Origin of the sequence: Vibrio splendidus (assembly GCF_024347615.1) — a bacterium.
Classification (GTDB): Bacteria; Pseudomonadota; Gammaproteobacteria; order Enterobacterales; family Vibrionaceae; genus Vibrio; species Vibrio splendidus.
On record NZ_AP025508.1, the window covers coordinates 2,302,895 to 2,418,237 of the forward strand.

Genomic DNA, 115,343 nt, shown 5'->3' on the forward strand with positions numbered 1-115,343 from the left:
CCACTTAAGGTTAGTTGTGGCGCAAGGTCTTCAACCACAATCACCTGTTCTGTGGTCCCTAAACCATCAGGATTGATCGTTAGTTCAATATCATCCCCTTCCACTTTCGCGTCTATCTGTTGTAGCAATGCAGACATGTCTGGAGATGTATTCTTCAACTCAGGTAATACTTCTCGTAGGTCGATTTGGTCTCCTTCAGACAGGCTGAAATCGGTAATGGTGTCTTCAACGCCATCTTCGATATTGAGCCATACAAACGAATCCATACCATTGCCACCAGTTAGAATATCGGAACCGCCGCCACCAATGAGTGTGTCGTTACCGTCACCGCCAACCAACGTATCGTCACCCGCTCCACCTACAAGTCGGTCATTTCCAGTTCCGCCAGTGAGGGTGGTATCAAAGTTACTCGCTAAAAGTTGCACATCGTCTGTTTCAGAAGACAGATCGAGATCTATTGGATTGGCAACAATATTGAGATTCAGATCGATGTTTTGAGATATCGCGATATCGTTGTTATCCGCCTCTTCAGATACCGCCTCAACTTTCAAGGTGTAATTACCCGGGGTTAACGGCTTACCTAATGATGACTGCTCGACGAGTCTGAGACTATCGATCGCATCAGCGGTCGCTATCCAAGTATCACCCACCAACGAAACCGTACCCACATCACTGGTTACATCAACACCATCCGGAACATCACTAATCTTCAACGTTAACTCTTCAGTAATGTCCGTCAATGCAGCGACAATTCCAACTAAAGCGACTCCACTATTAGCGACCACAGATGAGCTGGTCGTAATATTTCTCACATAGTTAAATGCCGGATCAATAGACAAGGTTGGCGCATTTGCCACTGGCGTAACCGCGATGTTGTAAACCACAGGTGCTGTCTCTATCGCAATACCAGAAGGGTTTCCGCTGTCTTTGGCGATTACTTCTAAGCCAATGCTATTGGTTGGAGACAAGCTCGCATCGAGGTAGACACCGTTTGGACTGGTTGGCGTATCAATCAGCGCATTCAGGTCACTCAAAGTACCAACTAAGATAACCGAACCAGTGTTGTTGCCGTTGACCATCACTGTCGTCACTGCCGGAAGTGATACGTTCAATGTACCGTAATCCACCGTCAGCGTGACTGTCATGAGATCATCGGAAAATGTATCAACATAATCAGGGTCACTGACATTGATACCGCTCAATAGCTGACCTGCATCCTCGTCAATAACCGTAGTGACACTGTCACCATTAACAACAGGTGTATCGTTCACTCCATCGACAATCGCGGTGATCTCCGCAGTATCGGTTAGGAAATCATTGGCACCGTTGGTAGTACCATCATCTTCGACGGTGTAGGTGAACTTAACGTTACCGCTGTATTCATCAGCCGCCGTAAATATCCAGAACGGGCCAGTAATCATAGCGTCATCAGCACCACCTACGTTCTCAAAGCGCTGTAACTGACCTTGGCCTTCATCGAGCACCAGATTGGTCACGGTAATCGTGTCGTTTTCCGGATCGCTCGTAGCAGCAATTAAGTCTTCCTCTTTGATGATCAACTGACCTTCTTCAAGGATGTTACCTAAGTCGATATCCGTTGCCACTGGCTGATCATTCACTTCCGTTACCACAACACTGATTTCGCCGGTATCTGTTAAGAAATCATCAGCGCCATTGGTTGTGCCATCGTCCTCAACGGTATAAGTGAACTTAACATCACCGCTGTACTCGTTGGCGGCGGTAAATACCCAGTATGGGCCAGTGATCGTCGCATCATCAGCACCGCCCACGTTCTCAAAGCGCTGTAATTGCCCCTGACCTTGATCGAGCACCAAACTGTTCACGGTAATCGTGTCGTTTTCCGGATCAGTGGTTGCTGAAATCAGATCTTCCTCTTTAATGATCAGCTGACCTTCTTCGAGCATGGTGCCCAAATCAATGTCCGATGCCACTGGCTGGTCATTAACTTCAGTGACCACAAGGCTAATTTCAGCATTATCCGTTAAGAAATCATCCGCACCGTTGGTGGTACCGTCATCAATGATGTCGTAATTGAACTTCACATCGCCATTGAAATCATTGGCTGCAATGAATATCCAGAATGGCCCCGTAATCGCCGCGTCATCAGAACCACCAGCATTTTCATAGCGTGTAAGTTGACCTTGCCCTTGAGTAAGAGTCACACCGGTTACTGTGAGATTATGGTTTTCTAGATCAGAGCTGGCTGCAATCAAGTCACTTTCAACAATCACAATTTGACCGTCTTCCGCAATCGAGCCTAAATCGACATCAGTAGCCACCGGAGCGTCATTCACTTCCGTCACCTTAATGGTGAACGTAGTTTGATTGGTTTGAGCGGTATTCGGATCACCCGCGTCAATCAGACCATTGTTGCCACCGTCGTCGAGCGTTGCATTGATTGTGACTAAACCATTCTGGTTGAGGTAGTTCTGGTCTGGATCTGGCTTGAAGGCCACAGCCCCATTGGTCAACGCGGTATTGATGTCAGCTTCTTTACCGGTAATCACCAACGAACCATCAGGCTGCAATACAAACGTCACGTCAGGTGAGCTCGTAAACTCAAATACACCTTGCGCTCCTGGCAGTGTTTGATCCACTTGTAACGTCAGAACATACGGCGCATCCGGGTTATCAAAGTTAGCGTCAACATCGTAGATACTGAAGTTGTCGATAGCGATGCTAATATCTTCCGGCGTTTCAATATTGGTCACATTCACAAACGTCGGTTGATCGTTGATAGGATCAATCACTAAATCAACATCGAAGCTGGTTGGCGTACCTAAGTATTCGGTGTTGTCAGCGTCTGTATCCACTGAGCGAACCGTAATTTGCAACGGCCCATTGATACCAAGCGCATTGCCCGCATCGCTGTTGTGTTCACCCGAATTAAATACGATCTTATCTAACGACTGAGCAGGAACATCAAGTGTCCAAAGCTGAGTTGCCGGATCGTAGCTAGCCAATGTCGTGCCATCTGGATAGAAAATAGAAGCATCTTGAGGCACACCCGCCACTTCAACTCGAAGTGTTTCAGGAGCATTTTCAGTAAACGTCCCACTTCCTGTTGCAGACAGTTCTTTGTCCAAAATCGTCGCGTTGATTTCGATATCAATATTTTGGCCTTCATTGCCTGTCACAGAGTCGGTCGGGTTAGTATCGACATCATCACCAACAGGTACCACATGCAGTTTGAAGCTTGGCAAGTTTGCCGCCGCAGTAGGCACACCCAACAAAGATTCTTGAGTGAAGACTTCAACGCCAAACTCGGCTGTACCACTGAAGTTTTTCGGCGGTAAAATCGACAGCTCACTCAGGTCGAATGACAGTCCTGATGCTTGAGGCAGTTGAACACTCCATTCTCCACCACCGTTGTTCTTCACTGTGTAAGTTGAGGCAGCATCTGCACTCATTAAGAAGCCATCTGGTACACCCGTGAACTTAATCGAAACGAACTGCTCTGAGCCATCAAGGTCAGTCAATGCGATCGATACTGGGCCCGTACCTGACAAGGAAATGAGCTGGTCTTCGTTACCAGTAATCTCGATAACATCCGGATCACTGCCCGGCCCTGTGACAGACACGTCATCCACCACTGGAACGACTTCAAAGCTGACACTTGTAGAGAAGGTATCGGAGTCTGTTGCCGTACCCACAGGAGAAGCAGGATCATTATAGGTTGCTGTATCTGTAACGGTACCGCTGACATTAACTTGCACTTGATTAATATCATTACCCGTTGGGTAATTTTCGATTGCCCTAAAGAGCACATTATCGAGTGCACCTGCCGCAATTTCAGCCTGATTAAACGTCACAGACGTACCTAATGAAGTACCCGTATTGTCATAAAATGCGCCTATAGAAGGATCGTCCAACGTCAAGGTAATCGAAGTAAACTCTTCTTGACCGCCTTCGACGCCTGATACTTGATCCGAAATAGTCGAATTGAAGTCGAGTTGAATATAGGTGTCTTCGTAACCCACCGGATCTTGTCCGGCTTGGCCATCGTTATCGACAGGATTAAAGGCATCATCAAGAGAACCCACGACATTCACCTCAATCGTTGGATCCGTCTCCGCATCCGGTGCGACTTTGATGATAACTTCGGTCACTAAGGTCTTCTCATCGCCAGATTGTGTATCTTTGGTTACAATTGTGATGGGTAACCTAAAGTCGCCAGAATAGTCCGCTGGTAGGTTCAGTAACAGCCCAGAAAAGTCCGTTGAAACGCCTTGGTCGACTGTCGTCTCAAAGACATACTTTCCATTAACGAAATCGATTTCACTGCTTCCCGACAAACTAATTGGGAATGTGCCTCCTGGATTAATAGTAACTGAGTCATCAATAATGATGGTCACTTGGTCTGTTGAAGCATCTTCGCCAGAGAAAGTGATCAAACTATTTAGTGCAGCTCCTAAGTCTAGCTGTGTATCTTCTATAGCATCGACAACGCTATCTGGTGTCATCGTAATATCTGCAGCCACCTCATTCCCGCCAACAAGCACTTGAGGGAACGATAGATTAACTTCGCCTTCCCTTTGAACCGCTGGGGATGACTCAATTTCAACACCATCACCGCGATCAACTACTGTACTAAAGATGGTCATCTTGATGTCATTGAAAACGCCAGCGGTGCCTGATACAGGAGGAAAAGCAAGACCGTTCGGTGCACTGATGCTAAACAGATCTTCATTGGTTACAACCCAACGACCATTACCTTCATAAGCAGCTCCAATAACAAGTAACTGATTGAGCACATCATCCGATAGCGCCGAGTCGTCCACGTTTGTCAATTGAATAACTAACTGGTCCACTTCTTCGATAGCAGACGAAGCATCAGTTTCTTCGTAACGAATGACGAATTCATCCGTTACCGATGTATTGTCACTGTTGGTTGTAAATTTGAGGACACCGGTCAGAGCATCCGCAACCACTGTTGTTAGATCTATAATACCCGCAACCTGATTGACGACAATCTTGTTGGCGGCGTCTTCTGGTTCAACCACAGGTCGAACTTGAACATCAATAGAACCGTTAATCGTCGCGGTAACGATGCCTTGACCAGGATTGCCAGCGTCAACGTATTCATGATCTCGCTCTTCGATCATTACAACAGTATCAAGCGTGAAATCAGTACTTGAATCTTGAGCTGGAGTGATTTGGATGAAGTTATTGTTCAGCGCGATTTGAGTGAACTCTTCTGGCGTCTGGCCACTCTTAGGTGTGATGGTTAAAGTGCCTGCGGCAGCATCGTAAACCCAAGTTACATCGCCATTAACCACAACACTTTCAACATCCGTTGGAATGTCACTGATGACAATAGAAGTGAAATGCTCATCATCATCAATATAGTCAGTACCCTCTGGGTGCCAATCGATGTTGATAGCCGTATCTTCATTTCCGTTTGTAACGTTGCTGTAGGTTGCTGATGTGTCGATGATCGGCTCAACCAACACTCGAATTTCCTGATCGAATGTAAGCGTGTGACCATCATTCTCAGTCACAATCACTTTACCTTGAATGTGAATATTCTCGGTTGAAGAGTCGACAGGTCTGATGCGAATGCCTGAAGTTTTACCCGCCTCAGTAATGTTCGCTTCGTAGATAGGTTTGGATAAGTCAGGACTACCGCCCGGTCCAGTTTCGTAACCAACAAAGTTAAGATCAATAACCGTACCGTCGCCATCTTCGAGAATCACACCATCAGGAATACCTGAAAGGATTACAGTAATGGCTTCAGATCCATCTCCAGTTAGAGGAGAATCTGTTGGGTCATCAGGTTTACGTTCGCCAGACAATACAGTGAAGTCAAGCAGAGCAAAGCTATCGCCATTTTGACTCTCTTCAATGGTAGTTTGAACACCGTTTGTCGCGCCATCTGTAAACGTTGTCCAATCTGTACCATTCGTCCCACCATAAGGAGTATCGGCAACGCCTTTGACTTCAACGTTGACGGTTTTAGTTCCTAGTATCTCCTCATCGATTTGGGCGCCCGTGGATAGATTTGCCGTATCTTTGACCACACCCGTGACATCGAAGGTGAAATCGACATTACTGTGTTTAGTTGGAACAACCTCAACGTTAGCCAAATCGGAATACGCGATTTCTTGATAATCCACACCATTGATCGTGATGGTCGGAACGACTGTCGTGGTGCCTAAGAAGTAAAGCACTGCTCCTTCAGTAACATTACTGATGCGCACAAACAGTTCTTCAGAACTGTCAGAATCGACCGAACCTGTCATGGTGATGACTTCGTCTAACGTGAACGCGTCTTTATTGTCCAAAGGCCCGACGTAATCTGGATCATCGATATTGTCTTCGTTGATCTGAATTCGACTAACACTGAATGTGCCAGGGTCCGCATCTGCGGTCACATCAATAACAATACTTTGTTCCACAGAACGAGCCGTCGTCTTATCGTTTGCTCCACCGTTGGCTGAATCATCGTATGGGTTAAGCGTCTCTTCCGTAATTGCCGTCGCTTTAAACTCAATCTGCCCTGAGAAGTTATCAATAGGGTTAACTACGGTGCTATTGATATCAGCAGATGCGATGATATAAACACCATTAACGAGCGTTAACACATTGCCATTTTGATCAAGTAACTCAAACTTCCCGTCGCCTTGAACTGCTTCAAGTTCATAGGTAATCGTCTCAGTATTACTGTTATCTTGCGACTCTGCGTTCAGCTCCAACGTGACATTGTCTTCATCTTCGTTGACTTGATACTGATACGTGCTGTTGGAATCATCCCAAGTCGCAATATCCGCTACCGCTTCAATCTCGATTCTGAAGTTTGAGTTAATGGTGTGCTCCGTAGTGCCATTTTTCTCAATTTCAAGCTCATAACGAACTCGCCCACCAGTTTCATCCGAACTAGCGTGTTGGTCTGGAACAAAGAACAGGTTGTCTATCGTCGCGATAGTTTGTCTTGGTTCACTCGGGTTTGGAGCGAAGCTTTGTTCGAGTTCAGGAGAGCCAAATATAATGCTCCCATTTGACTCAGGCACTAATTCAATGTAGTCAGCACCATCAAAGTAATAAAAAGTACCTTGATGACTATCACCTCCGTTCGGGCTTTTAATCGTCAACTGGCCAATAGATTCAGCGTTATCTTGGTCATACAGACTAACTTGCAGCGCAACTTGAGCTGGTGCATTAGGCAAGCCATTTTGGTTATCTTGAACATTCTCAAGAGTCGGCTCATCGCCTGTTGCGTAAGGTATGGTTGAGTCTCTACCCGCATCCTCGAAGGTCGTCACTTTCAGCGCAATTCTTGTAGAATCCCTATCAGTAATCGTAATATCTAACGGTGTTTCAGAGGTGTCTAAATCGCCATCCGTCGCAATCACGTTAATCGAGAAGTCGATAGTGTCTAAGCCGTCATGATCGAGATAGCCGTTAGCTTTGAATTCAACCTCACCATTTGAGTTGATGCGTAAAGTACCAAGCTGCCTTTCCTGAGTACCACCATTGCCATCATCGGTTTGCTCGTAAACTCGTACCTGTTGGCTACCGCTATTTAAATCGAAACCGCTACTGTATGGTCCGTTATTTCCTGTACGGAAAACAATATCTGCACCATTATTTGAGATACCCTCAATTCGACTCAGTACCGCACCATCAGCCCCCACATCCGTCGCATTAGCAAACATGTCGACTTTAGAGTTGCCATAACCCTGACCTTCAAGACGAGTAATCGATTGAGTTGTCACCAACGGAACATCATCAGTAACTGTGATTTTTAGATCGATCGCGTTTGATTGGTCTTGATCAAAATCTTCTGCAACAACAGAGAAATTAAGGTCAATCGCATTTTCATCTGCACCATCAGGGTGTTTAAGTGGTTTAAACAATTCAAATTGGTAGCTGTTATCCGAGGTATCGAAAATAATCTCGAACACCGCTTCATTACTCGTTGCAGTTTGAGCAACGTAAGTAAATGTTGTGCCGTTTTGTGAAACAGCTAGCCACTCTAAGCTTTCTCCATCAGAGGTTAAGCCCGTCAGAACCAAATCTTCATCAACCAGCTCATACAGCACAACGCCATCGGCACCTTCATCAACAGTGAACAGTCCATTGATAATGGTATCTTCAGATTGATCGGAACCAATACCAGTAAGATCGTCTTCATCAACAACCGTTTCACCAGTCGGCGCCGTCATTACAGGCGCATCATCGATCACCTCGATTGGTAATACATATTGGTTAGAATCGTCGCCATCACCATCAACAGCAACAACATCAAACGGTATTGTGAGTGTATCGAGGTTACTCGGTGTAGTAGCGTGATTGAGAGGGCCAAGCAAGGTAAATGTGTATGACCCATCGTTACCCAAAGCAAGAGTAAAAATCGGTGTTCCACTTGTGGTGGTTCCTTGATAGGTGGTTGTGTTCGCAACCCCAGTGACCTCTGTGATCGAAATCGCTTCGTTGCCTGATGTCAGATCATCTTCTAGGTCAGATATATTACGTAGCTCATAAGCCTCAACTTTATCTGCACCTTCTGTGGTCACAAACGAACCTGTCGCTTGTGCCAGAGCGCCCAAATCACCTTCATCAACCACAAACGTACTCGCGACAGTGGTGTCAGTAATGGTTGGAACATCATCGGTAATGGTCACGGTAAGGGGTTTCATCACTGAATCAGTGTTGTCTTTGTCGACTGCGATCACTGGCAAGGTGAAGATTTGATCATTGTTACCTTGTACAGGCAGGTGATCTAACTCTTCCAACAAGGTGAATGTGTACTCTCCTAGAACCACGCTGCTAAAGGTGATGGTGAAGATATCCGTTTGGACACCGCCGCTCTCAACGTAACCAATATAATTATCGCTGTTCAGAGGATCTTCTTTTAGCTGAACCACCAAACCATCCGCTTTCAGATCGCCAGATGTGTTGAACTGAGTGGTATCAATACGGAAGTGGTTCACATCATCACTACCTTGGGTAAAGGTAATCGTTTCAGTTTGGCTAACAGGTAAGCCCGGTGAAGAACCATCAATCAGATTTGCTTCAGCCAACGCGACAGCCGGTACGGTGTCGATAGTTGGTGGCGCGCCATCGGCAATAGTTAACGTCACTGTAGACGTCACGATATCGCCATCTTTATCTTCAGATGTCACCGTGATGGTCTTGACGATATCACCACCAGAATGGTCTAGATTTCGGTTAGGTTCAAAACGTACATCCCCTTCGAGATTGATAAACAAAGAACCTTCAGTGAATACAAACTCTTGCTCACTCGTGTTGGTTTGTACCAAGGCTGTTTCAGCTTGATTGTCATACACAAACTTAGTAATTGTGGCGCCATCTGCACTTTGTGCAGGCATCACATCAAAGACTGTTGTAGTTGGTGTTCCCGTACTTGGCTCCGTGATGTTGAGCGCACCTGATTGCATCAGCTGAACATCATCGGTGATGGTGACAGTCAGCGGTTTAGACGCTGAAATATCACCATCGGTATCTTCCGCGTAAACAGAAAGATCAAAGCTCAGATCGTTGTTTCCTAAGCCATCAACATGGTCTAAACGTTCAAGCAGAGTAAATGTGTATTGACTCGGATTCGTATCATCAAAATCTAGAGTGAATATGATTTTCTCGGCACCTGAACCATTAGTAGTAAATGCAATGTAGTCGCCTGAACCAGCTGGATCTTCACGTAAACTCAATTCAAGGCCATCAGACTTCAACGCGCCGTTGGTATTGAACAACCCTACTTCCACCACTATTTCAGCAATATCATCACTGCTTGCAAGTGAAGTAATGGTTTGAGTCATACTCACAGGGGTTACGCTAGGCGTCGAACCATCAGCAAGTAAGCTTTCTGACAATGCCACACCCGGCACAACGTCGATTGTTGGCCCATCACCATCAACAATGGTGAGCGTAACCGTCGACGAAAAGATATCGTTATCAAAGTCTGAAGACGTGAACACGATTGACTTAACAATGTTCCCTGCAGAGTGATCAAGGTTTCGATTTGGCTCAAACCTTACGTCACCATCTAATGTCACAAACAATGAACCTTCAGTGAAAACAAACTCTTGTTCGCCACTGATGTTCTGATTCAGAGTAATTGGAGAACCACCGTCATACGTGAACTGCGTAATGTTCGCGCCGTCTGCACTTGGTATTGGCATCACATCAACGGTAGTTGTTGTTGGAGTACCAGAACTTGGTTCGGTAATGGTTAAGAAGCCATCTTGCATTTGCTGGAGGTCATCTTCTATCGTAACCACCACATCGCGCTTCGTTGATTCAGAATCATCTGTATCAACAGCATAGATAGGCAAACGGAACGTCAGATTGTTGTAAAGCACGCCATCAAGGTGATCAAGTGCCTCAATCAAGGTAAATGTAAACTGAGCTTTGTTTGCACTATCAAAGCTAATGGTAAATACATCGGTAACGTTACCCATACCATCATCGGTATAACCAATGTAGTCACCAGCAGAAGCAGGATCTTCTTTTAGTTGAACAACAAGACCACTTGATTTCAACAGATCGCCAGGATTGAATTCGTTGGTCGCAATTCTAAAGTGACTAAAATCATCACTTCCTTCGGTGTAAGTGATTGTGTGAGTCGAACTTACCGGAGAACCAGTTGGCGTAGAGCCATCCGCTAGGTTGACTTCCGATAAGTTAACATCTGGAACCACGTCAATAACGGGATCGATACCGTCTTTGATCGTCAAGGTGACATCTGCGGTATCTGTATCGTTATCAAAATCACTGGTGGTGACGACAATCGTTCTTACAATGTCGCCGGATGAATGGTCAAGATCTCGGCTCGGCTCAAAACGAACCTCCCCTTCAATGGTGATGTACAGTAAGCCATCGGTTACGGTAAAGACTTGTTCTGTGGCGATGCTTGGGTCTAACGTTACAGCTGTGCCACCATCGTAAGTAAACTGTGTCACTTTCGCGCCATCAGCACTCTGCGTTGGCATAACATCAATGATTGGCGTCGTTGGTGGCGTACCCGATACCAAATCAGCTAATGAAGGCTCGATGATACTCAAGGTGCCATCTTGAACGCCTTGTACGTCATCGGTGATAGCAACTGTCATTGGCGACATTACAGAATCATCACCATCTGCATCAACCACTAACACAGGGACATCGAAGCTTAGTGTATTGTTTTGTAATCCATCGACATGATCTAACGCTTCAAGCAGCGTGAACGTGTATTGTCCTAAATTACTCGTCGAGAAGCTGATCGTGAAGACGTTGGTTTCTACGTTAGAACCGTCTTTGACGAAGCCAATGTAATTACCAGAATTAGCTGGCTGCTCTTTTATTTCGACATCTAGACCGTTCGATTTCAAAGATCCTGAAGTATTGAACTGCGTAGGGTCAATTCTGAAATGGCTTACGTCGTCACTACCCGCTGTGTAGGTAATGGTTTGTGTCATTGTCACTGGATTACCGGTTGGCGCAGAGCCATCAGCCAGATCCACTTCAGATAACGTAATTCCAGGAACAAGGTCGATGGTAGGAAGGTCACCATCAACAATCTTAAGCGTCACTGTCGATGTGACAATATCGCCATCGAGGTCAACAGACGTCACCTCAATAGATTTGGTAATATCGCCACCTGCATGGTTTTGATTACGCACAGGTTCGAAACGTATCTCACCTTCCGTCGTAATGAATACCGAGCCTTCCGTGAAGACGAACTCTTGTTCACCATTCACATTTAAATCAAGACTTTCTGCAGTGTTACCATCGAAAACAAATGAAGTAACTTTGGCTCCGTCGGCGCTTTGGTTTGGCATCACATCAAAGGTATTTGATGTTTCAACACTTGCTGCCGGCTCACGACTGGTGATTGTGCCGTCTTGCATCAACTGCACATCGTCGCCAATGGTCACACCAAGCTGAGAAACTAACGAATCATCGCCATCACTATCCACCGCATACACAGGTAAATTAAAGCTTAAATCGTTGTTGCCACGCGCATCTTGATGATCCAGAGCTTCGATTAAAGTAAATGTGTATTCACCTAAGGTTCCGGAGTTGAAGTCCAGTGTAAATACTGTCGTCTCTACATTAGACGAGCTGGTAGTAAAACCAATGTACTGACCAGAGCCTTGAGGATCTTCGCGCAGTTCGACCACTAAGCCATTCGACTTAAGCGCATCGTTAGTATTGAACTCGGTTGGTTCTAAACGGAAGCGAACCACATCATCACTTTGGTTGGTGAAAGTAATCGTCTGTGTTGAGCTGACCGCGCCAGCATTTGGTGCAGAACCATCAGCTAGGTTTGTTTCTGAGAGCGTAACGCTTGGTACCGCATCGATAGTTGGAATATCACCATCGGTAATGGTCAGCGTAACGGTTGAAGTCACAGGATCGTTATCAAAATCACTTGAAGTAACCACTATCGACTTCACGATGTCTTCGCTGGCAGAGTGGTCAAGGTCACGATTTGGTTCAAAGCGCACTTGACCTTGCAGAGTGATGAATAGCTCACCTTCGGTGAAACTAAACTGCTGCTCACCTACGATGCTTTGATCGAGTGTTTTGACAATACCGCCAAATGAGAATTCAGTGATCGTCGCACCATCGGCACTCTGATTTGGCATCACATCAATGGTGTTGGTTGTGATTGTGCCGTCTGCAAGATTTGGCTCAGTGATATCTAACGTACCGTCTTGCATGATTTGAACATCATCACCAATGGTCACATTGAGTTGAGACACCAGTGAATCATCGCCATCACTGTCTACCGCATAAACAGGAAGATCAAAACTCAGATCGTTCTTATCTAGGCCATCTGCATGGTCTAGCGCTTCAAGTAAGGTGAAGGTGTATTCGCCCAACGTACTTGTAGAGAAAGCAATCGTGAATACAGGAACTTCAGCATTCGAACCATCGGCAATAAAACCGATATAAGTACCCGGATTAGCCGAATCTTCTTTTATCTCAACCGAAAATCCATTCGATTTCAGTGCACCGCCCACATTGAACTCTGTTGGCTCAATACGGAAACTCGCCACATCATCACTTTGATTGGTGAAGGTAATCGTCTCTGTTTGACTTACAGCACTGCCGCTTGGCGCTGAGCCGTCACTAAGATTAGTTTCAGACAGAGTAACGCTTGGCACTGCATCAATGGTTGGGATATCACCATCAGCAATAGTCAGAGTGACCGTTGACGTCAGTACATCGTTATCTAAATCGCTTGAAGTCACCACAATCGACTTCACGATGTCTTCGCTCGCTGTGTGGTTTAGATTGCGATTTGGCTCGAAACGCACTTCACCTTGCAAGGTGATGAACAGTGAACCTTCAGTAAATACAAACTTCTGTTCACCGGTGTCGTTTTGGTCGAGTGTTATTGCCGCCCCGCCATCGTAAGTAAACTGAGTGATTGTCGCGCCATCGGCACTTTGGCTAGGCATCACATCAACAGTGGCTGTCGTCGGAGTACCTGCAGCCAAATCAGCAACCGTTGGCTCAATAATATTAAGCGCTTGGTTTTGCATGACCTGTACATCATCACCAATGGTCACATTCAGTTGAGACACCAGTGAATCATCACCATCGCTATCAACCGCATAAACAGGAAGATCAAAAGTCAGATCATTCTTCACTAAGCCATCTACATGATCCAACGCTTCAAGCAGGGTGAAGGTGTATTGACCTAAATTGGTATCCGAGAAGCTAATCGTAAACACGTTAGTTTCAACGTTCGAACCATCAGTCACAAAACCGATGTAGCCACCCGGTGTAGTTGGGTCAGCTTTCAGTTCGACCGCCAATCCGTTCGATTTCAGAGCACCACCAACATTAAAATCAGTCGGTTCAATACGGAAACTCGTCACGTCATCACTTTGGTTAGTAAAGGTAATGGTTTGAGTTGAACTTACCGCACTTGCATTCGGAGCAGATCCGTCGCTCAGATTCGTTTCTGACAGAGTAACGCTTGGCACCATGTCAATCGTTGGGATATCGCCATCAGTAATGGTTAGCGTTACCGTTGAAGACACAAGATCGCTATCGGAATCACTTGAAGTTACGACTATCGACTTCACGATATCGCCACCAGTATGGTCAAGGTTACGACTTGGTTCGAAACGAATATCGCCTTGCAGAGTGATATATAATGCCCCATCAGCAACCACGAACTTCTGCTCACCTGTATCGTTTTGATCAAGCGTTAATACCGCCCCACCATCATAAGTGAACTGAGTAATGGTCGCCCCATCAGCACTCGCGGATGTTAATACATCAAATACTGATGTTGTTGGCGTGCCTGCAGCCAAGTCGGCAACAGTAGGCTCCTCGATACTAAGCGAACCACTCACCATCACTTGAACATCATCAGTAATCGTCACCGATAGTGATGACATTAACGAATCGTCACCGTCGGTATCCACTGCGTAAACTGGCAAATCAAATGTTAGGTCGTTATTGCCTTGAATTGGTGTGTGGTCAATCGCTTCCAGAAGCGTGAAGGTGTACTCACCCAAAGTGGTACTGTTGAAATCGAGTGTAAACACAGTGGTTTCGACATTCGAAATATCGGTCGTGAAACCAATATAATTGCCTGATCCTGTTGGTTCCTCTCGAATCTCAATGATCAAGCCATCGGACTTGAGCGCGTTGTTAGTATTAAATTCACTTGGTTCTAGACGGAATTTCTCAACATCGTCACTTTGATTAGTGAAAGTGATGGTTTCCGTTTGACTAACCGCGCTGCCACTTGGCGATGAGCCATCAGTTAAATCAGCTTCTTCAAGTACAACGCTCGGTACCGAATCGATAGTCGGATTGTCACCATCAGTAATGGTCAGCGTAATGGCTGAAGTCACCGGATCGTTATCGAAGTCGCTTGAAGTCACTACTATCGACTTCACGATGTCTTCGCTAACGGAATGGTCTAGATCGCGATTAGGTTCAAAGCGCACTTCACCTTCAAGGGTGATAAACAACTCGCCTTCGGTGAAGCTGAACTGCTGTTCACCAGTCTCATTTTGATCAAGCGTTCTTAGCTGACCGTCATAAGTAAACTGAGTGATCGTCGCACCATCAGCACTTTGCTCGGGCATCACATCAATGGTGTTGGTTGTGATTGTGCCGTCTGCAAGATTTGGCTCGATAATATCTAACGTACCATCTTGCATGATTTGAACATCATCACCGATGGTCACATTCAGCTGAGACACCAGTGAATCGTCGCCGTCCGTATCAACCGCATAAACAGGCAGATCAAAACTCAGATCGTTGTTATCTAAACCATCCGCATGGTCTAACGCTTCAAGCAGAGTAAAGGTGTATTCACCCAACGTACTCGTAGAGAAAGCAATCGTGAACACTGGAACTTCAGTGCCCGAACCATTGGTAATAAAACCGATGTAAGTACCTGGATTAGCAGAGTCTTCTTTTATCTCAACCGCAAAACCATTCGATTTCAGTGCACCGCCGACATTGAATTCAGTAGGTTCAATACGGAAACTCGCCACATCATCGCTTTGGTTGGTGAAAGTAATCGTCTCAGTTTGACTTACTGTACTTCCGCTTGGCGCAGAGCCATCGGCTAAATTAGATTCCGAAAGCGTAACACTTGGTACCGCATCAATCGTTGGGATATCGCCATCAGTAATCGTCAGCATCACTGTGGAAGTCAGTACATCGTTGTCTAAATCGCTTGAGGTCACCACAATCGACTTCACGATGTCCTCGCTAGCCGTGTGGTCCAAATTACGATTAGGTTCGAAGCGCACGTCACCTTCAAGCGTGATGAACAACTCACCTTCAGTGAAGCTAAATTGCTGCTCACCATTGTCAGTTTGATCCAGAGTGCGAACTTGACCGTCATACGTAAACTGGGTGATAGTCGCGCCATCGGCACTCTGATTTGGCATCACATCAATGGTGCTAGTTGTGATTGTTCCATCAGCCAGATTTGGCTCGATAATATCTAACGTACCATCTTGCATGATTTGAACATCATCACCGATGGTCACATTAAGCTGAGACACCAATGAATCATCGCCATCACTGTCGACGGCGTAAACTGGCAGATCAAAGGTCAGATCATTGTTCGCTAAACCATCCACATGGTCTAACGCTTCAAGTAAGGTGAAGGTGTATTGGCCTAAATTGGTATCTGAAAAGCTAATCGTGAATACGTTGGTTTCAACATTCGAACCATCCGTAACAAAACCGATGTAACCACCCGGTGTGGTTGGGTCGGCCTTCAGTTCGACGGCCAATCCATTTGATGTGAGAGCGCCACCAACATTAAATTCAGTCGGTTCAATACGGAAGCTTGTCACATCATCACTTTGAGTGGTGTAAGTAATAGTTTGAGTTGAACTCACCGCGCTGCCGCTAGGTGCAGAGCCATCACTCAGATTAGTTTCAGACAAGTTCACAGTTGGAACATTATCAATGGTTGGGATATCACCATCGGTAATGGTCAGAGTGACGGTTGAAGTCAGCACATCGTTATCCGAGTCACTAGAAGTCACCACAATCGATTTCACGATGTCTTCGCTGAGTGTGTGGTCTAGATTACGATTAGGCTCAAAGCGCACATCACCTTGAAGCGTGATGAACAGTTCACCTTCTGTGAAGCTAAACTGCTGCTCGCCATTATCATTTTGGTCAAGTGTTCGAAACTGGCCATCATAAGTGAATTGAGTGATCGTCGCGCCATCGGCACTTTGATTTGGCATCACATCGAAAATCGCCGTCGTCGGTGTGCCTGCTGCTAAATCAGCGACCGTCGGCTCAGTAATATTGAGCGCACCGTCTTGCATGATTTGAACATCATCACCGATGGTCACGTTTAACGGAGACATCAGCGAATCGTCGCCGTCGCTATCTACCGCGTAAACAGGTAAATCAAAACTGAGGTCATTGTTGCCACGGGCATCTTGGTGGTCCAACGCTTCGATGAGTGTGAACGTGTATTCACCTAATGACCCAGAATTAAAGCTTAATGTGAATACTGTAGTTTCTACGTTTGTGGCACTGGTCGTAAAACCAATGTAGTCACCCGACCCTGCCGGGTCTTCACGTAACTCAACGGCTAAACCGTTCGATTTAAGATCATCGTTAGTGTTGAATTCCGTTGGCTCAATACGGAAACGAACCACATCATCACTTTGATTGGTAAAAGTAATAGTTTGAGTCGAGCTTACCGCGCTGCCACTTGGAGCAGAGCCATCGCTCAGGTTAGTTTCAGAAAGCGTAACACTTGGAATAACATCAATCGTCGGGTTATCACCATCAGTGATCGTCAGCGTAATAGTTGAAGTCACCGGATCGTTATCGAAGTCGCTTGAAGTCACGACAATCGACTTCACGATATCTTCACTCACTGAGTGGTCTAGATCGCGATTAGGCTCAAAGCGCACTTCACCTTCAAGGGTGATAAACAGTTCACCTTCCGTGAAACTGAATTGCTGTTCACCAGTGTCATTCTGATCAAGTGTTCGTAATTGGCCGTCATAAGTAAACTGGGTGATAGTCGCGCCATCGGCACTCTGATTTGGCATTACATCAATGGTGTTGGTTGTGATTGTACCGTCAGCAAGATTTGGCTCGGTGATATCTAACGTACCGTCTTGCATGATTTGAACATCATCACCGATAGTCACATTAAGCTGAGACACCAATGAATCGTCGCCGTCCGTATCAACCGCATAAATAGGCAGATCAAAGCTCAGATCGTTCTTATCTAAACCATCTACATGGTCTAACGCTTCAAGCAGAGTAAAGGTGTATTCACCCAATGTGCTCGTAGAGAAAGCAATCGTAAACACTGGGATTTCAGCGCCCGAACCGTTGGTAATAAAGCCAATGTAAGTACCCGGATTAGCCGAATCTTCTTTTATCTCAACCGCAAATCCATTCGATTTAAGTGCACCGCCCACATTAAACTCTGTTGGTTCAATACGGAAACTTGCTACATCGTCGCTTTGATTGGTGAAGGTAATCGTCTCAGTTTGACTGACTGCACTGCCACTTGGTAAAGAACCATCTGAAAGGTTGGTTTCAGATAAGGTAACGTTTGGCACCGCATCAATGGTTGGGATATCACCATCTGTAATAGTCAGAGTAACAGTTGAAGTCAGTACGTCATTGTCTAAATCGCTTGAGGTCACCACAATCGACCTAACGATGTCTTCGCTAGCCGTGTGGTCTAGATTGCGGTTTGGCTCGAAGCGAACTTCACCTTCAAGAGTGATAAATAACTCACCTTCTGTGAAGCTAAATTGCTGCTCACCATTGTCAGTTTGATCCAGAGTGCGAACTTGCCCGTCATACGTAAACTGAGTGATCGTCGCACCATCGGCACTTTGTTCTGGCATCACATCAATGGTATTGGTTGTAATCGTGCCGTCTGCAAGATTTGGCTCGGTGATATCTAACGTACCACCTTGCATGATTTGAACATCATCACCGATGGTTACATTTAACTGAGACACCAGTGAATCATCGCCATCGCTATCAACGGCGTAAACAGGAAGATCAAAGCTCAGATCATTATTTGCCAAGCCATCTACATGGTCTAACGCTTCCAGTAAGGTGAAGGTGTATTGACCTAAATTGGTATCCGAGAAGCTAATCGTGAACACGTTGGTTTCAACGTTTGAACCATCCGTAACAAAACCGATATAACCACCCGGCGTGGTTGGGTCGGCTTTCAGTTCGACGGCCAAACTATTTGATGTGAGAGCGCCACCAACATTGAACTCAGTCGGTTCAATACGGAAACTTGTTACATCATCACTTTGATTAGTAAAGGTAATGGTTTGAGTTGAACTAACCGCGCTGCCACTTGGCGCAGAGCCGTCACTCAGATTCGTTTCTGACAAGCTCACTGTTGGCACATTATCAATGGTTGGGATATCACCATCGGTAATGGTCAGAGTGACGGTTGAGGTCAGCACATCGTTATCGGAATCGCTAGATGTCACCACGATCGATTTCACGATGTCTTCGTTCAGCGTGTGGTCTAGATTACGATTTGGCTCAAAGCGCACTTCACCTTCAAGAGTGATGAACAGTTCACCTTCTGTGAAGCTAAACTGTTGCTCGCCATTATCATTTTGGTCCAGCGTTCGAAGTTGGCCATCATAAGTGAATTGAGTGATCGTTGCGCCATCGGCACTTTGGTTTGGCATCACATCGACAGTACCGGTTGTCACTGTACCATCTACAAGATTCGGCTCGACGATATCTAACGCACTATCTTGCATGATTTGAACATCATCACCGATGGTCACACTTAACGGTGACATCATTGAATCATCGCCGTCGCTATCTACCGCGTAAACGGGTAAATCAAAGCTGAGTTCGTTGTTGCCTCGAGCATCTTGGTGATCCAACGCTTCAAGTAAAGTGAAAGTATACTCACCTAATGTAGTGCTAGAGAAACTCAGAGTAAATACCGTGGTTTCTACATTCGTCGCACTGGTCGTAAAACCAATGTAGTCGCCCGACCCTGCCGGATCTTCACGTAACTCAACGGCTAAACCGTTCGATTCAAGATCATCGTTAGTATTAAATTCAGTTGGTTCAATACGGAATTTCTCAACATCATCACTTTGATTGGTGAACGTGATGGTTTGAGTCGAGCTTACCGCGCTGCCACTTGGAGCAGAGCCATCACTCAGATTAGTTTCAGAAAGGGTAACGCTTGGAATAATATCAATCGTCGGGTTATCACCATCAGTGATCGTCAGCGTTACGGTTGAAGTCAGAGAGTCATTATCAAAATCACTTGAAGTCACGACAATCGACTTCACGATGTCTTCGCTAACGGAATGGTCTAGGTCGCGATTAGGTTCAAAACGCACTTCACCTTCAAGGGTGATAAACAACTCACCTTCAGTGAAACTGAATTGCTGTTCGCCAGTGTCATTTTGATCAAGTGTTCGTAGCTGGCCATCATAAGTAAACTGAGTGATCGTCGCGCCATCAGCACTCTGATTTGGCATCACATCAATGGTGTTGGTTGTAATTGTGCCGTCTGCAAGATTTGGCTCAGTAATATCTAACTTACCGTCTTGCATGATTTGAACATCATCACCGATAGTCACATTAAGCTGAGACACCAATGAATCGTCGCCGTCTGTATCAACTGCATAAACAGGCAGTTCGAAGCTCAGGTCGTTATTATCTAAACCATCCACATGGTCTAACGCTTCAAGCAGAGTAAAGGTGTATTCGCCTAACGTACTCGTAGAGAAGGCAATCGTGAATACAGGAACTTCAGTGCCCAAACCATTGGTAATAAAACCGATGTAAGTACCCGGATTAGCAGAGTCTTCTTTTATCTCAACCGCAAACCCATTGGATGTCAGAGCTCCACCCACATTGAACTCGGTTGGTTCAATTCGGAATCTAGCTACATCATCACTGCCAGCGGTAAAGGTAATCGTTTCGGTAGCGCTAACTGTACTTCCGCTTGGTGCAGAACCATCGGCAAGATCTGTTTCAGATAAAGTGACAGGCGGAACCAAATCAATGATTGGATCTTGGCCGTCAGTGATACTTAGCTCAAGTGTTGAGGTATCAGTGTCTCCATCACCATCTTCAGCTAAAAATGAAAATTGTTTGACGATAGTTTCGCTGCTTGAATGGTCGATATCACGAGCGACTTCAAAACTGAAATCACCATTCAATGAGATAGTGACCACACCCTCAGTAAAACTGAAGTTCTGATCAGCATCAGGCAATAAACTTTGGTCTAATGAATAGTCAACACCGTCGTAGTTGAAGGATTGAATTGTCGAACCATCTGCGCCTTCAAAGTTGAATAGGTTATACGAAACCACGGTATCACCCGCTAAAGTCGGCTCAGTGACAGATTCAACCTTATCGACTAACTCAACAACATCATCTGTAACATTAACGAGAATCTCAGCAGCTGCTGGTGTGTTCGAACCTCCAGACAGTGCAGAGCGGTCACCATCTGCATCAACGGCATAAATTGGCAATGCAAAGGTCAACAACCCGTCTTCAGCGCCTTGGTGAGAAAGCTCTTCGTACAGAGTGAATTCATAGTTCCCCAATGACGGACTATCCACTTTAACGTCAAAGACCGTAATTCGAGAACCATTGACTTCAACATAACCTTCGTAAGTTCTTACACCGTTGGTTTCATCAATCAACTCAAGTAGCACAGCCTCACCATTTGAAACCAAGCTGCCGCCAGTATTAAATTCTGCTGGTTCAAGTTCATAATGGTCAATGATGTCACTTTCAAAAATATCCGCGGTAATACTGCCGCTGCCAGACACTGCCGCCGTGCCCTCTTGTGAGCCACCAACAATACTCGCTTCATCAACATCAATACTGTCAACATTAGTGATAACGGGGCTATCACCATCAGTGATGGCAATGTTGATGATATTGGTTACAACATCTTGGTCAAAATCGGTAACCGTGATTGGTAATGCAAACGAAAGAGTGTCGGAGCTCACTTCTTCGATTGGCTTGAACTGTTGGAAATTGTATGTGCCATCGGTATCAAGCGAGATAGTGAGAACAACCTCACCTCGGCCTTGGATGGACAGAGTAATCGTTGTTCCATCATCAGAAAGTCTCGCAAGCGTGTTTTGATTATCACTGAGCAACCCATCAAACTGGTCCAGTGCACTTGCATCAAATACGGCTGATTGAAGGTTATCACTACCAATATTTGAGAACGTCCCTTCGATTGCCGCGCTGCTAGTTTCAACGTTAGTGATATTGACACTTTCAACAGACGGATCTATCCCGTCAAACACTGAAACTTGTGCGTTAACGGGTGTTGCTAGCGGGTTCCCAGCGGTGTCTTCACCTTGAATATCAAAGGCAATATCTATTTGATCGCCACTGTAAGAAACCTGACCACCGCCAACCGACGGTACATGATCAATCGGCTGGGAAATCGTTGTGGTTAGAGAAAGCTCAATGTTATTGCCAACACTGACGGCATCAATGTCGATACGTAATACTTCGTCGGTACCTTGAACACCAACGATAGAATTAGTCGTCGCGTCATAGGTGAAGATAACGGACTGACCACTTGAAGTAATGTCGCTGTTTAATTCACTAAGTAGTGAAGCGAGGGATAAAGTTTCTGGAATGAAAGAGTTAGGGGCGAGAGCTAAACTACCAGCAATAATCGTTTCTGTCGTTGTTACAGATTGGGGATAGGTATTGCCAGATATGGAGCCTTCAGTCAGTGTTTCACTGATTGATTGGCCACCTGATGAACGAGTGATAGATCTGAATTCTTCTCTGTCTTCATCAACAGTTTGTTCTGCTAGACCAGCGGTCTCAAAGAAAGTCGATGGATGAGTTTCAGTGTAGTTATAGTCAATCGTCACAAAGCCAGCATTTGCAGAACCTAGTCCGCCACCAGCAGCCGTTGCTTCTAAGATTTGAGTCGGATCGGCACCACCTAAAATGGCTTCTTGAATTGCAGCAAGGTCGTCTTCAGTGAAGGTTTCTGCGTCTGCTTGCTGTAAGTCAAAATTTACCTCACCAGCTATTGGGGCATCTACCCATGCAGCGTTTTCATCAACACAACCGACGCAATTCTCTGCAACCGGAATCGAATCATTCTGAACGCCTAATACAAGCTCTGACTTGTTGGCCGTAATCACGATCTCATTTTCACGGATGGTATCGCCAACTGAAACTTTTCTTGCGCTGCCGTCTGGCTTAACTACGACGACATCTCCACTCGTAGCTTCAACTACCGCAACCTGGCGCGAAACTTCAATATCCATACATCCCCCGTTGTCACAAAGCACTATTTTTAAGCGCTGTGAAAATTATTTGTAATAGCAATTTCAGGTTTTAATTGAACGCATACTTAGCTCTCATCAATGGCAATCCATTGTTATGCCCAATCGGCTTGAAAAGAGAGAAGTATTTCACCTGTTTTTTTATAGTTTACTTACCCTTAAGCCTAGTCTTCCCCATAAAAAATGCCATGTCTGTGCGAAGAGACATCTTTTCGCAAATCCAAGTATTCTTTCAAGGCTTAAAAACCCTAGTCAAAAGTTAGTAGGATGCTGATTGATATGCAAATGAGCGCGCAATATAAAGACACATCTTCGTTTTATAAATATATACAGTAATAAAGTTGATAAATCATTAGCGAATACAGGGCATTAATCGAGGTAAGCTCTGCATCCTTAGTAAAGCAGAGGCAAGTCCCATCTTTGAGACACATCTCAGAATCAATGTGATGATTTTTCGCTCACAAACCATGAAATAGATCGTAGAATACGAGCCTTTTAGCATATTAGTTCACAGCCAAGAAAAGAATACTTACTGAGATGCGAGAATAGAATTTTTGTTGCTCGACAAAACAAAAAAGCCCACTAAGTTGAAACTTAGTGGGCTTTAAAATCAGTATGTAGCGTTACGCTTTTAACAATCAAACACTATGATTTAGCGAGGCGATTTGCCGTCCAAACATAAAGCAGCTCAAGTGCGATAGTTGCACCAGCCAATGCTGTAATCTCGCTTTGGTCATACGCAGGTGAAACCTCAACAACATCCATACCAACCATATTAATGCCCTGCAAACCGCGGATGATTCTCAGGACTTTATCTGAGTTCAAACCGCCGCATACTGGCGTACCTGTACCCGGAGCAAAAGCAGGATCCAGACAATCGATATCAAACGTTAGGTAAACTGGCTTATCACCAACAATGCCTTTCACTTGAGCAATGATCTCGTCCACGCTCATGTCGTTCGCTTGCATCGCGTCAATAACGTTAAAGCCGTGTCCTTCCTGCTTGTACTCTGTACGAATACCAATTTGCACTGAGTGTTCTGGCGAGATAAGGCCTTCATTTGGCGCATGGTAGAACATAGTGCCATGATCGTAACGACTGCCCTGACTGTAAGTGTCAGTGTGCGCGTCGAAGTGAATCAGAGCCATCTCACCGTACTTCTTGCCGTATGCTCTTAACAAAGGCAGTGTAATGAAGTGATCGCCACCTAAACCTAACAAAGTTTTACCACTATTTAGAATCGCATCAGCAGCCGCTTCTAAACGCTGAGTTAGGTCTTCTGCATCACCACAATCAAACACAAGATCGCCAGCATCAATCACCGAGGTATATTCAAATACATTGAAGTCCCAAGGAAACTTTTTGCCTTCCCACGCCAAGTTTACCGACGCACGACGAATCGCATCAGGACCCATACGAGCACCCGGTCGACCAGACGTCGCCATATCTAACGGCGCGCCCAACACAACCACATCAGCATCGTTATCAATTGGGTTCTGTACCAATGGACGACGCATAAAAGTCATCGCGTTGGAGTACAGCGAGTAATCTGGTTTGGTAAATAGATCGTTCATTAAAAATCCTCAAGATAGGTGTAACCCATCAAGCCTTGCTCTAACTCTTCAAGTACGCTTTGTTGCTCTTGTGCTGGTACTTTCGCCGTGACCAAATCTTTGTAGTTCTGACGAATCAGATCCGTATCGATGTGAACATAACGCATCATGTCTTCAACCGTATCGCCTTCATTGATGTAGTCGATATTCGCTTGACCGCTTTCATCAACATTCACCACTACGCTGTGAGTATCACCAAATAGGTTATGCATATCCCCCAAGATCTCTTGGTATGCGCCTACTAAGAAAAAGCCCATCAGGTAAGGTTCATCTGGGTTCCATGCAGGAACTGGCAGAGTCGTTTCAATACCTTGACCGTCAACATACTGGTCAATCGTGCCGTCAGAGTCACATGTGATGTCCAATACAACAGCGCGTCGCTCGTCCGCATTATCCAAACCACTTAGAGGCAATACAGGGAATACCTGATCGATACCCCAAGCATCTGGCAACGATTGGAACAGCGAGAAGTTCACGAAAAACTTATCAGCCAAACGCTCGCTCAACTCATCCAAAATAGGACGGTGGTAACGGTTCTTAGTGCTCATACGCGAGCTAAGTTCGTAGTTAATACGCAAAGACATCTGCTCTGCCCAAGCACGGTGCTGAAGATTCAGCATGCCTGTTGCAAATTGGTTGTGCGCTTCTGCGATATCACTCTGCGTGTCGTTATAGATCTCGATCAACGCTCGATCATCGTTACCTGCATCTAGTTCTAAAAAATTCTTCCACATGTTGTTTAGCAACATTGGTGCATCAACTTCAGGCGCAGCCATATCTTCCGGAGAATAGCTTTCTGTACCGATCACGTTAGTAACAAGCACAGCGTGATGCGCAGTCAACGAACGACCAGATTCAGAAATGATCACAGGTTGTGGCTGATTGTAGAGCTTACAGATATCCCCTACTGTCATTACGATATTTCGAGCGTACTCAAGCAAGCCGTAGTTCATTGAGTTTGAAGACTGGCTACGTGTACCGTCGTAATCAACCGCCAAACCACCACCAACATCTAAGTACTTCAATTGAGCACCGATATCGCGCAGTTCACAGTAGAAACGAGCCGCTTCGCTCACACCATTTCGTACATCACGAATATTGGCCATTTGTGAACCAAGATGGAAGTGTACTAGCTCTAGAACATCAAGCTGATCTTCTGCTTTCAAGCGTTCAATAACGGTAAGCACTTGTGATGCAGACAAGCCGAACTTCGACTTCTCACCACCACTTGCTTGCCATTTACCTGCGCCTTGAGAAGCAAGACGAATACGCAAACCTAAACGAGGTTTCACGCCAAGTGCCTTCGCTTCAGAAAGAACAAGATCAAGCTCTGACAGCTTCTCTAGAACGATAAATACTTTATGACCTAGCTTTTCGCCAATAAGCGCAAGACGGATGTATTCTCTGTCTTTGTAACCGTTACACACGATCACTGAGCTGGCTTTTTGAGCCAGTGCCAATACCGCTAATAGTTCAGGCTTGCTGCCCGCCTCTAGGCCTAGCTGCTTTTGTTCTAATTGAGCTTGGCTCGCTAAGATCTCATCAACCACTTCTTTCTGTTGGTTAACTTTAATCGGGTAAACAAGCAGGTAACGGTTGTCATACTGATATTCGTCGATCGCTTGGTTAAATGCGTTACAGATATTGTGCACACGTTGATGCACTATTTGAGGAAAACGCACAAGAGCAGGCAAACCAATATTTCTCTGCTCTAACTGTTTTACGATCTGACTAAGAGGAACTTGATGATCGGTTTCGCTCGGTGAAACATACACCTCGCCATTATCATCAATTCCATAAAAACCTTGGCTCCAGTGCTTTACATTATACTCAGCACGGATGCGTTCCAAATTAACCGAATTTTCCAATTCTAGAGACCTCACACTATAGGGCCATCGACAGAAGATACCTCATTGGAATAGCGAGGTATAACCCAACAAAAAACGTTCAAAAACGATTTGTTGGCTGCATTAACCGATATTATTAAGAGTGAGTCCAACCATTGATATTTGTGGTTACGATTACGTTTTTTTATCGTCGAACCGACTTAAAGTGACAGGTAAGGTATTACAAGGTTTTAGGCAAAAAAACAGGCTGAAGCGCATTAGATTTAAAGCACTTTCTAACAAAAAATCAGGTGAATAAAATACCAAAGACACATAAAATCCTCGGTTAGTCTGGTCAAGTTAAGTCAGGGTTGTGACAAATATAACCACTTATCTACCAGAACTGTCGCTATCATCCCGATACCTTGTATCCTGTTATCCCATGCCTATTGATGAGTGCTAAACCATGTCTGAAATGTACACTACCTACGCTAAACAATACGACTCTGCTGCCCGCGATAATATTTACAATGCACTACTTGAACGCCCATCAACAATGGCATTGCTTGACGATGTAAAAGATATGGATATTGTCGACCTAGGTTGTGGATCTGGTATTTACGCACAATGGTTTATTGACCAAGGCGCGAATAAAGTGACGTGCACCGATCTATCTCAGGATATGGTCGACTTGGTGAACGGAAAACAAATCAAAAATGTTTCCGCTTACGCTCAAGATGCCGCCCTTGGCCTACCTAGTGAAGCCGACAACAGTGCCGATGTCATCGTGTGTCCGCTAGTCTTGCACTACATTGAAGATCTAAAACCCGTCTTTGATGATCTTCATCGAGTCCTTAAGCCCGGTGGTTACATCGTCTTTTCAACACACCACCCTTTTGCTGACTTTGAATTTACGATTTCTGGTAATTACTACGAGCGTGAATTCATTCAAGAAGAGTGGAACACGGTAGGTACCCCCGTTCAAGTGAGCTTCTACCGCCGTTCTTTAACTGAGCTTTGCCAAGCGGTGACTCAATCAGGCTTGCTGATTTCAAACATCACGGAAGGCACTATCGATGAGAAAGCTAAAGAAATTTCTGAAGCGACATACGAACGACTGTCAAAGAACGTTAACTTTATCTTTATCCGTTGTGAAAAAGCCCCTGCGTAGTCATTAAACGCTTATCTTGGTGCCTTTGATTCCGTCAAAGGCACTCGTTGTCTTCTTATCTTCTTATCTTCTTATCTTCTTATCTTCTTACGATAGCTATTATCACCCAACGTCTAAGTCACTTTTCCTCAATTCCCCTTCGAACAAACAACGTGCAACTGAACAAAAAATAAACTTTTCTCGCACATATCTTGTATTCGGTTCAATCTTCTTGTAATTTCAACTGACCAACCAATCGGTCAGCTTTCGAATTTAGGGGATACTATGAGCCATAATCTAGACCTTGAACCAAACACGTCGAGCATCAACGACATGGATCAAATGTTCAACCGACAAAAAGATCACTACCGCAGCAATGTTAATCCAACGCTTGAGCAGAGAAGAAAAAACCTCTCAGAATTAAAAGCGTTGCTAATGCGCTACCAAGGGCAATTGATTGATGCGGTGTCTGAAGATTATGGCCACCGAGCAAAACACGACAGCTTGATTGCTGATATCACCCCTTCTCTTCACCAAATTAATTACAGTGATAAGAACCTTAAGAAGTGGTTGAAGCCATCACGCCGCAAAGCCGGTTTGATGCTGACGCCAGCAAAGATCACGGTTCATTATCAGCCTGTGGGCGTTGTAGGCATAATCGTTCCTTGGAACTTTCCTATAATGCTCTCTTTAGGCCCTCTGATCACTGCGTTAGCGGCGGGCAACACTGCAATGCTCAAAATGTCCGAGTTTACTCCTGCGACCAACCGAGTTTTAAAAGCCATGCTGGCCGAAGGCTTTAGTGAAGATCAAGTCGCGATTATCGAAGGCGAAGCTGACGTTTCCGCTAAATTTAGCCAACTGCCGTTTGACCATATCCTTTTCACAGGCTCGACCTCTGTTGGTAAGCACGTCATGAGAGCAGCAGCCGACAACTTAACGCCAGTAACTTTGGAGTTAGGCGGCAAGTCTCCAACGATTATTGCTCCCGACTTTGATGTGGCTGACGCCGTTGAACGCATCCTGTTTGCAAAAAGCTTAAACGCTGGCCAGATTTGTGTGGCGCCCGATTACATCTTATTGCCACGAGAAAAAGTCGATGCGTTCATCACAGCTTATAAGCAATACTTCAAAAAGCTGTATAAAGCAGGCATTGAGAGCAAAGACTTAACTTCAGTGATCGATATGCGTCAATACAATCGTTTGAAGGGGGTGATTACAGATGCTCAATCTAAAGGCGCAGTCGTTCACACCGTCACCGAACAAGCGCAAGACGATGTAAACCACAGAATGACGCCGCACCTTCTCACCGAAGTGAACGACGACATGGTCGCAATGCAAGAAGAGTTGTTTGGCCCCGTACTGCCTATCGTTCCTTATGATTCTATTGAAGAAGCGATCAGCTACATCACAACAAGAGAACGTCCGCTTGCTTTGTACCTGATGAGTCATGATAAGCAGACTCAAGATCTAATCTTATCGAGCACGCACTCTGGCGGCGTGTGTATTAATGATTCTTTGGTGCATGTGGCTGCAGAAGACGCGCCGTTCGGTGGCATAGGCCCTTCAGGCATGGGACACTACCATGGCATTGAAGGCTTTAAGACCTTTAGTCATGCTAAAACCGTTCTAAGTAGAGGTAAAATTAACTTCACCAAGTTAATGCACCCTCCTTACAACAATCCAGTTAAAAAGATTCTGTTCAAAGTACTCAATAGATGATCACTAAAAGACAAAAAATCCTAGATGCTGCACTCTTGCTCTTCTCTCAACAGGGGCTAGAGGGCACATCTACCGGACAAATAGCGAAAACAGCCGGCGTGGCAAAAGCGACGTTGTTTCACCACTTCGAGAACAAATCTCTATTGATTGATGAACTGTTTCGCGAGCTGAAGTTGGAGCTATTCTCTACCCTTCAACAACACACTGATATTGCTGAGCAGGATCTCTATCAAGCCTTTAAGTTCATGTGGATCACTGGGATTGAATGGGCACTAGAAAATCCGGTTGCGATGAAGTTCTTCACCAATGTTCATTTCGACCCAACGACCCAAACTCGAGAAGTAATCGTCTCGCAGATGTTCGCGTCGCTAGACGAGATCATTTTGAAAGGACAAGAGGACGGTGAATTGATGGCATTAGACATTAACCTTGTAAGGCACTTCATCCACAGTCACTTTCTGATTTGTGCAAACTGGCTTATTGAGCAAAACGAATCTCCACCAGAGCAAACATCGAAGTACATCAATGATAGCTTTGATATGTGTTGGCGAGCCGTTGGTGGACAAACCAAGTAGCTTTAGCTCTAAGCTCTAAGCTCCAAAATATAAGTTCTAGACTCAACTTATTTCCAATAATGATCACTAAAGCGCCACATAGGCGCTTTAATCATTTGAACACAATTTAATCACCTCAGTATATTGACTTTAAGCACCCTCTTTCAGTACCATCCCACCATCATTTCAAAAGAGAATAACGCCATAATGAAGTACTAACATCCTGACATCCGATTTATTTTTATAAAAATCATTTGGACACTCGGGGTTAGTGGGCGTTACTTCGTCATCTATTTTCGCGACAAATCAAGCTCTTAAAGATCCGTTTTTTGACAACCTACATCTTTAAGATCAGCACCTTAAAGACAGAAATCAGATCAGCACTCTATTTCCTATCTTTGATTGGTACGCTACCTAAGTAACGTCTTTGGCGATCTATACATAGAATTCTGTGTAGGGTTCTATATAGAAAAAGCGCCTCACCCCTTTTACTCGTTTACACGTAAAGGGAGGCATTTCTATGCCTACTATATTAGCCAATAATCTCTCATTCCAACTCGATACTGGAGAGTGGTTATTCAAAGACATCAACTTTAATTTGAGCACTCGCCTCACCGGCCTAGTCGGAAGAAACGGGGCTGGAAAGTCATTGTTGCTTTCATTACTCGTTGGACAAAAACAGCCCACAACAGGCAGTGTTTCGCGACAAGGTTCAATAGGCTTTTACTCTCAGTTACCATCAACGCTACTGAGTTCCAACATCACCATCGCTGACTTCTTAGGGCTCACAGAAAAGTTACAAGCATTAAGCGCCATAGAACAAGGTAGCTGTGAATTGCAGCATTTCAATATCATTGGTGATGATTGGGATCTAGAGGCACGTACCCAGCAGTTGCTAGGTACATTAAAGATCACTAGTGATTTGAACACGCCCTGTTGCTCTTTGAGTGGTGGACAACTCGCCTTGCTACAGCTTCATCAGCTGTTCGTATCAAATAACGACATACTGATCCTCGATGAGCCTTCAAACCATTTGGATAACGATGGACGCAATTGGTTAATAGAGCAATGCCAATTGTTTGCAGGCAAGGTACTTATCGTCAGTCATGATCGAAGCTTATTGAGACAAATGGACGGGATCTACCATCTCAATAGCTTGGGCGTACGTTTCTATAAAGGAAATTATGATGATTACTTCAAACAAGTATCTAGCCAAAGCGAAGCGCTAAACAAACAGATCGCGCATCATCAGTCCGAAAAGAAACGACTCGAGCGTCAAGCTCAAACCAACAAGGAAAAGGCACAGCAGCGAGAATCTCAGGGAAACCGACTCAGAAAGTCAGGCAGCCAACCCAAGATATTATTAGATGCTATGAAAGATAAAGCAGGCCAAAGCCAAGCCGCGTCTGCGACAAGCCAAAGGAATCTCATTGACCAAAACCAACATAAACTTCAGTCGCTTAAAGAACTGAAGGAACGGCTGAAACCACAAGCTTTGTATCTACAGCAAAGTAATAGCAGTAAAAAGAGCTCTTTGTTAACCGTTGAAAACTGCCGCCTTATTTACAGCTCAGGTGCGCCAATCAGTTTCTCTTTATCACAAGGGGAACGGTGTTATCTAACCGGTGCTAATGGGTGCGGAAAGTCGACACTGTTAAAAGCGATTCACGGTCAACACGCCAATTATAAAGGCTCGATCAAGCGCTTGGGGGCGACCGTCTATTTGGACCAACACTTTGGCCTGTTAGACACCAACGATACGATGTTCGATAGTTTAATAACGCATAGCTTTGGATTAACAGAGAGCGACGCGCGAACCTTGTTGGCTGGAATAGGGTTCAGACGAGACTCCGTATACCGAAAAGTGGCACATTTAAGTGGTGGTGAAAAAATGAAACTGGCGATGTTGATCGTTAGCCACAAGCAAGACTCCCCGCTTCTATTACTCGATGAGCCAGACAACCACCTAGACATCGACTCAAAGCAAATATTGGCGTCCGCTTTACGTGAATACCAAGGTGCATTTATCTTAGTGAGTCATGACAGCGACTTTGTTGAGGAGGTCGGTGTCAGCCAAAACCATATACGACTTTAACCTTTGTAAAATCGTTCACTTAGTTTAGTTAAGCGAGCATCGTTCCGGTGCTCGCCTTTCTTGATTGAGACAAGTAAACTACGCGCCTCGAACATCTATTCATAAGGCTAAGGTTTGCATACTCTAGAACAATTAAAATCAGGGCAACTAAACGGTATTACGCGCTTACAACTGTCAGAAGATCTCACTGAATTTCCTTTAGAGATCTTAGAACTCGCTGATTCTCTTGAGATTCTAGACCTTTCAGGCAATCAACTGTCAGATTTACCAGAAGAGTTATCGCAGCTGACTAACCTGCGAATTATCTTCGCGTCGAATAACCTGTTTACGCACCTGCCTGATGTTCTAGGTACTCTTCCTAAGCTTGAAATGGTTGGCTTCAAAACCAACCAAATCAAAACCGTTAGCGAGCAATCTTTGCCAGCTCAATTACGTTGGTTGATTGTGACAGATAATGCAATCGAGGTTTTGCCTCGCTCACTAGGTGAAAGACCACGACTACAAAAGCTCGCATTGGCGGGTAACAAGATTCGTGTTTTACCAGATAGCATGGAAAACCTATCAAACCTTGAACTGGTTCGCCTGTCTGCAAACCAACTGACTGAGCTCCCTGAGTTCCTAATCAAGCTACCAAAACTGGCGTGGCTAGCGTTTGCGGGTAACCCGTTTTGTAAACACCCAAGCAGCTTAGATAGCGTGCCAGCCGTGAGCTCGCAATGCTACTCACTCAATCAAGTGCTTGGCCAAGGCGCGTCTGGTGTGATTTCTCATGCTAACTGGTTAAACCGTGACTTTGATTTCCCACAAGAAGTGGCGGTTAAAGTATTCAAAGGCGAAGTGACCAGTGACGGTTACCCACATGATGAACTTGAAGCGTGTCTTCAAGCAGGCCAACATAGCAACCTAGTGAAGTCTATCGCTCAAGTCGACGAGTCAGACTACCTAGCGTTAGTCATGGAACTGATTCCGAGCAACTATTACAACCTAGGTTTGCCCCCTACTCTTGAGAGCTGCACTCGCGATACGTTCAACGAAGGCTTTGAGCTTTCCATTGATCAGATCAACAGTATTACAGAGCAGATGATTGATGTGTTTGAACACCTTCATGCCAACAAGGTCTGTCATGGTGATCTATACGCTCACAACACTTTAGTGAATGAGCAAGGTCAGATGATCTTTGGCGACTTTGGAGCGGCAACTATCTACGGCTACCTAACTGAAGAGCAGCAACAAGGTATTCGTCGAATTGAAGCACGTGCATTGAAGTACTTTATTGAAGACCTACTGACGGTTTGTGCAAAGCAAGATCAAGACAGCGAGCTTTATACTCAACTGGCGAACTTCGAAGCTTAATGGCTTAACTTAATAGCTTAATAGCGCGTTGATTAGAAGTACTCGGTCGAATTGAAAACAACAAAGCCAACATCACTGTTGGCTTTTTTATTCTTGGAATATCACTTATTTTAATGGACAAGCAAGGTCGGCTAAAAGGGATTAACGCTCAGCCTGCACCAATTTCAGATACGAATGCAGTTCACCATTTTTATATTCCACCGCAGAATGAATATTAAGGTCAGCACGAGCCACAACAGCAAACTGGTAGCGGTTGTCACCCTTCAGAATCTCGACGTGTAACAAACCGTCTGCTAACTGCCACTGTCCTGTTGTTTCAAATCGATCGAACAAACGGTATTCAGTTAGAGAACCGTCAGCATTGAAGTGCACTTCAGTGATATAGCCGCCGGGGCAACTCTTCACCCAAACTCGACTCTCGATATCACTGACAGTAAAGTCACGCTTTGTATCACGCCACGCTAGAAAGCCTTCATTATCATAAAGACCAATGTCGAGATCAATTCGAGAAATTAACGGTAGCTCAGTTTGCTCACGACAATAAAGTTGAAGCAAAATTTGCTGAACTGTTTCGTTCTGTAATTCACTCATTGTGACTTCCCTTTCTTATTGCTCAGCAGTTAAACACTGTAGTGATCAACAAATTTCATTTAAAGCGGGTTACACAAGCTCGTAAGAAACCACATACAGCTGAGAGATACCCGGATAGATATCTTGAATCACGTCTTTGAGTACTTGCAGCGTCATGTTCTCTTGCTCCGCATGGAACTCACCTAAGTCATCAAACAGGATTGGTTCAACGCTGATGATCTTAAGGTTACAGAACACACGGCCTTGCTCTAGCGTAGATACTTCCACAACGCTACCTGGCTGGTAGTCGCGTTCAGATTCATCGCGAATAGTAATGGTCTTTTTGCCAGAAAGGATGTCAGTTTCAAAACGTTCGAAGAACGTCATAGTGGTAGGTGCGGTCATTTATCTCAGTCGCTTAACATTAGAGGTTAGGTAGATGTTTATATACCAGAATGCCTGTTCAAGCGAATAAAAATTAGATGCGGAATTTCATCTCGTCATTCCCTAGACTGACGAAGGAAGCAAGGAAGCAAGGAAGCAAGGAAGGAATCTCTAAAGAGCCAAATTACAGGCAATAAAAAAGGAGAACCGAAGTTCTCCTTTTCTTAAACCTTTAAGCTAACTCTAAATTATAGAGATGCTTTCGCTTTTTCAACTAGAACAGCAAATGCTGCTTTGTCGAATACTGCGATGTCAGCAAGAATCTTACGGTCGATCTCGATAGATGCTTTCTTAAGGCCATTGATGAAACGGCTGTAAGATAGACCATTTTGACGAGATGCCGCATTGATACGTGCAATCCAAAGTTGACGGAATTGACGTTTCTTGTTGCGACGGTCACGGTAAGCGTATTGACCAGCTTTGGTAACTGCTTGGAAAGCTACGCGGTAAACACGTGAACGTGCTCCGTAGTAACCTTTAGCTTGTTTTAGAACTTTCTTATGACGTGCACGAGCTTGTACACCACGTTTTACGCGAGGCATTATGCTTCTCCTAAACTAAACGAATTTATAAACTAAAAAGAATTAAGCGTATGGCATCATACGTAGAACTGCAGCCACTTCACATTTTGGAAGGATTGAGTTCGGACGAAGCTGACGCTTGTTCTTAGTAGTACGCTTAGTCAGGATGTGACGTTTACCAGCGTGCTTAAACTTAATACCACCAGCAGTTTTCTGGAAACGCTTAGCAGCACCTTTGTTGGTTTTCATCTTAGGCATGATGAATAACTCCGCATTGTTGAGTTGTTAATAACATAGTAATTAGGGCGAATAAAACCCTACAGCCTATGGCTGCAAGGTTTAATTACTTGTAAAGCCGTTAATTACTTCTTTTTAGGGGCCAACACCATGATCATCTGGCGACCTTCAATTCTCGTTGGGAAAGATTCGACAACTGCAAATTCTTCAGTATCGATTTTCAAACGATTAAGAACGTCAACACCGATTTCTTGGTGAGCCATTTCGCGGCCACGGAAGCGAATTGTTACCTTCACTTTGTTGCCGTCTTCAAGGAAACCAGTCAGGTTGCGTAGTTTTACCTGATAGTCTCCAATATCAGTTCCAGGTCGGAATTTAATTTCCTTGATCTGAACCTGCTTTTGCTTTTTCTTCTGCTCTTTCGCAGCTTTGCTCTTCTCGAAGAGGAACTTACCGTAGTCCATCACACGACAAACTGGCGGCTCGGCGTTAGGGCTGATCTCTACGAGATCCATACCAGCTTCATTTGCAGCTTCCATCGCTTCAGCGATTGTTACTACACCAACAGCTTCGCCGTCTGCGCCAGTTAGACGCACTTCACGAACGCCACGAATGTCACCGTTTAAACGGTGCTGGTTTTGTTTGGCCGGTTGTTGGCCACGTCTTCCGCCTTTAATAGCTATTCCTCCAGATTGAGCTTACGGTTTGAAACCTCGGCTTGGATGTATGAAATAAAGTCATCCACTTTAAATTTACCAAGGTCCTTACCTTTACGTGTACGTACTGCAATTTCGCCGGCTTCCATTTCTTGGTCACCACACACAAGCATGAACGGTACACGTTTCAAAGTATGTTCGCGGATTTTAAAGCCAATCTTCTCATTTCTCAAGTCTGCTTTGACTCTAAATCCACTTTTTTGCAGTTTTTTCGCAATTTCTTGTACATATTCAGACTGTTTGTCCGTAATGCCCATAACAATTGCTTGTTCTGGCGCCAACCACGTTGGGAAGAAGCCAGCGTATTCTTCAATAAGAATACCAATGAAGCGTTCTAGTGAACCTAAAATCGCGCGGTGGATCATAACTGGCGTGTGACGCTCGTTATCTTCACCTACGTAAGTTGCACCTAAACGTTCTGGTAATGCAAAATCGAGCTGCACTGTACCACATTGCCATGCGCGGTCCAAACAATCATGCAAAGTAAATTCAATCTTAGGTCCGTAGAACGCACCCTCGCCTTCTTGAATCTCGTATGCAATCTCCATCGCCTCAAGCGCTTGCTTAAGATCGGCCTCTGCACGGTCCCACATTTCGTCTGAACCTACGCGCTGTTCTGGACGAGTAGATAGCTTAACAACAATGTTTTCGAAACCGAAAGTTGTGTAAGTATCGTAAACCATTTCAATACAAGCTTTAACTTCTTGCTGAACTTGGTCTTCAGTACAGAATACGTGAGCATCATCTTGAGTGAAGCCACGAACACGCATAATGCCGTGAAGTGCGCCAGACGGCTCGTTACGGTGACATGAGCCGAACTCAGCCATACGTAGCGGTAGATCACGGTAAGATTTCAAACCTTGGTTGAAGATTTGAACGTGACCAGGACAGTTCATTGGCTTAATCGCGTATTCACGGTTCTCTGAAGAAGTAGTGAACATCGCTTCAGCGTACTTATCCCAGTGACCAGAACGTTCCCAAAGAACACGGTCCATCATTAATGGGCCTTTAACTTCTTGGTAGTCGTACTCAGTCAGCTTCTGACGAATAAATACTTCTAGCTCACGGAAGATAGTCCAACCATTGTGATGCCAGAACACCATGCCTGGTGCTTCTTGCTGCATGTGGAATAGATCTAAGTGCTTACCGATTTTACGGTGATCACGCTTAGCCGCTTCTTCTAGGCGCACTAGGTGAGCCTTAAGCGCTTTCTTGTCGTGGAATGCAGTGCCGTAGATACGTTGAAGCATCTTGTTGTCACTGTTACCACGCCAGTAAGCACCCGCTACGTTAAGTAGCGTGAAGTGTTGGCAGAAGCCCATATGTGGAACGTGTGGACCACGACACATATCAATGTATTCTTCATGATGGTAGAGGCCTGGACGATCGTCTTTAGAAACGTTCTCATCCAAGATTTCGATTTTGTAAGCTTCGCCGCGAGCTTCGAATGCGTCACGCGCTTCCTGCCAGCTAACTTTCTTCTTAACAACCTGGTACTTGGTCTTCGCTAGCTCTTTCATACGCTTTTCAATCTTTTCTAGATCTTCTTGCGTTAGAGAGTGCTCAAGGTCGATATCGTAGTAGAAACCGTTATCGATGGTAGGACCGATCGCCATTTTCGCTTCTGGAAAAAGCTGCTTAATCGCGTGACCTAAAAGGTGAGCACAAGAGTGACGAACGATCTCAAGGCCATCAACTTCATCTTTAGCTGTGATGATTTCTAGGCTTGCATCGTTTTCGATAAGATCACAAGCATCAACACGCTCGCCGTCTACACGACCAGCAATGGTTGCTTTCGCAAGACCAGGACCGATTGATAGGGCAACATCTAGAGTTGATACAGGGTTGTCAAATTGACGCTGACTACCGTCAGGAAGAGTAATAATTGGCATTATTTGTCCTTTACAGTGGTGTTGCACACCAAGCAACACATGAAAATGTTTAATATATGTTTTTCAATCAACAAGTATGTCGATCGGAGATATATGCATAATAAAGATACCCACATAGAAGCAAATACAGATGCCCCATTTGTGAGTAGCCGAACATTGTAACGAAATTATATGAAATGACAATGACAGAGAGAATCTGCCCGCTCTCCAACCACTTCGTTTCATAAGGTTTTATCATAATACCGGTAACTTCCCTGCCCCTCCTCTTTCCAGTCAAGCTGTATCAACTCAACTATTTGTCCTATCTCTTGTGAGTACGCCCTTACAACTTATCTCTTACAAACGAGTTATTTAGAACTAAGCTGTATAGAAGCAACGGAATGCGGATGAGGTGCATATGGGAAAACAGGCTGTCTTTATATCGTTCATACCACCTTTACCATTACTAATAGCAACTGTTGTTTTTACTCCAACCGCATGGGCCAACAAAGATTACGGCCCGCTAATCAGTTATACCCAAGCACCATTACAGTCCGTTCGTCTTACTCCAACGCTCCGTTCTGGCTTTCCGCTCGAAGAAAACAAGCTTGAAGTATTTGCTTCTTTAACCGCCGCGAGTATATGGGCTAACTCTCACGACTATCATTTAGACTATTATCAGAATCAACTTCAAACAGGGCTGAAATGGCAACTAACAACAGCATGGCAATTAGAGTTCAACTACCGCTGGTTATACGCCGCCAATAATCACCTTGATAAGGTCATCATCAATTACCACGATCTATTTGGCATCGACCAAGCAGGGCGGGAACGTAAAGACAGACACCAATTTGATGTTTACGCGCCAAGCCATGGCATCAATATCAGTGACTTCTCTGGCGACACGCTGACAAGTGCTTTCACACTCTACACTCAATACCAAATCATAGACCTTGAAAACCATGGACTATCTTTTGGTGTCTCCCTCTATCACAACAACGTCAACCACGGTGCATTTAAGGGAAACAGCACCGAACAAAGCGCTCAACTCAACTATGCATACCAACTCGACATCAATACCTTCTATACAAGCTTAGGGTTGGCCAATCAGTCTAATCGAGAGGTGGAAAATAGTTTTATACATAAGAAAACAACATGGTCATGGATGGGAGGATATCAACTCACGCTATTTGAAAACCATGAGTTGCACTTTGAGTATCGTTGGTATGAAGGCGCCGAAGACGGTGACACTGAGTTTTCAGAAGCCGCAAATGAAATAATGCTTGGATATCGCTACCTAATGCAACGTTCAGCGATCGAGATATCCATTATCGAAAACATCTTCAACATGGACAACTCCACCGATGTCGCTTTTCAATTGGCTTATCGTCATCAGTGGTAAGTCCATTTAAGGTCGAGATAGTAGAATTAAAAAAGCCGAACGGTTAAGTTCGGCTATAGAAATCGTACTGTCTTGTCTCTATTAATAGAAAAAGCGACTACTAACAGAGAGGGAACTACGCACTCATGATTCTTGATACAGCATTGCGAATGTCTGAGTCGGCCGCGTTAGCAGGTAAGCTGAATGAGATGTATTGGTCGCCACGGAAGCTCATTGAGCGGTCGATTTCTGCTAGGCAGTGAACCATTGAACCTTCAACGATGAATGACAGCTCGATCTCTTTATTATTCATGAAGCCGCCGCTGCGAAATTCAATCTCTTGGTAACAGCCCAAACGAGAAGCAAAGTTGTTGCCTTTTAAGAAGCCCTTCTCTACATCTGCTTTCACCATTGCCATACCCGATGCTTCCACGCCTTGGATGATTTTAGCAACTGTTGGCAGTGGGTGTACGGAGATAAAGTCACGGTCTTTAGGGTCAATCGCGAAGCCTATATCTAGGTTGGTTTCAACCCACACATGGCATTGGTTCGTTTGTGCGTTCAACGCGGTGACTGGCGTTTCATCATTTAACTTAAGACGGAATGGCACCAGTTTGGTTTCACCCGGTTGGATAACGAAAGGCTCTACCGCTTGAATACGACCCAGTGAAAAGGTTTCGTAGCTGGTACTGTCTTCAGTTTCTACTTTTACTTCTGTGTTGAGAACCAAGTTAATCAAGTCGATTTGTTGCTCAACGTCGCCACCAACAATGTGAACATTGCCAGACAACTCTCCACCTTGGAAAACTTCAATATTATCTAAGACAGTATCAACCTTTGCTGCACCGATGCCCAACGAGGCCTTTAATTTCTTAAACATATTATTTCCCTTTCTAATTATCTGATTTACGAATAGTTATTGCGTGACAATTTGCGACACTTGCCTCACAGAATCAAGCAATTTGCCCCATCTATGTTGAATAAGGTCACATTGCCCGAGGAAATGTTGAAATCGTGAAAAATTCCGTTACTCTATTTGTATAGTCAAATAAGGTTTCATTATGTCGAAAGCGCCGCTCTACCTACAGATAAAACAGTTCATAGACGATAATATCAACAATGGTCACTGGCCAGTGGGTTACCAGATAACCACAGAACTCGAACTCACAGAGCAGTTCAATGTGAGTCGAATGACGGTCAATAAAGCCATTCGAGATCTGGTGTCTGAAGGCAAGCTCATCAGGAAACCAAGACTGGGGACTTTTGTTTGTGAACCAGACGAAAAAGCGCAATCTCCGCTGCTTGATATCAACAACATCGCGCAAGAGATCAAAGACCGTGGCCAAACGTATACTAGCCAAGTTATCAAACACGATAGCATCAAAGCTGATGAAAGCACGGCTACACGGTTAGGAGTGATGATCAATGCTGAAGTGTTCTATAGTGAAATCATACACTTTGCCGACAACGTGCCGATACAATTGGAAGCGCGTTGGGTGAACTCTCAAGCCGCTCCAAAATACCTAGAGCAAGACTTTTCAACCTCTACACCCAACGAATACCTTTCAAAAAGCTGCCCGTTGAGTGCTATCGAGCATACAGTTGAAGCCATTATTCCAGACACTCAAATCAGAGCGTCACTAAAACTATCTGAATCAGAGCCTTGCCTTCTTTTGAATAGAAGAACATGGAGCAAAGAGCGCCTCATCAGCTTTGCATTGCTCTACCATCCTGGCTCTAAGTACAAATTAAGCTCCAAGATACTTCTAGATTAAAGAACATCATCCTGATCGCCGATCACATTTTTGCAACATCAACTTGATTCGGGTCAGCGTTTAGCCTATTTATTTGTATATACATTTAATGTTTAGCAAAGATCTAGGTGATTATGAATTTGATCCTCAAAAACGCACGAGTGGTCTCCATGAGCTCGGGAGCCGATGGCTATCAGCCCTCTTCCCCTCAAGATATCGTTATCGAAAGCGGTAAAATCGTGTCCATCTCTTGTTCAAACCAAGGCGTACTTGCTTCTGAGTTAGAACAAGTAAGTGTTGATGGTTCTTTGGATTACATCACCTATGATTGCAAAAACAAGTTAGTCACCCCTGGGTTGATTGATTGCCACACTCACCTCGTATTTGCGGGTAATCGTGCCAATGAATTTGAGCAGCGTTTGAATGGTGTGTCTTACATCGACATCGCCAAGCAAGGCGGCGGCATTCTAGCGACAGTCACTGCAACACGCGCAGCGAAAGAGTCTGAACTGGTTGAAATGGCGTTACCGAGACTCGATGGTCTACTAAGAAGTGGCGTAACCAGCATCGAAGTAAAATCTGGCTATGGTTTAACGCTTGATGATGAACTCAAGATGTTACGCGCTGCTAAAGCGTTAGAAAATCATCGCCGAATTAAGATCACCACCACTCTCCTTGCAGCGCATGCTGTGCCACCTGAATACAAAGAACAACCGGACAGCTACATCGATCTGGTTTGCCAAGAGATCATTCCTAAAGCTGCAGAGCAAGGGCTCGCCGATGCGGTTGACGTGTTCTGCGAGTCTATCGGCTTCAACCTAGAACAGACCGAACGCGTCTTTGCAGCTGCCAAAGCACATGGGCTCGCGATTAAAGGCCACACTGAACAACTTTCAAATATGGGCGGCAGTGCGCTCGCAGCTAAATACGGTGCACTCTCTGTCGACCATGTTGAATACCTTGATGAAACCGGAGTAAAAGCACTGGCGAAATCAGGGACAGTAGCCACCTTGCTACCCGGAGCTTTCTATTTCTTGAAAGAGACTCAACAACCGCCCGTTGCCCTACTTCGTGAACACAACATTCCAATGGCGATCGCGACCGACCTAAATCCCGGCACCTCACCCTTTGCAGATTTAACGCTGATGATGAACATGAGCTGCACCCTGTTTGGCACGACACCTGAAGAAGCATTGCGTGGTGTAACTTGTAACGCCGCCGCTGCCATTGGCGAGTCACAAACCAAAGGCAAAGTCGAAATCGGTTATGCCGCAGATTTAGCTATCTGGAATATCGACCACCCTGCCGATCTAAGCTATCAAGTCGGTGTTCCTCATCTGCATAAACGTATTGTTAACGGCGAGGTGTGTCATGACTCAATCTAAGTCCAACGTCATCCAAGATAATGCAGCAACCACACATAACTTTGTATGGACTGGGCGTAATGATCTTGAAGATGGCGCACTCGGTACTCGCGTTCATCACATTACCAAACAAGTTCAAAGTAGTGAGTTAAGTAACGAGCTTACTGATGGCGCTATCGCCTTAGTTGGCTTTGCCAGCGATGCAGGCGTTGCAAGAAATAAAGGCCGAATTGGCGCAAAACAAGCACCTAACCTGATTCGCCAAGCGTTAGCTAATATGGCTTGGCACAGTGACTCACACATTGCGGATCTTGGTGACATCGAGTGTAACGATGGTCAATTAGAAGTCAGCCAGAAACAGTGTGCTTCTGTGATTGCCAATGCGTTATCAACCAACAAAGTGATTACCCTTGGCGGTGGTCACGAGGTTGCTTGGGCATCGTTTCAAGGTCTTGCGGAACATCTAAATAAAATTCAATCAGAGCACAAATCTAAGATCGGTATCGTTAATTTTGATGCTCACTTTGATCTTCGCGAATTTGAAAGCAACATTGCCGATGTTAAACCGAGCTCAGGCACACCTTTCAACCAGATAAGTGATTACTGCCACACACATCAATGGCCGTTTCATTACGCTTGCCTTGGCGTGAGTGCTGCTAGCAATACCAAAGCGCTGTTTAACAAAGCTGACCAACTAGGTGTTTGGTATGAACACGACCGCAACATGACCCAAGTTAACCAAGTCGCTCAACTGGTTAAGTTGCAAAAATTCATCGCTGAGTGTGATTACCTCTATCTCACCATTGATCTAGATGTATTCCCCGCTGCGACAGCGCCGGGCGTCAGTGCACCAGCGGCAAGAGGCGTGAGCTATGAAGCACTCGCTCCTTTTCTAGAACAGATTTTCCAACACAGTGAAAAACTCATTATCGCGGACATTGCGGAATACAACCCAGACTACGACGTCGATGGCCAAACGGCTCGATTGGCGGCACGTTTGTGTTGGGATATAGCCAGTGCAATGGCCAGCGACTAATCCAGCTATACCGATAACTACAACTACAACTACAACTACAACGATATAACGTGAAACAGAAGGAATTCCAAAATGACGGAACACCACAACAGTGACCCTCGTCTCGACACGACTCGCGAAATTCGCGCACCTCATGGCACCACTTTGCGCGCTAAATCTTGGTTAACAGAAGCACCACTGCGTATGCTGATGAATAACCTAGACCCTGATGTGGCAGAACACCCACATGCACTGGTTGTGTATGGCGGTATCGGTCGCGCTGCGCGTGATTGGAAATGTTATGACAAGATTGTTGAAGTATTAGAGCGTTTAGAAGACGACCAAACGTTGCTTGTTCAATCAGGTAAACCTGTGGGCGTGTTCCCGACTCATAAAAACGCGCCTCGCGTACTGATCGCGAACTCGAACCTTGTTCCACACTGGGCGAATTGGGAGCACTTCAACGAACTCGATAAAGAAGGCTTGATGATGTACGGCCAGATGACCGCAGGCAGCTGGATTTACATTGGCTCTCAAGGCATTGTTCAAGGCACTTATGAAACGTTTGTTGCTATCGCGAAGAAGCACTTTCAAGGCGAAGCAAACGGCAAATGGGTTCTTACTGGTGGCCTCGGCGGTATGGGTGGTGCTCAACCTCTCGCAGCGACTATGGCTGGCTTCTCGATGATTGCGGTTGAATGTGATGAATCACGAATCGATTACCGCTTGCGTACAGGCTATGTCGACAAAAAAGCCACCAGCATAGATGAAGCGATGGCAATGATTAAAGAATCAGACACACCAATCTCTGTTGGCCTACTCGGTAACGCAGCAGACGTATTCCCAGAGCTTGTTGAACGCAATATCACGCCTGACGTAGTGACTGACCAAACCTCAGCCCACGATCCGCTGAACGGCTACTTGCCGCAAGGTTGGACGATGGAGAAAGCAGCACAAGAACGTTTAATTGATGAAGCGAAAGTAGTGAAAGCCGCTAAGCAATCAATGGCGATTCAAGTTCAAGCTATGTTAGATCTTCAGTACCGTGGCGCTGCGACCGTAGATTACGGCAACAACATTCGCCAAATGGCACTTGAAGAAGGTGTGGAAAACGCGTTTGATTTTCCAGGCTTCGTTCCTGCCTATATACGACCTTTATTTTGTGAAGGCGTCGGTCCGTTCCGTTGGGCTGCCCTATCTGGTGACCCAGAAGACATCTACAAAACAGACCAAAAAGTAAAAGAACTGATTCCAGATAACCCACATCTACACAACTGGCTAGATATGGCGCGTGAACGCATACAGTTCCAAGGCTTACCCGCTCGTATCTGTTGGGTTGGTTTGAAAGATCGCGAACGTTTAGGCCAAGCATTCAATGAAATGGTTAAAAATGGCGAACTGAAAGCTCCGGTTGTTATCGGTCGTGACCACCTCGATTCAGGTTCAGTGGCAAGCCCGAACCGCGAAACAGAAGGCATGATGGATGGATCAGATGCCGTATCAGATTGGCCTCTATTGAACGCCCTTCTAAATACGGCAGGTGGCGCAACATGGGTTTCTCTGCACCACGGTGGCGGCGTTGGCATGGGCTTCTCACAACACTCAGGAATGGTGATTTGTTGTGACGGCAGTGAAGATGCATCGCAGCGCATTGCTCGTGTACTTCACAACGACCCAGCAACAGGCGTTATGCGTCATGCTGATGCGGGTTACGATATTGCCAAGCAGTGTGCTAAAGAACAGAAGCTTGATTTGCCTATGCTAAACGAAGAACTTCGTCGCCTTTAATTTCTGGAGAAAACATGTTGAATTTATTACTTAAACCAGGACTTCTTGGCTTACCTGAACTGCGTAAGATTAGCCGCAGCCCTGTAAATTTATCACTCGACCCCGCAGCGATTCCTGATATTGAAGCGAGCATGCACGTTGTCGAGCAAGTGATTGCGGAAGATCGTACCGTGTATGGCATCAATACGGGTTTTGGCTTATTAGCGAATACCAAAATAGCGCCTGAAGATTTAGAAGTACTACAGAAAAGTATCGTGCTTTCTCACGCAGCAGGCATCGGCAAGTTCATGTCTGATGAAACTGTGCGTTTGATGATGGTGCTAAAGATTAACAGCTTGTCTCGTGGCTACTCTGGTATCCGACTCAAGGTCATAAATGCTCTTATCGATCTAGTGAACGCACAAGTTTACCCGTGCGTACCACAAAAAGGATCAGTGGGCGCTTCTGGAGATCTTGCTCCCCTCGCCCACATGAGTACGGTACTGCTTGGTGAAGGCCAAGCACGTCACAACGGCAAGATCATCACTGGCTTAGAAGCAATGCAGATCGCTGGCTTGGAGCCAATCACACTTGCTCCGAAAGAAGGCTTAGCTCTGTTAAACGGCACACAAGCATCGACAGCCTTTGCATTAGAAGGTCTGTTCGCAGCTGAAGACTTGTTTGCGTCTGCAACCGTGTGTGGCGCAATGTCTGTTGAAGCCGCGCTGGGTAGTCGTCGTCCGTTTGATCCGCGTATTCATCGCGTTCGTGGTCACCGTGGCCAAATGGATGCAGCACTTGCTTACCGTCATATGCTTGATCAAAAAAGTGAGATTGGTGAATCACACACTTGTTGTGAAAAGGTTCAAGACCCTTACTCGCTGCGTTGCCAACCTCAAGTGATGGGTGCTTGTTTACAGCAAATTCGTAATTCAGCAGAGACTTTAACGATTGAAGCAAATGCCGTATCCGACAACCCGCTTGTTTTCGCTGACGATGGCGACATCATTTCGGGCGGTAACTTCCACGCAGAACCTGTCGCAATGGCAGCCGATAACCTTGCACTAGCGATAGCTGAAATCGGTAGCTTGTCAGAGCGTAGAATGGCGTTGTTGATTGATAGTGCGCTAAGCAAACTTCCACCTTTCTTGGTCGATAACGGCGGCGTGAACTCGGGCTTTATGATTGCTCAAGTAACGTCTGCAGCACTCGCTAGTGAGAACAAAACCTTGGCTCATCCGGCGTCAATAGACAGCCTACCTACTTCTGCAAACCAAGAAGACCACGTATCAATGGCCACCTTTGCCGCTCGTAGGCTTAGATACATGGCTGAAAACACCCGTGGGATATTGGCAGTAGAATATTTAGCAGCAGCACAAGGGCTAGACTTCCGCGCTCCGAATCTATCTTCTCCTCGTGTGGAAGAAGCGAAACAGATTCTGCGTGAAAAAGTCAGCTTTTACGACAAAGACAGATATTTTGCTCCGGATATTGAACAAGCGAACTTATTGCTCAAATTATCCGTTCATAATCACCTAATGCCAGAAGGCACTTTGTGTAGCTTTTAAAGCAAAAACATTCTGAACAACACCCATTAGAGTGTCATATAAACAAGGGCTATTAATTTGCCCTTGTTGCATTGAGCCAAAGGCCATATCTCCCTTCAAATCGTCACATACCATCCAACGTATTTATCTAATTGACTGATATATAAGCAAAGTTAACTGGATAGACCATTAGAACGAAGTTAGTTAGCTATAATCCACCCCAGATTTGATGACTAATAGCGATACTATGTTTCTGACACCTTACTTTTCTACTGAAGACAATCAATTTCAATTCACTCGTGAACAGGCTAGCCACTTTGCTAAAAAAGTAGCCGCTGACTTCAACCCAATTCACGATGAAGACAACAAGCGCTTCTGCGTGCCTGGCGATCTTTTGTTTGCAGTACTTCTGCAAAAAGAAGGCATCAGCCAAAAAATGCGTTTTGATTTTTCAGGTATGGTGGGTAACGGTATTGCGCTAAGCGTTGACAACAAATGTGATAAAGAAAGCTCACTGGTTGACGAGAAAGGCAAAGAGTACCTGCACATGTCTTGTGAAGGTGAAAAGAGCTACGATCAAGCATTCATCGAACACGTAGTAACAAACTACGTTAAGTTCTCTGGCATGAACTTCCCACACATCATGGTTCCTCTTATGGAAGAGCAACAGATGATGATCAACTGCCAACGTCCTCTTGTGATTTACGAGAGCATGGAAGTTGAATTTACTCGCCTAGACCTATCTCACCCAGAAGTAGAATTCTCTGGCGCGACTTTTGATGTTGAAGGCAAGCGTGGCATCGTGACACTGAACTTCGATTTCAAAGAAGACGGCGAAGTTGTCGGTAAAGGCGTGAAACGCATGGTAGCAAGTGGCCTTAAGCCATACGACCAAGCTTCTGTAGACGACCTAGTAAACCGCTTCAACGAGCGTAAAGAGATGTTTCTAGCTCAGTTCGCAGCTGCCGCTTAATCAGCATCCTTATTTACACATCTCGATGTAAATAAGCTCTAGAATAAGATCAATAAAGCCCAGCTTGATATCCTCAAGCTGGGCTTTTTAGTACGATACCCGTCTATACGAAGACACTCAAGTCAAAACTAAATCCAGCGCCTAACCTTTTGTTTGTAATCAACATATTCCGCACCGAACAATTGCTCTAGGGCGCGTTCTTCTGGCTTAATTTGGAACTGGTTCATGTAGATTACGAATACAAAACTGAGTAAGACACTGAACAGGTTTTGGAAGAAATAGCCAAAGCAAAATAGCAGGATAAACAACCCTAGATACATTGGATTTCGTGTGTAGCCAAAAATGCCACTGTCCACGACTGCTGAAGCGGTTTCGACTTTGATCGGGTTAACGGTGGTTTTCTGTTTTCGGAATTCCCATATGCCTGATATTCCAATCACACCGCTCAATATGATCCCGATGCCTAGCACAACCATTCCATAAGGTAATGCCAGTGCCCCTTGGCTCAACTGCTGAGCGCAGAAGTATGATGCTACGAATACAATAATGAACAGTGCAACGGGTGGTACTTTTAATTCTAGAAATTTCATACTTTTCCTTATTAACATTCCTTTGTTAGTTTAGAAAAAAGCCCAGCAATTGCTGGGCTAAATGTATTAAAGAATTTTTGCTAGCGCCTGTAATGGGTGAGCAAGCTTCTCACCTTCAAAACGCTTTACTTGGCTACGGCAAGAGTAACCCGTCACCAAACAACGATCTTTTGGTAAGTCCTGCATTTGAGGTTTCCAGCTTAAACCGTATATGTCTTTCGACATTTGCAGCTTATCGACTTCATGGCCGAAAGTACCTGCCATACCACAACAACCGACAGGAACACTGGTTAACGCAGCACCAAAGTGTTTGAAGATAGCGCCCCACTCTTTTTCAGCGTTCGGCATTTTGGTCTTCTCAGTACAGTGAGCGAACAAGTACCACATCTCTTCACTTGCAGAACGAGCTTCGAACTCACCTAACGATGGCATTAACCATTCATGCACGGTGAGCACATCAAAGTCGCCACGCTTGTCACCTAAGATCTCGATGTATTCATCGCGATAACAAAGTACCAGTGCAGGATCAACACCCACCAAAGGAATGCCGATATCCGCCACCATCGACAAGAAATCCGATGTGGATTTCGCTTCACGCGCAAAGCGACTTAAGAAGCCTTTAATGTGCAGCGCTTTTCCATTTGGCTTAAACGGCAGCAGTACCGGTGTTTTGCCCAGCTTTTGAGCCAGAGTAACGAAGTCTTCAACTACTTCTGCATCATAAAAGCTAGTAAACGGGTCTTGAACGATAAGTACATGCTGTTTCTTCTGCTCAGAAGACAAGCTTTCTAAGTACTGTAAGTCGAAGAGTTGCAATTCTTTACTCGCCAAACGATTTTTTAGCGTAGGCACCGACATCAGTGGTGCATCAACATAACCAACCGTTTTAGCCGTTGCGGTTTGTATCCACCTTTGACCCAAGGCTGCGTTAACAACCTTTGGTGCTTTCGCCATTAGCGGCAGCATGGTTTCAATGTTGGCGACTAAATAGTCTTTTGCAGGACGTTGGTAGCGTGAGTAATAAATGTTTAAGAATCGAGAACGGAAGCTCGGCACATCGACTTTAATCGGACACTGGCTCGCACACGCTTTACATGCAAGACAACCATTCATCGCTTCGTGAACTTCATGCGAGAAATCGTATTCATGGCGTTTGTTCATCGTGTTACGAACACGCTCAACCATGGTTTTAACCGGAGTATTGTCCTTCAGCGCTTCTTGCTCTAAATCGAGAATATCGACGCCTTGTTCCGTTAACTGACGCAACCACTCTCTTACCAAACCTGCGCGGCCTTTTGGTGAATGACGACGGTCAGCTGTGACTTTCATCGAAGGACACATTGGCGAGCTCGTATCGTAGTTGAAGCACAAGCCGTTACCATTACATTCCATGGCTTGTTTGAAGCTATCACGAACTTGTACGTCGATCTGACGGTCATAGAAGCCGCGCTTGGTATCGGTGACTTTCACCAATTCAGCGTCGCTTTCTAATGGCGTACAGATCTTGCCTGGATTCATCTTATTGTGCGGGTCGAACGCTGCTTTAACACGTCTTAACTCAGTAAACAGCTCTTCACCAAAGAAGTCTGGGCCATACTCAGAGCGAAAACCTTTACCGTGCTCACCCCACATCAAGCCGCCGTATTTAGCCACCAGCTTAACCACTTCATCAGAGACTTCGTGCATCAGTGCTTCTTGCATCGGGTCACACAGATCAAGTGCCGGACGAACGTGTAATACGCCCGCATCAACGTGACCAAACATGCCGTAGTTCAGCTCTTTTGAATCGAGCAGCACTCTAAATTCAGAGATGAAGTCCGCCAAGTTTTCCGGTGGTACACAGGTATCTTCAGCAAAAGCGACTGGCTTAGCTCGGCCTTTCGCCGCACCTAACAGACCCACCGCTTTTTTACGCATGTTGTAAATTCGGCCAATGCTCGCCAAATCACTGCACACTTGGAAGCCAATCACACCGGCTTCTTCGGTTTCAAGCATGCTTTCAAGTTGTGCAGTCAGCGCTTGAACTTGTTGTTCAACTTCCGCTTCATCTTGGCCTGCAAACTCAACCATGTTGATACCAAGCATCTCTTTATTGGGAACATCCATAAGCAGGTCGCTCACGGTGTGCCAAACGATGTCTTGCTTCGCTAGGTTCAATACTCTTGAATCAACCGTTTCTACAGACAGCGCTTTCGCTTCTACCATAAACGGAGCATTGCGCAGCGCAGAATCGAACGTGTTGTATTTCACGTTAACCAGTGTGCGCGCTTTTGGAATCTTGGTTAGGTTTAACTTTGCTTCCGTGATGAATGCTAAAGAACCTTCAGCACCACATAGGACGCGAGTCAAGTCGAAGCTGTCGTCTTGTTCGTTGATTGCGTTCTTTAGGTCGTAACCTGTTAAGAAGCGATTCAAGGGTGGGAATTTATTAAGAATTTGAGCGCGCTTGTCTCGACAAACTGCCTCAGTAACCGCAAGGGCATGGTGAGCAAATTCACCCTCAACTGGCAAGCCGTGTGATAAATCAGACTCTAGACACGAACCATCTGCGAACACCGCTTGTAACGACAACACATGGTCGGACGTTTTTCCGTACTTCAACGACCCTTGGCCCGAAGCATCGGTATTGATCATGCCACCTAAGGTTGCTCGGTTACTGGTAGAAAGGTCTGGAGAGAAAAAGTAACCGTAGGGACGTACCGCATCATTCAATTGGTCTTTAACGACGCCAGACTGAACTCTCACCCAGCCCTCTTTCTCGTTAATCTCAAGAACCTTGTTCATGTATCGTGAAAGGTCAACCACAACACCTTTTGTTAAGGATTGTCCGTTGGTTCCGGTACCGCCGCCACGAGGTGAAAAGGTCACGCGTTCGTAAGCGGATTTAGCACCCACCTGACCGAGCAACACAACGTCTTGAGTTGTTTTAGGAAGGATGACCGCCTGCGGCAATTGCTGATAGACACTGTTATCAGTCGCCACAGCCAAACGGCTAGAATATTGAGATTCAATGTCGCCAGTAAAGCCCGCTGTTTTTAGTTCATCTAAAAAGCGTACGACTACTGGATCGACATCAGCATTAAGTTGAAGTCTTGGTAACATTTGCTTCCTGCCCCTACTTCGCTGATCCAATCAGCATTGGGTTATCTGAGATTTTTAATAATTTTCTTTGAATTTCGTCACTTTACTACTATTAAGATCATATAAAAAGGTGATCAAATCAGAATCTCAGTGCAAGAATGGAGAAATAGTCACTTTCGTCTTAATTCAGTCCAATATACTGAATAACATTTTGTTTAAGACATCTCCATGAGCACATCACAATGAAAAAAAACAAAACAGTCACAACTGAAGATATTCTTCTTAAGCTATGCCAATCAGTCTCAAGCGTACTCACTTCAGCGACGGCTTCTCAGGTGTCCTATTCAGCTATGGTTCAAAAGATCAACAAGACAAGTCTGAAGCCAGACTTTGGTTGTTTCGTCTTATTTGACGGTGGCTTTTCTGGTCTTGTTGTCATCAATTTTACGTCTAAAGCCGCGCTAGAGATCTATACCAATTACATGCGTAACATGGGCATGCCAGAAGATGAGCTGGCGGTACTACACACTTCAGACGAAGTGGGCGATGTTTTGGGCGAGTTAATGAACCAGTTAGTTGGTGATTTCACCAATAAGATCCGTAAAGAACTGCAAACCAACATCACACAGAACCAACCGAAAATGCTGGCATTGAACAAGCAAGTAAACCTTTCTGTTGATACTAACCTAGATCGTCCACAAGCCCGTCGTGTGACCTTCTCGACTGCAAACAACAACATCTTCTACCTAGAGCTTGCAATGGATAAGACAGAATTCATCCAATTAGAAGAATTTGAGATCGCTGAAGACGAATGTCCAGACAGTATTCTTGAGGCTACTCAGAAAAAAATGCAGGAAGCGAATAAGCCCGCTCAAAGTTCAGGTAATGATTCTGCAGCCGATCTACTCGATGAACTTGGTATCTAGTTTGCTAATGCTCTAGTTAATCCGGAAAATCGTGTCACTAACGCCATCAATACGCTTGATGGCGTTTTTGTATTACCCAGAAGCCACCTCTTCCATCCTTCATAAATGGCTCACCGCGTAATAACAAATGACTTTTGACTTTGCTGTTACCTGCCAAAACATGTAAAATGTCGGACTTTTCAAAATTTGCGGTAATGATTAAGTAGTCGATGGATAAGAAAAAAGCCCTAAAGAAAATTGCCAAGTGCCTTGAGCTTGGAAATTCTGCGAACGTCAATGAAGCGGCCAATGCGATAAAAATGGCGCATAACTTGATGCTGAAATATGGTCTCGAGAAAGACGATATTGAATTTATCAAGATGGGAAAAACTCAGTCCAGTCATCTGTTACCTGCAAATATCAGCTCTACACTGCTGCGTGTTATTCGCGGTATTAACACCAAGTTTGGCGTAGAAGCCGTATTACTGAACCACAAAGGCCTTAAGCGTGTGGAGTTCATTGGTGAAGCTGATCGAGCAATCTTTGCTGCCTTTGCTTTCGATATTATTTATCGCGAATTGAACGAGCATACGGGTCAATTCAGAAACAGCTTTGCAGGATCTGGTACCGGAACTCTCGAAGTCACTCGTCGTGTGAATTCTTACGTCTCTGGTTGGGTAGAAGGTGCGCTTGAAAAGTTGCCTATCATTACCCCGGACGACGAGTCAAACAACAAAATCAATAACTACATTGATAAAGAATTTGAAAATATTGACCGTGAAACCTTCAAACAACAACTCAGAGAAGCGATGAAAAACCTCACCGCTGACTATGAAGTTGGTTTGAAGAAAGGTCGTAAGCTTTCGGTAAACCGCCCTGTTGGCGGAACTCAAGCGGCTAAAAAAATCACCAAATCGTAGAGCATGCCATTTAGCTAAATCATAATGCTTGCTCTTTACATTTCCTCAGCACATTGTTAAAACCATCAATAATACTTATAGGACTATATGTTTGTCATTCGCAATCTATGCGTTTGACAGAAGTACATGATGGAGAAATACGTTGAAAAAAATCACACTAGCCCTAGCGCTTACTGTCGCTCTAACGGGTTGTCAGGCAACTCAACGCCAAAATGCTACAACTGGCGAATCTGAGACTAACTCTGCAACTCAAGGCGCTCTAATTGGTGCAATCGCTGGTGCCGTTGCTGGTGCTGCTACTGGTGACGATTCTAAAGATCGCCGTAAACGTGCACTCATCGGTGCTGCTGGTGGCGCTGCCGTTGGTGGTGGTATCGGTTACTACTTCGACCAACAAGAAGCTGCACTTCGTGAAGAACTCATGAACTCTGGTGTTCAAGTTGAACGCGTTGGTGAGAACCAGCTTCTACTTCGCCTAGAAAACGGCATTGGTTTTGGTTCTGGCTCTTACGCTTTGGAGTCTAGTATTCACAACACACTACGTGGTGTTGCTCGTATCTTAGTTGAATACCCAGACACTAGCCTAGTGATCGACGGTCACACTGACAGCACTGGTAGCGAGTCGTCTAACCAAATCCTTTCTGAGCGTCGTGCTGAATCTGTTCGTGCATTCTTGATCTCTCAAGACGTTGCTGCAGGTCGTGCCATTGCTCGTGGTAATGGTGAACGTTACCCTCTATGTGACAACAACACCTCTCAAGGTCGTGCTTGTAACCGTCGCGTAGAAATTCAAATCTTGCCACTTAAGTAGCACGGTTAAAGCCCAGTTACCTTTATCTATTGAATTAACCTCTATATAGTTGCTTATCAGTTATGTTACTCATTTAACGTGATAATAATAATCAACGACCATAAAGCGTATTCATACTGACATATCGATTCTGGGCTTTTTACGAGACTTATCTTTTGCTGATCCTATCCAACATTTTGTCATCATCACTTCTTAGGCCTCTATTTCTAGCCCTCATATTTTCCACGATACCGTTGTCCACCACACATTTCGTGCACGCAGCAAGCGGTGATGAATTTTCATTAGCTCCACAATCTCAAGAGTCACAACCTCAAGATCCAGTTTCTCAATACCAATTAGCTCAAGCTTATGAATCGGGTGTCGACGTCCCTTTGAGCACCAGCGATGCATTTTATTGGTACTCGCAATCAGCGGATAACGGCAATGCAAATGCGCAATTTAGGCTGGCTGAATTGTATTTATCTGGGACAGGTGTAGAGCAAAGCAACAAGCTAGCTTTAGAATGGTTTATCAAATCAGCATTGCAAGGTAACAAACGCGCCTCAGTTGAGGTCGCAAAGATCTATGAGTCCTCGCTTGAGAAAGATCTACTCCTACCATTAGATGCATCACAGCTATGGTATGAAGCGGCCTTAAAAGACAACCCTGATGCAGAAGATGGTTACAATCGCGTTCTGGAAGCACAATTTAACCAACAACGCGCCAAACAGATCTCTTCGATTGAGCAGCTCAATGACAACGTCAGTGCAGAAGCCAATACGAATCAACCAAGTACCTTCCCTTCGGCACTAACTTCTAGAGACCAAGCAACACGTTCTAACCTAACAAACTCTGACTATATGATCGGCGCAGTACTGGCCGTTTTAATTGCAATAGTGAGTATCAGCGCGACTCTGGTTGTATCGCGAAAGCGACAGATTCTGAAGTCTGGTGAGTTAAATCAGCAACAGCAGACACTTGAAGCGCAGCTTAGCGCCAAAGACTTCACAATCAAACAGCAAAAGCGCCAACTTCAGACTATCTATAACGAACTGAAGAAGCAGAAAAACAACAAGAGCTTGAACAATTTTCAGGTAGCTTGTGCGCTATTTGGCTACACGCCTAGCTCAATTCCAGACCAGAAAAGCATCAAGATACGATACAAACAATTATCAAAGATCTACCATCCAGATGGTCACGGATGTGACGAAGAAATGAAACGTTTGAACAATGCGCTAAAAACCATTTTACAAAATGTTACAAAACCGTAAACAACTACACATATTAAATTTGCAAGGTCGCAAAGATATCGATTTTATTAGTGTTGCAATCGATCCCCCTCTCAAAAACGGGTAACAAACTATTAACTAATGGGTCTTACTTGTGTCATAATTTGCGCCGAAAATACACCTGACTTAAACAGGTGAGGAGAGAATATGTTCACAATAGAAGGCGTTTGTGATTGGTGCAAAAAGCCAAGCCTAGTTAAAAAGCACGACTACCTAGATGGTAAGTGTCATCATGCATGTAAAGAGTGCAATGATATTGCAACCATTGATGTTCGCCAGTTCAATATTGGTGAAATGGAAATGAGAGCAAAACTCTCCCAAGCGACATTGAGATAAGCAACACCGTTGAAATATAAGAAAGCGCCTAAGGCGCTTTTTTTGTGTCTGTGGTTTTAGATCTTCTCTCTTCTCTCTTCTCTCTTCTCTCTTCTCTCTTCTCTCTTCTCTCTTCTCTCTTCTCTCTTCTCTCTTCTATACAGGTGTATACAGTACTTTTCTGTCAAAACCACTGTATACACCTGTATAAAGCTCACATTTTTTCAACTTATGAGACAAAACAGCAAATTCATTCGAATTTAATTTATTAAATAATTTCAATCACTTAACAACATCCTACCTATCACTTCAGACAAAATCGTCCAATAATCCCGCAAAAAACGCTTGATCTTATAAGCAACTAAAACTACTGTATACACATACAGCATGTATATAAGGACAGCAAAATGATTCAAGCACACGTTAAAGCCCAACACTCTAGCCCGCTAGTTCACTGCGCATTTACATCAGTTTCTCGTAAAAGCAAAAATTCAAACGAGGAAGCGTTATTTGCAAGAATGGCGTTGCTGTCCAACCAACATCAGTGGCTACTGTTTACCGCTCAAACACCGAGACCATCCGCCAAGCAGCTGAAGCAACATAATGTTTGCTGCGACCGAGTTATTCATATGAAAGCCTCTCATCAAATGACTGAGGTAGAAACCGTCGAGAAAGCCATTCGCTCTAAGAATGCGAGTGCGATTGTGGCAAGTGCATCGATTGATCAATTCAGTCAGCAATATCTAAGAACATTAGGAATGCGCTTTCAGTGTGAAGTCTTCTTTATGGATGCGAATTCAGAGCGTATTCACTAAGCCACCTTGCTTAATATCATGTTGGCTTAATAACATTGTTGGCTCAAAAACATAGCCCATACACATAGCTTAATCTTTTAGCTAACAAACTTAAGTTAACTTAACAGCATAGCTCCAAAACACAGTCCAAATATACTGCCTTCCCCTGCCCTACGATTCGCCTATTTTTTGGCGAATTGTTAGGCGGGGGTTTTTATTTAAACAATAGATTTAGCAATCGTTTGCTTTTTATCTGGAAGGAAATAGTAGATTGAGTATAATGCCCGTCTAATCATGTGCACACCGCACTTCTCTGTATGACGTTTGATAAAAGATAGGAATGTCTAAATGAGCCTTGCTGATCAAGTTCTTGCCGTAAATGATGACCTACCAATCCGTACTGACAAACCTGTCCACAGTGGCAAAGTTCGCTCAGTCTACTGGTTAACTGAAGAAGATAGTCAACGACTAATCAAAGAGAAAGGCTACGATGTAGCACCAGATGCGCCTTTAGCAATCATGGTGATCAGTGACCGTATCTCTGCATTTGATTGTATCTGGCGTGGTGAAGGTAATCTTAAAGGTGTTCCCGGTAAGGGAGCGGCTCTGAATGCTATCTCTAACCACTGGTTCAAATTGTTTAAAGACAACGGACTTGCTGACAGTCATATTCTTGATATCCCCCACCCGTTTGTATGGATTGTACAAAAAGCTCGCCCAGTTATGATTGAAGCGATTTGTCGTCAATACATCACCGGCTCAATGTGGCGTGCATACGCAAACGGCGAACGTGAATTCTGTGGTATCGAGATGCCTGAAGGCCTCGAGAAAGACAAGAAGCTACCTGAGCTACTGATCACGCCTTCAACAAAAGGGATTTTGAAAGGTATCCCTGGTGTTCCAGAAGCTGACGATGTGAACATCTCGCGTAACAACATCGAAGATAACTTCGCAGCGTTCAACTTTACTCAAGCAAGCGATATCGCGCACTACGAGAAGCTGTTAAAAGAAGGCTTCAACGTTATCAGCCAAGCACTTGCGAAAGTCGACCAAACCTTTGTGGATACAAAGTTTGAATTTGGTTACGTCAACGATGCTCAAGGTAAAGAAAAGCTGATCTACATGGACGAAGTGGGTACGCCAGATTCATCTCGCATTTGGGATACTCAGGAATACAACAAAGGCAATATCGTTGAAAACTCTAAAGAGGGTTTCCGTCAGTTCTTGCTTAACTACTTCCCTGATGCAGACATTCTTTTGAACAAAGAACGCATGCCAGAACGTGAAGCATTAGCTCGTGACAATGAACTGCCTCTCGATTCACTGATGTCTCTGTCGCGTACTTATCTTGATATCGCAGCGAAAATCACAGGTGCAGAGATCGTACTGAGCGAGAATCCTAAGCAAGAAATCATCGATGTACTGCGTGCTGACTATGGTCTAGTCGACTGATTGCATTCTAGAAAGCGAGTAAGCTCGTAAACACAAGTTTCAGATACTAAAAGGGCCTCATCATTATTGAGGCCCTTTTTACGTGTGCGATTTTTAATATTCTTTGAGCTCGCTTCTAAGCTATATGCTCTAGGCTCTAAGCTCTAAGCTCTAAGCTCTAAGTAATAATGAGAGATTACAACTTGATAGTAAACTCTTCTCCAGTATTCTCGGCGATCACCAAATGACTGCGCGTCTCGATGTACTCTATCTGCTCTTCTTCAAGAGAATATGGCATAACAACTTTGAGCTCATTGATCCCTTCCAGCCTAGCTAGCTTAAGTAAGGTAACAATGTTTGACTCATCACTTTTACGCGTCGACATTGATTTTAATGCCATCTGCCATAAACGATCTTCAGGGCTTGCTAGCTCTTTAATGCTATCTCGCCAGACGGTACTGAATACTGGCGCAATTGTGGTTAGTGCTTCCAGAAAAGTCCATTTTTTACTGCATGAGGCGCCAAGAAAGGTTGTGTAATCGAACTCTACACGCGTCTCTATCTGTTTTTCCATGATGTCCCCCGACACTTTGACAACACAATATACTCAATATCTATCAACTCTTTCTTTATAGCAATAGGATATAGAAGAATAGTCTTTTATGACCTTTTGATTGGTTAAAAAGGCATATAAAAATCAATTTTGTAACAAAATAAGCACTGAATAATCATATATGCACCTATTTGATTAATATTTTAGAGATAAAACTTATCTATCTATTTTATATCAATTATCCGGCTCGCTTTTTTGTATTGAATACGCCAGCCAGACCATGTTGGCAGCTCCCAGCGTTTTGGTGATAACTTTCGGCTACCCGATTGATAGTGAACGTAAATCAGCTTTCGCGCGGGCAAGTATTCTACATCGAGTTGTAAGTCGGCAAGGCTCAGTGCAAACGGGTATTTTTCAGAGAACTCTGAATAGAACCAACTTGGAATCCCATGGAAAGGTATGTCTGCATGGTCGAACATTTCCAATTCGCTCACATCAGTGACACCTAGCACCTCAAGCTGCTCTATCAACCATAGCTCAAAGTTAATGTTCTCAATTTCTGGTGTGTATTGGGTTTGTTCATCGAGACCGAGTTTCACATACAGCTGCCAGTGTTTGATTTCTTGAGTGCGAACCTTTGCAAAACCGGGAAGTTGGACGCCTTTTAACACAAGATCGACAATAGGCTTTAATGATAGTTGCCCTTCAGCCGCGACGAGCTTAGTCGTAATTGTACGGCTTGCGTATACCAAAGCCATCTCGGTAAAGACACCATCATCATTTACTCTTGTTTCACCTTGCTCCCACTCTCCGAGTTCAGCTTCAATGATAAGCTCAAGAGGAATAGGTGCCGTGACCGTCGCTAAGGTCAGTGTTTGCTTAACACCTCTTCCCGGCAAACTATGGGTATCAAGCACCAACATCGCTTGTGCATTGTCCGGGAAACGATTCTGACGGCCGAGTACTGCCTCTAACACTCCATTGGCAAAGGCTTCTTTCCTCTTCAGTCGGCGCACAAACACCAGCTCAGGATGCAAATTCACAATAGTCTTAAGCAGCTCAATACGTTGGAAACGTGACGCGACTTCTAACTGAGGAAGTTCAAACACCTCACGCATTTGCTTTGCCAGCCCTTGTGCTTCATTCAGTGCCTGTTGGTCTATTTCTAGATGCGGATAATCGCGACCACGAACAATCTGAATCAACAGGCTTAGATCACACCCTTCCTTTTCTTGCTGAGCCAGCGCTTCAAGATGTTCTGCATTGGTTGGTAATTGGTATAAGCGAGCAGGAACGGACAACGCCGCGGTGAGATCGACCATCGCTTCTTTTAAGGCTTTGGTTTTGATTCGAGTAACGATGTCGGCATACAAAGCATCAATCGGCAATGGATACAGCTTTTTACCATGCTCGGTAATTTGATGGTCGGCGTTAATCGCCTCCATCGTCAGCAAGGTTTGAGTCGCGCTGTTTAATGACTTCTCAGGAATAGGATCAAGGAAGGACAAGCTCTCAAACGGAGCACCACAACATGCCGCGGCCAACACAGGTTCTGTCAGCTCTTCACGCTGCAATTCAGGTGGCGTGACTAACTCTAACGCCGCATGCTCGCCATATAGACGCACACAAATGCCATCCATCACCCTACCCGCGCGGCCAGCTCGTTGTTTGGCACTCGCTCGTGATATGGATTTAAGCATCAGTGTGGTTCTTCCGTTTCGTTGAACGGTGCGTCTTTCTAACCCTGAATCTATCACCACGCCAATATCAGGTATGGTGAGGGAGGTTTCAGCAACGTTGGTCGCCAAAATGACCTTTCTCAGGCTATTACCTTCAGTATTGATATTACGACCCGATAACGCTAGATCTCGTTCTTTTTCACAGACCGACGCATGCAATTTCACTACTTGGATGTCTGGATTCTTTGCCAAGGCTTGTTCACATTGCACGATCTCTTTTTTACCTGGTAGGAAAACCAAGATATCGTCATGTGAAGCGATCAATTGATGATTCACTTCTTCAGCAATGCGTTGCTCTAGATGTCGAATATCGGGCAATGCTCTGGATTCATTCGCCCTGTGTTCAATAGCAACTTGATAAGTTCGGCCTTCACAGCTTATTCGATTCGCATCCAAGTAATGAGCAAGACGCTCTCCTTCAATGGTTGCTGAAGTGATCACCAAGCGATGGCTCTCTTTTTGTTTGAGAATCGCTACCAGCAGATCAATGTCCCAGCGTCTCTCGTGAAACTCATCCACCACAATCACATCAAAACTGGCTAATCCGTCTTCTGATAACCAACGCAGCGCGATACCGGGAGTCACAAAAACAACGTTAGTTTGCTCGTTATACTCTGACTCAAGCTTAATCGCATAGCCAACCTTGCTACCAAGCTTCTCACCCGATTGCTGTGCGAGGTATTTAGCCAATGACGTACACGCGATACGTCTTGGTTCCACCACCAGCACTCGTCCATGCTGAGAAGCCCAAAGTGGCAAACGCGTTGATTTACCCGATCCGGTTTCAGCTTCGACTACAAGGTGAGAATTGGCGATTTGCTCGTGGAATACGTTTTGATAAGAATCGATAGGAAGTAATGACATAAAAAGGAGGAGTCGCGAAAAAGTGTGAGCGAAGTATAACGAATTATGGCGCTAGAATTCGATAAGTGTGGGACATGGGTAAGAATATCATTTTGTTTGCAAAGATCGGAGGGAAACTATTTACAATTGAATAACTAAACCGTTATCATTTTTCGGTTACCCTTTCTCCCATATTAGGCATCCAATGAACAACGATAAACGCCCTCTATATATCCCTTATGCTGGTCCTGCTCTACTAAGTACCCCTCTTCTAAACAAAGGCAGCGCATTCTCTGCTGAAGAGCGCAGTTCTTTCAACCTTGAAGGCTTGTTACCGGAAACGACCGAAACAATCCAAGAGCAAGTAGGACGTGCATACAAGCAATATTGTAACTTCGAAAGTGATATGGATAAGCATATCTACCTTCGTAACATCCAAGACACTAATGAAACGCTTTTTTATCGTTTAGTTCAAAACCACATTTCTGAAATGATGCCTATCATTTACACGCCAACGGTTGGCGCAGCATGTGAGAACTTCTCAAATATTTACCGTCGTGGCCGTGGTCTGTTTATCTCATACCCGAACCGCGATCGTATCGATGACCTACTGAACAATGCGACAAACCACAACGTTAAAGTTATCGTGGTTACGGATGGTGAGCGTATTCTTGGTTTGGGAGACCAAGGTATCGGTGGCATGGGTATTCCAATTGGTAAGCTAGCACTGTACACAGCTTGTGGCGGTATCAGCCCAGCTTACATGCTACCTATCGTGCTCGATGTGGGTACAAACAACCCTCAACGTCTTGCTGACCCAATGTACATGGGCTGGCGTCACCCTCGTATCACAGGTGCTGACTACGATGCATTCGTTGAAGAGTTCATCCAAGCAGTTCAACGCCGTTGGCCTGATGCATTAGTTCAGTTCGAAGATTTCGCACAAAAGAACGCAATGCCACTGCTTGAGCGTTACAAAGATCGCCTCTGTTGTTTCAACGATGACATCCAAGGCACAGCAGCCGTAACGGTTGGTTCTCTACTTGCAGCATGTAAAGCAGCAAACAGCAAACTTTCAGATCAACGCATCACCTTCTTAGGTGCGGGTTCTGCAGGTTGTGGTATTGCTGAAGCTATCATTGCTCAAATGGTGTCTGAAGGTATCAGCGATGCACAAGCACGCTCTCAAGTTTACATGGTTGACCGTTGGGGTCTGCTACAAGAAGGGATGCAAAACCTGCTTGATTTCCAACAGCGTCTCGTTCAAACCAACGAAAACACCAAAGACTGGGAAAGCGACGGCACTGGTTTCTCTCTACTAGACGTTGTTCGCCACGCGAAACCAACAGTATTAGTTGGTGTATCTGGTGCTCCAGGTCTGTTCAGCAAAGAAGTCATCAAAGAGATGAACCTACACTGTGAACGCCCTATCGTGTTCCCACTATCAAACCCAACAAGCCGTGTTGAAGCAACTCCAAACGACATTATTCGTTGGACTGATGGCCAAGCACTGGTTGCCACAGGTAGCCCATTTGAGCCAGTAACTCATAACGGCACCACTTACCCAATCGCTCAGTGTAACAACAGCTACATCTTCCCAGGTATTGGCCTTGGTGTATTGGCTGTGAATGCTTCACGTATCACTGATGAAATGCTAATGGAATCAAGCCGTGCACTTGCTACGTGTTCTCCACTAGCAATCAATGGCACAGGCGCTCTACTTCCACCATTGGAAGAGATCCACACCGTATCTAAGAAGATTGCTCTTGCGGTAGGTAAAAAGGCGATTGAACAGGGCGTTGCTCTAGAGATCACTGAAGAAGCTCTTCAACAAGCGATTGACCAGCACTTCTGGCAGCCGGTTTACCGTCGCTACAAGCGTACTGCATTCTAATAAAACGTGCTGTACTTTAAATAAAGTGTACTGCGCTTGGAATAAAGAGCGTTAACTACTCTTATAAGAGCCTCTGCAACTGCAGGGGCTTTTTTCTTTACACTGTCTTGTCTTTTTAACTGATTTTTCTCATTTTTATTTGGTATTATCGAGCACTCAAAAATTAATGCTCAGTCAAAGGACCATACCGAGAGTGAAATTTGATTCTCACATTATCCGTAGCTACATAAAAAAAGCTTACAAAAAACTGCAAGGTTTTCTGTTTGGCGCTTTCCTCGTGTTCTTAGTTGGCAGCGCTGCGGTTATTGCGATCGATTATTGGGTTTCATGGCAAGCGGAAGATCGCATCATCTACGATATTGATGACGTGCCCGAGCTTGAGGTCGCGGTTGTGCTTGGCACAAGCAAATATCTGGGCAGAACACTCAACGACTATTATAAACACCGAATCGAAGCCGCGATTGAGCTGTTCGATCGTGAAAAAGTGGATCAATTTCTACTGAGTGGCGATAACGCTCATCGCTCTTACAATGAGCCGTGGACGATGAAACGCGACTTGTTGAAAGCGGGTGTACCCGATGAACGCATCAATCTAGATTACGCAGGTTTTAGAACCTTGGACTCGATTGTTCGCGCTAAAAAGATATTCGATACTGATAATTTTCTGATCATCACTCAGAAATTCCACTGTGAAAGAGCGCTCTTCATCGCCAATTCTTACGATATTCATGCGCAGTGTTTGGCAGTTTCAGGGCCAACTCACCATTCGGGAACCTCAATACGTTTACGTGAAGTGTTTGCGCGCACCAAAGCATTCCTTGATCTGTATATTATGGGGACAACGCCAAAGTTCCTTGGACCTAAAGAGCCAATTCAACCCAGTCCAAAACCGGAATCATTTCCGATTCCAAACCCTATCACTGACCCCACTGTAAACCCTATTGTAGACCCTACAACAAGCCCTATTTTAGAACCAGCAGAGACCGATGTGTAGAAAACTACACATTTTGAATTTGTTGCCTCACACTTCCCCATTGTTAAGCAAAAACACACCAACACTCCTTTATTAACTTGAGTAACATTCTTCCAACAAAGTCTGACCCTACATCAAGCTATATACCTCGTACAGAATAAGCACCGCTCTTGAAGTTTGTGCACCAATAAAACGAGGATAACAAAAGGAGCGTCTTATGACGGCACTTGTTACTACACTGAAACACTGGTTGTTCACCCGCAACAGCATGATCTTAATTGGTAATTTCACGCTATTTGCACTTTTGCTCAATACCCTGCCATTCGAAGCGCAAGTGAATACAGGTTTAAGTATTCTCGTATTCGTTGCCATTTTATGGTTAACAGAAGCGATTCACGTCAGCATCACCGCTTTGCTCGTTCCCCTATTGGCTGTCTTGTTTGGTGTATTCAACACGCCCGCTGCGCTGGCTAACTTTTCGAACCCAATCATCTTCCTATTCATGGGTGGCTTCGCATTGGCAGCCGCGCTGAACAAGCAAGAGTTAGATAAAGCGATTGCTGACAAAGTACTGTTGATTGCAAAAGGCAGAATGTCAGTAGCCGTGTTCATGCTGTTCGGTGTGAGTGCGAGCTTATCAATGTGGATCTCAAATACTGCAACCACAGCAATGATGCTTCCTCTTGTTCTAGGCATCATGAACAAAGTTGACCAAAGTGAAGACCGTAACACCTACGTATTTGTGCTACTAGGCATTGCTTACTGTGCATCGATTGGTGGCATCGCAACCTTAGTGGGTAGCCCACCAAACGCAATTGCGGCCGCAGAAGTTGGTTTAAGTTTCACAGAATGGATGGCGCTAGGTCTACCTATCTCAATGATCTTATTGCCAATCACAATGGTTGTCCTGTACGTGATGACGAAGCCAAAGCTCGACCATAAATTTGAGCTAGACCACGCTCCTGTAGAGTGGACAAACAGCAAAAAAATCACACTGTCTATCTTCCTTTTAACCGTAACACTTTGGATATTCGGAAAACCAATCAACGCAATGATTGGCGGATTCTCTAAGTTTGATAGCTTGGTAGCGATTGGTGCCATTGTACTGCTTGGCGCTTCTAGAGCGGTTGAATGGAAAGATGTCGAGAAGACAACGGATTGGGGTGTGCTTATCCTGTTCGGTGGCGGTATCTGTTTAAGTAACATTCTTAAAGCGACTGGAACCAGCGTATTCCTAGCACACTCACTAAGCGGATTTTTAGAAACAGCAGGCGTGCTTCTTACGATTCTAGCCGTGGTAGCGTTCGTGGTATTTCTAACGGAATTTGCGAGTAATACAGCGAGTGCGGCATTGCTTGTCCCTGTATTTGCAACCATTGCTGAAGCGCTGGGTATGTCACCTGTTATCTTATCTGCACTGATTGCGATTGCCGCATCTTGTGCCTTCATGCTACCAGTCGCGACACCACCTAATGCGATTGTATTTGGCTCTGGTCACATCAAACAAAAAGAAATGATGCGAGTCGGTATGGTGCTGAACCTAGTTTGTATCCTAGTACTAACACTGTTCGCTTGGATCTTCTGGTAAGCACTAACGCCCTATAGACTTATGTTTATAGACAAGAGCTTATAGGAATGCCCCCCCCCCCACACACTCAAAAACATCTGGTTGCAGCTTCCCCCGGCTCAACCAGTACAAAAATGCCCGCTCAGCTAGCAAGATCAGTTTAACTAACAAGACCAGTTTAACTAACAAGACCAGTTTAACTAACAAAACCAGCTAAACGGGCATCTAAAAACAAGAAACGCTTTTCCCTTTTGGTGGCCCCGCGCCACCTTTTTTGTGTCAGCTTGTCACCTTTTCTGTATCAACTACCAAGCACTCATTACCGTTCTAAAATCTGGCTCTCACGCCACACTTGGCACCAAACGCGTCCAACCTAACAGCAGCATAGAAGCACACATAACCCAAACGACAGTGGCTAAAGAAAGCGTCGATACCAAATTGTAGCGATAACTGAACACATACACCGCGCCAAGATAAGCCGCGTATGGCACAAGCGAGAACAAGCCAAAGAGTGCCGTGGTACGTAACTCCACCATGGTTTGTTCCGTGCCAACAATGTAGTGAGCAATCAGAGCAAAGGTTGGAAACAACGGCACTAAGCCTGCGATGTAAAAGCTCTTACTTTTCGACAGCAGCGCAATCAACAGAACAGCCGCCGCACCAAGCAAACATTTAAAGAACAGTGATATCATTTTTTATACGCTATCCAAGCAAATCAACAAAGGCTCTAGAGGGTAAACTCATATAGCGCCCATAAAAATGCCACACGTCACATATGCACGTGTGGCTTATAAACTAACCAAAACAATTTTCAGATTAGTGACTCAAGATCACCTGATTTCGGCCTGAATGCTTCGCTTGATATAGAGCTTCATCAGCGCGAGCAATGGTCTCTGTCACCCGCTCTTGTTTCATCTCAGCAATACCGATACTGCAAGTAAGTGGATCGCCATGAACCCAAAGGTGTTGGCTGACCAACAGTCGTATTTTCTCAGCCTTTCTCTGTGCTTCGCCAAGATCAGTCTCCGGGCAAAAAACAATGAACTCTTCACCGCCCCAGCGCACCAATTTATCTGTCGCGCTGATCGAACTGCCGACCACCATGCTGAATTCTCGTAAAATATGATCACCCATTTGGTGTCCGTATTTATCGTTGACGCTCTTGAAGTAGTCAATGTCGAGATACAACATACTCAACTTTCCATGCCCCTGCTTTACCTGCTGAGACTGCATTTTTAGCCAATCACGAATCGCGTGTCGGTTGAGAATCCCAGTCAGTTCATCACGATGAGCCTTTTCTGAAAACTCAAAGTTTTGCTCTCTCAGTGCTCGATTGACGTTCTTTAAGTGATGATGTCTTTTCTCTGCAAGCACCATGCGTTTTCTTGAACGGTTTAACTCAGACAATAAGAATACGGTGCCCGTACCAACCCAAACAAACAGTAGAATCAAGAACAGACTTTCTGCGGATATATAAGAGCCTTCAAATTCAATACTGCGGATGACTATTCTGTGGTGGCCCAGCTTCGCTCCAGACGCAGTAGCAAACTCGACCATATTCACATTCGAATACTCAGGCGCTGAATGCTCTAGCGCAATCTCGTTATCCGCTAACCACCATGTCATTACTTGCAGGTTTTTGATCGGAATCTCAATCACACCACCATCCACGCCTGGAGAAAACTCCATTCCGTTGTACTTATGCGTGTACTCGTCATCAGGAACCGAATAAGCAGGATTGTAATTACGCAGGTAAGTTCGCAAACGACCGCTAGAATCGGCCTCCGCATGGTAATCAATATTGACTCTAAAGGTGTGGTACTGAGAAAGGTCAAGGCCAGTGGTAATGTCTGGGTTGATACGAATCGATAGGCCGCAATAAGGCCACGGATACTCAGACTTTTTAAGCTCACAGTCGAGAATATACTGGCCATTTTGATAAGATAATTGGGACGTACTGACGCCTCTATCCACTTGATCGCTGGTCGCGATAAACTCATATTTATCCGGCGTAATTGCCGTTATCACACGATTTCCGCTCACACGGTAATACTGGACAATCGCCAGTGTCGTGATAACTAAAAAGATGACTATTTTATGGATCCACTTCACGTCTAAGCTTCCGGCTTAAGGTCCCTATAGTTGGGATTTCACGATAAAAAATAAGTTAGGTAAATTAGTGATCTTAATGCCAATAATTTACTAAAAACGTTATATCACGCCTGAACAAAATGTCATACCATAATTTTGAGCGAGCGTTTACTCATCAATTATCCATCGCAATAATCAAGTAATATTGCGTATTAAACGGACTCTATTTGTTATACTCATCGCATAATCATCGTTAACCGTAGCGCCTGCTTACAGAGCGTCCGAGTCGACGAAATAATAATCAAAATACAACGAGTAATGTCATGTCTTTATTAGCAAAAGGAACACTCAAGAAAATGAGTGCTTCGCTCGATGGTGCGGTTACCTACCGTTTACCTGTCGGTGAAGAGTTTTTAGAGCTAAACCCTCTGATTGGTAAAACCATCAACCTCACTCACACCGGTAATATTTTTTGCTGCTCGTGTGGCAAGAAAACCAAGAAAAGCTACTCTCAAGGCCACTGCTTTGTGTGCATGAGAAAGCTAGCAAGCTGCGACATGTGCATCATGAAGCCAGAAACTTGCCACTACGATGAAGGTACTTGTCGTGAGCCTGAATGGGGCGAAGCGAACTGCATGGTTGATCACTTCGTTTACCTATCGAACACATCAAGCCTTAAAGTGGGTATCACTCGTCATACTCAAATCCCGACTCGCTGGATTGACCAAGGTGCTACTCAAGGCCTACCAATCTTGAAAGTGAAAACTCGTCAGATTTCTGGCCTGATTGAAGTTGAGTTAGCCAAACACATTGCCGACAAAACCAACTGGCGCACGTTGCTAAAAGGCGACGGTGACGATATGGAGTTGGTAGAAAAAGCCAAAGAACTCTTGCCACTAGTAGAAGATAAGATTCAAGAGATCAGAGCGAAGTTTGGCGACGATGCAATCGAGATTCTTAGTGAGAACATCACTTCACTGAGCTACCCAGTTGAGCAGCACCCGGTGAAGATTGTGTCGCACAACTTTGATAAGAACCCTGAAGTATCTGGCGTGCTGCAAGGCATTAAAGGCCAATACCTTATCTTGGATACTGGTGTGATTAACATCCGTAAATTTGGCTCTTACGAAGTAGAAGTTTCTGCTTAGTAAGCCAACGGTTTTGAGATGATCGCTGTTTTGATAAACCAAAGCGAAACGGCTTTGATCGGTGAAAGCTAAACGGCTTTGATGAGCTAAAACTAAAATGCCCTCAGCAATTGCTTGAGGGCATTTTTGTATCATGACCAAACATTATAACGGGGTGACACCCTAGTTAGCTTTGTTACTTAAGCTTCTAGATTTATTACTTATGCTTCTAAATTGATTGAGTGTGCTAAATTGATCGAGTTTACTCAATAGATTGAAGTCGTCTAGTGCGGTAATGCTTGGCTTATATCGCTGACAAACACTTCTCCGCACACGCAGTTCTTTCCATTCGCTTTGGCTCGATATAACGATTGGTCTGTGAGGTTGACGAGTGCATCGATGGACACTTTCCCTTCGCAAGATCGACTATCACTCACTCCGATACTCACACTCACATTAAAACGAATCTGTTCGCCCACTTTGAACTCGACCTGATTAAATTGCTGTCTGATCTGATCAGAAACTTCTCGCGAAACGTTAGGTGACGCATTGGGAATAAAGAGAATAAACTCTTCTCCACCCCAGCGGCCTGCCACACCACCCACTCTCTCAACATTACGTTTAGTAATGTTGGCCAATGCGCAAATAACCTCATCGCCCACCATATGGCCGTAAGTATCATTGATCGATTTAAAGTCATCGATATCAAGCAGCATACTAACGACATGAGTATCAGAGGCAATATGTTCCCTTAACCACTCATAAATCGCTCTGCGATTGAGTAAGTCAGTCATTTCATCGTAATTCGCTTGATGAACCAATTGCTTTTCCAACATCACCTTTTGAGTCACATCTTCGAGCACAACCTGAACGGCCGGCTGACCTTGCCAAGTAATCGCATTATCGTAAATATTGAAGAATCGATGAATGCCATCGAACCCAATGTTTTCAACCACAGTGCTGGTTCCCGACAATTCACCCGACACGATCGCTTGATAGTGCTTACTGATGCCATCCGTATTCTGCTTTGGCACCAATGTAAGGATAGAGTCCAGCTTTAAAACTTCTTCTATGGAAGAACCACCCTGCATTTTAACCCACGATTGATTGACCATCAGCGGTTTGAACTCTCGGTGAACCAAGATGCCCTGCCCTGATTGCATGATCATATCGTGATACATCTTATCTTGTTCACGCACCGCATTTTGTAGCTGGATCGCAGGGGAAAGGTCGATCACCGTGACTTGCAGTGCTGGCCGACCTTGCCACTCTGTCACATGGTCAATAGAGAACACTGTGAACTCTCGACCATTACGATCAACATTAACATAGGTGTGGACCTGCGGATCGCGTTGACCACTGATCGTTTCAAGGTAATTTTGATAGGCTAAAACATGGTATTCTTCTGAGATTAGATCTAGGAAGCTATCTATATTAGTAAGTAGTTCTTCGGGTGATTGGTATCCATAGATGCGAGCATAATTAGCGTCAACACTAACTACATTCATATCTTGAATAGTTATTACACCGTACGTGGATTCGAAATTTATTGAAGACATTGCCAACTCCGCACTCTCGCTATACTCCACAAACTGGAGCATAACAACACATCCTGCCAACGCTTCCACACAATCTTTCACGCGTTAGGGGCATTAATATGGTATCTAGTATATCGTACTGCTACGGGCTTCTCTACAATTCTATCGCTAACACGAGTCACTAAAAGTAGACAAGTATCTCAATCCTATTACTCGCGTCAAAAAACAAAAAAAGATAACGTATATCTATGTAAGCATTAGCTTTTCTGTTTTCCGCTCTAAAATCGATAGCTAGAGCTAATCACGACTCTTTTGAAATCCTTTTATTATTCACTTCTATCTTGTTGGCTGTTAGCTTGAAACCTTGTCGGTTATTCATTCCAATCCGAAAAGTAAGCGACTAAGAAGTCGATCGCCAATCTTGCTCTCTGAGGTAAAAAACGACGGTTTTGATATACGACCCAACTGCTGGTTCCTGCTCCCCAATACTCTTCTAGCACCGGGACAAGCTTTCCATTACTAAGGCCACCATTGAAACTGCTCTTAGGTAGGTAGACAACACCAAGCCCCTCTTCACAGGCTTTCAGTACTGCACTCGAATTATTACTGCGCCAGCGCCCATGTACTCGAACTGCATTTAACGGCTTGCCCTCTTTCTCAAATAGCCACTGATCACTGTTGGCGATAATACAGCTGTGCATTTTTAACTGCTCTGGATGAGTCGGCGTACCAAATTGCTCTATATAGTCTTTACTGGCTGCTGCCGCCATTGGACGATCGACGAGCTTTCTTGCCACCAATCCTGAATCGTCCAATCGGCCATAACGAATCGCGAAATCGATGCCATCTTCGATGAAGTTAACCATCTTGGTATTGAAATTCATTTCTATGGTGAGCTCAGGATGCTCTTTAGCAAACTCCATCAGCGCCGCCGCGACATGATTTTCTGCAAACGCGCCTGCCGCACTCACACGCAAAGTACCGCTAAGCTGAGTCTGCTGAGAAGTCACTTGCTCGTTCGCTTGCTGAAGCCCAATGACCAAATCTCTACACTGCTGATAATAGGTGTGACCCGATTCGGTCAGGCTCACCATTCGTGTAGAGCGTGCAAGCAGTGCCACACCCACTCTCTCTTCTAACCTTGAAACTTGGCGGCTTACATGACTGGTACTGCAACCCAGTTGTTTTGCTGCTGCAGAAAATCCGTGACATTCGGCTACCGCAACAAACTCATTAATCCCTTCAAAGCTATCCATACTTCACCTGTTTACGTCTAACGAATTCACATTCGACTAATTCACATCTTACTATTGCTATATAGCAATAATGTTTTGCCTATTCGGTATATTATCACTCAAATGGTTTACTACTAGTATTACAGGTAACGAAACAGCGGTATCTCTATTAAAAACACTGATGTCTGTCTTAAAAACGCGGATGACTAAACAACGACGCTGAAACCAAACAAACGTGCTCAAAGGGACGAATCATGAAAAAAATACTAATACCTGTAACTAACCACGCAACACTAGGCGACACAGATCAAGCGAACGGTACTTACGCGCCTGAACTGACTCATGCTCTGAAAGAGATCATTGCTGCGGGTTTTGAGTACGACATCGCTTCTATCAAGGGTGGTAAAGGCCCGTTGTATGGAACCGATATTGAAGGTGATTCAGTAAACGCAGAGATCTTGGCTGACGATGACTTCCAGAACCGCATTAACAACACGATTCCTGTAAGCCAAATTAACGTAGAAAGCTACGATGCTATCTTCTACCCAGGTGGATTCGGCCTACTTTCTGACTTAGCAACCGACGAGCAATTCGCAACGATTGCCGCTAAGCATTATGAAGATGGCGGTGTGATCGCATCAGTATGTCACGGCCCAGCTGCACTGCTTCCGATTGTTTTAAGCAACGGCGAGAAGCTATTGAGCTCTAAATCGGTGACTGGTTTTACACGTGAAGAAGAAATCGACTTTGGCACCATCAACGACACCCCATTCTTATTGGAAGAGTCTCTTGCTCGCAGCGCAGCGCGTTTCAACAAGGTTCAACCTTGGCAAGAGCTTGTGATTGTTGATGAGCGAGTGATTACTGGCCAGAACCCAACCAGTGCGCACGCAGTTGGTGCAGCTCTGGTTAAGCAGCTGTCTTAGTAGACTTCGTTAAACAGATATAAGTCCATGGAACAAAAAGAGCATGCTTCTCTCAATAATATTGAGTAGGAAGTATGCTCTTTTCTAATTTTGTAACCATCCAGGTGTTAGTTACTTCTTGCTAGTTACTTCTTGCTAGTTACTTCGCAAGATCCCTTCAAGTACATTGAACAGCAAGTCGATCTCTTCAATCGAGTTGTAATGCATACAACCAATACGCACCACGCCCTGCTCTTCAATACCCAACTGTTTCACCAAACCTAATGCGTAGAAATGTCCGTTCCACACACAGATATTATGTTCCCCCAACTTCTTGGCGATGAACTCTGGAGAGTGATTATCAAAGGTAATCGCAAACGTTGGGGTTCTTAGGTTCGAATCAAATTCGGTTTTCCCGTAAAGCTTTGCCCCTTCAAGATCGGACAAGCGTTTAAGGAAGTACTCACTGAGTTGGCTTTCATGCTTATTATAAAGCGCATAGCTTTGCTCTAAACGAGAACGCAATGAATCGGCGGGATCGCCTAACTGCGCCAAGTAATCTACCGCCGCAATCACACCAGCAAGGCCTTCAAAGCTTTGCGTGCCTGTCTCAAATCGACCTGGGCCAATGTTTGTCGCTGGCTCAACCTTGTAAGGCTTTAACGTGTGCAGCCATTGCGGCGCAACATAAGCAATACCCACATGTGGGCCGAAGAACTTATAAGCTGAACACGCTAAGAAGTCACAATTCAACTGCTGAACATCAATCAAGTGATGAGGTGCGTAATGCACTGCATCGACATAAACCTGCGCACCATGCTGATGTGCAAGTTCGATCACTTTCGTCATATCAACAATCGAGCCTGTCGTGTTCGAAGCAAACGTCACCGCGACAAGCTTGGTTTTCTCGTTAAGCAGCGATTCAAAATGCGCCATATCCAAACTGCAATCCGACTCGTCTACGCGAACTTGGCGAACAATCGCGCCTTTGTCGTCTGCCGCTTGCTGCCAGCTCGATACATTTGAGTAATGGTCTAACGCCGTGACGATAACTTCATCGCCCTCTTTCCAATCGCGGCTGATCGCTCGACTCAGTTGGAAGGTCAGAGATGTCATGTTCGCACCGAACACAACGTTGCCAGAAGACTCCGCATTAAGCAGTGCTTGCGCCGCTTCTCGCGCTTGCTGCATTAAGCTTGTGGTCTTTTGGCTAGAAAAATAGTGGCCGCCTAGGTTTGAATTGAAATGCCCTAGGTATTCGGTCATTGAAGCTAAAACATTCTCAGGCACCTGAGAGCCACCTGGCCCATCAAAAAAGGTCACAGGCTTGCCGTTATGATATTGGCCTAAAGCACTAAACTGTTGGCGCACATCATTAAGAGTGAAGGACATTACGCGCATCCTTAGCTGTTAGAACAAACACATCCATATAGCCCATCTCATCGTGGTCTATGGTGCGAATCGGTTGTGCATTGTGCCAAAGCTTACTGTCTGCCAGCATCGCAACCTCGCCATCGCCCAACACCTTTCTAAAGAATGGCGCTTCATGTGAGTCTTGATACAGCATGATTTCACCGCCCACAATGTTGTGACGGTTCACACCGATTAAAGCGATGTGGTCAAAACCATCTTGGTGGACACCTTCAGGGGCAACCTGAGTTTCTTCAAAAATAGCGGCAATTCGAATCTGATGGATTTCGATTTCTTGCCCGTCTTCAAGTCCGTTGGTTTCAATAAACAGCTCACACATTTCTTGCATGCCTTCACTGCCTAAAATATTCGCTTCAATCGGCTCGAACTGACGAACAACGTCACCTTGAAAGTGATTAATGTTTTCAGGCTGAACAAAGTTATGTTTGTCTTGCTCAACGACTTGTCCATTACTGAATTGAACCACCGAGTATCTTCTCAATCGAAACTGACCATCCGCATGCTCTGTGCTTGGTAGCTTAGAGAATGATGGTGACAACTCCTCAACCGCGTGGTTACTGAGGTGGGTAATATGTAGGGTATTTTCGTGAGCATGTAACATCATCGACTCCTTAATGATTGTTAATTTACTTTCGACATTTAACGTTTTGTTTACATAAAGGATACTTGAAGATCTTGCCAAATCAACATTAAACAATCATTTATCCCGTCAGATTTAATAATTCAGACGCTAAATCCAACTTGAAATTAAAAAGCAGTGTATAACACCAGAATAAAAGATGACCAACTCTTAAAACTAGCACACTCTACTAGCTAGTTATAAATACCTACAAATTTAAATTTAACGATATTATAAACTAGCAAGCTATGTTTCATATTGTGTCAGCCCTTTCGCTTCAATACGCCAGCCTCCTTGCATGAACTCAGGCACCACGCTCGCCATCATTCATTTCTATGCTTTTGCACAGCGAAATACGACCTACCTATCAGTTGCCAAGCTATTGATTATTTACACAACAAACTGAAATTGGTTAATTTATAAGTAAGCCAGAAACCAAACGCCTTTGCTTGCGCGTCTGGAACAGGTCGAGTTCGGGGGGAACTCGGCCGCCCTCAAATCAATTTTATTCCCTTTACACCGCAGCTTCACTGGCCTTTCAGTCACGAAAACACTCAGCTTTAAACGGTGTGCCGCTAATTCGAATTGATGATGTGGTTTATGTCAATTTCTTGAAGTGAAATATTGCGAAAGGAATTTAGTTAGTATTTTTGACAGCCAAGAGCATCAGAGGTCTTCGAAAATGTTAGGCGCTTTTCTCTAACACGTTAATGCCCCAAAGTTGCTTGGACCTTTTACTCATTCGCATCCTGTTTATGAGCTTTTGCCCTACTAAAAGTTATCCATTCTTTTAATACTGTTCGTTATGAATCCCCGTGTTGTATCACGGGGGGCAAATTCGAAATACGAACAGGTTAATATGGGCTTTTTTTCTTGTTAAGGAACTTTTTTTTGAAGCAAAGCATCTTTTAACTCGTCAAACTTGCTATCAAGACTCGGACTTTTTGAATTGTCAAAATTACTCGCTGATTGACTATTAATGAACTCCCTAATTAACAACATTTTATTTGAAATACGCTGTTTAAGAATTTGTTCATCATCTAAAATTAAGTCTTCTGATTGACTATCAGTACATTCTTTTACAAGGTATGCCACTTGTTTTGTTAAAGACAAGCGTTCATTATTTTTGGTAAGAAGCTCGATCATTTTATAAAAAATTGTTGAACAAACCCCAAGTAGGAAAATATTTAAGCTTATAATCGGTAGTCTACTTACTAGTAGGCTCCAGATGTCAAAGTTAAATTGAAGGTCAGAAGACATTTGCCTAACACCATCATACATATTGACGCTAATTACGGATCCAACCATCAACAAAAATACCAAAATCATTTTGTAGACTGTGTTCTGCCGATTTATTTCACTTTTGTATTCTGAGAAGTCTTCACTGTAAAGGGAGGACTCACTTTTGAACGCTTTGAGCTTTTCTTGAGTATCCTCCAATTTTTCTGAAATATTTTCTAATTGAGCATTTCTATCCACTAGTTCACTCTCAACTTTACGATTAGACGTTGATAGTGTTGCTTTGTCTTTTAGGAGTTTCTCAACTTGTCCAGTTAGGACGTTATGTTGGCTCTCAATATCTGACAGATACTTTGAGACAGTTTTAGCTTGTTTTTCATCAAGCTGTATTGCTTGTTTTAAGTGAGAAAGCCTACTTTCGACGTCTGCCGATTCACTTTTTAACCGCAAAACCTCTGTTTTTTCAACTTCCAAATCAGAGGCGACAACCTCTCTAATTTGTTGATAAGAGTATTCTAGATTTTTCCAAGTAAAACTAGCCGACTTCATTAGATCAACTAGCTCACCGATATTTCGCCCAGAAATACTTAAGGTTGCTAGGCTAACTGGTTTTTCACCACCACTTATTACAGATATTTGACTAGCTGCATGTCCAACCTTAAAGGTTACTAATTCACTATGTACATAAGGGGTTCTGCTATTTGGTAATATCACAACACTATTACCAGAAGCATCAATAAGCTCTAGTCTAAGATCAGCACCATGTGTTCTAACGTCAAAATCAACTGTGGTAATCCAGTAAGGGTCTTGTCGTTTGAAAAATATTAAGGTCTCTTCAAGCATGTACCTGTTAAAAAAATTGTATTGACCGTTTGAGGCCTGAGATACAAATTTACTAGCTGCACTGGAAATAGGTATCGATTTCTCAGTCGCAAAGTCACGCATGAGTTTCAACATAGGTTCTTCAGGTTCACTCACGATATTTCTCTCATTAGTAGTTTGAATGCATAATATCCCTAATTTTTAATCTAGTCGATTTTAATGGGTCACTTCCATGTAGGTTGTCTCCAACCACGTATTACGCCTTGAATTGGTATTTCAATAAATTGCAGGAAAAATAAAAAGCCGAACTCAATGAGCCCGGCTTCTTTCTCCTTGATGTGATGTGACCATCTAATCCCTCATAATTACTCTTATAGAATTTTTAATATAGTGATAATCTAATCCACTAGTTTGATTGCTTGCAGTTTCATAGTTGACCGTTTGATTTTGGAGAAGGTAAAGATAGTGGGAAGATTTGATTTATACTCGAAAAGACAAAAAATCTTACGAGGTGATGTACCTGACGTTTATGTATATGACTCAATGCCAAGCTCTTTAAAAGTTCAGATTGTCCATATTTGGCACGATGCTTTAGGTGATCATGAGCAGTACTGTCATTCATATAGAGTAAAAGACGCTTACAAATTCATTGTCGAAACCTTATGTCGTGAGTATGGTTTGTTTCAATTGCCTCATTCAAAGACATATGGACAGCGCTTCTTTTGGCAAGAGCTTATTGATTACTTTCTGAAAGAAGATGATGTTGAAAAATTACTTGATACTGTTGAATTAACGTTCAACGTTATCAACACTTTAACTCGCGATGACGTTTACCTATATAAAAACAATCCAGAGGCAATCGCTGATGAAGCTATCGAGGAACTAAACCATCGCTGTAAAGAGCACTCATTCGGTTTCCAATACGAAGGTGATGAAATACTAAGAGTAGATTCTGAGTTAATTCATTCAGAAGTAGTTAAACCTGCGCTTAGATTGCTGAATAGTTCCCACTATGAAGGAGCTCAACAAGAATTCCTTTTGGCTCACGAACATTATCGTAATGAGCGTTATAAAGAATCATTAAACGAATGCTTAAAATCTTTTGAAAGTACAATGAAGTCTATTTGCGATAAGAGAGGTTGGAAATATCAACCCAATGTTACATCTAAAGGCCTAATACAAGTTTGTTTTGATAACGAATTAATTCCGGTTTTTTGGCAACAAAAAATGACTTCTTTACGAAGCCTATTAGAAAGCAGTGTGCCAACTGGTAGAAATAAGTTAAGTGGGCATGGTCAAGGTTCTGAAACCTCGGAAATCCCAGAACATATAGTCTCATATATGCTTCATATGACCGCTTCAACATTAGTTTTCTTAGTTTCTGCAGAACTAGCAACTGCCTAATTTAACTTTTAAGGCTCCAATGGAGCCTTTTTTATATCTTCACTTTTGCTATAGCCTTAGTAAGTGAGTGGAAGTTTTAATTTCCAACTCAGACTGGATCCCCAAAGTGCAATCCCTGCTAATATTTGCTGTGGCCTCACGACTTGGCCTGTCGGCAACTCCATACTGTCATATAGCATTTTGAACTGTTCCCAACTCTTTTAGTCTAAAGGACTCAGCCATAGCCCTCATTCCAATACCCTAAAGCCTTTGCATGTTTTCACTGATCTTCCAGCCACGAAAACGTTTGTCTCCATTAAGTTCTAACGTATAACGATTAATTACACTTCAGCCCTTGTTTACACTTTTATTGCCTCCATATTTTCCATACAATCCTAAGCGATTATAAATAAAAACAATTTCAATTTCGGAGTCCTCATGAGCGACGTAAAGCACTGTAATTTATTGATTCTTGGTTCTGGCCCTGCTGGCTATACAGCTGCAGTTTACGCTGCTCGTGCAAACCTAAACCCTGTACTTGTTACCGGTATGCAGCAAGGTGGTCAGCTTACAACCACGACAGAAGTAGAAAACTGGCCGGGTGATCCTGAAGGTTTAACGGGTCCAGCTCTAATGGATCGCATGAAAGAGCACGCAGAGCGCTTTGAAACAGAGATCCTGTTCGACCACATTAACGAAGTCGATCTATCAAACCGCCCTTTCCGTCTTAAAGGCGATTCTGGTGAGTACACGTGTGATGCATTGATCATCTCAACGGGTGCATCAGCTAAGTACCTAGGTTTAGAGTCTGAAGAAGCATTCAAAGGCCGTGGCGTTTCTGCTTGTGCAACGTGTGATGGTTTCTTCTACCGCAACCAGAAAGTTGCAGTTGTGGGTGGTGGTAACACCGCTGTTGAAGAAGCACTTTACCTGTCTAACATCGCGTCTGAAGTTCACCTTGTTCACCGCCGTGACACGTTCCGCGCTGAAAAGATTCTAGTGAAGCGTTTAATGGACAAAGTAGAGAACGGCAACATTGTTCTTCACACTGACCGCACGCTAGACGAAGTTCTAGGCGACGATATGGGCGTAACTGGCGTTCGCATTAAAGATACTCAGTCTGATAAGACAGAAGACATCGAAGTAATGGGTGCATTCATTGCTATCGGTCACCAACCAAACACTGAAATCTTCAAAGGCCAAGTGGACATGAAAGATGATTACATCATCGTTCAGTCTGGTCTTGAAGGTAACGCAACACAAACTAGCATCCCTGGCGTATTCGCTGCGGGTGACGTAATGGACCACAACTACCGCCAAGCAATCACTTCTGCCGGTACAGGTTGTATGGCTGCACTGGATGCTGAACGCTTCCTAGATGGCCTTAACGATAAGTAAATCTGAGATTGCAGATTTGATTATCGGTGCTCTCGCCTCAGTAGATGCAGGGCGTCATCACATTTTGTTGTAAATCCCTAGAGCCCAGTGGTATATCCACTGGGCTTTCTTTTGTATACTAGCCGCCCTCAACAAATAATAATTATCATTAAGCCTTCATAATGGATAAGAAAAAACAACGCAGCTTGAACAAGTGGCTTAAGCAACAGAGTAAGTTAGCGAAACGCTGGCTTATGATTGCGATTAGCCTTGGCGTACTTTCAAGCGTGTTCTTAATTGCTCAAGCAGCTCTTCTCGCCTCTATTCTTCACCAGCTGATCATCGAAAATGTCGATAAATCTGAACTGGTTGGTCATTTCGCAGGCTTGGCACTATCGGTCGTTGGCCGTGCTGGCTGTACATGGGGACGTGAAATCGCAGGTTATCGCTGTGGTGAACAAATCCGTGTCTACATCAGGCAACTCATCCTAGATAAATTACGTGAGTTAGGCCCTGCTTACATTAAAGGTAAACCTGCCGGTACGTGGGCAACGCTGTTGTTAGAACAAGTAGAAGACATGCAAGACTTCTTCTCTCGTTACTTACCTCAGATGTCTCTGTCGGTAATGATTCCATTCATTATTTTGGTTGTGGTGTTCCCAGTAAACTGGGCTGCAGGACTGATCTTTTTGATTACAGCTCCACTGGTGCCGATGTTCATGGCACTTGTTGGTATGAAAGCGGCCGATGCAAACCGTAAAAACTTCAAAGCGCTGCAGCGTCTTTCTGGTCACTTTTACGACCGTTTGCAGTCAATGACGACTATTCGTCTATTTGACCGCACCAACGCTGAAACAGAAGTATTGAAAGGTGCATCTGAAGTGTTCAGAACGCGTACCATGGATGTGTTGAAAATCGCTTTCTTGTCTTCTGCGGTTCTTGAATTCTTCACCTCTATCTCAATCGCAATGACGGCGGTTTACTTTGGTTTCACCTACATCGGTGAGCTGAACTTTGGCCACTACGGTGCAGGCATTACACTATTCGCTGGTTTGTTTATCCTTATCTTAGCGCCAGAGTTTTACCAACCTCTACGTGACTTAGGTACTTTCTACCACGCGAAGCAACAAGCGGTTGGCGCAGCCGAAAGTATTGTCGAGTTCCTAGAAACAGACATCACTAAGGTTAAATCAGGCAACACTCAACTCGATTCAGCTCAAGGCATCAATATTGAAGCTACCGACCTAAAAGTGTTAAGCCCTGAAGGTGTTCAATTAGTTGGTCCTATCTCGTTCGCACTGAACACTCGCCAATCGACTGCGTTAGTTGGCCCAAGTGGTGCGGGTAAAACAAGTTTGATCAATGCTATTCTTGGTTTCATGCCTTATGAAGGAAGCTTGAAAATCAATGGTATTGAATTGCGTGACCTCGACTTAGCCTCTTGGCGTAAAACCATTAGCTGGGTTGGTCAAAACCCATTGCTACTGCACGGCAGCATTCGTGACAACGTCACCCTAGGTAAGCACGATATCGCTGACCAAATTGTCGAGAATGCACTTGAGCAATCATTTGCTAGCGAATTTGTAAACGAGCACGGCTTGGATTACATGATTTCTGATCGCTCTGGCGGCCTTTCTGTTGGTCAATCTCAGCGTTTGGCTCTGGCTCGCGCAATGATTCAAGACGGTCAGTTCTGGTTGTTAGATGAACCTACTGCCAGTCTAGATACTCGTAGCGAACAATTAGTGATGAAAGGCATCAATAGCAACATTGAAAGCCGCACTGCCCTACTTGTGACGCACCAACTCGCTCCTCTTAAATCAGTCGATAATATTCTGGTGATGCGCGATGGCGGTCTGGTTGAACAAGGTCATTACTCTCAGCTTTCGATTGCGGGTGGTTTGTTCGAAGAGATGCTGAACGCGAACTTAGCTCAACAAGATAATAAGGGTAATTTAGATGCGTGATTTACTGCCTTACCTGAAACTCTATAAAAAGCATTGGTTTGGCCTATCGCTAGGCATGCTATTGGCTTTTGCTACTCTGTCGGCTTCTATTGGCTTGTTAACGCTATCAGGCTGGTTCATTTCAGCTTCTGCGGTTGCAGGCCTTACGATTGCACGTGAAACCTTCAACTACATGCTGCCGGGTGGTGGTGTACGTGGTTTGGCAATGAGCCGCACTGCGGGTCGTTGGGGTGAACGTGTTGTCAGCCACAATGCAACATTCAAACTGTTAACTGATTTACGTATCTTCTTCTTCAAGAAGCTGGCTCCGCTGATCCCAGGTCGTATCTCAAACCTTCGTGATGCTGACCTACTGAACCGTTTGGTTGCTGATGTAGACGCGATGGATCACGTGTACCTGCGCTTAGTAAGCCCTGTGACGGTGGGTGTGTTCGGGATCTTCTTCCTGACTCTGTTCCTAATGTGGTTCGATAGCTCACTAGGTTTAATCTTAGGTTCTATCCTTCTGATCATGCTGTTGGTTTGGCCAATCTTGTTCTACAAATTGGGTAAACGTAACGGTGGTGAACTGACACAGAACAAAGCAGATCTTCGTGTAACGACGCTAGATTGGATTGAAGGCTACAGCGAGCTAACTCTGTTCGGTGCTGAAGAGCGTTACCGTAATGCGATTCTAGAGACGCAACAGAAGCTGATGGCGAATCAGTTTGTGAATGCTAACCTAACTGGTATGGCTTCAGCAGCTCTGATGCTGTTCAACGGCCTGACGCTTGTTCTTATGCTTTGGCTTGCGGCTGATGGCGTGGGTGGTAATGCACCAGATCCGTTCATCGCACTAATGGCATTCGCAACTATGGCAAGCTTCGAGCTATTAATGCCAATCGCAGGCGCGTTCCAGTATTTAGGTCAAACTCTGTCTTCAGCTCGTCGCTTGAACGAAGTTATTCTGTCAGAGCCTGAAGTTCAGTTCGCTGAAGAGAAACTCGACATCAACAAGCCGCTTGATATTACGTTCTCAAACGTGACGTTCAACTACCCTGATTCTGAGCGCAGTGTTCTGAACGCTGTTGACCTAACGATCCCTGCCACACACAAGGTTGCGATTGTTGGTCAAACGGGTTCAGGTAAATCGACTTTGATTCAGCTACTGACTCGCTACTGGGATCCTAAAAAGGGCTATATCTCAATCGCGGGCATTGAACTGACGCAGTGGAACGAATCACAGCTTCGTGAATCAATCAGTGTGGTAAGCCAGCGTGTCGACATTCTAAATGGTACTTTGCGTGACAACTTGTTGATTGCAAGACCAGAAGCGACCGATGATCACTTAGCAAATATCCTAAGAGATGTTGGCCTAGAAAAGCTGCTTGAGAATAACGCACCTGATAGCTGGTTAGGTGACGGTGGTCGTCAACTATCTGGTGGTGAGAAGCGCCGTATTGGTATCGCACGCGCGATTCTTCATGATGCTCCTATCCTGCTTCTCGATGAGCCAACAGAAGGCTTAGATAAGCAAACAGAACACAGCATCATGACGCTGTTCGAGAAGCACTTTGAAGGCAAGACGGTTATCTTCATCACGCACCGTTTGATTGGTCTGGAATCGATGGATTCGATCGTTCTGATTGAACAAGGCGAGATTGTTGAAAATGGCTCTCACGAGAAACTGTTGAACGAAGCAGGACGTTATTTCCAACTTCGTCAGGCAATCTAGCTCCTCATAAGTTATAAAGAAAACCATTCAAAGCCCGAGTTTATACTCGGGCTTTTTTGTGTCTGTGATTCTAGTATCGAGCAGCTTCCAACCGACAACCAATAGCTTCAATAAATAACAAGCTATTCATTTGTAAGCGCCATCAATACAAAACTTACAAAGGCTTACCAAGAGCAAATGCCATTTCTTGTAACATGCAGGCTTTATAGCTTGCAGATAACTTGGTTCCCTATGGTATACAAACTCACTATTCCAACTCTTGTTCTGACTACGATGCTCACTGCATGCGGCGGCAGCGACAGCAATAACACTAGCGCGTCAAAGAATGTCATCGATGCATCAAGCGCAAAATCCGTTGTTAGCTTAGGAAGCAATTACTCACTGCATTTCAGCGTGAAGTCGCTTGCTGCGGGTACAGACAAAAACGTGAACATTGATATTACTCAGTATGGTAATAATCTAAAATCTAGCGGCAGCTTCGCACAAGTTCACGGCGTTCCTGAGCGCAATTACAAAACTCAAAGCGATGCCGATATCACCTTCTCTGTAACAGCAACAGACTCAGCGGGTAAAACGTTCAGCGTTGAAAACTTCGATATTTACTACGAAAACTTTAACTCAACGAGCACCCTTGAAAAGCTTGCTATTGCAGAAGTTGAAAACAACATAAATAACGTCATTCGATGGAAAAAATCGGACACCGTAACCATCAATAAGCAATTCATTCTTGATAATATTGGCGTCAAATTTAATATCGATCAAATGAGACCTATGAACCTCTATGTTCGTGTTGGCAACACTCTGAGCAATGGCATTCAATTTGTTCCATCCTTCGCTCAAAGCGCCTCAGAGACATTCTCACGAGTGCCTACAGCTGACTGTTCTGTTATCTCAAATACAACGGGTGAGCTGCTTACAAATGGCATCAAACAGCAGACTTGCGTAGAAGCTCATGGCTATAAGATCCCACTATTAATTGAAGACAAATCTGTAAACAATTCCGAAGCAAAGGTCGCTCACGTTAAAAACATCATGGAGTACTACCTTGATAGCTTCCCTGCTGAAGTGACTAAGACGATTTACGACAGCAAAGCGACCATGGGATTCTTTTATGATGAAGATTGGTCTGACAGAGATGGCGGCGACTTCTTAGATGAAAATTACCGCTTCCAAGATCTGTTTGCGACTGAAACTACTGACACAACAACAGGCGAGAATAAACCGGATCTAGTCACTCAACGAGACGCTGCGTTTGAAGAGATCATTCACTTTGTTCACGATTACGGTGTGATGAACCTAGCGGTACAATCATCTTCATCGAAATGGGCTGCGATGCAGAAAGAGTTAGATGAACTGAATGAGAAAGCGATTCTTGCAGGCTCTTACTTTCCAAACGGTAAAGACTCAACAATTGTCGAAGCTGATCTAGATTCTGAGTCATACGATCAAGAGTACCTAGCCTATTCTCTGTATGCCTACTACGACCTCAACTTTAAGGGTTACAACGCGCAAGAGTTAAGTTCTGCGACGTTCACTGAGCTGCAAGCGTACGACCCTGCGATGGTTAAATTTATGGAGCAGCACTTCCCTAAGCGAATTGCCTTTAAAGCTAAATTCCCAGGCTATCCGAACAACTAGTTAGGGATTCATAACTCTAACTAGCAGGCACAAAAAAGCCGAATGTGATAATCACATTCGGCTTTCAAATTATCTGTTCGCGCTTACAGCTTGAAGCGGCTGATTTCGCTTTCTAGCTCGTGAGACAATTCAGAAAGCTGCGCAGCTTGCTCTGCAGCTTGGTGCGCTTCGTCTGCTAGCTCGTTAGATACGTCACGGATTCCCTCAGTGTTACGAGTAATCTCAGACGTTACTGACGCTTGCTCTTCTGCAGCAGAAGCTATCTGTGTTGCCATGTCGCTAATGCGTTCAACAGCAGCATGGATTTGCGTTAGGCTTGCAGCCGCTGAGTTCGCGTCATCAACACTGGTTTCAGCAAGACTACGGCTATCGTTCATGATGCTAACCGCTTTACCTGTTGTACCTTGTAGCAACTCAATAGTTTGTTGAATCTCTTGCGTTGAACCATGTGTACGTTGGCTCAGAACTCGAACTTCATCCGCTACAACCGCGAAACCACGACCTTGTTCACCGGCACGTGCTGCTTCAATAGCCGCGTTAAGTGCAAGTAGGTTCGTTTGTTCTGCAATACCTTGAATGTTAGACAAGATAGCGTTGATGCTATTACCGTGCTCTTCAAGTTCTAGGATCACGTTAGTTGCGATTTGAACTTCTTGAGCAAGGTTTTGAATGGAGCTTTGAGTCTGTGTCACTTGACCAGTACCGTGCTCACACGCGCCAACCGCTTCAGATGAATTCTGTGCAGTGTGGTCAGCGTTACCCGCGATCTCTTGTGTTGCTGCAGCCATTTCGTTAACGGCTGTTGCTACCATGTTGATCTCGTCTTGTTGCATTTGGATACGAGCACTACGTTCTTCAGCTTGAGAAGCCGTCTGACGTGCTTGGTTACCTAGCGCAGCAGATACTTCGCTTAGCTTGATCACCATGGTGTGCATGTTGCCTACAAAACGGTTGAAGTTTTCAGCAAGCTTACCAATCTCGTCATCGCTCTTAGGCTCAAGACGTTGAGTAAGGTCGCCCTCACCTGAAGCAATTTCTTCAAGTGCCGCTGAAACACGGTTCAAATCACGGAATAGGAAGCTCACTAACCAAGACACTAATACGATTACGATTAACGTAATAATGACCGCCGTTGTGATCAACTGAGTAAGTAGTGTTGAGTGGTTCGCTTCTTCTGTTGCTTTGTCCATCTGAACCGCGAAGATCCAGTTAGTGTTAGGCACCTTCGTGAAGTAAAGCAGCTTCTCAGCGCCACGTTCTTTGATGATCTCGATGCTACCCGTACGCACTGCGTTTTCGATAATTGGCATAGAGATGTCGTTTGAAAGCTGGCTTACCGGCTTCAGGCTCAGTGCAGAATCTGGGTGTGCTAGGAATGTGCCGTCAGAGGCATCAATTAGCATTGCGTTCGCATTGTCACCAACATCAAGGCTGATTACATCGTTCACTAGTTGGTCGATAAGTACGTCTGCACCCACTACACCAACAAGTTTGCCGTTATGACGCACAGGTTCTGCAATTGTTACTAGCAATGCTTTAGTGATTGCATCTTGGTAAGCAGTGGTAATGATTTGCTTACCTGCAGCGTTTGCTTCTTGGTACCAAGGACGTTGACGAGGATCGTAACCAGCGCGATTACGTTCAGGGTGTGAACGGTACATTCCGCCTTCTGGAGTACCTAAAAAGATATCGTCAAAGCCACCCGCTACACGAGCTTGCTTAAGGAAAGGAACAACATCATCCTCTCGTGAAAAGTCATTAAATGCTGATGCGATATCGGTGCGGATATCAATCCAGTTTTTAATACCTTCAGATGCTGCTTCTGATACGCTTTCAGCTCGCAGGTATACACCGTTACGAGTCTGTTCAAATAATTGGTTTGCTGATAACCAAGTTAACGCTGTTGCCATAACGACAACAGCAGATAGGCTAGCACCTATTAACTTCTGCTTAAGTGTTAGTTTCATGTCAAAGTTTCACGAGTAGTGGGAAATCTCGCGCATACTACCCAATATCAGTATTAAATTCGAGCGATTTTATAATTTAATAACGTAATATAATTTTAAGCAAACCATAAGCTTACCTAATGTCAATTCCTTGGCTTGTCGCCAAATTTAAGGCGGCATTATCTCTACGGTTATTAGTATTTTTATCGCACTTTACACGATAAAAATAGACAAAAAAACACGGTAAAGAAGAAACAAAAAAGGCAGAAGAGTTTTCTCTTCTGCCTTCATATTATTTACCGTTCTACTGCGTATAAATTGCAGTAGATTTCAGCTTAAAAAGCCTAGCGTTTTTCTGTACGCATACCCATTAGCAAGCTCACACACATCAGTAATAGAATGATGGTGAATGGCAATGCCGTAGAGATTGCGCCCGCTTGTAGAGCTTGTACTGCTTCAGTACCGCCAACCCACAATAGAGCGACAGCAATCGCACCTTCTAGGAACGCCCAGAACACACGTTGAGGTACAGGCGTATCAACTTTACCACCAGCAGTGATGCTGTCGATTACTAGAGAGCCTGAGTCAGACGACGTAATGAAGAATACTAGAACTAAGATAACCGCAATGATTGATAGCAGCGTACCGAACGGTAGAGCATCAAACATTTGGAACATCGCTAGTGATACATCAGTCAAACCATCTTGACCAAGGATACCAACGTTATTCACGATTTGGTCAATCGCCATGCCACCAAATACTGACATCCAAATGATAGTAACAGTCGTTGGAACAATCAGAACCGCTGTGATGAACTCACGAACCGTACGACCTTTAGATACACGCGCGATAAACATACCTACGAATGGTGACCATGAAATCCACCAAGCCCAGTAGAATACAGTCCAGCCGTGCATCCACGCTTCATCTTCACGACCATGAGGATTACTCAAAGGAATGATGTTTTCAACGTATGCCATAAAGGTTGTTGGGATAGAACCTAAACTCACCGCATAGCCGATTAGAGCCACTAAGATAAGCAGTAGGAAAGCAACCAACATGTTGATGTTACTGATAACTTTAACGCCGCCATCAATACCGCGAAGCACTGACACGACCGCTAATAACGTTACTACGGTTATAACAACAACTTGTAACCCTAAGCCAGCCTCGATTCCGAAGACATGTTGAATACCACTTGCTGCTTGTTGTGCACCTAAGCCCAGCGACGTCGCCAGACCAAATAGCGTTGCAAGTACAGCAAGAATATCAACAATGTGACCAGCCCAACCCCAAGCTCTATCACCTAAAATTGGGTAAAAGATAGAACGGATAGAAAGAGGCAATCCCTTGTTGTAAGAGAAAAACGCAAGTGACAGTGCTACTACGCCATAAATCGCCCAAGGGTGTAGACCCCAGTGATACATGGTTGCACCCAATGCCAGTTTTGCAGCTTCTGGTGTGTTGGGTTCAACACCTAACGGAGTTTCAAACCAACCCGTGAAGTAAGCCGCTGGCTCAGCCACACTCCAGAACATCAAGCCGATACCCATACCTGCGGCAAACAGCATCGATAGCCAAGAGAAGAATGAGTAATCTGCCGTCGCATCAACACCACCAAGGCGGATTTTACCATAAGGAGAAACAATTAAGCCTAAGCAGAAAACAACGAAAACATTACCCGACCAGATGAAAAGCCAATCAAACGAATTGATGATCTGGCCTTTAACGCCATCTAGTGCTGCCTTTGCTGAAGCGGTATCTGTAATCAGAATACCGATCAGGAACAAAGCAATAAGTCCTGCACTGATACCAAATACTGGGTTATGAACATCAAAACCCCATTTTTGGACGTTATCTTGACCGACAGTGTAATCCGTACTGTCGATACTGTATTTATCTATACCTTTAGTCATTATCCCTCTCTACGGAATACTAATAGGGTCTATTGACCTCGTATTCCTTACTTACCTGCGACTTAATCACAAACTCGAACATACAATCCAAGTAGTACAAGCTGTTGTCACAATAATTCAAATACTTGGATGTCTGAAGTTTAGCAGGTTAACTTATTGTTTTCAGTAAACCAGAATCGGTTCGATTAATTTTCCAACAAAATTCACGAAATCACTTAAGTATATGACGAAAAAAAGGCCGACCCTGTCGACCTTTATTCAGAAAATACTTTTAGCTCAAAGCATTTTGCTGGTTAACTAATTGATTTTCAGTTCGTAAACCTAACAATAAGCTTAGGCACATAAGCAATAATATGAATGCAAATGGTAGCGCCATTGATACCGTTCCAGCTTGCAGTGCTTGAATCGATTCCGTACCGCCAACCCACAATAGAACGGCTGCAATCGCACCGCCCATCAACGCCCAAAATACACGTTGAGGAACAGGGGCATCCACTTTACCGCCAGAAGTAATGCTGTCGATAACTAATGAGCCTGAATCTGACGAGGTGATGAAGAACACCATAATCAAACCAATCGATACTACAGAAAGCATAGAACTCATTGGCAGCGCATCATAAGTGTGGAATAGAGAAAGCGTAATATCTTGCAAACCATTCACGCCTATCTCACCCACCTTGTTCGCCACTTGATCAATCGCGATACCACCGAAAATAGCCATCCAGATGATGATTACTGTCGTTGGGATGAACAATACAGCGACGATGAATTCACGAATAGTACGACCTTTAGAGATACGAGCGATGAACATACCAACGAATGGTGACCAAGACATCCACCAAGCCCAGTAGAATACCGTCCAGCCTTGCATCCAAGTTTCATCATCACGACCATGAGGATTACTTAGAGGAATAAAGTTTTCAATGTAGCCCATTAGTGCGGTTGGGATTGCTTTAATACCCGCCATACCACCAGCGATCGTCACAAAGATAAGTAAACCCAAAGCAACCAACATATTGATGTTACTCAGAACCTTTACACCACCGTTAATGCCGCGAATGACTGACATTGTTGCTAAGAAAGTAACCACTGCGATAACAACTAACTGCATGCCAATACCACCATCGGTACCAAACACATGGTTAATACCACTGGTCGCTTGTTGTGCGCCTAGGCCCAATGATGTTGCAAGGCCAAATAGTGTTGCCAATACCGCAACGATATCAACAATATGACCAAACCAACCCCAAGTTCTATCACCTAATAGTGGGTAAAAGATTGAGCGAATTGAAAGCGGTAAGCCTTTATTAAATGTGAAGAAAGCGAGGGCTAGAGCAACAACAGCGTAAATCGACCAACCGTGAAGACCCCAGTTGTAGATGGTTGCACCTAATGCCAACTTAGCCGCTTCAGGAGAATAAGCTTCAACACCGAGCGGTGTTTCATACCAACCAGTAAAGTAAGCGACGGGTTCAGCTACACCCCAGAACATCAGGCCAATACCCATTCCTGCGGCGAATAACATCGACATCCAAGACAGGTTAGAGTGCTCTGCTTTGGCATCATTGCCACCAATACGTATCTTGCCATACGGGGAGACAATGAGGGCAAAACAGAAGATAACAAAGATGTTGGCTGCCCACATGAAGAAACCATCGAAGTTACCGATGACTTTCCATTTGATTCCATCCAGTGCCGCTTTTGCGGTTTCTGGATCTGCGACTAGAAGTGCAACCAAGAAGACAATGATCGCTCCTGCACTGATTCCAAATACTGGGTTGTGAACATCAAAACCCCATTTCTGAACGTTATCTTGTCCTACTGTATAATCGGTATTTTCAATACTATACCTATCTTTTACAGGCTCCATGCTTCCTCTCTAATTGGTAGCGCACAGTTTGCAACATTGCATTCTGCACCTAAATTTCGAAAAGAAGAATATCAACCTGTCGCAAAAATACTAAAAAAACCTCCAAAAAGCAGGGCTGAATTACACATTTAGTAATTAAATTACACATTTAGTGTCATTTAGCGTACGATTACTCCACAAGCCCCGAATTGACAGCGTACTTGGCAAGCTCTGCCGTAGAGTGAATATCCAGTTTATGCTTGATGTTTTGTCTGTGGGTTTCAACCGTTCGGTAACTGATATTCAAACCCTTCGCGATCTCTTTACTGCTCTCCCCTTTTGCGACTAATTTCAATACCGCTTCTTCACGCCTGCTCAATGGATTCTTCACAGATTGCGTGGGAGTAATCGGCTGAGTAAACAAATTCTGTGTCACTTTTTCACAAAAATAGGTCGAGCCTTGATTGACCGTTTTGATCGCTTGCACCATTTTTTCAGCCGAAATCTCTTTCAACATATAGCCGACTGCGCCCGATTGCATCACCTTCATGATGTATTCACGGTTGTTATGCATAGTCAGCATCAACACCTTCGCTTCTGGGTCTTCTTCTTTAATCAGATGGGTCGCATCAATGCCGTTCATGATAGGCATACTGATATCCATCAACACCACATCAGGGCGCAGAGACTTAACGACCTCAACCGCTTCTAATCCATTACTGGCCGTACCTATCACGCTAATATCTGGCTCAAGTTCCAATCTCGCCATAAAGCCATCCAGTACCACTTGGTGATCGTCAGCGATCACAACTCGAATAACTTCACTCATTCATTAATCCCTCTAGTGTCAGTAACACTGTAATTTCCGTTCCAAGGCCAATCTCACTCATCAATTCAAAATCACCACCGATGAATTCCACTCGCTCTCTCATGTTACGTAGACCGATCCCTCGTTTTTCCATCGCTTTATAGGTGTTGAAACCGACACCGTTGTCTTGGATTAGAAGCTGTAACACGTTGCCAATTTGCTGTGCGATAACCGTTACTTTGGTCGCTTGTGCGTGTTTCTCTATATTATTTAGGGACTCTTGCACCACTCGATATAAGGTCGTCGCAGCCTCTGATTTCAATTTTCCGGGCTGAGTACTAAACAAGGTTTCAACCTCAATACCCGAATGCGCCTGAAAATCTAATAACAACGAAGACAGCGCCGCTTCTAAGCCGATATCATCCAAAGAACTTGGCCGAAGTTGATGCGAGATGTGCCTCACCTCTTCGATCGCTCGCATCAATGAATGCTGCGACTTATTCAAATGCGCTTTGAGGTCTTCATTTTGTAACTTATTACCAAGTAGTTCTAAGTGGCAACGACTTGATACTAATAATTGATTAATACCGTCATGCAGCTCTCGCGCTAAATGCTTCTTCTCGTCTTCTTGGAACATCACCGTTTTATGGGCGAGCTCTTTTAAATTATTATCCGCAATTCGATGTTCATGCATGTTAATGGCCAACGTCAGCACGATAATAACCGCCACCGTCACGCTAAGAATCACCACAATCGAGAAGAACGTGGTTTCAATATTCTTGTTGATCGCAGCCTGCATCGAAGCCACTTCTTGGTGCACGTCTTCAATATACAAACCCGTGCCAATCATCCAATCCCAACGCTCTAACCAAGCGGCGTAACTCAGCTTAGAGACCACTTCCCCTGTCGAGGGCTTTTGCCACAAATACTGGTGGAACCCTCCTCCGGTTTGCGCCTCTCTTAGCAGAGCTTCGATCAGAAAGTCGCCATCTTCATCTTGCAATTGAAGCAGATTTTTCCCAATCAATTCCGGCTGTATTGGATGAACCAAATTGGTTCCGTGGCGATCATATGCGAAGAAATAACCATCAGAGCCATATCTAAGTTTAGACAATATGGTTCGAACTTCTTTTTTGGCTTGGGCTTCTTGGATATTTGGATCGTTATAGATGTGTTCAATGGCGTCGAATGCGAGGTCGACCGTGTCTTTGAGGGCGTTTTCACGCGACTTGATTAGGCTGTCTCTGAAGATCTCGACCTCTTTCGCACCCAACGTCTTGGTTTGGTGTAACGAGATCCAACTTATGCTCGCCGTGACCAGCAGCAACGGGAGTAGCGTCAGCAAAATCAGCTTAGCTTTTAGAGGCATTCCTTTCCCTCACAAAAAACGGCTTACTGAACATCAATAAGCCGTTTTACTTTAGCAATTTATAGATAGCCGTTGAAACATATCATTCACATTCTTGGCTTCACTCACATTCCATAGAAAGAAGGGAAAGCGAGAAGTGATCCAAGTACGAGGATTTGAATCAGAATAAACGGCATCACGCCTCGGTAGATGTCTTTTGTGGTGACGCCTTTCGGTGCAACCCCTTTCAAATAGAACAAACTAAAACCAAATGGCGGCGTTAAGAAGGAGGTTTGTAGGTTCATCGCGATAAGGATAGCGAACCAAGTCATGTTGATGCCCATCAGTTCAGCAACAGGCGCAATGATCGGCACGATAATGAAACAGATTTCTACGAAGTCGATGAAGAAACCAAGAATCAAAATCACCAACATGGTAATGATCAAGAAGCCCCATTTTTCACCCGGCAACTGCAGCATCCACTCTTCAACCAGATAATCACCGCCAGTATAGGTAAACGCCATCGAGAATGCCGTCGCACCAAGCAAGATAGCAAAGACCATTGCCGTGACTTTCACTGTTTCTTTGGACGCTTCATACACCATCGACCAACTGAATTGACCGTACAGTAAAGCAAGTACTAAGGCACCCGCGCCACCTAATGCAGCTGACTCTGTCGGCGTGGCAACACCCGCGAAGATAGAGCCCAATACCACAATGATCAGCGCGAGTGGCGGTACGATAGCTTTCAGTGCATTGATGACTTCTTGTTTACGACTAATTGAGTCATCACGTTCAATCGGTTGAGCCGCTTCTGGGTTAAGCTTGGCGTATATCAAGATATAAACGATATACGCGCCCACCAACATGACACCAGGCCAAATCGCCGCTTGGAACAGGTCCCCTACTGGCACACCGAGTACATCACCTAATAAGATCAGTACGATAGAAGGCGGAATGATTTGCCCTAACGTGCCAGACGCACAAATAGTGCCGCAGGCTAAGCCTTTGTCGTAGTTGTACTTGAGCATAACTGGCAACGAGATAAGACCCATGGCAACCACAGAAGCACCTACTACGCCCGTTGAAGCCGCAAGCAGTGAACCCACAAGTACCGTCGAGATAGCAATACCACCACGAACACCACCAAACAGTCGTCCCATTGACTCAAGCAACTGCTCAGCAAGCTTGGTCTTTTGTAGAACAAGCCCCATGAAAACGAACAATGGAACGGCCATCAGCACCGTATTTTCCATGATCGATTGAATTCGATATGGCATGAAGGCGAACATTTCGATGCCTTCAGCCCAAACACCAAAGATTAACGCGATACCACCAAAGGTGAACGCGACCGGGAAGCCAAGTAAAAGTGCAAACAAGGCTACGAAAAACATTACTATTCCAATCATGTTCAGCCTCTACTTATTCTTTGTGTGAGTATTGTTTGCATGCGTGTTATTTGCATGGATAAGGTGCGGATTAAAAATCTTGTTCAACGAATGCAGAATCAAACCAACACCACTGACTGCCATCAAGAAAAACGACAGTGGGATCATCGCTTTAATGATCCAACGATACGGCAAGCCACCGGGATCGCCCGACGTTTCACCCAGGTTATAACTCTCTTTGGCAACATCGATACCAAACCAAGCCACCAGCAAACAGAAAGGAAGCAGGAAGACAACGGTGCCTATTAGGTCAATAATCGCTTGTGCCTTGAAGCTGAGTTGTTCGTAAAAAACATCCACTCGTACGTGGCCACCCGCTTTGATGGCATAAGGAACACCTAATAGAAAAACGGCTGAGAAAAGGTGCCATTCCATTTCTTGGAAGGCGATAGACACATCGTTAAAGGCGTACCGCATCACAACGTCATACACAACGTTCGCAACAAGAAGGATAAACAACATACTGGAAAGCCATCCCAGTGCATCACCGATACGATTAAATAGGCGTTCAATATAAATTAGACTTCGCATTCCCGACTCCATGGAATTTGAAAAGACATCGCGTATTAGAGTTAGTGCAGCTAAAACAAGTAGCGCTAACAAGATGCACGACGTAGAAAGGGTTCTTGGGATCTTGTTACAGGATTTATCCTGCTTAATTATTATGTTTAAAATGAACCCGCCGCTTAGTCACTCTTAGTTACCTAACAAGAACAGCTTTGGGTTCATTAGTTCAACAACTGTCGATTATTTCGCTTGGCTATTTAGATAAGCTCTGTGTGAAATATCCGTCCAAGAGCGCACTTGCTCTAGGTAGCTGGCTTGTGAAGCTTGGATCTCTTTTGCCAACTCATCTTTCTCAGCATGTGCAGCAAGTAGGCGATCGTTCGCTTCTTTCAGTGCCGACATGACTTCAGGCGGGAAATCTTTAACTTGTACGTCTGGGTATTCTGTTTTCATTGAAACCCAGTTCTTGCCGCTTTCGTGCGTTGCTTGTGTATACATGTCGTAAGCCGCTGTACGCATTGCAACACGCAAGATTTCTTGTAGGTCTTCAGGAAGCTTGTTCCATGTACGCTTGTTTACTAGGAATTGAAGCTCTGAACCCGGCTCGTGCCAACCTGTGTAGTAGTACGGCGCGATTTTGTGGAAACCCATACGCAGATCAAGTGATGGACCTACCCACTCTAGTGCATCGATTGTGCGACGCTCTAAAGACGTGTAAAGCTCACCAGGGGCAATATTAGTCGGCTTAGCACCTAGCTCCGCAAGGATCTCACCAGCAAAGCCTGGGATTCGCATTTTCAGACCTTGTAGATCTTCAACGCTGTTGATCTCTTTTTGAAACCAACCACCCATCTGAATATCCGTGTTACCACCTGGGAACGACATTAGGTTGTGTGGAGAGTAAACCTGCTCCATCAACTCCATACCGCCACCGTGATAGAACCACGCATATTGTTCAGCTGGCGTCATACCGAAAGGCATAGAAGTGAAGTAAAGAGTGTTTGGAACTTTACCTTTCCAGTAGTAAGAGCCTGAGTGACCCATGTCGTATTGACCAGACTTAACCATGTCAAAAACGCCAAGCGGTGCTTTGTGTTTGTTCGCTGAATCGATTCTGATTTGCAGTCGACCATTCGACATCTTCTCAGCCATCGCAGCCATGTTTTTGGTTGCATCACCGAAAACAGGGAAGTTTGGTCCCCATGTTTCAGCAAGCTTCAAGCGATAAACCTTATCAGCAGCTGTGGCGCCAGTTGCGACCAAAGCTAAACAAGCCGCTGCAGTAACCGCAACGTTTTTAAAAACTCGTGTGAGGGAGTTAGAAATGAGACTCATGTTCACGTCCTTTTGTTGGATTAACACTCTTTCTGTGAGTATTTTTTATGGTTCAACATAAGAGTGCACCTTGATGAGGTAACTAGATATCAGGGAGAGCACGCACGACCGACGCACACAAACTGCGTATTAGACCAAAGGATTACGTAGAACTACGTAGGAGATAATTGAGTTATGTCGATTTTAAAGGACTTACTCTATTCATCAGGGGAATGCTTATTGATAAGTACCTAAGTATTAATAATTAAATACCGTTAACAATTGATTGCCATTTCGTGATGAGGCTCTATTCACACCACAGATCAAATACGCACCTAAATGCATTCAATCCATGAGAATCAGGTTTCACAGAATCAGACGCCCTACTTTGGTGCTTACTGATTCGAAACATGGGACACGCGACAGACAGATGAATAACGGAAGAGATCAGCCGATTGGAAATAAGGCTTCTGGGGCTTGGTTCGAATGCTAGGTTTGAATATAAGTATGGGTTTAGGGGGTTAGGGGTTTTAGTTTGGGATTGGGTTTTGGGTTTTGGGTTTTGGGATTTGGGATTTGGGATTAACATGATCCGCCAGATACAAAAAAGCCTCGAAAATCGAGGCTTAAAAACTTTAACGAAGCGAATGTAATCCCGCGGGATTAGATAGCTTTGTAGATAACCTTGTTACCTGCAAGTTGCTCTTTCGCTACTAGGTTTTCTTCAAGAAGTTTTTTCAATGCGCCTGTTGCCCATGAAGCTGCTTTCGCGTCTTCTTGACCAGCTGCTAGGCCGATACCTTTAGGGTTAATGCCTTCAGCATTGCTAACAACGATGTCTAGAACTTGTTGTTGCTTAGGAGTCAGTGCTACTGCAACTTCTTTAGTTGCTGCTACTGCTTTCTCTACCGCTGGTTTTGCTGCTACAGTTTTTTCTGCTACAACTTTCTCTGCGACAGGCTTCGCTTTTTTCGGCGTTGCCACTGCTTTAACTACAGCCGCTTTAGTGCGTTTCTGCAGTTTAGCCTGCACCTTACGCTTATGAGCAAGTCTCATTGAATATTTCTCCAGTTCACTGCTCTTTTCGCAGTGGTGAAAATTTGAAGCGCGATTTATACCAAAAAACAGGAGCTATTTGTAGAGTGAAGCGCCGAAAGTCGACGAAAAATACCGATATTGTCTACTAGCGTCTATTATTTAATCATCGACTTATCAATTCAGGGTCATATACACTGGTTATCCATCCAGACAAAAATATGAAAACTTGGTGTTACCTATGGACACTCGTCACCTTACAAATTTCTCTTTGCCTTCGTTCACACGTTCGTACCGTATTCTGGCCGTTGTTTTAGGCTTCGTTTGCTTGATCGTTGCTCTGTACAGTGACAATCCAAAGTTACTGATCGTGGGTGCATTTTGCATTATTGCCCTACTCGGAACTGGCTATTATTTAATGTTGCGCAGCAGAGTGATGTTCACTCTCACACCGACTCATTTTCAGCAGCATTTTTATAAAGGTGGGTGGGTTTTAAAGTGGAGCAATATTGAAAAGATTGGCATGTGTACCTACGAGCAAGAGGGGTGGCATCAACCTCTTCCTTGGGTTGGTATCAAGGTTAAAGATTACTCGCCCTACCTCGATTCAATTTGCCCTAAAATCACTTGCGAGTTATTGCTGAGCCAGCGAGCACTTTTGTATCTAGGAGCGAAGCAAGCGGGTAAAGAATCACACTTTGAAGATATGGTGCTCGACTCATCGCATTACCATGCGCGCTGCACTGAGAGCGGTTGTGTGGAACTGAACAGATATAAAGAGTCACAAAATACTGACGAGGTTATCTTCAACGATAGCCAAACACAGACTAGCCCAGGTTCATCCCATGAATCGAAATCCCATAAATCGAATGCGAAAAACACAGTGATTAAAGACTATTCCGGGTTACAGGCGATGCTTGCGAACAGGATGAAATATCAGAGGGGTTTCCACGGTTACGATATTTTCATATCAACTCAAGATTTGAATATGAGTGGGGAAGAGTTTATTGGACTTGCTCGACGCTACTTGGCGGCTGCCGAGCGTCTTTCTGATTAAAATTAAACAGGTTTAAAAATAAACTCGCACGCAATAAAAAAGCTTAGCTTTCATAGGAAAAGCTAAGCTTCATTTTCAATCGTTCTTCTATTAAATCAGAGACCTAGTACAGAGGCATTTCATCCGCTACGAATGGGTTTGATGCGCGCTCACGGCCAAATGTAGACTCAGGGCCATGACCCGGAACGAATGTTACGTCGCTTCCTAGTGGCCAAAGCTTAGTCTTGATTGAAGCAATCAGCGTGTTGAAATCACCTTGAGGGAAATCCGTACGACCAATAGCACCGTTAAATAAAACATCACCAACAAACGCCATGCGCGCTTGCTCGCTGAACAGTACAACGTGACCTGGCGTATGACCCGGAGTATGAATCACATCAATCACTTGGTTACCAAAAGTCACTTTGTCGCCCTCTTCCAACCATGTGTTTGGTTCAAAGGCTTTGCACAGTGGGAAACCAAACATCTGGCTTTGATTCTCTAGACCTTGAAGCCAAAAGTTATCGGCTTTATGCGGGCCAACAATGTTCACGTTCAAGATCTCAGCAAGCGGTACAGTGCCACCCACATGGTCTAAGTGACCGTGCGTCAGTACCAAGTTCACCACTTTAACACCTAGCTCTTCAATGATCGCAGCCAGCTGTTGAACGTCACCGCCCGGATCGACAACGATGCCTTCCATTGTCTCATCACACCACACAATTGAGCAGTTTTGAGAGAAAGAGGTAACAGGGACAACTTGATACTTGAGAGACATATACAAACCTTAAAGGGCAAACTGAAATTTGGGCAAACTATGACATTGGATGTCTACTTTGACAAGTCCCTACCGTTTCGCTCGCAATCTAAGCCTAGCGCTACCAGCTGCGAACTGGGCCAGTATCGATATGGATAAAGTTGCTACGTGCATAATAACCTACACCACCCGCGTTCAGGCTTTTGGCTACGTCTCTTAATTCTTTTAGGTTGACGCCATCAATACGGAAATCAATCGCTTTACCCAACATGTGGTAGCTCTTCTTAGCTACGCCACTCGACTTAGAGCGCAATGCTTCATTGGTCGCAGGAGAACGGTAACCAGAGATGATTTGAACTTCTTTTTGAATACCTAAGACATTTTGAATCTGAGTGATCTGATCAAACAGGTTCTTATCCATTGGGTGAATTTCATTACGGCGGAAATCGCGACATAGTTTGCTGAGGCGTGCCATCTCGTCACCAACATAGTTAGTGCCATCGAAATAACAGGTCTCTAATCGTTCACCAGTGTGAAGATTGTTCATGCTAATCGTTCTTGGTTGATCAGGGTATGAAGCAAAAGCGATAGAAGGAGTAATTGAGGCGACAACAGCGGTACCACCAGCGTAAGTCAGAAACTGACGGCGTGAAAATAAACTTTGAGACATACAGCAAAAAAACCAATTAGATCGAACGAAAAATGCACGATACATAATGGTAATTGCTGCGTCAACGTACAAAAACCGCCCAAAAGGTTAGTATTTGTAACCTTTGCACGGTTAGTTATTGATCCACATTATAATTTTATCAATAGAAGCTTAGTTGTCATTTTTTGGTCAAGATCACCCTTATTGGCTTCATTGATAATTAACCACCCTCTTTATCATATTGATAGATGTCACCACGATATTGTATACCCCCTTCTTCAAACAATACGGTTTGATAAATGATATGTACGGGGATTCGCTTCTTGAGTCGCACCTTAGTATTAGGAGCAAGGTCATCACTTTGGTTAGGTACTTTCCTTACCTTGGTAGCAAACAACAACTCAGCCAACTCCTCTGCATGTTCAACACGTATGCAGCCGGAGCTATAAGCACGGAAGTCGTCATTAAACAGACCTTTGCTTGGCGTATCGTGCAGATAGATCGCTCGCTTGTTAGGTGTGTTGAACTTGTACAAACCTAATGCATTACGCGAGCCGGCCTGCTGACGCATTCGATATGGGAAAGAATTGAAATTGATGGTCTGCCAATCGATCTCAGTGGTGTCGACCGTCTCCATAGTGCGCCAACCGTCAATCACTTGGAAGTTGTGTGTATCTAGATAGCTTTCGTCCGCTTTCACCTTAGGCAAGATGTCTTTGACCATGATTTTCCATGGCACATTCCAAGTCGGGTTTAGGATGACCGAATCGAGGTTTATCTCTAAAAGTGGTGTTTTTCGCGACTTTCTGCCCACGACAACTTTGGACTCAAAGACCTCTTCGCCATCTTCCCAATACTTCATATCAAAACTAGGTACGTTAACGACGATGAGTGAGTCTCTGTCTCGTGGCCACAAACGCACGCGTTCCGCATTCAGAGCCAATGAAGTCAAGCGATCATCAAAGCTCATGTTGATCCATTTGATCGTATCTGGCCCGACGATCCCATCGTCTGTAAGGCCGTGCATGCGCTGAAAAGATTTAATCGCCGTTTGCAGATCTCGATCGAACTCGGGAAAATCGACCGCGATCATCGAGGTATCAACACCAACCAAGGCAATGCGCTCAACAAGAACCGTTTTATCTGAAAGCTCGTCACCCAAGCGCTTCAAACCTTTCTGTCTATATCGTTCAATATTAAGTTCAGAGGCGGTTTCTAACACCGAATAGGTTGCTTTGAATTGGTCAAAATCCCCAACAGGCGGCGCGTAAGACAACACCATCTCCAATAAGTAATCATTGGCGACGCTGCTTTTTAATCTCATCAGAATATGCGGAGAAGGCGCTGGTAATTTGGAATGCAGCTTGCCCGAGAAGTACCACTCTTTACCTGCAAGCGGCGCATTTTCAACGTAGCTCAGGTAGTAGATAAAAGTATCGGTGAGTAATATGTCCAACTCTTGCCATTGAGCATGGGATTGATAGTGACGAATTTGCTTGAGTTGTCGATCGAAGAGTGGTGCCATTTGAGCTTGTTCGAGAAGCGACAATTGAAATTCAAACGCCTTAACAAGTTCAGGTGAATCCCAAAGAATAGGCAGAGATGAGTCTTGATAAATACTCTGGGTAAGCTCTGGATAAATCAGCATAAAAGAGAGCTCTGAATCAGCCGGAATAAATCGACTCTCGTCAGAACTCGTATAGCTCCATGCGTGCACAGAAACTAGAACTAATAATCCACAGAAGTATTTCGCGAACATGCTTAACTCCATCACCAACCATCTCATAAGTATGGCAAAGAAATGGGAGTAAGCATGTTATTTTTAAGAGGCTTTATAAATCAGATTGAACTCCAATGGTTATCCCACTGGACCGATGATTGCTGAGTTGATTTCTCATAAGGCTTGCTCTGGCTTACCACACTTCCCGCCCCAGAGCTTAATCGAAACTCACCATCAAGCAGCACAGCACCAGAAGCATCAGATAATGCAGACAGTTCTACTAACTCTTTGGTTTCTTTAGACCAAATACCGTAGCAGTTGCCTCTTGGCGAAGTCGCAATAATCCAATCATCTGACGCCGCAATACTGGCGATATAGTGATTGAACCTTGCCCATTGCTCTGGCTCTGCGTTCAGTGATTCAAACTGTCCGCCTTTAGTATGCATCGCCAATAGCGAAGGATACTCATCTGGTTCACCACGATATTGCTGGCCACAAAGCACGGTTTCAGCACCATCATGGGCTAAGTGTCGAATGCTCAGCTTCTTATCCAACAATTCAACCTGATCAAGTAACACACCTTCAGGAGAAACATAACTTAAACTCGGTTGCATTGAATCCAAGTTTTTCGGTGTTCTACCATCAGTATGAACGCCACCAACGCCGATCGCGAGATTACCATCCGGCATGATGATCACTTCATGAGGCCCAATACCAAAACCGCTGAACTCTTCGACCTTACGATAGCCTTGCGCGACATCGTAAACGCCAATCACACCTTGGCTGCTGTCCGTTTTCCCTTCAGTGGCATACAGTAACTTGCCATCTAATGAGTAAACGCCATGACCATAAAAGTGACGGTTGTTACCTTTCACGACCATTTTGATCTGCTGACCGTTTTTATAGTCAAACACCATAAAATAGTCACCAGGACGACGAGCAAAAACCACCGCATGTGATGAGGTTGGGCAAATCGCGACGCCATGACCACGATCTGGGATCGGCAGTTGACTCAATGGCATTCCATATTCGTCAGCCACAACCGCTGAATATTGGCCACGCCCATTCAGCGCACAACCGATTAATTGAGGCTCACTAGATGAGCTCACAACACCAGAGCGACTAGCGCAGCCAAACGGAAGCAATGGAACAGCTGCACAACCCAGTGCAGCCTTGAGTAGCACTCTTCGCGTAGTATCAGTCACCATCGGTAGCATTAAATCCTATTACGACACCAAGCTCTATCGCCACTTCTTCATGAATGAGGTACTTCAAACGTTCTAGTTTGTTGTATTGAGTCAGCACATCTCTATAGCCCTCTTTGCTCTGCAATAACTCAAACAAGCTTGAGTCTGTAGGCCAAGTATCTAGCGTCAATGTGAACTGGTCAGCAACGCGATCAGCTAGGTCGTTTAAGCCCTTCTCTCTCAACAAGCCGTCTAGACCATTGCCATCGGCAAGGTACAAATTCTGAAGTGCTGCTACATTCGCTTTTAGTTGAGTCATCGAGGTTTGTGCACGCCATGATTCTGAGAAGTAAGGACGCGGATGACCAATTTTCGCCATCGGGCGACTCAGCTTTTTCATGCTGTAATCAAGTTGGTTGGTCAATAAAGCGATGTATTCAGACTCCCAGCGGGTCTCGTCTAGCGCTAACCAAGGGTTAACCTGCCATGCTTGTGCAATCGAAGATGACTTAATCGCTAAGTTTTCAGTAATCGCTTGTGATGATTGACAACCTAGCGCTTTGTCTTGAAGCAGTGGCGATTGTTCGTCATAAAGCGACCATTCCAACGCACCTAGCCCTTGAACGGTCACACTCTGCTGCGCGATTTCGTCTTGAGTCCAAACTTTGTTCTGCTGAGTTAACTGACGCATCTTAAGACCCGTCGTGTTCTTTTTGTCTGGCCAGAATTGAACATTCCAGCTCTCTTCAAGCGCTGCTGTTGGGCCTCTTTCTTGGCCTTGTAGTGCCATCCAGCTGTTCATGGTGAGCTGCCACTGATTTTTCAACGCATCTAGTTCTACATTGTTGGTTTGGCAATAACCCTGCATCAAGACTTCTAGCTCGTTGGCTTGCTTGGCGAATAGGACCGCAGAATCAAACTCTTGTTGATAGACACTGCGACTGATGTGGTCGGTCGTGTCTGCTTGATAAGACACACCGTTAACCTCAGATGAAGCGGCTTGCTCACCCGATGATTGGCAGCCTGCCATGATTAATACCGACAAAGGCATTAACAAAAATTTATGTGTCATGCTGTTACCTTACTTCCTAATTTTTCTTTTAATTATATGAGTTCATTAAATACGAAACGACCGCTGGCCTCGTATTCCTACAAGTTCAGCGGTGCTAAGTGATTTGATAGCGGCTTTCTTAAGTCACTAGCCGTTAACTAAACTGAATTCAACTCAGCCTATAACGAGTTTAAGAACGCCAATAGCGCTTCACGCTCGCTGCTACTCAAAGCTAAAACGTTTTGTTTCGCCATTTCTGCTTCACCGCCATGCCAAAGCACAGCTTCGATAACATTTCTCGCACGACCATCATGAAGTAAGAACGTGTGACCATTCACTTCTTTGGTATAGCCTAATCCCCATAAAGGTGTTGTGCGCCATTCTTGGCCATTCGCAAGATACTCAGGACGATTATCCGCTAAGCCTTCACCCATATCGTGCAGCAACATATCGGTATATGGGCTAATTAATTGCTTAGACAACGCAGGCAAACCTTCACGCTCTGCCGTGCGGAATTCAGCTTGGTGACAACTTTGACAACCCGCGTCTTTAAACAGCTTTTTACCCTGAACAACGACTGGATTGTCGACATTACGACGAATAGGTACCGCTAGATGCTGCGAATAAAACTCAACAAAATCTAGAATGTTGTCGCTGACTTCTGGTTTGCCACCATTTGGAAAATCATCACAGGTTGATTGCGCTGATGTGCAGTTTTCATTCGGGAATAAGCGACTCGTTAAGCCCAAATCACCGTTAAACGCCGCCGCATTTTGCTGCATTAGGTTTGGCTGTCCAGCTTTCCAACCAAAACGACCTAGAGCCATTTCGTTGGTTTGAACATCGAGAACATAGTTAGCTTTACCTGAAATACCTTGTTTGTCGGCCAATTGCTGATCAGCAAATCCAAGAATCGTTTCTTTTGAAATGCTCTCCAACAGACCAAGGCCAATCATTGGCGGCGCAACGCGCGCAGAAAACTCTGTTTTGGGGTGCATCTCGCCAAAAGCAAGATCGGTAATCTTTAGGGTTGGTTTACGCAGAGTCACGACTGTGCCGTCTTTGAATTCAACCGGAACATCTGTGTAGCTGATGTTCACTTTACCCTCTGGTTTTACACCTTGAAGCGCGAAATCTTGTAACTGGCCGCCGTAAGTCGGTTCTGGAATACCGCCATCACGAATGAAGGCTTGTCTCTGCTCTGGCGTTTCTGCTGGGATACTTAAGCGAACCAACATTGAAACCGCGTTCTCATCGCCTTTTTCAGGCGCATGACCACGACCATCTTTAATATGACAGTTTTGACAACCGTTGGTGTTGAATAGTGGGCCTAACCCATCACGCGCATCGGTTGATGAGGGTGCAGGTACCCAAGGATTTCTAAAGAAGCTGTTACCGACACTGAAATCCAAGCGTTTGCTCATTGGTAGATTGGCTGCAGGAAGAGAAAAAGCATTCGCTCCCTCTTTCTTCACAGTCGTTTTACCACCAGAGTAAGTTTCATGGGCATGTAATGGCGATAAGAAAAACAGTGCGGTTAATAGTGAGGCTGATAGATACGACTTCATACATTGCCTTGCTGTGTTTTTGATTTTAGTTTTTATTTGGGAGTAACTTTCATAAGTAACAAACAATTAAGGGCTCAATGAGAGCCCTTACATTAGTTTTGGCCTCGGGTTCTTAGAACTCGTGATCAGCCGTGTCTGGGTTAAGGCTATCAATACCAATAACACCAGCAGCACGCTCGATTGCAGCAGTTTGAGACACTAGAGCAACAATTGTTTTGTTTACTAGTGCATTACCTGCAGCGTTGTCAGCAGCAATTAGCTGATCGAAGTGCTGGTTATTTTTCTCTGCAGAAACAACAAGCTGACCAACTTGTGCACGTGCTAGATCAAACTGCTTTTGAATCTCTTTCGCAGCTTGCTCGTCTTTTTGTTCAACTAGGTCAAACAGGCTAGGGCCTGAAAGTAGAGAACCATCTTCACGCTTGTACAAGCCAGTGTATACGTTGTAGATACCTTGCTCGTTGTAGTAGTGAGAGTTGTGCGTGTTATCAGAGAAACAGTCGTGCTCATCTTCAGTAGAGTTTGCTTCTAGTGCAACCTTCATACGCTCACCCGCGAGTTCACCTAGAGACAGTGAACCCATGCCAAATAGCATTTTACGTAGGCCGTTGTCGCTAGATTCAGAAAGAAGCTCTTGACGGTAGTTACCTTTCTCGCCTTCAGCCCACTGTTTTTCCATCCATTCTAGATCTTGGATAAGAAGTTCAGCTGATGCTTTTAGGTATGCGCCACGACGGTCACAGTTACCGTTAGTACACTCAGCGCCAACAACGAAGTCAGTGTAAGCACGCTCACCTGCACCGCTGTTTGTGCCGTTTAAATCTTGACCCCAAAGTAGGAATTCAATCGCGTGGTAGCCAGACGCTACGTTTGCTTCAGAGCCACCGATCTCGTTGAGATCTGCAATTAGTTCTGGAGTAATGTTGGTTGCGTCTACCGTTGTCTGACCAATTTGGAAAGTTTTATTAGCAACGATGTTTGCGCTAGCGCCTTCGTTACCAAGCTCATATTGGTAATCAGTCGAAACGTAATCGATTAGGCCTTCATCAAGTGGCCATGCGTTCAATTGGCCTTCCCAATCGTCAACAACAACGTTACCAAAGCGGAATACTTCTGACTGTTGGTAAGGTACGCGAGACTCAAGCCAAGCTTGTTTTACTTGTTCGAAATTGCCAGCAGAAGGAGAAGCTAAGAAGGTATCAATAGAAGAGTTCAACGCTTTTGCTGTAATTACTGAATCTGCAAACACGGCATGAGCAATATCTGCGTAATGTTCTACAACTTGATCTTGAGTTACTGCAGCGAAAGAAGAAGCAGAGGCAAAAAGGAGTGACGAAGTTACGGCTTTTGTCACTAAAGATTTAATAGTCATGAAGCATCCTTGTTGAGCTTTAAATTATTATTCGTAGTAATAGTGCAAACCATTATCATTTGCACTACGGATTGGAATAATACAAACTTACAATTTTATTGCAAGATAAATACAAAAAAACCTCACATATGTGAGGTCTTTAAACATTTTTATGTTAAGCGCAACAAAGAGGCTAATCAGATATCCAGATTATGCTTACCGTGTGAGACTTTTGCCTTCAGGTAGCTTTCATTACCCGACTTAACATGAGCAGAGGTGTTCACCACTTCTTCAATCTCAATACCAAAAGATTTCAGCTCATTGATTTTCTTTGGGTTGTTAGTGACTAGGCGAATTTTTGTGGTTCCTAAAGCACGAAGCATTTCTGCCGCTTCAGTAAAATCACGCAAATCGTCACCGAAACCTAGATGGTTATTGGCTTCGTAAGTGTTCATACCTTCACTTTGCAGGCGGTATGCATCGATTTTATTGTATAAACCAATACCACGACCTTCTTGGCGTAAGTAAAGAATCACTCCACCCGTCTCACCCATAATTCTAATGGTTTCGTCTAGCTGCTCGCCACAGTCACAGCGAGAGGAATGGAAAACATCACCAGTCAGGCACTCAGAGTGCATACGAACAAGAGGTATGTCTTGTGTCTTGTCTGCTGATTTAAATATCACAGCAACATGCTCTTTATCTGTTTTCAATCCATGAAAAGAAAGAAGTTCAGCATCAATACTGCTTGTCACCCCTACTTTGAAATCTATTCTGGCACGCACTTCCGCCATAGCTATACTCACTTGAAAATTCGATGTATTTAACAACACTACATTATATGTCTAGGCAATATTTTGTAGCTAACTATCTAATGATAGACACTATGAGGCTGTTAACAATTTTTTTCAAGGTCGACCATGCACTAATTGTTATATTATAACAATAATTTTTCAGGTAACAAAAAACCCCACATTGGAATGACCAACATGGGGTTATAAATTAATCAGTTGCGGCTAAGGCTACGATTTTTTACAGAACGATCAACTTACTTGAGTTTGCTTCCAGATGACAAGCTGAACCCAAGCGTTCTCTAATTCGTTTAACTCTTCTTGAGTAAGCGTAGAAATGCTCGACTTTGCACTGTATTTTTCTGCCCATTTGTCAGATCGGACATGAGTATGGAACTCTTTCTTTAAATTTGAGATTACGTTATCCACAGATACATCCTTATATAACAGTGCTTAGCCTTTATAATCCTTTAATGTTACAAAATACAGGTCAATTGGTAAACAGTAATACATAATTTTTATGAGCTCTTTCTAACACTTTTTACTGATAAATATATAAATAAGAGAAATAATACGCTCGGAAGTAGCCAAAGTAATAAGTTTGAAACACTCATTGCTGGTTTATAGAGCACAAATTCACCGAACCTTTCCGTCATATATTGAGTAATCTCATTATTACTCTTCCCTGCTTTCACCATATTGAATACAACGAGGCGTAAGTCTTTTGCAATTGGAGAGTTCGACTCAATCAAGTTTTGATTCTGGCATTGCGGGCAACGTAGGGTTTTTGCCAATGTAATAGCGCGCTGCTGTTGTTCTGGGTTTTCAAACTCAAACAGTTCAACTTGAATACTCGTATCCTTATTACTGGCTGTAAACAGATCTTCTGCCAAAATCGGAAAACTAATAACCATAAGCGTAGACAGCACAACGAGTGCTTGTATTAAAGGCTTCATCATCCATTCGCACCATCAAAATACATCGCAAGTTCTTCTTGCCACACTGATTCGTTGATCACGCCCAGTAACTTCTTAATGATTTGGCCGTCAGCGTCGACCAGATACGTTTCAGGAGTACCGATTACGCCGAGTTCTAACGCTAGCTTACCTTGAGGATCACTGATCACCGTTGAGTACGGATTGCCATCGCTCGATAACACATTGATCGCTGCCCCGGAGTTATCTCGATAATTGAGCCCAACAATTGGAATACCTTTATCATGAAGTTTGAGCAAAAAAGCGTGCTCAGTTTTACATATACCGCACCACGAAGCCCATACATTAACCAGTTGATAAGGATGCTGAGTGACATCAGCCAACGTAATTTCCTGTTTACTACTGATGCCTTCACTATTCGCTAACGCAGTAGATATGAATTCTGGGAATGCCCTTTTTTGCTCCGACACAATCGTCGATTGCTGCTTATTATTGAGCGCAAAGGCAAAACCCAACACCACCATTAATGCCAAGATAATTAACGTGATGAGCTTGTTACGAACGCTGGTATGCATACTGTGACGCCTTAACGGTTTTCTTTTTACGATGAGTCAATGAGAGTAAAGCGCCAAGAATGGAGAACAACCCACCAAACCAGATCCAGCGTGCATACGCCTTGTACTGCACTCGAAATGCATAAGCGGTGGAATCGACTTTCTCGCCCATGGTGATATAAACATCGCCATGCCAGAACCACTTCATTGCAGGCTCACTCATATTCATGACTCGAACTTGGTAGTGTCTTCTTTCTGGCGCTATGGTAAAGCTTTTATCGCCGGCATCTAAGTTTAGTATCGCCTTCTCTGCGGTAAAATTTGAGGCGACATAAAGCTCAGTATCACGATGAGAAAGCGTCCAATCCATGAACTCGACTTGTGCGCCCGGGCTTAGTTTATAGCTGCGCTCAAATGAGTGATAGCTATTCATTGCAGCACCTACAGCGAGTACTGCAACCCCGACATGAGCAAAGGTCATCACCCAGACTTTGCGTTGGAACTTGGAGCTGCGCGTCACCACCAAGCCATAAACATGAGTGAGTAAAACCCAAAACGCGAGTGACCATGTCATCAGAGCCATCACTTGTGCTTGCGCCTGTTCTACTTGCCAAGAATAACAAGCATAACCAAGTACCAATGACGCCACAGCTAGCGATGAAATAACACCTTTAGTCGCTTGAGGTTTAATGCTCAGCAAAGGGGCTAAGCCGACGACGGCTAACGCAAGCAAAGCCAAAGGAGCAATCAACAGATTAAAGTAAGGCGCACCTACCGATATGTTCCCCAACCCAAGCAGTTCAAAGACCATTGGATAAAACGTACCAAACACCACAACAGCGGTCGCCAGGACAAAAATGAGCACCGCGACTAGGCTTAAAAAGCTCTTACTGGCGAAGCTAGTAATCGGGTTAGATTCAAAAGACTCTCCTCTGATGATAAGCAGAGAAAATGAGCTCACCAGTACCAACACTAATATAAGTAGCAGTGCGATACCTTTGGTTGGGTCAACAGCAAAAGCATGCACCGACGTTAATACGCCAGAACGAACAATAAAGGTGCCTAAGATACTCAAACAAAACGTAATGAAAGCAAGGCTGAAAGACCACTTCAGAAGCTGTTGTTTGCCCTTGGCAACGCCTAAGCTGTGCAGTAAAGCTGTTGAAGTAAGCCACGGCAACAAGCTGGCATTTTCAACAGGATCCCAGAACCACCAGCCGCCCCAGCCTAATTCGTAATACGCCCACCAAGAGCCAAGAATGATCCCTGCAGTTAAAAAGATCCAAGCGACTAGACACCAACTGCGACAATGAGCAACCCAATCAAATTCAATTGGATCAACCAGCAAAGCGGCAACTGCAAATGCCAGCACCACAGAAAAGCCGACATAGCCAAGGTAAAGTAATGGCGGGTGAAAGATCAGACCGACATCTTGCAACATTGGGTTAAGGTCACGCCCTTCTAGCGGCAAGATCGAGTTCATTTCAAACGGATTTGATGCGAATAACGTGAACCAAGCAAATATCGCGAGCAGTAGGTTCATCACCCACAGCACTCGGCTTTGGTATTCATTCGAATAGTGTTTTTGTAAGGCGATCACGCCAGACCAGACGCTGATCGTCAGCACCCAAAATAACAAGGAACCTTCATGGCCAGCCCATACGGCTGCTAGCTTAAAAAATGAGGGTAATTGAGTATTTGAATGTTCAGCGACATAGAGAATAGAGAAGTCATCACTGACAAAAGCATAGCCAAGCAATGTGACAGAAGTGAGAGAAAACAATGCACTTGAAAGAGAGAAACTGCGGATTAAACTTATATTTTGCGTCCGTTTGTTTAGCATTTGATAAAACGAATGCACACCAATAATGCTACTGAGTACAGCAACCAACACTAAACTAAACAGCCCCAAAGAACCGACCATATCACCTCAATAAGGCTCCGCTTGAGCAGAGCCGATCTGAACACGCATCTCATGTTTATTTAAAGCATGTTCATTAATAAGCAGATATTTAGTATCCAACATCTGCTCACTAATAAACTTGAGCAAAATTAAGCTATCGTTAACTGTCCTGCATAAAGGACAAAAGTTCGCAGCATTAATACACCCATCAGACTTAGCGAAGTCACGGAAAAAATATACACCGAGCTATGGCGAATTGAAGTTGGTGTAACGGCATTCAGCAACAACGGTAAAACCATGCCAACACCGATGACGCCATACCAGAACCAACTCGCCCAGAAACCACTGCCTATTGCGTTCCATACTGCTTGCTCACTTTGACCACCAGCGAAGATCAGCCCAGTAAAGAAAGTAATTAGAACAAACAATTCAAACATCACGACTGGACGTTCGAATCCGTGAATCCATGAAATAGTCGGGCTATGAGGTGATTCTTTAAAGACCAGCACACCAAATAAAATACACGCCGCCGCACCCGAAGATAAACTCGAGAACAAGAACAAAATCGGCAGTACTGGGTTATTCAATAGTGGGAAAGTATTTAAAGCTGACAGCAAGAATCCGGTATAAGCGGCAAGCATCAGAGCAAGAACAGCTAAGAATATTTCCAGAGCATTCTCAAACACTTCTAATTTGCCAATCCAATTACCGACAAAATCAAGTCGCCCTTTTAGCCATGCTTGATCATTCAAGAACACGACTATTTGATCTCTAAATATAATGCCGATCCAAAGGAATAAGATCACCATATAGACTTGGAATAAGATCACACCCATCGACATCACAGACGTTGGATTATAGAAGATCATGATCTTCCAAAAGGATAACGGTTTTGTCAGGTGGAAAACCAAGATAAGCAGACCTGAAATGATCCCAAATGGCGCAAGAAAAGCCGTGGCCTTTAACACACCATTATGAGCAGGATCGCCTTCAATGACCTTACGTTTTAGGTAAATGGAGATCATTACGGCACCCGCCGACATCCCCGCGAGAAATAGATAGATTGCTATAATCCAGTCCCATACCACGGTACCAGACTGAAAAGCTGCGTCCCATGCACTCATAATCAAATCTCCCCTTTTTGGTGTGGCACTTTATAGAGTTTTGGCTGAGTACCTAGATAAGCTTTATCTCTGTAAACCACCTCAGATTGAAGCACCTGGTTTATCTCACTCTCAGGGTCATTTAGATCGCCAAAGACCAGCGCATTGGTCGGGCAAGATTCGACACAAGCAGGCAACTTCCCTTGTGCTAGATTGGTATCACGACAGAAGTTACATTTATCGGCTGACTTGTTCTCAGGATGGAAAAAGCGCACTTGATATGGACACGCTAACAAACAGTAACCACAACCGACACACTTCTCTTTGTGGACATCAACAATGCCCGTTTTTTCATCTTTGTAGGCAGCACCTGTTGGACAAACCATGACACAGGGTGCGTTATCACAATGTTGGCAAGAGTTACGAGTAAAACGGTAATCAACATTTGGATATTCGCCTTGGGGTTCGCTCTTAATAATTTCTAAGCGCGACACGCCTTCAGGTACTTTATTCACTTCACGACATGCTTCTGTACAAGCAGTACAGCCAATACACGCGGTTTCGTCATGAATCATTCCATAACGTTTAGCACCATCTTCTTGAACATTGGCCAACGTTTTACGACTTGTCACCGCCGCAGTTCCCGCTACACCCGTGGTAAAAATAACGGCACCAGCGCCTGCTAAAAAGTTTCTTCTTGAGCAGCTCATAGATTACTCCTCTTCTTTCTTCTGGTTGAAGTCTGAATGGCAATCCACACACAGCTTGATGGTTTGCTTCTTATCTAAGCCCAACACCTTTGCTTCAGTCGCATGAACATCATGGCAGTTTGAACACGTTAAGTTTTGCGCGTGAACATCGTGAGTCCAACTCGCTTCACGCAGATCATCAGGCTTGTGACAATCGATACATTGGCTATTGGCATCTAAAATTAAGCTAGGGTCTAGGAAAACCTTTTCAGTTCCCGGTTGTGATTGAGCCTCGCGATACTTCACCACTTCAGGCGCACCTTCACGGTGATCGGGGCTAATAGAACTATGACAGTCGGTACAATTTACTTCGCGGCCAAGCAAAGCGTGTGCACTTTCACCATGTGAACCCAATACCGTTTCTTTTGAATCTTTATGGCATTGAACACACTTGTAGTCTTTGTCGCGGATTAATTCGACTTCATGTCTTGTTGATTCTCCTACTGGCGTAACAGCAGGCTCAGCAACAGCATGAATGGAATAACCATAGAGGCAGAATGCTAGAAGGGATTTAAGCATTATGACTATGGCCAATTTAATATTGCCCATTTTATCCTTTCCTTATACCGGCATTATTTAACTCTCAACTAAATAATATTCCGGTTAAACAAAAGTACCCTTAAACGATATTATTACCGCTTAAATGATATCAATTCTTATTTTGGATAAGCCACAACGCTTTCTATAGTTAGAATATACCTCTAATTGGGTAATACGAAATTTGGATGGGTTAATCTGTGAACGAAATCACCCTATTTATATCATGGTCAATTTAGGTAATTGATTGTTATATATGATAATAATTCTCAATTAAATTTTAATAACACTGCCCACCAATACCCCTTTAGGGGTATATAAACTTCAACGTGATTGAAGTCACTACCATTAATTGATCTAAGACAAGCTATATCCAACACGTAACAAAATGTGTTTGTTTATGAATTAATATAAACAGGAATTCTCCAGTTCTTAATTTGAATAGCAAACTCACAACGCTTGGTATAAGAATCAGTATATTGGAGATATCACTGTGAAAAAGCATTGGATACGTAATTCGGTCACAGCACTATTAATGGTTAGCGCATCACTAGCAAGCGCGACCAGTTTTGCTGCGTCTGAACAAAAAGAAATTGGCGATCCTCGTAACGACCAGTTCGAGCAAAACCACCCAGATCAATATCATTCATGGAGACAGACTTCAGAAAGCGAAGTTATTGAAGACGCACTAAAAGAAGATCCAAACATGGTTATCATGTGGGCTGGCTACGGCTTCGCAAAAGATTACAACAAGGCACGTGGTCACTTTTATGCGATTGACGATGTACGACAAACGCTTCGTACTGGCGGCCCAACAGACGAAAGCTCAGGCCCAATGCCAATGGCATGTTGGAGCTGTAAGAGCCCAGACGTAGCACGTGTTATTGAAGAACGTGGCGAAGATGGTTACTTCGAAGGCAAGTGGGCGCGTCTTGGCAACGAGATCATTAACCCTATTGGCTGTTCAGACTGTCACGATACCAAAAGCGAAGGCTTTAAAAATGGTGAACCAGCACTTAAGGTGACTCGTCCTTACGTTGAACGTGCATTTGAAACGATTGGTAAAAAGTTTGATGAACAAAGCCGCTTAGACCAACAAGCGTCTGTTTGTGCTCAGTGCCACGTGGAATACTACTTCACAGGGCCAACCAAAGGTGTGAAATTCCCTTGGGACCAAGGTACAACCGTTGGTGACATGGAACGCTACTATGATGCAATCAACTTTAAAGATTGGACGCATAAAGTATCGAAAGCACCCATGCTGAAAGCACAGCATCCAGGTTTTGAAACATGGCGCGAAGGCATCCATGGTAAGAACAAAGTCGTTTGTGCTGACTGTCATATGCCGAAAGTGACCAAAGAAGATGGCACTGTTTATACCGACCATAAAGTAGGTAACCCATTCGACCGCTTCGAAGATACGTGTGCAAACTGTCACACTCAATCGAAAGAAACCATGCGTAACATCGTTTCAAGCCGCAAAGCGCAAGTACTGAACATGAAGCTGACAGCAGAGAAACAAATCGTTGCTGCTCACTTTGAAGCAGGTGCGGCATGGGATGCAGGTGCAACTGAACAAGAGATGGAACCTATCCTACTCGATATCCGTCACGCTCAATGGCGTTGGGACTACGCTATTGCGTCTCACGGCATTCATATGCATGCACCTGAAATCGCTCTAGAAGTGCTAGGTACTGCCGTTGACCGCGCAGCGGATGCTCGAACTAAGATTGTTCGTCTACTGGCGAAGAAAGGCATCACCGATCCAATCGAGATTCCAGATATCTCGACAAAAGAAGCGGCTCAAAAAGCGCTTGGAATGGACATGGATAAGATGAACGCTGAGAAACAACACTTCTTAGACACGGTTGTTCCTAAATGGGAAGAGCAAGCTGAAAAGCGTGAAGCCAACTACGAATACTAGTTTCTTCAATTAGACCATTACGTAAAAACCAGTCACACTATTATTGTGTGGCTGGTTTTTTTAGGTTTTGGGGAAGACACATCACTATCGAACCCCCGATCCACTCGCCAATTCAAGGAATAAACAATGAAAATCTTACTTTCGCTTTCGGCATTATGTATTGCACTACTCAGTTCAGGCGTTCACGCATCTGAGCGTGCTGAGACAGGGTGGGAATTAATAGAGAAAGGCGCATTAGTGGTTGATGTCAGAACACCTGCAGAGTTCGAACAAGGGCATCTAGACAACGCCATCAACTACCCTCTTTCTGAAGTGGCTACTCACTTTGCTAAGATAAATAAAGACCAACCCATTGTGTTGTATTGCCGCAGTGGCAATCGTTCAGGGCAAGCCTATCAATTCTTGCGTGCTCAAGGGTTTACTCGAATCCATAACGCAGGTGGCTTAATCGAAATGCAAGAAAGCCAATAACTTGAGAGATTAATGGCTTTAGAGGCTAATCAGGAAGAGCAGCCTAGCGGATCATCTGTTTGGCTTGGTTGATCGAATGGATAATAGAGACACGATCAATGCCCTTTTGATTGGAATCGAGAATTTGAGTCCACGCATCAATCGCTTGTTGATAGCGCATGCTGATGAAGTGATCGGTCGCAATCAACATCAATGCCGTACGATCATTGGGATCAAGCTGCATTGAGTGCTCCAGCAACGCATTCACGTCATCGCTCATAGCTTGAGAACTAAGATAGTAAAGTGCCGTTGCTTTGGCTGCATAGAGGCCAGAAGGTGCTTGAGGGTCTAATCGAATCGCGTAGTCGTAACAGGTAAACGCAGCATCAAACTCCCCTTTCTGCATATACACACCACCAAGCTTAAACCACAAATCGGATTGATTCGGGTCTTGCTCAAGGCTTTGCTGAAGTTCATCTTCGAAATCTGTCGCCGTGTAGTTATTGTTATCATCCAAAGGAAGTTGAGGTAACTCTTGTTTCAGTTGAGACCAGACCAGCACACTCAAAGCCACAGCAGTAAGTGAAATCATCACATTGCCTTTTAGATGACTGCCATTGTTGTTCGCGGCAATAACGACCACAATCAAAAACAGGCTCATTAGTACCAACGCAACCAACAACCAGATATCCATTCCACACTCCTTTTTTATTCCCCTCTACTCTATCGTTTTCATCTCATCGCTATATTGATCAAGGTTTAGCTATCGATATTTTGACGATCACAGTTCAACGATAAAGTCAGAGCAAGCTCCGCACATAACAGGCAATAAAAAACCGAGCACTTAGGCTCGGTTTTTTCATTGGTAAGCTAAAT

General features: G+C 44.4%; 78 protein-coding genes and 1 pseudogene (1 of these 79 cut by a window edge). 32 read left to right on the forward strand and 47 right to left on the reverse strand.

Annotated elements, in window-relative coordinates:
• The 3 genes from OCU90_RS10375 to speA form a co-directional block, all read right to left on the reverse strand.
• Positions 1 to 22,769: the 5' portion of a retention module-containing protein gene (locus tag OCU90_RS10375; RefSeq protein WP_099426163.1), read on the reverse strand. 61 nt of this gene lie to the left of the window's left edge; the window shows 22,769 of its 22,830 coding nt (coding positions 1-22,769); its start codon is at positions 22,767 to 22,769; the stop codon falls past the left edge of the window.
• Positions 22,770 to 23,432: 663 nt separating this feature from the next.
• Complete coding sequence (gene speB, locus OCU90_RS10380; RefSeq protein ID WP_004733508.1) at positions 23,433 to 24,362, reverse strand: agmatinase; 930 nt, start codon at positions 24,360 to 24,362, stop codon at positions 23,433 to 23,435.
• Positions 24,362 to 26,251, reverse strand: a complete 1,890-nt coding sequence (speA, locus tag OCU90_RS10385) for an arginine decarboxylase (RefSeq protein ID WP_198592261.1) — start codon at positions 26,249 to 26,251, stop codon at positions 24,362 to 24,364. The genes speB and speA overlap by 1 nt, the downstream gene beginning before the upstream one ends.
• 442 nt (positions 26,252 to 26,693) lie before the next feature.
• Between speA and OCU90_RS10390 the strand changes: the two genes are divergently transcribed.
• The 5 genes from OCU90_RS10390 to OCU90_RS10410 all read left to right on the forward strand — a co-directional run bounded on the left by OCU90_RS10390 (position 26,694) and on the right by OCU90_RS10410 (position 33,101).
• Positions 26,694 to 27,398 (forward strand): class I SAM-dependent DNA methyltransferase, encoded by a 705-nt coding sequence (locus tag OCU90_RS10390; protein WP_061021557.1) that lies wholly within the window; start codon positions 26,694 to 26,696, stop codon positions 27,396 to 27,398.
• A 264-nt stretch (positions 27,399 to 27,662) separates the two neighbouring features.
• Entirely contained in the window at positions 27,663 to 29,099 is a 1,437-nt protein-coding gene (locus OCU90_RS10395; RefSeq protein WP_061021560.1) for a coniferyl aldehyde dehydrogenase, read from the forward strand.
• On the forward strand, positions 29,096 to 29,674 hold the full coding sequence (locus OCU90_RS10400) for a TetR/AcrR family transcriptional regulator (protein ID WP_017088387.1): 579 nt from the start codon (positions 29,096 to 29,098) through the stop codon (positions 29,672 to 29,674). Before OCU90_RS10395 ends, OCU90_RS10400 begins: the two co-directional genes overlap by 4 nt.
• Before the next feature lie 499 nt (positions 29,675 to 30,173).
• Complete coding sequence (locus OCU90_RS10405; RefSeq protein ID WP_061021562.1) at positions 30,174 to 31,748, forward strand: ABC-F family ATP-binding cassette domain-containing protein; 1,575 nt, start codon at positions 30,174 to 30,176, stop codon at positions 31,746 to 31,748.
• Positions 31,749 to 31,862: 114 nt separating this feature from the next.
• A complete protein-coding gene (locus OCU90_RS10410) occupies positions 31,863 to 33,101 on the forward strand; it encodes a leucine-rich repeat-containing protein kinase family protein (protein WP_061021564.1) in 1,239 nt (412 codons plus the stop codon).
• 141 nt (positions 33,102 to 33,242) lie between these two features.
• On the opposite strand, the gene OCU90_RS10415 is transcribed toward OCU90_RS10410, so the two are convergent.
• From OCU90_RS10415 to thrS, 6 genes are all read right to left on the reverse strand, one after another.
• Positions 33,243 to 33,692, reverse strand: coding sequence for a hypothetical protein (locus OCU90_RS10415; RefSeq protein WP_017091633.1), 450 nt, complete (start codon positions 33,690 to 33,692; stop codon positions 33,243 to 33,245).
• 69 nt (positions 33,693 to 33,761) lie between these two features.
• Complete coding sequence (yqfB, locus tag OCU90_RS10420; RefSeq protein WP_017091632.1) at positions 33,762 to 34,076, reverse strand: N(4)-acetylcytidine aminohydrolase; 315 nt, start codon at positions 34,074 to 34,076, stop codon at positions 33,762 to 33,764.
• Between the two features lie 227 nt (positions 34,077 to 34,303).
• Entirely contained in the window at positions 34,304 to 34,657 is a 354-nt protein-coding gene (rplT, locus tag OCU90_RS10425) for a 50S ribosomal protein L20 (RefSeq protein ID WP_004733517.1), read from the reverse strand.
• A gap of 42 nt (positions 34,658 to 34,699) precedes the next feature.
• Positions 34,700 to 34,894 (reverse strand): 50S ribosomal protein L35, encoded by a 195-nt coding sequence (gene rpmI / locus OCU90_RS10430; RefSeq protein WP_004733518.1) that lies wholly within the window; start codon positions 34,892 to 34,894, stop codon positions 34,700 to 34,702.
• A gap of 104 nt (positions 34,895 to 34,998) precedes the next feature.
• Complete coding sequence (infC, locus tag OCU90_RS10435; protein WP_004733519.1) at positions 34,999 to 35,469, reverse strand: translation initiation factor IF-3; 471 nt, start codon at positions 35,467 to 35,469, stop codon at positions 34,999 to 35,001.
• Positions 35,470 to 35,552: 83 nt separating this feature from the next.
• Positions 35,553 to 37,481: a threonine--tRNA ligase gene (thrS, locus tag OCU90_RS10440; protein ID WP_029222394.1), complete on the reverse strand. Its 1,929-nt coding sequence runs from the start codon at positions 37,479 to 37,481 to the stop codon at positions 35,553 to 35,555.
• A gap of 397 nt (positions 37,482 to 37,878) precedes the next feature.
• Between thrS and OCU90_RS10445 the strand changes: the two genes are divergently transcribed.
• Positions 37,879 to 38,862: a DUF3187 family protein gene (locus tag OCU90_RS10445; protein ID WP_061021566.1), complete on the forward strand. Its 984-nt coding sequence runs from the start codon at positions 37,879 to 37,881 to the stop codon at positions 38,860 to 38,862.
• A 115-nt stretch (positions 38,863 to 38,977) separates the two neighbouring features.
• Here OCU90_RS10445 and OCU90_RS10450 read toward each other — a convergent pair whose 3' ends face one another.
• Positions 38,978 to 39,721 carry a sporulation protein gene (locus OCU90_RS10450; protein ID WP_061021568.1) on the reverse strand — a complete coding sequence of 248 codons (744 nt, stop codon included), beginning with the start codon at positions 39,719 to 39,721 and terminating at the stop codon, positions 38,978 to 38,980.
• Between the two features lie 181 nt (positions 39,722 to 39,902).
• On the opposite strand from OCU90_RS10450, the gene hutC reads away from it, so the two are divergent.
• From hutC to OCU90_RS10480, 6 genes are all read left to right on the forward strand, one after another.
• Positions 39,903 to 40,616, forward strand: a complete 714-nt coding sequence (gene hutC, locus OCU90_RS10455) for a histidine utilization repressor (RefSeq protein WP_061021570.1) — start codon at positions 39,903 to 39,905, stop codon at positions 40,614 to 40,616.
• 113 nt (positions 40,617 to 40,729) lie between these two features.
• The gene (hutI, locus tag OCU90_RS10460) at positions 40,730 to 41,980 is read left to right on the forward strand and encodes an imidazolonepropionase (RefSeq protein ID WP_061021572.1); all 1,251 of its coding nucleotides are present in this window, start codon (positions 40,730 to 40,732) and stop codon (positions 41,978 to 41,980) included.
• Positions 41,967 to 42,995 carry a formimidoylglutamase gene (gene hutG, locus OCU90_RS10465; protein WP_061021573.1) on the forward strand — a complete coding sequence of 343 codons (1,029 nt, stop codon included), beginning with the start codon at positions 41,967 to 41,969 and terminating at the stop codon, positions 42,993 to 42,995. The genes hutI and hutG overlap by 14 nt, the downstream gene beginning before the upstream one ends.
• 72 nt (positions 42,996 to 43,067) lie before the next feature.
• Complete coding sequence (gene hutU, locus OCU90_RS10470) at positions 43,068 to 44,762, forward strand: urocanate hydratase (protein WP_061021576.1); 1,695 nt, start codon at positions 43,068 to 43,070, stop codon at positions 44,760 to 44,762.
• A 14-nt stretch (positions 44,763 to 44,776) separates the two neighbouring features.
• Entirely contained in the window at positions 44,777 to 46,309 is a 1,533-nt protein-coding gene (gene hutH / locus OCU90_RS10475) for a histidine ammonia-lyase (RefSeq protein WP_032501161.1), read from the forward strand.
• Between the two features lie 226 nt (positions 46,310 to 46,535).
• Positions 46,536 to 47,261: a DUF3581 domain-containing protein gene (locus tag OCU90_RS10480; RefSeq protein WP_061021578.1), complete on the forward strand. Its 726-nt coding sequence runs from the start codon at positions 46,536 to 46,538 to the stop codon at positions 47,259 to 47,261.
• A 128-nt stretch (positions 47,262 to 47,389) separates the two neighbouring features.
• On the opposite strand, the gene OCU90_RS10485 is transcribed toward OCU90_RS10480, so the two are convergent.
• Both OCU90_RS10485 and ydiJ read right to left on the reverse strand, forming a co-directional pair.
• Positions 47,390 to 47,851 (reverse strand): methyltransferase family protein, encoded by a 462-nt coding sequence (locus OCU90_RS10485; RefSeq protein WP_004733425.1) that lies wholly within the window; start codon positions 47,849 to 47,851, stop codon positions 47,390 to 47,392.
• A 66-nt stretch (positions 47,852 to 47,917) separates the two neighbouring features.
• Positions 47,918 to 50,953 carry a D-2-hydroxyglutarate dehydrogenase YdiJ gene (ydiJ, locus tag OCU90_RS10490; protein ID WP_061021579.1) on the reverse strand — a complete coding sequence of 1,012 codons (3,036 nt, stop codon included), beginning with the start codon at positions 50,951 to 50,953 and terminating at the stop codon, positions 47,918 to 47,920.
• A gap of 221 nt (positions 50,954 to 51,174) precedes the next feature.
• Between ydiJ and OCU90_RS10495 the strand changes: the two genes are divergently transcribed.
• The 7 genes from OCU90_RS10495 (at position 51,175) to OCU90_RS10525 (ending at position 57,397) form a co-directional block, all read left to right on the forward strand.
• Entirely contained in the window at positions 51,175 to 51,858 is a 684-nt protein-coding gene (locus OCU90_RS10495; RefSeq protein WP_004733423.1) for a DUF3334 family protein, read from the forward strand.
• Positions 51,859 to 52,067: 209 nt separating this feature from the next.
• Positions 52,068 to 52,757, forward strand: coding sequence for a DUF2786 domain-containing protein (locus tag OCU90_RS10500; protein ID WP_004733422.1), 690 nt, complete (start codon positions 52,068 to 52,070; stop codon positions 52,755 to 52,757).
• 142 nt (positions 52,758 to 52,899) lie between these two features.
• Positions 52,900 to 53,568, forward strand: coding sequence for an OmpA family protein (locus tag OCU90_RS10505; protein WP_004733421.1), 669 nt, complete (start codon positions 52,900 to 52,902; stop codon positions 53,566 to 53,568).
• Between the two features lie 155 nt (positions 53,569 to 53,723).
• Positions 53,724 to 54,818: a tetratricopeptide repeat protein gene (locus tag OCU90_RS10510; RefSeq protein WP_061021581.1), complete on the forward strand. Its 1,095-nt coding sequence runs from the start codon at positions 53,724 to 53,726 to the stop codon at positions 54,816 to 54,818.
• 165 nt (positions 54,819 to 54,983) lie between these two features.
• A complete protein-coding gene (locus OCU90_RS10515) occupies positions 54,984 to 55,172 on the forward strand; it encodes a hypothetical protein (RefSeq protein ID WP_004733419.1) in 189 nt (62 codons plus the stop codon).
• A 386-nt stretch (positions 55,173 to 55,558) separates the two neighbouring features.
• On the forward strand, positions 55,559 to 55,966 hold the full coding sequence (locus OCU90_RS10520) for a SulA-like leucine-rich domain-containing protein (RefSeq protein ID WP_004733418.1): 408 nt from the start codon (positions 55,559 to 55,561) through the stop codon (positions 55,964 to 55,966).
• A gap of 327 nt (positions 55,967 to 56,293) precedes the next feature.
• Positions 56,294 to 57,397 (forward strand): phosphoribosylaminoimidazolesuccinocarboxamide synthase, encoded by a 1,104-nt coding sequence (locus tag OCU90_RS10525; RefSeq protein ID WP_004733417.1) that lies wholly within the window; start codon positions 56,294 to 56,296, stop codon positions 57,395 to 57,397.
• 175 nt (positions 57,398 to 57,572) lie between these two features.
• Here the strand turns inward: OCU90_RS10525 and OCU90_RS10530 are convergent, their stop codons facing one another.
• Together OCU90_RS10530 and OCU90_RS10535 are read right to left on the reverse strand one after the other, a co-directional pair.
• On the reverse strand, positions 57,573 to 57,950 hold the full coding sequence (locus OCU90_RS10530) for a hypothetical protein (RefSeq protein WP_004733416.1): 378 nt from the start codon (positions 57,948 to 57,950) through the stop codon (positions 57,573 to 57,575).
• Positions 57,951 to 58,153: 203 nt separating this feature from the next.
• On the reverse strand, positions 58,154 to 60,532 hold the full coding sequence (locus OCU90_RS10535) for a helicase-related protein (RefSeq protein ID WP_061021583.1): 2,379 nt from the start codon (positions 60,530 to 60,532) through the stop codon (positions 58,154 to 58,156).
• A gap of 184 nt (positions 60,533 to 60,716) precedes the next feature.
• Between OCU90_RS10535 and OCU90_RS10540 the strand changes: the two genes are divergently transcribed.
• The 3 genes from OCU90_RS10540 to OCU90_RS10550 all read left to right on the forward strand — a co-directional run bounded on the left by OCU90_RS10540 (position 60,717) and on the right by OCU90_RS10550 (position 64,966).
• Complete coding sequence (locus OCU90_RS10540) at positions 60,717 to 62,405, forward strand: NAD-dependent malic enzyme (protein ID WP_017089115.1); 1,689 nt, start codon at positions 60,717 to 60,719, stop codon at positions 62,403 to 62,405.
• A gap of 193 nt (positions 62,406 to 62,598) precedes the next feature.
• Complete coding sequence (locus OCU90_RS10545) at positions 62,599 to 63,399, forward strand: SanA/YdcF family protein (protein ID WP_061021585.1); 801 nt, start codon at positions 62,599 to 62,601, stop codon at positions 63,397 to 63,399.
• A gap of 196 nt (positions 63,400 to 63,595) precedes the next feature.
• Positions 63,596 to 64,966, forward strand: coding sequence for an SLC13 family permease (locus tag OCU90_RS10550; protein WP_061021587.1), 1,371 nt, complete (start codon positions 63,596 to 63,598; stop codon positions 64,964 to 64,966).
• A gap of 320 nt (positions 64,967 to 65,286) precedes the next feature.
• On the opposite strand, the gene OCU90_RS10555 is transcribed toward OCU90_RS10550, so the two are convergent.
• On the reverse strand, positions 65,287 to 65,637 hold the full coding sequence (locus OCU90_RS10555) for a GlpM family protein (protein WP_004733411.1): 351 nt from the start codon (positions 65,635 to 65,637) through the stop codon (positions 65,287 to 65,289).
• A 124-nt stretch (positions 65,638 to 65,761) separates the two neighbouring features.
• The gene (locus tag OCU90_RS10560) at positions 65,762 to 67,057 is read right to left on the reverse strand and encodes a GGDEF domain-containing protein (RefSeq protein ID WP_061021589.1); all 1,296 of its coding nucleotides are present in this window, start codon (positions 67,055 to 67,057) and stop codon (positions 65,762 to 65,764) included.
• A 302-nt stretch (positions 67,058 to 67,359) separates the two neighbouring features.
• On the opposite strand from OCU90_RS10560, the gene OCU90_RS10565 reads away from it, so the two are divergent.
• Entirely contained in the window at positions 67,360 to 68,184 is an 825-nt protein-coding gene (locus OCU90_RS10565; RefSeq protein WP_061021591.1) for a DUF2797 domain-containing protein, read from the forward strand.
• Positions 68,185 to 68,447: 263 nt separating this feature from the next.
• Here OCU90_RS10565 and OCU90_RS10570 read toward each other — a convergent pair whose 3' ends face one another.
• Both OCU90_RS10570 and OCU90_RS10575 read right to left on the reverse strand, forming a co-directional pair.
• A complete protein-coding gene (locus OCU90_RS10570; RefSeq protein WP_061021898.1) occupies positions 68,448 to 69,671 on the reverse strand; it encodes a sensor domain-containing diguanylate cyclase in 1,224 nt (407 codons plus the stop codon).
• A 401-nt stretch (positions 69,672 to 70,072) separates the two neighbouring features.
• Positions 70,073 to 70,957, reverse strand: coding sequence for a LysR family transcriptional regulator (locus OCU90_RS10575; protein ID WP_061021593.1), 885 nt, complete (start codon positions 70,955 to 70,957; stop codon positions 70,073 to 70,075).
• Between the two features lie 233 nt (positions 70,958 to 71,190).
• Here OCU90_RS10575 and OCU90_RS10580 point away from each other — a divergent pair, with 233 nt between their 5' ends.
• Positions 71,191 to 71,862 (forward strand): type 1 glutamine amidotransferase domain-containing protein, encoded by a 672-nt coding sequence (locus OCU90_RS10580; protein ID WP_061021595.1) that lies wholly within the window; start codon positions 71,191 to 71,193, stop codon positions 71,860 to 71,862.
• A 135-nt stretch (positions 71,863 to 71,997) separates the two neighbouring features.
• On the opposite strand, the gene OCU90_RS10585 is transcribed toward OCU90_RS10580, so the two are convergent.
• The 3 genes from OCU90_RS10585 to OCU90_RS10595 form a co-directional block, all read right to left on the reverse strand.
• Positions 71,998 to 73,233: a cysteine desulfurase-like protein gene (locus OCU90_RS10585; RefSeq protein WP_061021597.1), complete on the reverse strand. Its 1,236-nt coding sequence runs from the start codon at positions 73,231 to 73,233 to the stop codon at positions 71,998 to 72,000.
• Entirely contained in the window at positions 73,217 to 73,873 is a 657-nt protein-coding gene (locus OCU90_RS10590) for a 2OG-Fe dioxygenase family protein (RefSeq protein ID WP_061021600.1), read from the reverse strand. The genes OCU90_RS10585 and OCU90_RS10590 overlap by 17 nt, the downstream gene beginning before the upstream one ends.
• A gap of 894 nt (positions 73,874 to 74,767) precedes the next feature.
• Positions 74,768 to 76,108 carry a hypothetical protein gene (locus OCU90_RS10595; RefSeq protein ID WP_061021602.1) on the reverse strand — a complete coding sequence of 447 codons (1,341 nt, stop codon included), beginning with the start codon at positions 76,106 to 76,108 and terminating at the stop codon, positions 74,768 to 74,770.
• 309 nt (positions 76,109 to 76,417) lie between these two features.
• On the opposite strand from OCU90_RS10595, the gene OCU90_RS10600 reads away from it, so the two are divergent.
• Positions 76,418 to 77,356, forward strand: a complete 939-nt coding sequence (locus tag OCU90_RS10600) for an STM4504/CBY_0614 family protein (RefSeq protein ID WP_061021603.1) — start codon at positions 76,418 to 76,420, stop codon at positions 77,354 to 77,356.
• 48 nt (positions 77,357 to 77,404) lie between these two features.
• Here the strand turns inward: OCU90_RS10600 and OCU90_RS10605 are convergent.
• Positions 77,405 to 77,556 (reverse strand): annotated as a pseudogene (locus OCU90_RS10605) (regulator); the annotation flags it as partial.
• Positions 77,557 to 77,773: 217 nt separating this feature from the next.
• Here OCU90_RS10605 and trxB point away from each other — a divergent pair.
• The 4 genes from trxB (at position 77,774) to OCU90_RS10625 (ending at position 84,031) form a co-directional block, all read left to right on the forward strand.
• A complete protein-coding gene (gene trxB / locus OCU90_RS10610) occupies positions 77,774 to 78,733 on the forward strand; it encodes a thioredoxin-disulfide reductase (RefSeq protein WP_061021606.1) in 960 nt (319 codons plus the stop codon).
• Positions 78,734 to 78,894: 161 nt separating this feature from the next.
• A complete protein-coding gene (cydD, locus tag OCU90_RS10615) occupies positions 78,895 to 80,679 on the forward strand; it encodes a heme ABC transporter permease/ATP-binding protein CydD (RefSeq protein WP_061021608.1) in 1,785 nt (594 codons plus the stop codon).
• The gene (cydC, locus tag OCU90_RS10620; RefSeq protein ID WP_061021610.1) at positions 80,672 to 82,393 is read left to right on the forward strand and encodes a heme ABC transporter ATP-binding protein/permease CydC; all 1,722 of its coding nucleotides are present in this window, start codon (positions 80,672 to 80,674) and stop codon (positions 82,391 to 82,393) included. The genes cydD and cydC overlap by 8 nt, the downstream gene beginning before the upstream one ends.
• Before the next feature lie 231 nt (positions 82,394 to 82,624).
• On the forward strand, positions 82,625 to 84,031 hold the full coding sequence (locus OCU90_RS10625) for a hypothetical protein (RefSeq protein ID WP_061021611.1): 1,407 nt from the start codon (positions 82,625 to 82,627) through the stop codon (positions 84,029 to 84,031).
• 83 nt (positions 84,032 to 84,114) lie between these two features.
• Here the strand turns inward: OCU90_RS10625 and OCU90_RS10630 are convergent, their stop codons facing one another.
• The 9 genes from OCU90_RS10630 to OCU90_RS10670 form a co-directional block, all read right to left on the reverse strand.
• Positions 84,115 to 85,998 (reverse strand): methyl-accepting chemotaxis protein, encoded by a 1,884-nt coding sequence (locus OCU90_RS10630; RefSeq protein WP_017083880.1) that lies wholly within the window; start codon positions 85,996 to 85,998, stop codon positions 84,115 to 84,117.
• A gap of 323 nt (positions 85,999 to 86,321) precedes the next feature.
• A complete protein-coding gene (locus tag OCU90_RS10635; protein WP_004733395.1) occupies positions 86,322 to 87,893 on the reverse strand; it encodes a BCCT family transporter in 1,572 nt (523 codons plus the stop codon).
• A 271-nt stretch (positions 87,894 to 88,164) separates the two neighbouring features.
• Positions 88,165 to 89,763 carry a BCCT family transporter gene (locus OCU90_RS10640; protein ID WP_004733394.1) on the reverse strand — a complete coding sequence of 533 codons (1,599 nt, stop codon included), beginning with the start codon at positions 89,761 to 89,763 and terminating at the stop codon, positions 88,165 to 88,167.
• 169 nt (positions 89,764 to 89,932) lie between these two features.
• Positions 89,933 to 90,571, reverse strand: a complete 639-nt coding sequence (locus OCU90_RS10645; RefSeq protein ID WP_004733393.1) for a response regulator transcription factor — start codon at positions 90,569 to 90,571, stop codon at positions 89,933 to 89,935.
• Positions 90,564 to 91,919: a cache domain-containing protein gene (locus OCU90_RS10650; protein ID WP_061021614.1), complete on the reverse strand. Its 1,356-nt coding sequence runs from the start codon at positions 91,917 to 91,919 to the stop codon at positions 90,564 to 90,566. The genes OCU90_RS10645 and OCU90_RS10650 overlap by 8 nt, the downstream gene beginning before the upstream one ends.
• Positions 91,920 to 92,023: 104 nt before the next feature.
• Positions 92,024 to 93,307, reverse strand: a complete 1,284-nt coding sequence (locus OCU90_RS10655; protein WP_017083881.1) for a TRAP transporter large permease — start codon at positions 93,305 to 93,307, stop codon at positions 92,024 to 92,026.
• 9 nt (positions 93,308 to 93,316) lie between these two features.
• The gene (locus tag OCU90_RS10660; protein ID WP_050546411.1) at positions 93,317 to 93,889 is read right to left on the reverse strand and encodes a TRAP transporter small permease subunit; all 573 of its coding nucleotides are present in this window, start codon (positions 93,887 to 93,889) and stop codon (positions 93,317 to 93,319) included.
• Between the two features lie 204 nt (positions 93,890 to 94,093).
• Positions 94,094 to 95,188 (reverse strand): TRAP transporter substrate-binding protein, encoded by a 1,095-nt coding sequence (locus OCU90_RS10665; protein WP_017060957.1) that lies wholly within the window; start codon positions 95,186 to 95,188, stop codon positions 94,094 to 94,096.
• Positions 95,189 to 95,830: 642 nt separating this feature from the next.
• On the reverse strand, positions 95,831 to 96,223 hold the full coding sequence (locus OCU90_RS10670; protein WP_004733388.1) for a hypothetical protein: 393 nt from the start codon (positions 96,221 to 96,223) through the stop codon (positions 95,831 to 95,833).
• 220 nt (positions 96,224 to 96,443) lie between these two features.
• On the opposite strand from OCU90_RS10670, the gene OCU90_RS10675 reads away from it, so the two are divergent.
• The gene (locus tag OCU90_RS10675; RefSeq protein WP_061021618.1) at positions 96,444 to 97,259 is read left to right on the forward strand and encodes a DUF2982 domain-containing protein; all 816 of its coding nucleotides are present in this window, start codon (positions 96,444 to 96,446) and stop codon (positions 97,257 to 97,259) included.
• A gap of 103 nt (positions 97,260 to 97,362) precedes the next feature.
• On the opposite strand, the gene OCU90_RS10680 is transcribed toward OCU90_RS10675, so the two are convergent.
• From OCU90_RS10680 to nrfB, 15 genes are all read right to left on the reverse strand, one after another.
• Positions 97,363 to 98,016, reverse strand: coding sequence for an MBL fold metallo-hydrolase (locus tag OCU90_RS10680; protein ID WP_004733386.1), 654 nt, complete (start codon positions 98,014 to 98,016; stop codon positions 97,363 to 97,365).
• Between the two features lie 100 nt (positions 98,017 to 98,116).
• Positions 98,117 to 98,665, reverse strand: a complete 549-nt coding sequence (locus OCU90_RS10685; RefSeq protein ID WP_004733385.1) for a YcbK family protein — start codon at positions 98,663 to 98,665, stop codon at positions 98,117 to 98,119.
• 199 nt (positions 98,666 to 98,864) lie between these two features.
• A complete protein-coding gene (locus OCU90_RS10690; protein ID WP_061021619.1) occupies positions 98,865 to 100,403 on the reverse strand; it encodes a L,D-transpeptidase family protein in 1,539 nt (512 codons plus the stop codon).
• An 80-nt stretch (positions 100,404 to 100,483) separates the two neighbouring features.
• On the reverse strand, positions 100,484 to 101,572 hold the full coding sequence (locus tag OCU90_RS10695) for a DUF1513 domain-containing protein (protein WP_061021622.1): 1,089 nt from the start codon (positions 101,570 to 101,572) through the stop codon (positions 100,484 to 100,486).
• On the reverse strand, positions 101,562 to 102,623 hold the full coding sequence (locus OCU90_RS10700) for an imelysin family protein (RefSeq protein WP_061021624.1): 1,062 nt from the start codon (positions 102,621 to 102,623) through the stop codon (positions 101,562 to 101,564). Before OCU90_RS10700 ends, OCU90_RS10695 begins: the two co-directional genes overlap by 11 nt.
• Positions 102,624 to 102,781: 158 nt before the next feature.
• Positions 102,782 to 104,170, reverse strand: a complete 1,389-nt coding sequence (locus OCU90_RS10705) for a di-heme oxidoreductase family protein (RefSeq protein ID WP_061021626.1) — start codon at positions 104,168 to 104,170, stop codon at positions 102,782 to 102,784.
• A 112-nt stretch (positions 104,171 to 104,282) separates the two neighbouring features.
• Positions 104,283 to 105,542 carry an imelysin family protein gene (locus OCU90_RS10710; RefSeq protein WP_017083887.1) on the reverse strand — a complete coding sequence of 420 codons (1,260 nt, stop codon included), beginning with the start codon at positions 105,540 to 105,542 and terminating at the stop codon, positions 104,283 to 104,285.
• A gap of 176 nt (positions 105,543 to 105,718) precedes the next feature.
• On the reverse strand, positions 105,719 to 106,315 hold the full coding sequence (locus OCU90_RS10715) for a GTP cyclohydrolase II (protein ID WP_004733379.1): 597 nt from the start codon (positions 106,313 to 106,315) through the stop codon (positions 105,719 to 105,721).
• A gap of 249 nt (positions 106,316 to 106,564) precedes the next feature.
• Positions 106,565 to 106,741 (reverse strand): hypothetical protein, encoded by a 177-nt coding sequence (locus tag OCU90_RS10720; RefSeq protein WP_016797523.1) that lies wholly within the window; start codon positions 106,739 to 106,741, stop codon positions 106,565 to 106,567.
• 89 nt (positions 106,742 to 106,830) lie between these two features.
• Complete coding sequence (gene nrfF / locus OCU90_RS10725; RefSeq protein WP_061021629.1) at positions 106,831 to 107,271, reverse strand: heme lyase NrfEFG subunit NrfF; 441 nt, start codon at positions 107,269 to 107,271, stop codon at positions 106,831 to 106,833.
• Positions 107,268 to 107,822: a DsbE family thiol:disulfide interchange protein gene (locus tag OCU90_RS10730; RefSeq protein WP_004733376.1), complete on the reverse strand. Its 555-nt coding sequence runs from the start codon at positions 107,820 to 107,822 to the stop codon at positions 107,268 to 107,270. Before OCU90_RS10730 ends, nrfF begins: the two co-directional genes overlap by 4 nt.
• The gene (locus OCU90_RS10735; RefSeq protein ID WP_061021631.1) at positions 107,803 to 109,725 is read right to left on the reverse strand and encodes a heme lyase CcmF/NrfE family subunit; all 1,923 of its coding nucleotides are present in this window, start codon (positions 109,723 to 109,725) and stop codon (positions 107,803 to 107,805) included. Before OCU90_RS10735 ends, OCU90_RS10730 begins: the two co-directional genes overlap by 20 nt.
• Before the next feature lie 128 nt (positions 109,726 to 109,853).
• A complete protein-coding gene (gene nrfD / locus OCU90_RS10740) occupies positions 109,854 to 110,828 on the reverse strand; it encodes a cytochrome c nitrite reductase subunit NrfD (RefSeq protein ID WP_029222016.1) in 975 nt (324 codons plus the stop codon).
• A 2-nt stretch (positions 110,829 to 110,830) separates the two neighbouring features.
• The gene (gene nrfC, locus OCU90_RS10745) at positions 110,831 to 111,517 is read right to left on the reverse strand and encodes a cytochrome c nitrite reductase Fe-S protein (RefSeq protein WP_061021634.1); all 687 of its coding nucleotides are present in this window, start codon (positions 111,515 to 111,517) and stop codon (positions 110,831 to 110,833) included.
• Between the two features lie 3 nt (positions 111,518 to 111,520).
• Positions 111,521 to 112,105 carry a cytochrome c nitrite reductase pentaheme subunit gene (gene nrfB, locus OCU90_RS10750; protein ID WP_004733372.1) on the reverse strand — a complete coding sequence of 195 codons (585 nt, stop codon included), beginning with the start codon at positions 112,103 to 112,105 and terminating at the stop codon, positions 111,521 to 111,523.
• Positions 112,106 to 112,586: 481 nt separating this feature from the next.
• Between nrfB and nrfA the strand changes: the two genes are divergently transcribed.
• Both nrfA and OCU90_RS10760 read left to right on the forward strand, forming a co-directional pair.
• Positions 112,587 to 114,017 (forward strand): ammonia-forming nitrite reductase cytochrome c552 subunit, encoded by a 1,431-nt coding sequence (gene nrfA, locus OCU90_RS10755; RefSeq protein WP_181360346.1) that lies wholly within the window; start codon positions 112,587 to 112,589, stop codon positions 114,015 to 114,017.
• 126 nt (positions 114,018 to 114,143) lie between these two features.
• On the forward strand, positions 114,144 to 114,488 hold the full coding sequence (locus tag OCU90_RS10760; RefSeq protein WP_061021637.1) for a rhodanese-like domain-containing protein: 345 nt from the start codon (positions 114,144 to 114,146) through the stop codon (positions 114,486 to 114,488).
• Positions 114,489 to 114,531: 43 nt separating this feature from the next.
• Here OCU90_RS10760 and OCU90_RS10765 read toward each other — a convergent pair whose 3' ends face one another.
• Complete coding sequence (locus tag OCU90_RS10765) at positions 114,532 to 115,161, reverse strand: TPR domain-containing protein (RefSeq protein WP_061021639.1); 630 nt, start codon at positions 115,159 to 115,161, stop codon at positions 114,532 to 114,534.
• Positions 115,162 to 115,343 lie beyond the last annotated feature (182 nt).

Coding starts and splice junctions, on each gene's coding strand:
- OCU90_RS10760 (WP_061021637.1), top strand. CDS start 114,144: ATGAAAATCTTACTTTCGCTTTCGGCATTATGTATTGCACTACTCAGT.
- cydD (WP_061021608.1), top strand. CDS start 78,895: ATGGATAAGAAAAAACAACGCAGCTTGAACAAGTGGCTTAAGCAACAG.
- OCU90_RS10405 (WP_061021562.1), top strand. CDS start 30,174: ATGCCTACTATATTAGCCAATAATCTCTCATTCCAACTCGATACTGGA.
- OCU90_RS10655 (WP_017083881.1), bottom strand. CDS start 93,307: ATGATTGGAATAGTAATGTTTTTCGTAGCCTTGTTTGCACTTTTACTT.
- OCU90_RS10520 (WP_004733418.1), top strand. CDS start 55,559: ATGATTCAAGCACACGTTAAAGCCCAACACTCTAGCCCGCTAGTTCAC.
- speB (WP_004733508.1), bottom strand. CDS start 24,362: ATGAACGATCTATTTACCAAACCAGATTACTCGCTGTACTCCAACGCG.
- OCU90_RS10415 (WP_017091633.1), bottom strand. CDS start 33,692: ATGAGTGAATTACAGAACGAAACAGTTCAGCAAATTTTGCTTCAACTT.
- ydiJ (WP_061021579.1), bottom strand. CDS start 50,953: ATGTTACCAAGACTTCAACTTAATGCTGATGTCGATCCAGTAGTCGTA.
- OCU90_RS10480 (WP_061021578.1), top strand. CDS start 46,536: ATGTTTCTGACACCTTACTTTTCTACTGAAGACAATCAATTTCAATTC.
- OCU90_RS10540 (WP_017089115.1), top strand. CDS start 60,717: ATGAACAACGATAAACGCCCTCTATATATCCCTTATGCTGGTCCTGCT.
- trxB (WP_061021606.1), top strand. CDS start 77,774: ATGAGCGACGTAAAGCACTGTAATTTATTGATTCTTGGTTCTGGCCCT.
- OCU90_RS10390 (WP_061021557.1), top strand. CDS start 26,694: ATGTCTGAAATGTACACTACCTACGCTAAACAATACGACTCTGCTGCC.
- OCU90_RS10665 (WP_017060957.1), bottom strand. CDS start 95,188: ATGAGTCTCATTTCTAACTCCCTCACACGAGTTTTTAAAAACGTTGCG.
- OCU90_RS10635 (WP_004733395.1), bottom strand. CDS start 87,893: ATGACTAAAGGTATAGATAAATACAGTATCGACAGTACGGATTACACT.
- nrfC (WP_061021634.1), bottom strand. CDS start 111,517: ATGAGCTGCTCAAGAAGAAACTTTTTAGCAGGCGCTGGTGCCGTTATT.
- OCU90_RS10675 (WP_061021618.1), top strand. CDS start 96,444: ATGGACACTCGTCACCTTACAAATTTCTCTTTGCCTTCGTTCACACGT.
- OCU90_RS10660 (WP_050546411.1), bottom strand. CDS start 93,889: ATGGAGTCGGGAATGCGAAGTCTAATTTATATTGAACGCCTATTTAAT.
- nrfF (WP_061021629.1), bottom strand. CDS start 107,271: ATGATGAAGCCTTTAATACAAGCACTCGTTGTGCTGTCTACGCTTATG.
- cydC (WP_061021610.1), top strand. CDS start 80,672: ATGCGTGATTTACTGCCTTACCTGAAACTCTATAAAAAGCATTGGTTT.
- hutC (WP_061021570.1), top strand. CDS start 39,903: ATGTCGAAAGCGCCGCTCTACCTACAGATAAAACAGTTCATAGACGAT.
- nrfB (WP_004733372.1), bottom strand. CDS start 112,105: ATGGGCAATATTAAATTGGCCATAGTCATAATGCTTAAATCCCTTCTA.
- OCU90_RS10530 (WP_004733416.1), bottom strand. CDS start 57,950: ATGGAAAAACAGATAGAGACGCGTGTAGAGTTCGATTACACAACCTTT.
- OCU90_RS10680 (WP_004733386.1), bottom strand. CDS start 98,016: ATGTCTCTCAAGTATCAAGTTGTCCCTGTTACCTCTTTCTCTCAAAAC.
- OCU90_RS10400 (WP_017088387.1), top strand. CDS start 29,096: ATGATCACTAAAAGACAAAAAATCCTAGATGCTGCACTCTTGCTCTTC.
- hutU (WP_061021576.1), top strand. CDS start 43,068: ATGACGGAACACCACAACAGTGACCCTCGTCTCGACACGACTCGCGAA.
- OCU90_RS10585 (WP_061021597.1), bottom strand. CDS start 73,233: ATGTCCTTCACTCTTAATGATGTGCGCCAACAGTTTAGTGCTTTAGGC.
- OCU90_RS10590 (WP_061021600.1), bottom strand. CDS start 73,873: ATGTTACATGCTCACGAAAATACCCTACATATTACCCACCTCAGTAAC.
- OCU90_RS10695 (WP_061021622.1), bottom strand. CDS start 101,572: ATGGTGACTGATACTACGCGAAGAGTGCTACTCAAGGCTGCACTGGGT.
- OCU90_RS10570 (WP_061021898.1), bottom strand. CDS start 69,671: ATGAATGTAGTTAGTGTTGACGCTAATTATGCTCGCATCTATGGATAC.
- thrS (WP_029222394.1), bottom strand. CDS start 37,481: ATGCCAATTATTACTCTTCCTGACGGTAGTCAGCGTCAATTTGACAAC.
- OCU90_RS10575 (WP_061021593.1), bottom strand. CDS start 70,957: ATGGATAGCTTTGAAGGGATTAATGAGTTTGTTGCGGTAGCCGAATGT.
- hutG (WP_061021573.1), top strand. CDS start 41,967: ATGACTCAATCTAAGTCCAACGTCATCCAAGATAATGCAGCAACCACA.
- OCU90_RS10690 (WP_061021619.1), bottom strand. CDS start 100,403: ATGTTCGCGAAATACTTCTGTGGATTATTAGTTCTAGTTTCTGTGCAC.
- OCU90_RS10395 (WP_061021560.1), top strand. CDS start 27,663: ATGAGCCATAATCTAGACCTTGAACCAAACACGTCGAGCATCAACGAC.
- OCU90_RS10500 (WP_004733422.1), top strand. CDS start 52,068: ATGGATAAGAAAAAAGCCCTAAAGAAAATTGCCAAGTGCCTTGAGCTT.
- OCU90_RS10670 (WP_004733388.1), bottom strand. CDS start 96,223: ATGAGACTTGCTCATAAGCGTAAGGTGCAGGCTAAACTGCAGAAACGC.
- rplT (WP_004733517.1), bottom strand. CDS start 34,657: ATGCCTCGCGTAAAACGTGGTGTACAAGCTCGTGCACGTCATAAGAAA.
- OCU90_RS10450 (WP_061021568.1), bottom strand. CDS start 39,721: ATGTTTAAGAAATTAAAGGCCTCGTTGGGCATCGGTGCAGCAAAGGTT.
- OCU90_RS10550 (WP_061021587.1), top strand. CDS start 63,596: ATGACGGCACTTGTTACTACACTGAAACACTGGTTGTTCACCCGCAAC.
- OCU90_RS10580 (WP_061021595.1), top strand. CDS start 71,191: ATGAAAAAAATACTAATACCTGTAACTAACCACGCAACACTAGGCGAC.
- OCU90_RS10645 (WP_004733393.1), bottom strand. CDS start 90,571: ATGAGTGAAGTTATTCGAGTTGTGATCGCTGACGATCACCAAGTGGTA.
- OCU90_RS10705 (WP_061021626.1), bottom strand. CDS start 104,170: ATGAAGTCGTATCTATCAGCCTCACTATTAACCGCACTGTTTTTCTTA.
- OCU90_RS10565 (WP_061021591.1), top strand. CDS start 67,360: ATGTCTTTATTAGCAAAAGGAACACTCAAGAAAATGAGTGCTTCGCTC.
- nrfD (WP_029222016.1), bottom strand. CDS start 110,828: ATGAGTGCATGGGACGCAGCTTTTCAGTCTGGTACCGTGGTATGGGAC.
- OCU90_RS10535 (WP_061021583.1), bottom strand. CDS start 60,532: ATGTCATTACTTCCTATCGATTCTTATCAAAACGTATTCCACGAGCAA.
- OCU90_RS10640 (WP_004733394.1), bottom strand. CDS start 89,763: ATGGAGCCTGTAAAAGATAGGTATAGTATTGAAAATACCGATTATACA.
- OCU90_RS10710 (WP_017083887.1), bottom strand. CDS start 105,542: ATGACTATTAAATCTTTAGTGACAAAAGCCGTAACTTCGTCACTCCTT.
- yqfB (WP_017091632.1), bottom strand. CDS start 34,076: ATGACCGCACCTACCACTATGACGTTCTTCGAACGTTTTGAAACTGAC.
- OCU90_RS10515 (WP_004733419.1), top strand. CDS start 54,984: ATGTTCACAATAGAAGGCGTTTGTGATTGGTGCAAAAAGCCAAGCCTA.
- OCU90_RS10625 (WP_061021611.1), top strand. CDS start 82,625: ATGGTATACAAACTCACTATTCCAACTCTTGTTCTGACTACGATGCTC.
- OCU90_RS10700 (WP_061021624.1), bottom strand. CDS start 102,623: ATGACACATAAATTTTTGTTAATGCCTTTGTCGGTATTAATCATGGCA.
- OCU90_RS10730 (WP_004733376.1), bottom strand. CDS start 107,822: ATGCATACCAGCGTTCGTAACAAGCTCATCACGTTAATTATCTTGGCA.
- OCU90_RS10525 (WP_004733417.1), top strand. CDS start 56,294: ATGAGCCTTGCTGATCAAGTTCTTGCCGTAAATGATGACCTACCAATC.
- OCU90_RS10650 (WP_061021614.1), bottom strand. CDS start 91,919: ATGCCTCTAAAAGCTAAGCTGATTTTGCTGACGCTACTCCCGTTGCTG.
- OCU90_RS10735 (WP_061021631.1), bottom strand. CDS start 109,725: ATGGTCGGTTCTTTGGGGCTGTTTAGTTTAGTGTTGGTTGCTGTACTC.
- OCU90_RS10630 (WP_017083880.1), bottom strand. CDS start 85,998: ATGAAACTAACACTTAAGCAGAAGTTAATAGGTGCTAGCCTATCTGCT.
- OCU90_RS10685 (WP_004733385.1), bottom strand. CDS start 98,665: ATGTCTCAAAGTTTATTTTCACGCCGTCAGTTTCTGACTTACGCTGGT.
- OCU90_RS10485 (WP_004733425.1), bottom strand. CDS start 47,851: ATGAAATTTCTAGAATTAAAAGTACCACCCGTTGCACTGTTCATTATT.
- OCU90_RS10715 (WP_004733379.1), bottom strand. CDS start 106,315: ATGGCGGAAGTGCGTGCCAGAATAGATTTCAAAGTAGGGGTGACAAGC.
- OCU90_RS10495 (WP_004733423.1), top strand. CDS start 51,175: ATGAAAAAAAACAAAACAGTCACAACTGAAGATATTCTTCTTAAGCTA.
- rpmI (WP_004733518.1), bottom strand. CDS start 34,894: ATGCCTAAGATGAAAACCAACAAAGGTGCTGCTAAGCGTTTCCAGAAA.
- hutI (WP_061021572.1), top strand. CDS start 40,730: ATGAATTTGATCCTCAAAAACGCACGAGTGGTCTCCATGAGCTCGGGA.
- hutH (WP_032501161.1), top strand. CDS start 44,777: ATGTTGAATTTATTACTTAAACCAGGACTTCTTGGCTTACCTGAACTG.
- OCU90_RS10445 (WP_061021566.1), top strand. CDS start 37,879: ATGGGAAAACAGGCTGTCTTTATATCGTTCATACCACCTTTACCATTA.
- OCU90_RS10555 (WP_004733411.1), bottom strand. CDS start 65,637: ATGATATCACTGTTCTTTAAATGTTTGCTTGGTGCGGCGGCTGTTCTG.
- OCU90_RS10765 (WP_061021639.1), bottom strand. CDS start 115,161: ATGGATATCTGGTTGTTGGTTGCGTTGGTACTAATGAGCCTGTTTTTG.